At 61.4% G+C, this 115,343-nt stretch carries 104 protein-coding genes, 3 tRNA genes and 2 pseudogenes (1 of these 109 running past the window's edge); 56 read left to right on the forward strand and 53 right to left on the reverse strand.

Annotation, left to right across the window (positions count from 1 at the left end; genetic code table 11):
• Positions 1–290 carry the beginning of a malonic semialdehyde reductase gene (locus EU811_RS04050; RefSeq protein WP_024818930.1) on the reverse strand. It extends 316 nt beyond the left edge of the window, so 290 of the gene's 606 nt are visible here — the first part of the coding sequence; it begins with the start codon at positions 288–290; the stop codon falls past the left edge of the window.
• 203 nt (positions 291–493) lie between these two features.
• Here EU811_RS04050 and opgC point away from each other — a divergent pair, with 203 nt between their 5' ends.
• Both opgC and EU811_RS04060 read left to right on the forward strand, forming a co-directional pair.
• Complete coding sequence (gene opgC / locus EU811_RS04055; RefSeq protein ID WP_142937226.1) at positions 494–3,004, forward strand: OpgC domain-containing protein; 2,511 nt, start codon at positions 494–496, stop codon at positions 3,002–3,004.
• An 85-nt stretch (positions 3,005–3,089) separates the two neighbouring features.
• Positions 3,090–4,445 (forward strand): uracil-xanthine permease family protein, encoded by a 1,356-nt coding sequence (locus EU811_RS04060; RefSeq protein ID WP_142937227.1) that lies wholly within the window; start codon positions 3,090–3,092, stop codon positions 4,443–4,445.
• Positions 4,446–4,492: 47 nt separating this feature from the next.
• Here EU811_RS04060 and EU811_RS04065 read toward each other — a convergent pair whose 3' ends face one another.
• Positions 4,493–5,959 (reverse strand): lysozyme, encoded by a 1,467-nt coding sequence (locus tag EU811_RS04065; RefSeq protein ID WP_142937228.1) that lies wholly within the window; start codon positions 5,957–5,959, stop codon positions 4,493–4,495.
• Between the two features lie 137 nt (positions 5,960–6,096).
• Entirely contained in the window at positions 6,097–6,708 is a 612-nt protein-coding gene (locus tag EU811_RS04070) for a nucleotidyltransferase domain-containing protein (protein ID WP_142937229.1), read from the reverse strand.
• 293 nt (positions 6,709–7,001) lie between these two features.
• Here EU811_RS04070 and EU811_RS04075 point away from each other — a divergent pair, with 293 nt between their 5' ends.
• The 6 genes and pseudogenes from EU811_RS04075 to EU811_RS24695 all read left to right on the forward strand — a co-directional run.
• A complete protein-coding gene (locus EU811_RS04075) occupies positions 7,002–8,318 on the forward strand; it encodes an ABC transporter substrate-binding protein (RefSeq protein WP_142937230.1) in 1,317 nt (438 codons plus the stop codon).
• A gap of 63 nt (positions 8,319–8,381) precedes the next feature.
• Positions 8,382–9,482 (forward strand): carbohydrate ABC transporter permease, encoded by a 1,101-nt coding sequence (locus EU811_RS04080; RefSeq protein WP_142937231.1) that lies wholly within the window; start codon positions 8,382–8,384, stop codon positions 9,480–9,482.
• Complete coding sequence (locus EU811_RS04085; protein WP_142937232.1) at positions 9,479–10,381, forward strand: carbohydrate ABC transporter permease; 903 nt, start codon at positions 9,479–9,481, stop codon at positions 10,379–10,381. Before EU811_RS04080 ends, EU811_RS04085 begins: the two co-directional genes overlap by 4 nt.
• Positions 10,381–11,838, forward strand: a complete 1,458-nt coding sequence (locus EU811_RS04090) for a GH1 family beta-glucosidase (RefSeq protein WP_142937233.1) — start codon at positions 10,381–10,383, stop codon at positions 11,836–11,838. Before EU811_RS04085 ends, EU811_RS04090 begins: the two co-directional genes overlap by 1 nt.
• 45 nt (positions 11,839–11,883) lie before the next feature.
• A complete protein-coding gene (locus EU811_RS04095) occupies positions 11,884–12,903 on the forward strand; it encodes a LacI family DNA-binding transcriptional regulator (protein ID WP_142937322.1) in 1,020 nt (339 codons plus the stop codon).
• A gap of 24 nt (positions 12,904–12,927) precedes the next feature.
• Positions 12,928–13,719 (forward strand): annotated as a pseudogene (locus tag EU811_RS24695) (Gfo/Idh/MocA family protein); the annotation flags it as partial.
• Between the two features lie 166 nt (positions 13,720–13,885).
• On the opposite strand, the gene EU811_RS04105 reads toward EU811_RS24695, so the two are convergent.
• Both EU811_RS04105 and EU811_RS04110 read right to left on the reverse strand, forming a co-directional pair.
• Complete coding sequence (locus tag EU811_RS04105; RefSeq protein WP_308196359.1) at positions 13,886–14,173, reverse strand: helix-turn-helix domain-containing protein; 288 nt, start codon at positions 14,171–14,173, stop codon at positions 13,886–13,888.
• On the reverse strand, positions 14,173–14,664 hold the full coding sequence (locus EU811_RS04110) for a DUF2975 domain-containing protein (RefSeq protein WP_142937235.1): 492 nt from the start codon (positions 14,662–14,664) through the stop codon (positions 14,173–14,175). The genes EU811_RS04105 and EU811_RS04110 overlap by 1 nt, the downstream gene beginning before the upstream one ends.
• Positions 14,665–14,853: 189 nt before the next feature.
• Between EU811_RS04110 and EU811_RS04115 the strand changes: the two genes are divergently transcribed.
• The 5 genes from EU811_RS04115 (at position 14,854) to EU811_RS04130 (ending at position 19,843) form a co-directional block, all read left to right on the forward strand.
• Entirely contained in the window at positions 14,854–15,420 is a 567-nt protein-coding gene (locus tag EU811_RS04115; RefSeq protein ID WP_142937236.1) for a type 1 glutamine amidotransferase domain-containing protein, read from the forward strand.
• A gap of 113 nt (positions 15,421–15,533) precedes the next feature.
• Positions 15,534–15,671, forward strand: coding sequence for a hypothetical protein (locus EU811_RS23480; RefSeq protein WP_160147619.1), 138 nt, complete (start codon positions 15,534–15,536; stop codon positions 15,669–15,671).
• A 249-nt stretch (positions 15,672–15,920) separates the two neighbouring features.
• Positions 15,921–17,117 (forward strand): hypothetical protein, encoded by a 1,197-nt coding sequence (locus EU811_RS04120; RefSeq protein WP_142937237.1) that lies wholly within the window; start codon positions 15,921–15,923, stop codon positions 17,115–17,117.
• A 1,813-nt stretch (positions 17,118–18,930) separates the two neighbouring features.
• Positions 18,931–19,257: a hypothetical protein gene (locus EU811_RS04125; RefSeq protein WP_142937238.1), complete on the forward strand. Its 327-nt coding sequence runs from the start codon at positions 18,931–18,933 to the stop codon at positions 19,255–19,257.
• Positions 19,258–19,291: 34 nt separating this feature from the next.
• The gene (locus tag EU811_RS04130; protein WP_142937239.1) at positions 19,292–19,843 is read left to right on the forward strand and encodes a dihydrofolate reductase family protein; all 552 of its coding nucleotides are present in this window, start codon (positions 19,292–19,294) and stop codon (positions 19,841–19,843) included.
• 47 nt (positions 19,844–19,890) lie between these two features.
• Here the strand turns inward: EU811_RS04130 and EU811_RS04135 are convergent, their stop codons facing one another.
• Positions 19,891–20,844, reverse strand: coding sequence for an ArsR/SmtB family transcription factor (locus tag EU811_RS04135; protein ID WP_142937240.1), 954 nt, complete (start codon positions 20,842–20,844; stop codon positions 19,891–19,893).
• Positions 20,845–20,900: 56 nt separating this feature from the next.
• On the opposite strand from EU811_RS04135, the gene EU811_RS04140 reads away from it, so the two are divergent.
• On the forward strand, positions 20,901–22,160 hold the full coding sequence (locus EU811_RS04140; protein ID WP_142937241.1) for an MFS transporter: 1,260 nt from the start codon (positions 20,901–20,903) through the stop codon (positions 22,158–22,160).
• A 73-nt stretch (positions 22,161–22,233) separates the two neighbouring features.
• Here the strand turns inward: EU811_RS04140 and EU811_RS04145 are convergent, their stop codons facing one another.
• Together EU811_RS04145 and EU811_RS04150 are read right to left on the reverse strand one after the other, a co-directional pair.
• Entirely contained in the window at positions 22,234–22,533 is a 300-nt protein-coding gene (locus tag EU811_RS04145) for a hypothetical protein (RefSeq protein ID WP_142937242.1), read from the reverse strand.
• A gap of 738 nt (positions 22,534–23,271) precedes the next feature.
• Positions 23,272–23,715, reverse strand: a complete 444-nt coding sequence (locus tag EU811_RS04150) for a YdeI/OmpD-associated family protein (RefSeq protein ID WP_142937243.1) — start codon at positions 23,713–23,715, stop codon at positions 23,272–23,274.
• 90 nt (positions 23,716–23,805) lie between these two features.
• Between EU811_RS04150 and EU811_RS04155 the strand changes: the two genes are divergently transcribed.
• Positions 23,806–24,048, forward strand: a complete 243-nt coding sequence (locus tag EU811_RS04155) for a DUF2630 family protein (RefSeq protein ID WP_105691148.1) — start codon at positions 23,806–23,808, stop codon at positions 24,046–24,048.
• Here the strand turns inward: EU811_RS04155 and EU811_RS04160 are convergent, their stop codons facing one another.
• The 4 genes from EU811_RS04160 to EU811_RS04175 all read right to left on the reverse strand — a co-directional run bounded on the left by EU811_RS04160 (position 24,049) and on the right by EU811_RS04175 (position 27,475).
• Positions 24,049–25,191, reverse strand: coding sequence for a glycerate kinase (locus tag EU811_RS04160; RefSeq protein ID WP_142937244.1), 1,143 nt, complete (start codon positions 25,189–25,191; stop codon positions 24,049–24,051). It lies immediately after the preceding gene.
• Positions 25,192–25,379: 188 nt separating this feature from the next.
• Positions 25,380–26,342, reverse strand: a complete 963-nt coding sequence (locus tag EU811_RS04165; RefSeq protein ID WP_165450147.1) for a D-2-hydroxyacid dehydrogenase family protein — start codon at positions 26,340–26,342, stop codon at positions 25,380–25,382.
• A 52-nt stretch (positions 26,343–26,394) separates the two neighbouring features.
• Complete coding sequence (locus tag EU811_RS04170; RefSeq protein ID WP_142937245.1) at positions 26,395–27,192, reverse strand: glycerophosphodiester phosphodiesterase; 798 nt, start codon at positions 27,190–27,192, stop codon at positions 26,395–26,397.
• A gap of 13 nt (positions 27,193–27,205) precedes the next feature.
• On the reverse strand, positions 27,206–27,475 hold the full coding sequence (locus EU811_RS04175; RefSeq protein WP_142937246.1) for a hypothetical protein: 270 nt from the start codon (positions 27,473–27,475) through the stop codon (positions 27,206–27,208).
• 144 nt (positions 27,476–27,619) lie between these two features.
• On the opposite strand from EU811_RS04175, the gene EU811_RS04180 reads away from it, so the two are divergent.
• Positions 27,620–28,486 (forward strand): SDR family oxidoreductase, encoded by an 867-nt coding sequence (locus EU811_RS04180; protein ID WP_142937247.1) that lies wholly within the window; start codon positions 27,620–27,622, stop codon positions 28,484–28,486.
• A 9-nt stretch (positions 28,487–28,495) separates the two neighbouring features.
• Here the strand turns inward: EU811_RS04180 and EU811_RS04185 are convergent, their stop codons facing one another.
• Positions 28,496–28,705, reverse strand: a complete 210-nt coding sequence (locus EU811_RS04185; protein ID WP_142937248.1) for a histone-like nucleoid-structuring protein Lsr2 — start codon at positions 28,703–28,705, stop codon at positions 28,496–28,498.
• A 93-nt stretch (positions 28,706–28,798) separates the two neighbouring features.
• Positions 28,799–29,611, reverse strand: a complete 813-nt coding sequence (locus tag EU811_RS04190; RefSeq protein WP_187697076.1) for an HAD family hydrolase — start codon at positions 29,609–29,611, stop codon at positions 28,799–28,801.
• A gap of 71 nt (positions 29,612–29,682) precedes the next feature.
• Between EU811_RS04190 and EU811_RS04195 the strand changes: the two genes are divergently transcribed.
• On the forward strand, positions 29,683–30,744 hold the full coding sequence (locus tag EU811_RS04195) for a glutathione S-transferase family protein (RefSeq protein ID WP_142937250.1): 1,062 nt from the start codon (positions 29,683–29,685) through the stop codon (positions 30,742–30,744).
• A 15-nt stretch (positions 30,745–30,759) separates the two neighbouring features.
• Here EU811_RS04195 and EU811_RS04200 read toward each other — a convergent pair whose 3' ends face one another.
• Positions 30,760–31,695: a carbohydrate kinase family protein gene (locus tag EU811_RS04200; RefSeq protein WP_142937251.1), complete on the reverse strand. Its 936-nt coding sequence runs from the start codon at positions 31,693–31,695 to the stop codon at positions 30,760–30,762.
• Positions 31,696–31,736: 41 nt separating this feature from the next.
• Complete coding sequence (locus EU811_RS04205) at positions 31,737–32,558, reverse strand: alpha/beta hydrolase (protein WP_142937252.1); 822 nt, start codon at positions 32,556–32,558, stop codon at positions 31,737–31,739.
• A gap of 110 nt (positions 32,559–32,668) precedes the next feature.
• Between EU811_RS04205 and EU811_RS04210 the strand changes: the two genes are divergently transcribed.
• From EU811_RS04210 to EU811_RS04220, 3 genes are all read left to right on the forward strand, one after another.
• Entirely contained in the window at positions 32,669–33,775 is a 1,107-nt protein-coding gene (locus tag EU811_RS04210) for a GTP pyrophosphokinase (protein ID WP_142937253.1), read from the forward strand.
• Between the two features lie 20 nt (positions 33,776–33,795).
• A complete protein-coding gene (locus tag EU811_RS04215) occupies positions 33,796–35,292 on the forward strand; it encodes a SulP family inorganic anion transporter (RefSeq protein WP_142937254.1) in 1,497 nt (498 codons plus the stop codon).
• 64 nt (positions 35,293–35,356) lie between these two features.
• Positions 35,357–36,352: a bile acid:sodium symporter family protein gene (locus EU811_RS04220; protein ID WP_142937255.1), complete on the forward strand. Its 996-nt coding sequence runs from the start codon at positions 35,357–35,359 to the stop codon at positions 36,350–36,352.
• On the opposite strand, the gene EU811_RS04225 is transcribed toward EU811_RS04220, so the two are convergent.
• Positions 36,353–37,357, reverse strand: a complete 1,005-nt coding sequence (locus EU811_RS04225) for a LacI family DNA-binding transcriptional regulator (protein ID WP_142937256.1) — start codon at positions 37,355–37,357, stop codon at positions 36,353–36,355.
• A gap of 127 nt (positions 37,358–37,484) precedes the next feature.
• On the opposite strand from EU811_RS04225, the gene EU811_RS04230 reads away from it, so the two are divergent.
• The gene (locus EU811_RS04230; RefSeq protein WP_142937257.1) at positions 37,485–38,732 is read left to right on the forward strand and encodes a D-arabinono-1,4-lactone oxidase; all 1,248 of its coding nucleotides are present in this window, start codon (positions 37,485–37,487) and stop codon (positions 38,730–38,732) included.
• A gap of 63 nt (positions 38,733–38,795) precedes the next feature.
• Here the strand turns inward: EU811_RS04230 and EU811_RS04235 are convergent, their stop codons facing one another.
• Genes EU811_RS04235 through EU811_RS04250 form a run of 4 tightly spaced genes read right to left on the reverse strand, consistent with a single transcriptional unit; the run spans position 38,796 to position 44,388 of the window.
• The gene (locus EU811_RS04235; RefSeq protein ID WP_142937258.1) at positions 38,796–40,556 is read right to left on the reverse strand and encodes an acetyl/propionyl/methylcrotonyl-CoA carboxylase subunit alpha; all 1,761 of its coding nucleotides are present in this window, start codon (positions 40,554–40,556) and stop codon (positions 38,796–38,798) included.
• Positions 40,557–40,563: 7 nt separating this feature from the next.
• Positions 40,564–42,228 (reverse strand): 5-oxoprolinase subunit B/C family protein, encoded by a 1,665-nt coding sequence (locus tag EU811_RS04240; RefSeq protein ID WP_142937259.1) that lies wholly within the window; start codon positions 42,226–42,228, stop codon positions 40,564–40,566.
• A 5-nt stretch (positions 42,229–42,233) separates the two neighbouring features.
• A complete protein-coding gene (locus EU811_RS04245; RefSeq protein ID WP_142937260.1) occupies positions 42,234–43,583 on the reverse strand; it encodes an MFS transporter in 1,350 nt (449 codons plus the stop codon).
• A 46-nt stretch (positions 43,584–43,629) separates the two neighbouring features.
• Complete coding sequence (locus EU811_RS04250; protein ID WP_142937261.1) at positions 43,630–44,388, reverse strand: LamB/YcsF family protein; 759 nt, start codon at positions 44,386–44,388, stop codon at positions 43,630–43,632.
• 109 nt (positions 44,389–44,497) lie between these two features.
• On the opposite strand from EU811_RS04250, the gene EU811_RS04255 reads away from it, so the two are divergent.
• Positions 44,498–45,196, forward strand: a complete 699-nt coding sequence (locus EU811_RS04255; RefSeq protein ID WP_142937262.1) for a GntR family transcriptional regulator — start codon at positions 44,498–44,500, stop codon at positions 45,194–45,196.
• Between the two features lie 114 nt (positions 45,197–45,310).
• Here EU811_RS04255 and EU811_RS04260 read toward each other — a convergent pair whose 3' ends face one another.
• A complete protein-coding gene (locus tag EU811_RS04260) occupies positions 45,311–46,036 on the reverse strand; it encodes a LysR family substrate-binding domain-containing protein (RefSeq protein ID WP_142937263.1) in 726 nt (241 codons plus the stop codon).
• A 33-nt stretch (positions 46,037–46,069) separates the two neighbouring features.
• Here EU811_RS04260 and EU811_RS04265 point away from each other — a divergent pair, with 33 nt between their 5' ends.
• Entirely contained in the window at positions 46,070–46,519 is a 450-nt protein-coding gene (locus EU811_RS04265) for a DUF5997 family protein (protein WP_142937264.1), read from the forward strand.
• 54 nt (positions 46,520–46,573) lie between these two features.
• Here EU811_RS04265 and EU811_RS04270 read toward each other — a convergent pair whose 3' ends face one another.
• Positions 46,574–46,957 (reverse strand): VOC family protein, encoded by a 384-nt coding sequence (locus EU811_RS04270; RefSeq protein ID WP_142937265.1) that lies wholly within the window; start codon positions 46,955–46,957, stop codon positions 46,574–46,576.
• A 169-nt stretch (positions 46,958–47,126) separates the two neighbouring features.
• On the opposite strand from EU811_RS04270, the gene EU811_RS04275 reads away from it, so the two are divergent.
• A complete protein-coding gene (locus EU811_RS04275; protein WP_142937266.1) occupies positions 47,127–47,705 on the forward strand; it encodes a hypothetical protein in 579 nt (192 codons plus the stop codon).
• Here EU811_RS04275 and EU811_RS04280 read toward each other — a convergent pair.
• From EU811_RS04280 to EU811_RS04290, 3 genes are all read right to left on the reverse strand, one after another.
• Positions 47,677–49,188, reverse strand: coding sequence for an APC family permease (locus tag EU811_RS04280; RefSeq protein WP_142937267.1), 1,512 nt, complete (start codon positions 49,186–49,188; stop codon positions 47,677–47,679). The two genes, EU811_RS04275 and EU811_RS04280, sit on opposite strands and share 29 nt — an antisense overlap.
• A 23-nt stretch (positions 49,189–49,211) precedes the next feature.
• A complete protein-coding gene (locus EU811_RS04285) occupies positions 49,212–50,126 on the reverse strand; it encodes a universal stress protein (protein ID WP_142937268.1) in 915 nt (304 codons plus the stop codon).
• Positions 50,127–50,217: 91 nt separating this feature from the next.
• A complete protein-coding gene (locus tag EU811_RS04290; RefSeq protein ID WP_142937269.1) occupies positions 50,218–51,642 on the reverse strand; it encodes a flavin monoamine oxidase family protein in 1,425 nt (474 codons plus the stop codon).
• 55 nt (positions 51,643–51,697) lie between these two features.
• On the opposite strand from EU811_RS04290, the gene EU811_RS04295 reads away from it, so the two are divergent.
• Positions 51,698–52,405: a TetR/AcrR family transcriptional regulator gene (locus tag EU811_RS04295; RefSeq protein WP_142937270.1), complete on the forward strand. Its 708-nt coding sequence runs from the start codon at positions 51,698–51,700 to the stop codon at positions 52,403–52,405.
• Between the two features lie 24 nt (positions 52,406–52,429).
• On the opposite strand, the gene EU811_RS04300 is transcribed toward EU811_RS04295, so the two are convergent.
• Positions 52,430–53,254, reverse strand: coding sequence for a hypothetical protein (locus EU811_RS04300; protein WP_142937271.1), 825 nt, complete (start codon positions 53,252–53,254; stop codon positions 52,430–52,432).
• Positions 53,251–53,859 carry an RNA polymerase sigma factor gene (locus EU811_RS04305; protein WP_223941346.1) on the reverse strand — a complete coding sequence of 203 codons (609 nt, stop codon included), beginning with the start codon at positions 53,857–53,859 and terminating at the stop codon, positions 53,251–53,253. The genes EU811_RS04300 and EU811_RS04305 overlap by 4 nt, the downstream gene beginning before the upstream one ends.
• Before the next feature lie 166 nt (positions 53,860–54,025).
• On the opposite strand from EU811_RS04305, the gene EU811_RS04310 reads away from it, so the two are divergent.
• Both EU811_RS04310 and EU811_RS04315 read left to right on the forward strand, forming a co-directional pair.
• Positions 54,026–55,153, forward strand: coding sequence for an L-talarate/galactarate dehydratase (locus EU811_RS04310; protein ID WP_142937272.1), 1,128 nt, complete (start codon positions 54,026–54,028; stop codon positions 55,151–55,153).
• A 10-nt stretch (positions 55,154–55,163) separates the two neighbouring features.
• Positions 55,164–55,862: a FadR/GntR family transcriptional regulator gene (locus EU811_RS04315; RefSeq protein WP_142937273.1), complete on the forward strand. Its 699-nt coding sequence runs from the start codon at positions 55,164–55,166 to the stop codon at positions 55,860–55,862.
• Positions 55,863–55,991: 129 nt separating this feature from the next.
• Here EU811_RS04315 and EU811_RS04320 read toward each other — a convergent pair.
• Positions 55,992–56,074, reverse strand: a tRNA-Leu gene (locus EU811_RS04320).
• Positions 56,075–56,449: 375 nt separating this feature from the next.
• Between EU811_RS04320 and EU811_RS04325 the strand changes: the two genes are divergently transcribed.
• Genes EU811_RS04325 through pknB form a run of 7 tightly spaced genes read left to right on the forward strand, consistent with a single transcriptional unit; the run spans position 56,450 to position 66,037 of the window.
• Complete coding sequence (locus tag EU811_RS04325) at positions 56,450–57,199, forward strand: FhaA domain-containing protein (protein ID WP_142937274.1); 750 nt, start codon at positions 56,450–56,452, stop codon at positions 57,197–57,199.
• 5 nt (positions 57,200–57,204) lie between these two features.
• Positions 57,205–57,684 carry an FHA domain-containing protein FhaB/FipA gene (locus EU811_RS04330; RefSeq protein WP_024818875.1) on the forward strand — a complete coding sequence of 160 codons (480 nt, stop codon included), beginning with the start codon at positions 57,205–57,207 and terminating at the stop codon, positions 57,682–57,684.
• A 3-nt stretch (positions 57,685–57,687) separates the two neighbouring features.
• Positions 57,688–59,403: a PP2C family protein-serine/threonine phosphatase gene (locus EU811_RS04335; RefSeq protein ID WP_142937275.1), complete on the forward strand. Its 1,716-nt coding sequence runs from the start codon at positions 57,688–57,690 to the stop codon at positions 59,401–59,403.
• Positions 59,400–60,827, forward strand: a complete 1,428-nt coding sequence (locus tag EU811_RS04340; RefSeq protein ID WP_142937276.1) for an FtsW/RodA/SpoVE family cell cycle protein — start codon at positions 59,400–59,402, stop codon at positions 60,825–60,827. The genes EU811_RS04335 and EU811_RS04340 overlap by 4 nt, the downstream gene beginning before the upstream one ends.
• The gene (locus tag EU811_RS04345; protein ID WP_142937277.1) at positions 60,824–62,281 is read left to right on the forward strand and encodes a penicillin-binding transpeptidase domain-containing protein; all 1,458 of its coding nucleotides are present in this window, start codon (positions 60,824–60,826) and stop codon (positions 62,279–62,281) included. The genes EU811_RS04340 and EU811_RS04345 overlap by 4 nt, the downstream gene beginning before the upstream one ends.
• On the forward strand, positions 62,278–64,119 hold the full coding sequence (locus tag EU811_RS04350) for a protein kinase domain-containing protein (protein WP_142937278.1): 1,842 nt from the start codon (positions 62,278–62,280) through the stop codon (positions 64,117–64,119). The genes EU811_RS04345 and EU811_RS04350 overlap by 4 nt, the downstream gene beginning before the upstream one ends.
• 10 nt (positions 64,120–64,129) lie before the next feature.
• Positions 64,130–66,037, forward strand: coding sequence for a Stk1 family PASTA domain-containing Ser/Thr kinase (gene pknB, locus EU811_RS04355; RefSeq protein WP_142937279.1), 1,908 nt, complete (start codon positions 64,130–64,132; stop codon positions 66,035–66,037).
• A gap of 10 nt (positions 66,038–66,047) precedes the next feature.
• Here the strand turns inward: pknB and EU811_RS04360 are convergent, their stop codons facing one another.
• From EU811_RS04360 to EU811_RS04365, 3 genes are read right to left on the reverse strand one after another with little or no spacing between them, the layout of a single operon-like run.
• Entirely contained in the window at positions 66,048–66,689 is a 642-nt protein-coding gene (locus EU811_RS04360) for an aminodeoxychorismate/anthranilate synthase component II (protein WP_105691191.1), read from the reverse strand.
• Complete coding sequence (locus tag EU811_RS23750; protein WP_011772805.1) at positions 66,686–66,856, reverse strand: hypothetical protein; 171 nt, start codon at positions 66,854–66,856, stop codon at positions 66,686–66,688. The genes EU811_RS04360 and EU811_RS23750 overlap by 4 nt, the downstream gene beginning before the upstream one ends.
• Positions 66,857–66,859: 3 nt before the next feature.
• Complete coding sequence (locus tag EU811_RS04365) at positions 66,860–67,687, reverse strand: class E sortase (protein ID WP_142937280.1); 828 nt, start codon at positions 67,685–67,687, stop codon at positions 66,860–66,862.
• A gap of 158 nt (positions 67,688–67,845) precedes the next feature.
• Here EU811_RS04365 and EU811_RS04370 point away from each other — a divergent pair, with 158 nt between their 5' ends.
• The 7 genes from EU811_RS04370 (at position 67,846) to EU811_RS04400 (ending at position 72,594) form a co-directional block, all read left to right on the forward strand.
• Positions 67,846–68,100, forward strand: coding sequence for a cell division protein CrgA (locus tag EU811_RS04370; protein WP_142937281.1), 255 nt, complete (start codon positions 67,846–67,848; stop codon positions 68,098–68,100).
• Positions 68,101–68,145: 45 nt separating this feature from the next.
• Entirely contained in the window at positions 68,146–68,655 is a 510-nt protein-coding gene (locus tag EU811_RS04375; protein WP_142937282.1) for a methylated-DNA--[protein]-cysteine S-methyltransferase, read from the forward strand.
• A complete protein-coding gene (locus EU811_RS04380; RefSeq protein WP_142937283.1) occupies positions 68,655–69,182 on the forward strand; it encodes an RNA polymerase sigma factor in 528 nt (175 codons plus the stop codon). Before EU811_RS04375 ends, EU811_RS04380 begins: the two co-directional genes overlap by 1 nt.
• A complete protein-coding gene (locus EU811_RS04385) occupies positions 69,182–69,811 on the forward strand; it encodes a methylated-DNA--[protein]-cysteine S-methyltransferase (protein WP_142937284.1) in 630 nt (209 codons plus the stop codon). Before EU811_RS04380 ends, EU811_RS04385 begins: the two co-directional genes overlap by 1 nt.
• Positions 69,808–70,533, forward strand: coding sequence for an alpha-ketoglutarate-dependent dioxygenase AlkB family protein (locus EU811_RS04390; RefSeq protein ID WP_142937285.1), 726 nt, complete (start codon positions 69,808–69,810; stop codon positions 70,531–70,533). The genes EU811_RS04385 and EU811_RS04390 overlap by 4 nt, the downstream gene beginning before the upstream one ends.
• Before the next feature lie 104 nt (positions 70,534–70,637).
• Positions 70,638–71,237 carry a DNA-3-methyladenine glycosylase I gene (locus tag EU811_RS04395; RefSeq protein ID WP_142937286.1) on the forward strand — a complete coding sequence of 200 codons (600 nt, stop codon included), beginning with the start codon at positions 70,638–70,640 and terminating at the stop codon, positions 71,235–71,237.
• A 730-nt stretch (positions 71,238–71,967) separates the two neighbouring features.
• Positions 71,968–72,594: a GyrI-like domain-containing protein gene (locus EU811_RS04400; protein WP_142937287.1), complete on the forward strand. Its 627-nt coding sequence runs from the start codon at positions 71,968–71,970 to the stop codon at positions 72,592–72,594.
• Here EU811_RS04400 and EU811_RS04405 read toward each other — a convergent pair.
• Together EU811_RS04405 and EU811_RS04410 are read right to left on the reverse strand one after the other, a co-directional pair.
• Complete coding sequence (locus EU811_RS04405) at positions 72,591–73,445, reverse strand: rhomboid family intramembrane serine protease (RefSeq protein ID WP_142937288.1); 855 nt, start codon at positions 73,443–73,445, stop codon at positions 72,591–72,593. The genes EU811_RS04400 and EU811_RS04405 overlap by 4 nt on opposite strands.
• 21 nt (positions 73,446–73,466) lie before the next feature.
• Positions 73,467–74,009 carry a peptidylprolyl isomerase gene (locus EU811_RS04410; protein WP_011772794.1) on the reverse strand — a complete coding sequence of 181 codons (543 nt, stop codon included), beginning with the start codon at positions 74,007–74,009 and terminating at the stop codon, positions 73,467–73,469.
• A 154-nt stretch (positions 74,010–74,163) separates the two neighbouring features.
• Between EU811_RS04410 and EU811_RS04415 the strand changes: the two genes are divergently transcribed.
• Both EU811_RS04415 and EU811_RS04420 read left to right on the forward strand, forming a co-directional pair.
• Positions 74,164–75,099 carry a hypothetical protein gene (locus EU811_RS04415; RefSeq protein WP_142937289.1) on the forward strand — a complete coding sequence of 312 codons (936 nt, stop codon included), beginning with the start codon at positions 74,164–74,166 and terminating at the stop codon, positions 75,097–75,099.
• Between the two features lie 143 nt (positions 75,100–75,242).
• A complete protein-coding gene (locus EU811_RS04420; protein ID WP_142937290.1) occupies positions 75,243–76,118 on the forward strand; it encodes a glycosyltransferase in 876 nt (291 codons plus the stop codon).
• A gap of 18 nt (positions 76,119–76,136) precedes the next feature.
• Here EU811_RS04420 and EU811_RS04425 read toward each other — a convergent pair whose 3' ends face one another.
• From EU811_RS04425 to dnaA, 12 genes and pseudogenes are all read right to left on the reverse strand, one after another.
• Positions 76,137–77,045, reverse strand: a complete 909-nt coding sequence (locus EU811_RS04425) for a DMT family transporter (RefSeq protein ID WP_142937291.1) — start codon at positions 77,043–77,045, stop codon at positions 76,137–76,139.
• A gap of 146 nt (positions 77,046–77,191) precedes the next feature.
• A tRNA-Ala gene (locus EU811_RS04430) sits at positions 77,192–77,267 on the reverse strand.
• Positions 77,268–77,337: 70 nt separating this feature from the next.
• Positions 77,338–77,457: a DLW-39 family protein gene (locus tag EU811_RS24070; protein ID WP_209320078.1), complete on the reverse strand. Its 120-nt coding sequence runs from the start codon at positions 77,455–77,457 to the stop codon at positions 77,338–77,340.
• 48 nt (positions 77,458–77,505) lie between these two features.
• A tRNA-Ile gene (locus tag EU811_RS04435) sits at positions 77,506–77,579 on the reverse strand.
• Positions 77,580–77,692: 113 nt separating this feature from the next.
• Entirely contained in the window at positions 77,693–78,394 is a 702-nt protein-coding gene (locus EU811_RS04440) for a DUF3566 domain-containing protein (protein WP_142937292.1), read from the reverse strand.
• A complete protein-coding gene (gene gyrA, locus EU811_RS04445) occupies positions 78,391–81,060 on the reverse strand; it encodes a DNA gyrase subunit A (RefSeq protein ID WP_142937293.1) in 2,670 nt (889 codons plus the stop codon). Before gyrA ends, EU811_RS04440 begins: the two co-directional genes overlap by 4 nt.
• A gap of 63 nt (positions 81,061–81,123) precedes the next feature.
• Positions 81,124–83,202, reverse strand: a complete 2,079-nt coding sequence (gene gyrB / locus EU811_RS04450; RefSeq protein WP_142937294.1) for a DNA topoisomerase (ATP-hydrolyzing) subunit B — start codon at positions 83,200–83,202, stop codon at positions 81,124–81,126.
• A gap of 337 nt (positions 83,203–83,539) precedes the next feature.
• On the reverse strand, positions 83,540–84,094 hold the full coding sequence (locus EU811_RS04455; RefSeq protein ID WP_142937295.1) for a DUF721 domain-containing protein: 555 nt from the start codon (positions 84,092–84,094) through the stop codon (positions 83,540–83,542).
• Positions 84,081–85,274: a DNA replication/repair protein RecF gene (recF, locus tag EU811_RS04460; RefSeq protein WP_142937296.1), complete on the reverse strand. Its 1,194-nt coding sequence runs from the start codon at positions 85,272–85,274 to the stop codon at positions 84,081–84,083. Before recF ends, EU811_RS04455 begins: the two co-directional genes overlap by 14 nt.
• 23 nt (positions 85,275–85,297) lie before the next feature.
• A pseudogene (gene gnd, locus EU811_RS04465) lies at positions 85,298–86,209 on the reverse strand (phosphogluconate dehydrogenase (NAD(+)-dependent, decarboxylating)); the annotation flags it as partial.
• A gap of 14 nt (positions 86,210–86,223) precedes the next feature.
• Positions 86,224–87,348 carry a DNA polymerase III subunit beta gene (dnaN, locus tag EU811_RS04470; RefSeq protein WP_105691206.1) on the reverse strand — a complete coding sequence of 375 codons (1,125 nt, stop codon included), beginning with the start codon at positions 87,346–87,348 and terminating at the stop codon, positions 86,224–86,226.
• 575 nt (positions 87,349–87,923) lie between these two features.
• On the reverse strand, positions 87,924–89,342 hold the full coding sequence (gene dnaA, locus EU811_RS04475; RefSeq protein WP_024818846.1) for a chromosomal replication initiator protein DnaA: 1,419 nt from the start codon (positions 89,340–89,342) through the stop codon (positions 87,924–87,926).
• Positions 89,343–89,807: 465 nt separating this feature from the next.
• On the opposite strand from dnaA, the gene rpmH reads away from it, so the two are divergent.
• From rpmH to EU811_RS04515, 8 genes are all read left to right on the forward strand, one after another.
• Positions 89,808–89,945, forward strand: a complete 138-nt coding sequence (gene rpmH / locus EU811_RS04480) for a 50S ribosomal protein L34 (RefSeq protein WP_011776797.1) — start codon at positions 89,808–89,810, stop codon at positions 89,943–89,945.
• A 41-nt stretch (positions 89,946–89,986) separates the two neighbouring features.
• Positions 89,987–90,397 (forward strand): ribonuclease P protein component, encoded by a 411-nt coding sequence (gene rnpA / locus EU811_RS04485; RefSeq protein ID WP_142937298.1) that lies wholly within the window; start codon positions 89,987–89,989, stop codon positions 90,395–90,397.
• Entirely contained in the window at positions 90,327–90,812 is a 486-nt protein-coding gene (gene yidD / locus EU811_RS04490) for a membrane protein insertion efficiency factor YidD (RefSeq protein ID WP_142937299.1), read from the forward strand. Before rnpA ends, yidD begins: the two co-directional genes overlap by 71 nt.
• A gap of 16 nt (positions 90,813–90,828) precedes the next feature.
• Entirely contained in the window at positions 90,829–91,812 is a 984-nt protein-coding gene (yidC, locus tag EU811_RS04495) for a membrane protein insertase YidC (protein WP_142937300.1), read from the forward strand.
• Entirely contained in the window at positions 91,812–92,363 is a 552-nt protein-coding gene (locus EU811_RS04500) for a Jag family protein (protein ID WP_142937301.1), read from the forward strand. Before yidC ends, EU811_RS04500 begins: the two co-directional genes overlap by 1 nt.
• A gap of 6 nt (positions 92,364–92,369) precedes the next feature.
• Positions 92,370–93,020, forward strand: a complete 651-nt coding sequence (gene rsmG, locus EU811_RS04505) for a 16S rRNA (guanine(527)-N(7))-methyltransferase RsmG (protein ID WP_142937302.1) — start codon at positions 92,370–92,372, stop codon at positions 93,018–93,020.
• 88 nt (positions 93,021–93,108) lie between these two features.
• Positions 93,109–94,164: a ParA family protein gene (locus EU811_RS04510; protein ID WP_223941332.1), complete on the forward strand. Its 1,056-nt coding sequence runs from the start codon at positions 93,109–93,111 to the stop codon at positions 94,162–94,164.
• 67 nt (positions 94,165–94,231) lie between these two features.
• Positions 94,232–95,479: a ParB/RepB/Spo0J family partition protein gene (locus tag EU811_RS04515; protein WP_142937303.1), complete on the forward strand. Its 1,248-nt coding sequence runs from the start codon at positions 94,232–94,234 to the stop codon at positions 95,477–95,479.
• A gap of 5,866 nt (positions 95,480–101,345) precedes the next feature.
• On the opposite strand, the gene trxA is transcribed toward EU811_RS04515, so the two are convergent.
• The 5 genes from trxA to EU811_RS04540 all read right to left on the reverse strand — a co-directional run bounded on the left by trxA (position 101,346) and on the right by EU811_RS04540 (position 107,231).
• The gene (gene trxA / locus EU811_RS04520; protein WP_024818839.1) at positions 101,346–101,672 is read right to left on the reverse strand and encodes a thioredoxin; all 327 of its coding nucleotides are present in this window, start codon (positions 101,670–101,672) and stop codon (positions 101,346–101,348) included.
• A gap of 35 nt (positions 101,673–101,707) precedes the next feature.
• Positions 101,708–102,664 carry a thioredoxin-disulfide reductase gene (gene trxB / locus EU811_RS04525; protein ID WP_142937304.1) on the reverse strand — a complete coding sequence of 319 codons (957 nt, stop codon included), beginning with the start codon at positions 102,662–102,664 and terminating at the stop codon, positions 101,708–101,710.
• 184 nt (positions 102,665–102,848) lie between these two features.
• The gene (locus EU811_RS04530; RefSeq protein ID WP_142937305.1) at positions 102,849–104,549 is read right to left on the reverse strand and encodes an ABC transporter substrate-binding protein; all 1,701 of its coding nucleotides are present in this window, start codon (positions 104,547–104,549) and stop codon (positions 102,849–102,851) included.
• 139 nt (positions 104,550–104,688) lie between these two features.
• On the reverse strand, positions 104,689–106,701 hold the full coding sequence (gene murJ / locus EU811_RS04535) for a murein biosynthesis integral membrane protein MurJ (protein WP_142937306.1): 2,013 nt from the start codon (positions 106,699–106,701) through the stop codon (positions 104,689–104,691).
• A gap of 26 nt (positions 106,702–106,727) precedes the next feature.
• Complete coding sequence (locus EU811_RS04540; protein ID WP_026005276.1) at positions 106,728–107,231, reverse strand: NUDIX hydrolase; 504 nt, start codon at positions 107,229–107,231, stop codon at positions 106,728–106,730.
• A gap of 196 nt (positions 107,232–107,427) precedes the next feature.
• On the opposite strand from EU811_RS04540, the gene EU811_RS04545 reads away from it, so the two are divergent.
• From EU811_RS04545 to EU811_RS04560, 5 genes are all read left to right on the forward strand, one after another.
• A complete protein-coding gene (locus tag EU811_RS04545) occupies positions 107,428–108,897 on the forward strand; it encodes a CCA tRNA nucleotidyltransferase (protein WP_142937307.1) in 1,470 nt (489 codons plus the stop codon).
• On the forward strand, positions 108,894–109,475 hold the full coding sequence (locus tag EU811_RS04550; RefSeq protein ID WP_142937308.1) for a histidine phosphatase family protein: 582 nt from the start codon (positions 108,894–108,896) through the stop codon (positions 109,473–109,475). The genes EU811_RS04545 and EU811_RS04550 overlap by 4 nt, the downstream gene beginning before the upstream one ends.
• A gap of 598 nt (positions 109,476–110,073) precedes the next feature.
• On the forward strand, positions 110,074–110,214 hold the full coding sequence (locus EU811_RS23755) for a hypothetical protein (protein WP_165450148.1): 141 nt from the start codon (positions 110,074–110,076) through the stop codon (positions 110,212–110,214).
• A 155-nt stretch (positions 110,215–110,369) separates the two neighbouring features.
• A complete protein-coding gene (locus EU811_RS04555; RefSeq protein ID WP_187697077.1) occupies positions 110,370–111,887 on the forward strand; it encodes a glycosyltransferase family 87 protein in 1,518 nt (505 codons plus the stop codon).
• Complete coding sequence (locus EU811_RS04560; RefSeq protein WP_142937309.1) at positions 111,880–113,325, forward strand: phytoene desaturase family protein; 1,446 nt, start codon at positions 111,880–111,882, stop codon at positions 113,323–113,325. Before EU811_RS04555 ends, EU811_RS04560 begins: the two co-directional genes overlap by 8 nt.
• 80 nt (positions 113,326–113,405) lie before the next feature.
• Here the strand turns inward: EU811_RS04560 and EU811_RS04565 are convergent, their stop codons facing one another.
• Positions 113,406–114,107, reverse strand: a complete 702-nt coding sequence (locus tag EU811_RS04565; protein ID WP_142937310.1) for an ABC transporter ATP-binding protein — start codon at positions 114,105–114,107, stop codon at positions 113,406–113,408.
• A gap of 24 nt (positions 114,108–114,131) precedes the next feature.
• Positions 114,132–115,211, reverse strand: a complete 1,080-nt coding sequence (locus EU811_RS04570; RefSeq protein WP_187697078.1) for an ABC transporter permease — start codon at positions 115,209–115,211, stop codon at positions 114,132–114,134.
• Between the last annotated feature and the right edge of the window lie 132 nt (positions 115,212–115,343).

Consider the following 115,343-nt stretch of genomic DNA (forward strand, 5'->3'; position numbering starts at 1 on the left):
CAGTCGGTGTCGTAGGACAGGATGGCAACCAGCGGGGCGGACGCGGTCTTGGCCTGGTTGCCACGCGAAAGGGTGTCCACCAACTTGGCGCGGGCCTCGTCCGAGCGGACGTAGGTCACGCGGAGCGGCTGGGAGTTGAATGCGGTGGGGCCGAACTTGGTGAGCTCGTAGATGGCGCGGGCCTGCTCGTCGGTGACCTCGCCGGCGAAGCTGTTGGCGGTGCGGGCTTCGGCAAAGATGGCGTCGACTGCTGCGGCGTCGATGACTGCTTCTTCGTGTGCAATCGTCATGGGTAAACCTTTCGCTGGGCCTGACCCTGAACCGGCCGGGCACTTCTGCTTTCCATGGTTGCAACTTCAACTTCCGTTGTCCTCTTCCCATGACGGCCCGTGACGTTGGGCACAGCGCAAATGTCGGTAGCATCGTGCATACGAGCTGCCACCCGTTGTGGGGGACGTTCAGCCGTGGGAATGACGACACCAGAAGGGGCCTGATGCCTACCTTTCCCTTAGCGGCCCGCCAGCGGGCACTGGCTGTTCTTGTGGTGCTTTTGGTGATGTTCCTGATGCCAACCGGGCAGGCGTTGGCGTCCACGCAGACACTCGGTTCCGAACAGCAGCAGCCTGGCGTCGAGGATCCTGGAACACGCTTTTTCGGGGCTTTGCTGGACTGGGACAAGGACTCAGCTGCGGATTACGCCCAGCGACTCGGTACGCCCGCGGCTTTGTACGGCCAGAACGTGTCCATGCCCGTGGATGACGGCGGCCGCGAATATTTGAAGGGTTACTTCTCCCAGATCGCGGACCAAGGCTCGCACGCGCTGCTCACGGTCCGCCCCGGGATCGCCCTGAAGGACATCAACGACGACGTTGCGTCCGCTTTTGCGCGTCAAATCACGACGGCGGCAGCTGGCTTTCGAGGGAAGGTCTTCATCCGCTTCGCACCGGAAATGAACGCCCCGTGGGTCAGCTGGGGACAGGAGCCGGAAGCTTATCGAGCTGCTTTCGACAACGTAGCCGCAGCACTCCGGTCCACCCTGCCGGATCCGGAGATGGTGTGGTCTCCCACAGCTGAGAAGGATTACCCGTTCCAGAGTGCAACGTCTACGCCTCCCAAGGGTGTGCCCTTGGGATCGGTGGACACGAGCGGTAATGGCGTGTGGGATCAGGATGACTCCGCTTTTGAGCCGTACTATCCGGGCGACGACGTGGTGGATTGGGTTGGGCTGTCCGTCTATCACGACACGACGGGCGCCGGTAAGGCCAGCAATACGCTGCCCACGGCGGGTGAGTTCAATGAAGCCCTGCACGTATCCAGCGGGGGAATTTCCAGCGGCGGGGCTGGGACGGACAATTTCTACAACACCTATGCACAGGCCCGCGGCAAGCCTCTCTTGGTTGAGACGGGGGCTTTCTACTCGCCCGGAGCCGGTGGCGCTTCTGAGCTGGACGTCAAGCAAACGTGGTGGCACCAGGTCTTTGCCTCGGTGGCGGAGCCCGGTAATGGGGCGGTCCGGGCTGTGGTGTGGAATGAGACCACCGATGTGCGCGAACCAGGGCGGGTGCCCATTGACTGGAGGAGCACTGCTGAGCCCCAGCTGGCCACCCCGTTCCGAACCTCGTTGGACACCTCAGGCCTCACCCTTGGACCCGTCACTGAGAAGGGCCTGGACAACGTGCCCGGCATTGAAGCCCCTCAAGCGAAGAGTGGGACGGTCATACAAGGCTGGGCGGCGTGGGCTTCGGCCGGGTCTGTGCTGATTGCTGTGGCGGCATTGTGGCTGTTGTCCTCGCGGGCTTTCGCCAGTAAATGGTCCTACACAGGCACGGGTAAGCGTGATGCGCGGATCGACATGCTCCGGGGCCTGGCCATCGTGTTCGTGGTGGTGAACCATGTGGGCATCAACTCCGTTTTCCAGCTGCTCAGCCAGGAGACCTTGGGGGTGGTTTCCGGTGCGGAGCTCTTCGTCATGCTCTCCGGTGTGGTCCTCGGCATGGTTTACGGTCCCCGGATAGCCACCGACCTGGGTGACGTTGTGGACGGGACCACCAAGCGCGCTTGGAAGTTGTACTTCACAGCCCTTGCCGTGGTGTTGATCGTGTACGGGCTGAGCCTGCTTCCTTTCATTAACGCCGCAGCAGTCACCACCTTCACGGATCAAGGAACCGGCGGGGCAGGCCGCGCAGCGGCAGGCACTACGTACGATCTCTACGCCGGGATGGAGGGACTGCTGCAGTTCCCCGTCCCGCAGGGTCTCATCCCGGCTCTGCTGTTGCTGCAGGTTGGGCCGTGGCAGTTCAACATCATGGGGCTCTACGTGATCCTGTTGCTGATTAGCCCCCTGATCCTCGTTGCGCTTTCCCGCGGATTCACGTGGCTGGTCCTCACGCTCAGCGTAGGCCTCTACACAGCGGGATCAATTTTCCGTTTCCGCCTGCTGCCGTCGCAGTTCGAGGATTCTTTCCCGCTTCTCGTGTGGCAGCTCTTGTTTGTTGTGGGGATGACTGCCGGGTTCTATCGGCGTCAGATCATCGAGTGGTTCGGTGACCCGCAGCGGCGCCTGCTTCTGGGAGTTTGCATCTTCCTGGCCGCTGCCTGTGCCGTGTTCTCTTGGAGCGGCCCTTACCTGACCAATCAACTGGACGTTAGGCTCGCGCTGATCCCGGAAAGCACGTTCAGGTTCGTCTACGACACCTTCTTCAGTAGGACCTACCTTGGCCCGGGGCGGGTGCTCAACGTCTTCCTCATCACCATTGCCCTGTACGCATTGTTGAGTGCTTTTTGGAAGCCGTTGTCTCGTGCCGTGGGCTGGTTCTTCATACCTCTGGGCCAGGCCACGCTGTACGTGTTCATCATGCACGTGTTCTTTATTGTGGCCATTGCCAACATCCCTGCCCTGCGGGACGGAAACCTGTGGCTGAACACTGCCGTGTACATCGCGTTGCTTGCCACACTGTGGGTAATGGTCAAAACAAAGTTCCTGTTCGGGCTGGTTCCCCGCTAGAGGCCAGCATTCGCCGCCGCCCCAAGGTCCGCATTGGCGGTAATGTTGCACCGAATCCCAATACTCTTCTGAGGAAGGCCCCGCCATGAGCATGCTCGGCATCAAATGGAAGCTCCACGGCAACGGCAAGTCCATCCGCCCCGGCCACGTGGTGGCCCCCGACGAGCGGCTCGCCTGGCCCCTGACCATCGGCATCGGCATGCAGCACGTGGTTGCCATGTTCGGCGCGACGTTCCTTGTCCCCATCATCACGGGCATGCCCCCGGCCACCACACTGCTCTTCTCGGGTATCGGCACGCTGCTGTTCCTGGTGATCACCAAAGGCCGGGTGCCCAGCTACCTCGGTTCGAGCTTCGCATTCATCGCCCCCATCATGGCGTCCCAGCAGCAGTACGGCGTGAGCGGCGCCTTGGGCGGTGTGGTGCTTGCCGGCGTCGTACTGGCGCTTATTGGTGCGGTGGTCCAGAAGTTTGGCGCCGAATGGATCAACCGGCTAATGCCGCCCATTGTCACCGGCGCGATTGTGGCGCTGATCGGCCTGAACCTCGCGCCGGCCGCGAAAGCGAACTTCGACGCCGCTCCCGTCACCGCGCTGATCACGCTGGTCACCATCATCCTGGTTTCCGTGCTGTTCCGCGGGATTCTTGGCCGCCTGAGCATCCTGGTGGGTGTTGTGGTGGGGTATCTCGTGGCGATGATGCGCGGCGAGGTCAACTACGAAAAGATGGACGCCGCCGCGTGGGTAGGCCTGCCGCTTTTCCAGACACCCGAATTCCACATCGGCGTAGTGGGGCTGTTCGTTCCCGTGGTGCTGGTCCTCGTGGCCGAGAACGTGGGGCACGTGAAGTCGGTGGCCGCGATGACCGGCCAAAACCTCGACGGCGTCTCCGGCCGCGCGCTGATGGCCGACGGCGCCGCGACGGTACTTGCCGGGTTCGGCGGCGGTTCCGGTACCACAACGTATGCGGAGAACATCGGCGTCATGGCCGCCACCAAGGTCTACTCGACGGCGGCCTACTGGGTGGCCGGTATCTTCGCCATCCTGCTGAGCTTCTCCCCGAAATTCGGCGAATTGATCGCCACCGTTCCGGCGGGCGTCCTGGGCGGCGCCGCGACCATGCTGTATGGCATGATCGGCGTGCTCGGCGTGAAGATCTGGGTGCAGAACAAGGTGAACTTCTCCAACCCGATCAACCTGACCACAGCCGCCGTGGCTTTGATCATCGGCATTGCTGATTACACGTGGACCATTGGCGAGCTGAAGTTCACGGGTATTGCCCTCGGTTCAGCCGCTGCCCTGGTGATTTACCACGGCATGAAGGGGCTGGCCCACTGGCGCGGGACTGTGGCCGAGCCGGAAACCGAGACGGCGGGGCTGCCGCCAGCGGTGAAGTCGGCGATGAACGCTGCGGCCAAGAGGGGCGGGAAGAAGGGGAAGTAGGGCTTCCTGCCGGGACCTGCGGATGAGGTGTGGATCCGGGAGCAGCCTTACTGGTCCCCAAACTTGGTGTCGAAACGGCTCATGAACGCGGCCATGGCATCGCGGGCCACCGGCTCAAAAGGCCTGTAGGTCTTGGTCCCATTGGTTTCGTTCCACCCGGAACTGATGCCACTGCTCGCCAGCCAGGTGATCTGCTTGTAGAACGGGTTGGTGGTGTCAACGTCCGCAAACGGCGACTCCGCTGGGGCATTGAACTCCGGCGAACCGGCCAGCCTGTACATGAAGGCGGCCATGGCATCGCGGGCTACCGGTTCAAGCGGGCGGTACGTCTTGGTCCCGTTCGCCTCAACCCATCCGGTACTAATGCCCTTGCTGGCGAGCCAGGTGATCTGCTTGTAGAACGGGTTGGTGGTGGCTACGTCGGCAAAGGGCGACTTGGCGGGGGCCGTGAACTCCGGGCTACCTTCCAGGCGATACAGGAAAGCAGCCATTGCATCACGGGCAACAGGGGCCAGGGGCCGGTAGGTCCTGGCTCCGTTGGCCTCGGTCCATCCGGTTGAAATTCCACGGGACCCGAGCCAATTGACTTCGGTGGTGAATTGTCCGCCGGTTATGTCGGAAAAGATGGGGCCTGGGTTGCTGGCGAAGGCTGCCAACTGCTGGACAGTACCGTTGAAAACATTCTGATCACCCGGAAACACGCCTGAATCAGCGTGCTGCCACAGGGTGTAGGCCTGCCAACCCGCGGGCAGCTCTCCGGGCGTCGCTGACCACCTCGCGATGTGCAGCGGGTGGTTGCCGAATCCATTGGCCCTACCCGTGCAGGTGTTCCACCAGTCCGTAGTGGTGTAGATGGCGGGAAGGCGCCCGGTTCGCGACAGGATGGTGGTGGAGAAGTCGGAGATCCACGAAACCATTTGACCCGGGGTCATTCCGTAGCAAGAGCTGCCGTAGGGGTTGTACTCGAGGTCCAACAGCGCAGGCAGTGTTTCACCATCAGGAGTCCAGGCTGCACCGCTCTGCAGGAAATAGCTGGCTTGAGCGGCACCGGAAGACGCGTTGGGAAGTGCGAAATGATACGCGCCACGCAGCATCCCAACCGAAGCTGCCCCGGCGTACTGGTCGGCGAAGTACGGGTTGCTGTATTCGGTTCCCTCGCTGGCTTTGACGTACGCGAACCTGGCCCCGTTTTCTGCAGCCTTGGTCCAGTTCACCACCCCTTGGTGGCTACTGACATCCATTCCGGGCACCCCCGGCAATGATGAGGCGGACTCCGTGGCCTGAAGGGAGAACAAGTGGCCTGCGCTTTCATGACCAGGAATTGTAGATCCCATGGCGTGGTCGTTCTGGACTGTGGGCGATTCATCGGAAGCGGTGGCCGGCGTCGCACCGGACGCGATGAGAAGCATGGTGGCGAGCAAGGCAGCGGCCGTTTTGGTGCCGGCAATCCCTTGCGGCCGCCGTTTGGGTGACGTTTCCGGGGTGCTTGGGCAGCTGGGCGTGGAGAGTTTCATTCGACGATTCCTTCGGCATGCGGGAGGAACCGGCGCCCCCACGTGGTTCAGCCCAGCCTACTATCCAAACTAAAGGTCGACGTCGAGGAAAGCCCGCGAATCCTCTAGCCGCGCACCCGCATCTGACCTCGCCGTCACTAGGCAGCCGCCGCATCAAGCAGGCGGCGCGACAACCAGTGACGGTCACCGTGAACGTGGACGCCTTCCCTCATAATCGAGTCGAATATCGGTGCCGCCCGCACTTCGGCCGCTTCGTAAATCATCGGACGAACGTCGTTGCCGGTAAGGCGGTACACGTCCACGGCCAGGTTTCCAATCTGCTCATATAGGTCGTCGTCAGCACCGTCATGAATGATGAACAGCAAGTCGATATCAGAGTCATTGCGCATGTCTCCGCGTGCCGCTGAACCAAAAAGGGTTACCTGCAGCGGGCGTTCAGGCCATCTCAATATTGCGCGGGAAACAAAACGCATGAATCGATCCCTGCCCCGGGATGCTTCTGCGATGACGCCAGCGAGCATGTGGGATGAATTCAGGGCGTACTCGGTTCGGTTTCCGACTTGGATTCCCATCACAATGCCGCCCTCTTGAAGGCGCTCCAAGCATCGCCGAGTGCCCGACACAGAGGCTTGGATGCCGCGGTCCCGAACCAGATGCCCGGGTGTACTTGGACGACCGTCAGCCAATGCCATGAGGACATCAGCCTCAAGCGTCGGACAAATCGCCCTCAACGGGTTCTGCAGCTGCATGTGGCCTCCTAATCGCTTCTTATTGTACGCGATTTTTCAAACTTCCAGCCGCCCCGGAAGTGATCATCGAGGGACGGATTCTCGGCGACATGAGCCACCCAAAGCCCCGAGAGCTAACCCTTCGAGGGACGGGCACCGAGGACCCGGCTAAGTGGTCGCCCGAAGACATAGAGCACTTCTCAGAGAGCGCTCTCTTGACGTACGTGACTTGCAGCACATACATTGGTCCCACATCCCAGAGAGCGCTCTCTCGCCATTGGCGTACGGTCGCTCGAACACACAAAGGAGTGATCGTGGAGTTTTCACGACTAAGGAAATTCACTGCCCTGGCGGGCGTAGCCTCACTGGCCCTCGTAGCAGCGGGCTGCAGCGGCGGAGGCGATAAGGCAGCGAGCGCCGACAACCCCGTCACACTGACCGTGACCACCTTCGGCACCTTCGGATACGACGACCTGTATGCCGAATATGAGAAGCAGAACCCCGGCGTCACCATCGAGGCCACCAACATCGACCGTGGTTCCAACGCCCGGACCGATGCGTTCACCAAGCTCGCCGCAGGCTCCGGGCTCAGCGACGTCACGGCTATCGAGGAAGGCTGGCTCGGCTCCATCATGGAGGTCTCGGACCAGTTCGTGGACCTCAAGGAGCACGGCGCAGAGGACATCAAGGGCAACTGGGTGGACTGGAAGTTCAAGCAGGGCACGGACCCCAATGGCCGTGTGATCGGTTACGGCACGGACATAGGACCGCAGGCACTCTGCTTCAACGGCAAGCTCTTCGAGGCGGCGGGCCTGCCGAGTGACCGCGAGAAAGTCGCGGAACTTTTCGGCGGCAAGGACGGAAGCTGGGAAACGTACTTCAAGTTGGGCCGCCAGTACAAAGAGGCCACCGGCAAGGCCTGGTATGACCAGTCCGGCTTCGTCTGGAATTCCATGGTCAACCAGATGGACGAGGGTTACTACACCAAGGACGGCAAGCTGAACGTCGAAGGCAACAAGGAAATGCGGGCTAAGTTCGACATGCTCGCCGCCGGAACCGCTGATGGTCTTTCCGCCAACCAGACCCAGTTCGACTGGGGTAACGGCAAGGCCTTCGTGGACGGATCCTTCGCTACCCACGTTTGCCCGGCGTGGATGCTGGGCACCATCAAGGGCCAGCTCGAGTCCGCCGGCGGCGGACCGGCAAGCGGCTGGGATGTAGCGGATGTCTTCCCGGGCGGTGCCTCCAACTGGGGCGGTGCTTTCCTCTCGGTTCCCAAGACCTCCAAGCACCCCGCTGAAGCAGCCAAGCTGGCAGCATGGCTGACCGCACCTGAGCAGCAGATCAAGCAGTCCGCTGCGGCGAACAACTTCCCCAGCACCCTGGAAGCACAGGCAAAGATCGTGGAAGCGGCAAAGCCGAACGAACTGTTCAACAACGCTCCCTATGGCGCCATCTTTGAGTCCCGCGCTGAAGGTGTGATCGCACAGTTCAAGGGTCCGGATGACTCCGTGATCCAGGAGAACGTCTTCGGTCCGGCCCTCAAGATGCTCGACTCGGGCAAGGGCACCGCAGATGAGGCTTGGAATGAAGCCGTCAAGCTTCTCAACGACCTCGTGGTCAACAACTAGCAGCACCCGGCCGTGGGGCCTCCGGGAAACCGGAGGCCCCCTCACAGAGTCTGAGACCCGACCATGACCACCACCCTGAATCGCCCGGCAGCCGGCAGAGCGGCCGCCACCAAACCGAAACCGACGTTCCGCCAACGCCTGAATGTCTTCGACATGAAGGCATCCCCGTACTTCTATATCGCACCGTTTTTCATCCTGTTCGCCCTGGTGGGGCTCTTTCCCCTGGGCTACACGTTCTTCGTTTCCCTCTTCGACTGGCACCTGCTCAAAGGCCAGGGAGAGTTTGTGGGATTCCAGAACTTCGCAGAGGTTCTTCAGGACAGGTTCTTTTGGAACTCCCTGTTCAACACCGTCAGCATCTTCCTGATTTCCACCATTCCCCAGCTGATCATGGCAACCATTATTGCCGCGGTGCTGGACCAGAATCTCCGCGCCAAGACGTTCTGGCGCATGAGCATCCTGCTCCCCTACGTCGTGACTCCCGTGGCTGTTGCCATGATCTTCACCAACATGTTTGGCGAGCAGTACGGGCTGATCAACAACATTCTGGCCAGCTTCGGCATTGACCCCGTTATGTGGAAGAACGACACCCTTCCCAGCCACATCGCCATTGCCACCATGGTGAACTGGCGCTGGACCGGCTATAACGCCCTGATTCTCCTGGCTGCCATGCAGTCGGTGCCGCGGGATATCTATGAGTCCGCAGCGATCGATGGCGCCGGTTCGGTCCGGCGCTTTTTCAGCATCACGCTGCCGAGTATCCGGCCCACCATGGTGTTCGTCATTGTCACTGCGACCATTGGCGGGTTGCAGATCTTCACGGAGCCCCGGCTGTTCGATCCGGTGGCGGCGGGGGGAACGGCACGACAGTTCCAGACCACCGTGCTGTACCTGTGGGAGATGGCCTTCCAGCGGCAGAACTTCGGCAAAGCCTCCACCATCGCCTGGCTCCTGTTCCTGATCATCCTGCTCTTCGGCATCGTGAACTGGCTAATCTCACGCCGCATCGCCACCAACGGCGACGATCGCGGAGCAGCCAGCCGCCGCCGTCGTAAGCGCTCTTCCGCGGCGAAAGCAAAAGCGCACGACGCCGGCCTGGCCGCCCAGGCGGTAGCGGCAGAACCGGTAGCGGCACCAGAATCAACCCCGAGGAGCGGGCAATGACCCTCACGCAAAACCGACCACAAGCGCCGGCTCCGCAGCGAACCTCCCGGTCCCTGACCGCCAGGAAAGCACTCTTTGGCAACGGCCGCCGGCCCGGGTTCCTCACCTATGGGTTGTTGCTCGCCTTTTTCCTGGCATCGGCCTACCCGCTCTGGTGGTCCGTGATCATCGGCAGCCGCTCCAACGAGGCCCTCGGGGAGACGTGGCCGCCGTTGTTCCCGGGCGGCAATTTCTGGACCAACGTCGGGGAGGTCTTCGACACCGTCCCGTTCTGGCTTGCGCTGGGCAACAGCGTGCTGATCTCGGGCATCATCACCATTTCCGTGGTGGGATTCTCCACCTTGGCCGGATATGCGTTTGCCAAGCTGCGCTTCCGCGGCCGCAACTGGCTGATGGTAGCGGTGATCGCCACTATGGCCATCCCCACGCAGCTCGGCATCATCCCCTTGTTCATGCTGATGCGCACGCTGGGCTGGACCGGTGAGATCGGCGCCGTCGTGATCCCTACGCTGGTCACGGCGTTCGGTGTCTTCTTCATGCGGCAGTATCTGGTGGACGTGATCCCGGACGAGCTGATCGAGTCGGCGCGCATGGATGGAGCGTCCATGATCTCAACGTTCTGGCATGTGGCACTCCCGGCCGCGCGCCCGGCCATGGCCATCCTGGGCCTGTTCACGTTCATGACGGCGTGGACTGATTTCCTGTGGCCTTTGCTGGTGCTCGACGCCGGCAATCCCACCTTGCAGACGGCGCTCAGCCAACTGCAGTCGGCCCGGTATGTGGATTACTCCATAGTCCTGGCCGGCGCCGTCATGGCAACACTTCCGCTGCTGGCCCTCTTCGTCGTGGCGGGACGACAGCTCATATCCGGAATTATGCAAGGAGCAGTGAAGGGCTAATGCCATTCGAAGCAACAACCCACCCAGCGATCACTCCCTTTAACAGGGTGTGGCCCAAGGGCTTCCTTTGGGGCTCGGCCACCGCCGCAGCCCAGGTGGAAGGTGCCAGCCACGAGGGCGGCAAGGAAGATTCCGTGTGGGACGCTTTCGCCCGCGTTCCGGGCGCCATTGCCAACGGTGAAACGTTGAAGGACGCGGTGCGGCACTACCACCGCATGCCGCAGGACGTCAGGATCATGAAGGAGCTGGGCCTGGATTCCTACCGGTTCTCCACCAGCTGGTCACGCGTCCGTCCCGGTGGCCGGGCCGCGAACGCCGAAGGCCTGGACTTCTACTCACGTTTGGTGGATGAATTGCTCGACGCCGGCATCCTCCCTTGGTTGACCCTTTACCACTGGGACCTGCCGCAGGCGCTGGAGGAGAAGGGCGGCTGGGCCAACCGCGACACCGCCTACCGCTTCGTGGACTACGCCAACGACGTCTATTCGGCACTGGGAGACAGGGTTCAGCACTGGACCACCTTGAACGAACCATTCTGCTCCTCACTCCTTGGCTATGCGGCCGGCGTGCATGCTCCGGGCCGTCAGGAGCCGGATGCTGCAGTGGCGGCAATCCATCACCAGCACCTCGCCCACGGCCTGGTGGTCAATGAGCTCCGGAGCCGCGGCGCCCAACAGCTGGGGATCACGCTCAACCTGAGCAACTCCATCCCACGGGATCCTTCCGATCCTGTGGACCTTGACGCCGCCCGCCGGTTTGATTCGCTGCAGAACCGGATCTTCCTCGATCCGATTCTCCGTGGTGTTTACCCGGAGGACACGCTCAACGACCTTGAGCAGTTCGGCATCCGGGACGTCATCAAACCTGGCGACCTGGAGATCATCGGTGCTCCCATCGACTTCCTGGGCGTCAACCACTACCACGATGACCTCATCAGTGGTCACCCCACTGATGAACACGGCGACGGCCACTCGGGCGGCGCAACCCGCCCGACGTCGTCGTGCTGGATTGGTTCGGAGGACATCGCATTCCCCAGCCGCGGCCTGCCGCGCACGGCCATGAACTGGGAGGTCAATCCGGACGGGCTGCGGAAGCTCCTGGTGCGCCTTGGCGAGGAATACCCCACGCTGCCACCGCTGTACATCACCGAAAACGGTGCCGCTTACCACGATGTGGTCAGTCCTGACGGAGCAGTCCATGACGCCGAGCGGACCCAGTTCGTGCTGGATCACATCACGGCCGTGGGCGAGGCGCTGGACCAGGGCGCCGATGTGCGCGGCTACTTTGTGTGGTCCCTCCTGGACAACTTTGAGTGGTCCTGGGGCTATGGCAAGCGCTTCGGGGTGGTTCGCGTGGACTACGACACCTTTGAGCGCACGGTCAAGGACAGCGGACTGGCATATTCGAGGGTCATCGCCTCGGCCAAGGCATCGGCCGACGCCACTGTGAACGCCTAAAGTAGCCTTCAAAGGCATACTTTTTCTTACGTTCCGGAGATGACCATGACGCAGGACACCAGCGGCCCCCGGCCGGTACCCACCCTTGAAATGGTGGCTGCCTTGGCCGGGGTCTCGCGGGCCACCGTGTCCCGGGTGGTCAACGACAGCCCCAGTGTGGACCCGGAGTTGGCGCAGTCGGTAAGGAAAGCCATCCTCGCATTGGACTACACGCCAAACCGTGCTGCTCGTTCGCTCGCCAAGCGCCGGGCTAATGCGGTCACACTGATCGTTCCGGAGTCGACGTCCAAGGTCTTCGCAGACCCATTCTTCGCCTCGGTAGTGCAGGGCATCGCCTTGTATCTCACCGATACCGAGTACACGCTGAACATGGTGATCTCCTCCGAGTCGAAACCGGAGAAGACCCGCAGCTTCCTGCTTGGGGGCAACGTGGACGGGGTCCTGGTGGTGTCGCACCACAGTGGCGATAACTCCTGGACGCACCTCTCGGGGTCCTTGCCCATGGTGTTTGCGGGGCGGCCCTTGGTAGGTGGCAAGGAGAGCTACTACGTTGACGTGGCCAACGAGCAAGCGGCTTATGAGGTCACGCGTCTACTGACCGAGAGCGGCCGAAAAAACGTTGCAACCATTGCCGGTCCCCAAGACATGCCTCCCGGGCTGGACCGCCTTGCTGGGTGGAGGACGGCCGTACGGGAGGCAGGCCTGGGGGAAGGCTTGGTGGAGGAGGGCGACTTCACTTTGGCCTCGGGCGCCAAAGCCATGCATCGATTGTTGGACCGCGGCGTGCCTGTTGACGCCGTTTTTGCAGCGAACGACCAGATGGCTGCCGGCGCCTACACCGCCATTCAAGGGCGCGGTTTGCGCATCCCGGAGGACATCGCCGTAGTGGGTTTTGACGACGATTCCTTCGCTACCTCCGTAACCCCCGCTCTGACCACCGTGCATCACCCGATTGTTGAACTCGGCAAGAAAATGGCCGAAACCCTGGTGAACCTGATCGAGGGCAAACCGGCAGAACGCGTCAACAGAATGCCTACCTCGATCGTGATCCGCGATTCCGTATAGCTCTATGCCTTGAAAGGCTTTTCCATGCTTCCTGCTCCCGTCAGCACCGTAGCGCCCTCCAGGGCGACAGGCCATCCCATCCGATGGGGAGTAGTGGCCACAGGCTCTATTGCACAACGGGTGGTGGAAGACCTCGCGCTCCTGGAGGACTCTGTCCTTCAGGCTGTCAGTTCGCGCACGGAGGCGTCGGCGCGGAGCTTTGCTGAGAAGTTTGGCTTCGTCTCTGCGTATTCCGACGTCGGGGAGACGCCCGGTTACGAGCGGCTGCTGGCGGATCCCGCTGTCGACGTCGTGTATGTCGCCACGCCGCACGCGCAGCATCACGTCGTCGCATTGGCCGCGCTCAATGCGGGCAAGCACGTACTGTGCGAAAAGCCCCTGGCCATGGATGCCGTGCAGGCACGTGAGCTGGCTGACCTCGCCCGGGACAAGGGGCTTTTCCTCATGGAGGCAGTGTGGACCCGGTTCCTGCCGAGCTTCTGCCGCGCCATGGAAATCCTGCGTTCGGAAGAAATTGGAGAGCCGCGCTGGCTTCAGGCCGATCTTGGCTTTGTACCTGCCTACGATCCCGCTTCACGGATCTGGGATCCGGCTGCCGGGGGCGGAGCGTTGCTGGACCTTGCCGTCTATCCGTTGACGTGGGCCCTGGGAGTTTTCGGCGAGCCTCGCAGTTTGCTGGCCAACGGAGTTTTGACTCCTGAGGGAGTGGACCTGCAGAGCTCCGTCACATTGGATTACCAGGGCGGGGCACACGCTCAGTTCATCACCTCGATCGGCGCTGAGTGCCCCGGCGTGGTGACGGTGGGAGGAACGGAAGGTTGGCTGCGATCCTCGGCTCCCCTTTTCAAGCCGGCCGAGCTCGTTATCCAGCCTCGTAGTGGCACACTGCGGACGGAGGAATTTGAGGTGCTGGGGCACGGGTTCAGTTACGAGCTGCGCGAGGTGACGCGTTGCCTGCAGGCCGGGCTGACCAAGAGCCCGTTCATGACTCCTGAGGAGTCTGTTGGGACCATGGAACTGTTGGATGAGGCTCGTCGACAGATGGGTCTCCGGTATCCCAGCGATCTTCAGACTCCCACCGCAGCAGGTCCCCTGGCTGGCACTCCAGCACCTCACACAGCGCTTCGAGCGTAGTAAAACGCACCGCCTTCGCACGGCCGTTCTTTAGCACGGCCAAGTTGGCCGGGGTGATGCCTACCTTCTCGGCGAGCACTCCTACGGGCATTTTGCGCTTGGCGAGCATGACGTCAATGTCCACGATGATCGGCATCAGATCACCTCGTCCAGCTCGGACCGGAGATGCTCCGCTTCTGCGTCCCGGGCTACGGCTTGGGCGAGGAGGGTTCGCATCACCAGCACAACCAGGGCCACTCCCCCGATCAACAACGCCGCCCCACAGATCAGCAGCACGACGCCAGGGGCAATCTCACCTGGCGCCAGGATCACTGCGATGCCAAACATCAGTACCGACGCGATTGCGATGGCTCCAAAAATGACGTCCACAAATCGGAAGGCCCTGTGGGAGAACACCGTCCCGCGGCGCACCATGGTCAGCAAACGCCACACGCAGACCGCCACCACCTGGACGCACAGAATACCCAGGACCACGATGGCGAGCAGCGCAATGCGGGGACCATCCGGTGCGCCGGCCTCAACAAGGTCCGTTGAGAGCAGCGGGACCATCCGTACTTGCACGAACAATGAACCCGCCAGCACTAACGCGATGACTACCCGCAACGCGAGGATTGTCAGCTTTCCCATGAGTCTCCTTTATCGACCAGCAACCTGATTCTATCGATATTCGATACTTAAGCAACTCTTCGAGAGTATTGTGGATAGTCAGCTTGCTTACTAAAGTTTCATTACTTAGGCTGGAACAGGTCAGACAAACAACTCTCACAGCGGCGGTCCACGCCCAAAAAGCACCCCGCTGCGCAACGAGGAGGAACAATGTCAGAACACAACATCGCAGGCAAGAAGGTCGCATTCCTGTTGACGGACGGCGTGGAGCAGGTGGAACTCACCAGCCCATGGCAGGCCGTCAAGGACGCGGGCGGCGAGCCAACGCTCGTGGCCCCATCCAAGGGAAAGCTCCAAGGCTTCAATGGCGTGGAGAAGGGTGACACCTTCGACGTCGATCTTGCCGTGGCCGACGCAAACGCCTCCGATTTCGACGCGCTGGTTCTCCCGGGCGGCGTCGTCAACGCGGATAACCTCCGAGTGGACAAGGACGCCCAAAACTTCACGCGCGCGTTCTTCGAACAGCACAAGCCGGTTGCATCGATCTGCCACGGCCCGTGGATTTTCATCGACGCCGGCGTCATCAAGGGCCGCAACGTCACCTCGTTCCACACGCTCCAGTCGGACCTGAAGAATGCAGGCGCCAACTGGACTGATGAGGAAGTGGTGTGCGACCAAGGCCTAGTCACCAGCCGCAACCCGGACGACCTGCCGGCCTTCAACAACAAGCTCGTGGAGGAAATCTCCGAGGGCCAGCACGCAGGCCAGACCGCTTAGCGGTCACTGACCCACCTACGGCAAGTGCCGCCGTCGTACTTTTACAAGAAGTACGACGGCGGCACTTGGCGTTTCGTGACTTGAAGGCTTGGTAGCGAGACTAGCCACGCACGGTGACGGAGAACTTCCACACGACTTTCCCGGTGTCGGTCATGGTGAAGCACTGGCTTGCGCGGGTCCAGGAGGAGTTCATGGTGAAGCGCTTCGTGTTGCACGAGGACTGTGAGCTGAAGTCTGTCGGGTACAGGTAGGATGACGAGCCAAATTAAGGACTTCATCGAATACGCCAAGTACACAGACGCGGACAAGCCGACAGGCAAGCTAATCATCTACAAACGGGGAGACGCGATCATACCGCTCGATCCAAAAAACCCGGTTACTCTAAAGATCTCAACGACGCCATCGTCGCTGGAGATGTCGAATTCAGGGACCTTCCCTACTCCCTAGACGGGACGACTGGACCTGGTATAGAGCGATCCTGCCCAAGGGAGAAAGAATAGATGTCTTACGACTTGACTGTTTACTGTCCCGGCTCGCCTACCCTTGACCAAGTGTTGCTGCTGGTAGGCAATACCCGGGGGCTACATGCCGATCCGAGCGTTTCGAAGGACGACGGCGTGGTCATCCTGCGCGGTATGAAGCGGGGGTACAGCTTCACCGTGGACGGAAAGTTCTCCGTCGAGGCCGAAGACCTCCCGGAGGAGATCACCGCGGTCCTACCTGAGGCCACGACAATGTTCCGGGTCCTGGTCGAAGGAACCCAGGAGGCTGAGATCCCGCACGGTGTCCGTTTCGCCCGAAAACTGGCCAAAGCCTGCCATGGCGTGGTCCTCGACGAGCAAACCGCGGAAATCTGGCCCCAACCCCGGACAGTAAAAGCACCAGCAAGAACGGAGCCGAAGCCGGAGCGACGAGACGTTTGGATCAAATGGCTGATCCTCGAAGAGGATCTCCCGACAGACTTCCTGCAGGGCTATCTCCGGATCGCCAGGGAGGTACTTCCCGAAGGTGTCCCGGTGCGTTTTGGCAAGTACGAACCCCTTCAGTTCCGGTTCGATTCCAGCGGTGAAGAAGGTTTCATCGATGAGTTTTACAACGACGATTCCAATGGCTGGGACATCTACTACAAGAACCCGCCACCGGTCAGGTACGGAAACATTGAGGCCCCGCAGCTCTCCGCAGGTAACCCGTTCACCCGAATTACCCTGGTCGTGGACGGTCATGCTCTCGCCGATAGTGCGCTCAGGAGCGCACTTCGCCGGTTCTTCCTTGCCGTGGCGACCGAGCTCGGCGCGGTTTATGCTTCGGCCGAAGTTGAACGCTACCAAGACATGGGCCGCGTGCCCATCTTCAACATGCGCCCTCCACAGTGGGTGGGTTTCCAGCCCTACCCGCTCTGGTGGGTTTGGGCCGGACCCCGGCTCGCACTCGACATTGGTCGTTTTCTCGGTCCAAGCGCCGAAGAACACAACGGGGGGCTGTTCCGCGCCTTCAGCGACGAACCACTGGACCGCGACGCCCTCACGGACGTTGTCGGTCCCGAAAACCTACCGTGGATCCCTGCCGAATACTCCGCAACCTACACAGACGGCCAAATGGCACCCCTCGCCGTCGCGTCCGTGATCCCCGAAATACTCCGCAACCGCGAACCCCTCGACCTTCCCCCAGGCATCTACAACCCACCGAGGAAACCCTAAATACGGCTGCCGGCCACCACCATCCGCCCAGCGCTGCTTGCGAGCGGCGGTTCGTGCAACTGTGCGTGGGTATCCCACTTCCTTGGAACTGGGACACCATTTCATTCAGGTTCCAAGTCGGCATGGTTGCCGGGGGCACCGTTCCCTGCTAGGTTTCCCTAATCGTTGGGCGAAACAATGGGTAATCGGCGTCGTCGCGTTCTAGGCACTTTAATTCTCTGTGTCGGAATGCTATATATTCCTGCTTGCGCGCAACCAGTTGAACCAGCTTGTGAAGCGCCTACGCCGACCCCTTCCGCTTACTCTCAGTCAGCTGTCGACGTGCCCGCTCTATCGACTGCTTCGCCGAGCCCTTCACCTCCTGACACGTGCAGGGACCACACAATAGTAATTAGATAGAAACCACTTCCAGCCGGACACGAGCCGGGTCAGTTCGATAACTGCCCCAGCTCTGCCTGGCAGAGGTTCGCAACGGTGCCGAGATCACTAACGGAGGACTAAACATTGTTCCCAGATAGCTCTACTCCCTTAGATCCCATCCTCTCGGCCGAAGATTGTTTTCTCGTGATGTCCGACTTTGTATGGGCGTACGCACGTCGTGGGGCTGGCGACGACCTGATATCTCTGCTGGGAGACACTGGCTTGAGGAGCGACGGACGCCCGTTCGACTCCGCCGCTTGGGAGGACTGGGTGGAAAGTATCGAATGGATCAAATCCGGACGCTTCCCTCGAACCCGCGAATCATCGTCACCAGCAGAGTCCCCTCAAAGAGCGGGAGCGCTGACGTTGACATCGCGGGAGGGCTTCCTGGCCACGACAGACTTCTTGTGGGAATACGCAAATCGTGCAGGTGATCACTTGCTTGCGCTGCTCGATGACATCGCCCTAGCGGATGACGGACAGCCAGCAGATCGTAAAATTCGACGGGACTGGCTTGCCAGCGTCGAGTGGATCAGGGCAGGCAACCCAACAAGAAACCGGTTCTAGACAGAGCACAAACTGTGCCTATCTAACTCAGAGATAGCTTGGACGTGGGCAGATGCCAAGATAACAGTGTCACCTAGGACGTGGCCATGCAGATTTTGACGGAGTACGCCTCAGCTCCAGTTGGTCCGTACGGGTCGAGGGTGGAGCTGTTTGCGTGGATCCGTCGGGGTGCCCGGTCCATAGTTGAAACGCAAAATAACATTCAGTGGAGGACCAGGAGACAAACTTTTAGGTCGGCAGTCCCTCGGACCGGAAACCGCATCAGAATGTTGCTTGGGCGGTGGAGCCGTTCTATATAGCGGCTGACGAGATGCGTATTTCTGACTCGGACGGCTGTCCCACTTCCTTGGAACTGGGACAGTGCTGGCGGGACACTCCCCCTTTGTTGATGTTTGTCGCTTGGCGGCATTCCTGCTGTCGCATGATGTGGCGCAGGCACCCATAGGGGACACTCTCTTGCGGGCGAGTCGTGTCGACGGCGTTGGGCACCCGAGCAGACGCCTTCGAAACTGACGAAATCCCCATTCAGGTGTCCACGTAACATTTTCGTCCCGTATGTTGTCCCAAAACACCAGCCGCAAGCAGCCGTAACAAAGACGACTTTCGGGACAGTTGCCTTTGGGCTCAGAAGCCCGCTTCCAGGTGTCGGTAGACGGTGGCTTGGCTGCCGCGAGGATCTTTCAATTTTCGGCGACTTGAGCCCGTGGCCCTTCAATTCATGCGCCTTCCTAAGTAGCACCGGCGCTGGCGGCAGTCCCGCCGTCGTAATGTTGCGCAGGTCACACTCGGCGCATACGCTGGGGGACGCTGCAGCGTGGCAGCAAAGATGAAAGGCAGTACATTGGCCAGCGACAAGCTCTCCGTAGTTGTTCGCGTCGACGTTGACGGCGAACAGATCCAGATCGCAGCGACCGGTCGAGTGACCACCTCCAGCCTCCAAGGGCTCTACCCGGTGGTTCAGCGCACCAAGGGTTTGGGTGGAGGACTCGGCGTTGAGATGGACCTTTCCCAAGCGACCATTGACCCGGACGCACTGGATCAGCTGCAGGGCTACGCAGCACTCCATGCCGTTCCGCTTCGCTTCGCGGCAGACTTCAGCAACGTGACTGCACTTCCCTCCTGGGGCCTCCAGACCGCCAGCCGCGCCGCCTAAAACAAAGCACCCTTCGTCCCAACAGGAGATCCACATGCGCAAAGTCACCGCTGGCCTTTTCCACTCAGTGGACGGCGTAGTTCAGGACCCCTTCAAGTTCCAGTTCGACAGCTTCGACGACGAACTCGGTACGGGACTCACCAAGATGATCAACACCGTGGACACCGTGGTGTTGGGCCGTGTCAGCTACCAGGAATGGGCCGGATATTGGCCGAACGCGCAGCAAGACGACGACTTTGCAGCCTTCATCAACCCGATCGAGAAGTTCGTTGCATCCCGAACCCTCACCGAGCCCCTTGAATGGGAGAACTCGCACCTGATCGAGGGTGATGTTGTGCAGTTCGTCACCGAGCTGAAGTCGCGGGACGGCGGCGAAATCGCGGTCTGCGGCAGCATTTCCCTGGTCCGCCAGCTGCTATTTGCAGGCATCCTGGACGAACTCACCCTGATGACGCACCCGGTGGTGGCCGGCAGCGGGCGACGACTTTTTGAAGACGGCGATCCCCTGCACCGGCTCGTGCTGGAGAACCAGTACGCCACCAGCAAGGGCAACGTGGTCAGCACGTACAGTCTGCGCAAAGACTGAAAGCACGACGGCGCCACCCGCCTGCCGCCGTCGGGCCGCCTCAGCGGTCACCCCAGCAGCAACGACGCGCCAAGTTCGCTCCTGAAGTAGAGCACGCTGCGGCCGTAACGGGTTGAGGTCACCAGTCCGGCGTCCCGGAGCACCCTAAGATGCTGATTTACGGCAGACGTTGTGACGCCAAAGCGTAGGCCCAGCTCGGTGGACGAGGCCGGGGCAGCAAGGGCCGTGATCAGACTGGTCCGAACCTCACCCAACACGGCCACTATGGCGGCCGGATTCGTGACCCGCTCCGCCTCCCACATGGCACCTTGGCCCCGAGCCGGGTACATCAGCAGCGGTGGATCGCCATGGTTCACGGGAGCAGAAGCCCTGCGGGTGAACATGGTGGGAACCAAGGTCAACCCCAGGCCGTCCGTTTTCTCGGTCCTCGACGCCGGGTTCTTCAACCGCACGGAAATCACGCGGCCATCGAATTCCACAGCGTAGGACAAGTCGTTCAGCATAGTAAACAACCCACCCTGCGCAATCTGCCGGCCGCGGTAGACGATGTCCGCTTCCAGGATGGTGCGCATGCGCAGCCAGTGCGGCGCGAAGCAGTCGTCCCAAAACTCCCGGAGGATTCGGACCATTCGCCGGATAGCTGGAGCAACAGGGCCGGAAAAGATGGACGGAACTGCGCCGTGCACCCGGATCAGGTCCCCATGAAATTGGGTGGCCGAAATCTGCTCCAATGCCGCAAATTCGTCGTCGATCCGCGTAAGTGGGGACTCGGGCCGCGGGTTCAGGAAGTCCGGTGTCCACAATCGGTCATCCACCAAGGCCAGCAATCCATCCAAGTCCAAGCGTGAGCGGGCCTCTTCTGTCCTGCGCAGCCAAGGCAGCTGAAGTGGATAATGGCTCGGGTCGCGGATAGCCCTCAGGGAAAGTCCCAGCTCACATAGAGGCGAGATGCCAAAGCGCACGCCGCCCAGATCTGCGTCTGACAACTCGTACTTCAACATGAAGCACTACGCTACATCAATTCCAGCCACTACCAGGGGGTGGCAGAACTACAGGTGTGACTAATTCCCCCGCAGACACCGCATCGGCTCAACAGCACGGCCTCCGCGTCGCACTCTCAGATCCCACCCTCAAGATCCTTGCTTCTGCCATCCTCGTAGCCACAGTGGGCCGCGGTATCTTCCTCACGTTGACAGTGCTGTACTTCAGCCGCTTCGTGGGATTGAGCGCCGTAGAAATCGCGATGATTCTCACTGCGTCCAGCGGGGTCGGCGTTGCCACGTCGTATATCGGCGGTCGACTCGCAGACCATTTTTCAGCCCGTCGACTCCTGGTGGGCATGGTCGCCATCGAAGGTCTCGCGATCGCAAGCTATACATTCGCCGGGAACTTCAGCACCGCCGTCGTGATTGCCTGCATCGCAGTGGGAGTAAACCGGGGCGCGAATGCCACGCGTTCCGCGATCATCGCCCGGGCGTTCGACGGCCCAAACCGCGTGAATGCGCGCGCAGTCCTCCGCACCATCACCAACCTCGGCATTGCTGTTGGAGGCATGATTGCCGGACTCGCACTGTTGGCCGGAACCGCCGACGCATTTCGGGGAATGATGGTGTGCGCCGGCGTGGTCTACATCCTGAGCGCGCTGTACTTGCGCCGCCTCCCCAAGCGTGTAGACGCTCCGCGCCGCGATCCCGCCACCCCTGCACCGAAGCGCGGAATCTCCCCCTTCAGGGACCGTCGCTACGTACTGCTGACCGTGCTGTCCGGTATTTTCGGCATGCAATTCGGGCTCGCCGAGATGGGCGTTCCTTTGTGGATTTCACAGGAGACCAGCGCCCCAGAGGTCCTGATATCGGTCATCCTTGTCATCAACACCTTGTGTGTCGTCCTGCTGCAAGTGCCGCTCTCCCGGGGCACCGACCACCCTCGCCGTGCAGGAAAGATCGTGCTGACTGGTGGGGTCCTCATGGCTCTGGCCTGCGTGCTCTACGCCTCGGCGGGCGGGGCACCGGTCATCGCCGCCATCGCCCTGCTGTGCGGCGCTGCCCTCCTGCATGCGTTCGCGGAAATCCTCTCGCAAGCGGGAGCCTGGGGACTCAGCTTCGAGCTCGCCAATCCACTCCAAGCCGGCGCTTACCAAGGGATGTTCGGTATGGGATCGGCGCTGGGCGCCATGCTCGCACCGCTGGTGGTGACCGCCACCGTCGTCGAACATGGTGCGCTGGGCTGGGCCATCCTGGGTGCCGTCTTCCTTGCGGCGGCGGCAGGAACATGGCTGATAGCCCGGAAGGCATCAACGACGGCGGAAGTCGCCTAAGCAGCCAGGCGCAGATGGCTGTCTCCCGCAGGGAATGATCCCTGAAGAAACAGCCATTTGCCTGGGCCAACCGTCAGTGGCTACCCGTCACCTCCTGCCAGGGAAGCCTGTGGCCGTTGCAGAGGAGACTGGGAGATTCTCCACGGGCGGCCAGCTCAGCTTTAAGCCCCTGCCTGACCGCTTGACCGTAGGACTGCACCCTTCCACCCTCAGGGTAGGCAGCATCGGGATCATCGTTCAGGCCGGAATATGAGCAGATTGAATTGGAGTTCTCAGGGCCCTTTTCCACTTGGCCGGCGGCGAATGCCGGAGTGGCGGACAACGCGGTCAGGGCACCGACACAGAGTGCGGCGGAAAGAATTTTGATGCGCATTGCTATACCTCGCTTCGTTTGACGTGGCGTGCGCTCCCCAGCCAGCCCGACGCAGGTTGGATTAAGATAGCGCAGCTCCGAACCGAAGTTAAGACCCGCACTGTAGTTATCTCAGGCAGGAAGATCCGGAGCTATTCAAGGAGAAACCGCTGCAGAAAGCTCCGCAGCCGCGACGCTCTAGGCTGCCTACTCCATGGGTCCGGAACGGAGGCTCCGTCCACGGCCGAGCAATCCGGGCAAGGCCCATCAGGGAACTCACCCATTTGTTTCCAGATCCGCCCTTCCAGGCAGTGGTGGTTCCGGCATTCCTCGTGCTCCATGGATCATCCCCCAACGCAACAACTCTGGCGTTTAGTCTGTGGCGACCTGGGATGATTTATGGCGCGGAAGTGGGGCAGGAAGCACAGCGCATATCAGCGGGAGCTCTTGTAACGCATCTGATGGATCGCCGGACGGGGGCCGCTCGCGTAGGGGCGTGTGGCCGGCCCGGGGGGTCTAAGTCAGAACCGGCCACACTGTCCGCTTGAGCGAGCGGACGTACACACGGCCGGCCAGCCAACAGATGGGGCCCTGCTCGTGCGCCGTGACCGGCCGACAAAAGGGTCTCGTCTTCTCGTCAGCCGTGGCTGCGGTTCCGCATTCCAGATGCGCCCTGCAGCCTGTCACTACTTAGTAGTGAAGCCACTAGGCGGAACATGACATGGTTCAGCGCGCTTTTTGTTTGCCGAGCCAAAAGGGCTATTTCTTCCCGGCCTTAAGATCCGCGATCATCTTGGCAATCCGTCGTGCGCGGGTCTCCGCGGTCTTGGCATCCCCAATCGGTTCCACGTAACGCCGCTGCGCGCTGTAGTTGAGCGTTCCGTAGAAGGCCTTCGCCTCCGGCTCGGCGTCCAGAGCAGCTGTAAGATCATCCGGCACCTCCACAACGCGCGGCTGGGTGTCCACCTCCAGGCCCACCTCGACGGTGTCCCCTGCCGCGGCGCCGATCAGCTCCCGGTTGGCCGAGCTAACGCCCACCATGTACTTCCCGCCCATCACCGCGATGCTGCTGCGGTAGCTCTGACCGTTGATGGTCACCACCACCGGCGGCCGTTTGCCTGCGCCGAGCCCCTCAACGATCTGTTCGGGAACTTCAATGCCCGCCTTGTTGCCTTCGCCCACAATGGTGGTTGTGAATTTCATGTCCCAAGTATGCCGCCGGTCAGTGGTGGACGCACCCCATCAGCAGGACTAGGTTCAACGTACGCCCCACGTTAACCAAGGAGAGAGAACATGGACGAGCAGGACCTTTTGGAACGAATTCAGTCTCTTGTGGAGGAAGAGCACCGCCTCCGCGACGCTGCCGGGTCAGACGACGACGGCGGCGACAGCACGGCGCGCCTGGCTCACCTGGAAGCCCAGCTCGATCAGTGCTGGGATTTGCTCCGCCAGCGCAGGGCGAAGCGGGATGCCGGGGAGAACCCGGACAGCGCTGAACCGCGCCCCATCAGCGAAGTTGAGGGCTACCGGCAGTAACTACGCTCCTTCAAGCACCTGACTGGTGGCCCACGCGAGGTATTTGGCGGCGTTAGCAACGGCGTCGGCGACGTCCGGGACGCCATCCTTGCGCTGCGCAACGTCCAGCAACTGGGCCGCGGCAACAATGCCGTGTTTTGCCAGGTCTTCCGGCGTGACTGTGATGCGTCCAGCCACCGCGATCACCGGGATGCCATGCACGCTCGCGGCGTCAGCCAGCGCGATGGGTGCCTTGCCGGTGAGCGACTGCTCGTCCATGGAACCTTCACCGGTGATCACCAGATCGGCCTCGCCCAAGTGCTTCGCCAGGCCGGTCAGCCCGGCCACCAGCGCAAACCCGCCTTCCAGCGCGGAGTCACTGAAAGCCAGGAACGACGCCGGGAACCCGCCCGCTGCCCCAGCTCCCGGAACGTTGACATCGCGGCCCGTGGCCTCCCGAAGGAGCGACGCCCAATTGCGGAGACCGGCGTCGAGTTTTTCCACGGCGTCCTCATCCGCACCCTTCTGGGGGCCGAAAACGTGCGCGGCACCTTCCGGCCCGTACAGCGGGTTTTGAACGTCGACGGCGATCCTGAACTTCACGGCGGACAGCCGGGGATCCAGCTCGGAGACATCCAAGGCAACGACGTCGGCAAGGGAACCTCCGCCGAGGGGCACTACATTGCCGGCCGCATCAAGGGGTTTGAGTCCCAAGGCACGCAAGGCGCCGCTACCGGCGTCGGACATCGCTGAGCCGCCCAAGCCGAGCACGATCTCGGTAGCGCCGGCGTCGAGGGCCGCCGCTACGAGTTGGCCGCAGCCGTAGCTATGGGCGCGCAGCGAATTCTCAGGTGTCGGCTCCATGTGGGCCAGACCGGACGCCATGGCTGTCTCAATGACTGCGCTTGCCCCACCGAAAGCATCCTTGCGGATGGCCCACGAGGCTCCGACAGGCTTGAGGATAGGGCCCACAACCGCGTTGTTCCGTTCCTCGTAGCCCGCAGCGATCGCGGCGTCGAGGGTACCTTCGCCGCCGTCGGCAACGGGAAACTGAGTGGTCACGGCATCCGGGTAAACGCGCAGGGCACCTTCGGCCATGGCTGACGCGGCTTCGGCGGCGGTCAGTGATCCCTTGAACTTGTCCGGGGCGATGAGGATACGCATGGGTCCTATCTTGCCAGCTTGCCCCGGAAAGCGCTTGCCCGCAGCGTAACGTTGGCTCTCAAAGGCTGAACGTAGGGGTGGATCCGGCCGGGGCTTCGGGCGTCGCACCCGTTGCCGCCAAATGCCCCCGTAACCTCTGGTGCGATCCGCGCGAAAGGGTGCGGAGCCTACGCCGCAGCCCCACAGAACTATCCGTTGATCACCCGCACGGGAGCCCCATCAAGCCACCCCTTAACATCTTCGAAAGCCCCGCCATAGAACTGCCGGTAGCTCTCGTGCGTCACGTAGCCGACATGCGGCGAAAGCGCTGTCCTCGAGGAATGCAGCAGCGCGTGCCCGGAGGGAAGAGGTTCCTCGTCGAACACATCCAGCGCAGCGCCGCGGATCCACCCCTCTTCAAGGGCCTGGATGAGCGCCGCTTCGTCCACCAGGGGGCCACGTGCGGTGTTGACCAGCACGCCCTCGGGGCCCAGTAGACGCAACTCTTTCGAACCCACAATCCCCTCCGTCCGCTCAGACAACCGGAGGTGCAGCGTCACGACGTCGGACTCACGGAACAACTCCTCCTTGCTGACCTTCCGGGCGCCCGCATCAGCGGCGACCTCGGCTGTAAGGTTTTGGCTCCAGGCGAGGACGTCCATACCGAATGCTTTCGCGTAGCCGGCCATGCGTTTGCCGATCTTGCCCAGGCCAACAATTCCCAGCGTCTTGCCTTCGAGTTCGAACCCCACGCCGGTCTGCCAGGTACCGGCCCGCAGCGAGTTCTCCTCCACCGTCAGATTCCGGGCAAACGCCATCAACAAGGCCCATGTCAGTTCCGGCGCCGCAGCCGGAGAGCCCGCCGTTCCGCACACCACGATCCCGCGTTCGGCCGCGGCCTCAAGATCGATCGCTGCATTCGCCATGCCGGTGGTCACCAGCAGCTTCAGGTTCGGCAGCGCCTCAAGGACGTCCGGTGGGAAACGGGTGCGTTCGCGCATCGCCACAATGATGTCGAATGGTGCCAAAGCGGCCACTGCTTGCTCTTGCGATACGAAAGGCGCGCTGAAGACGCTCACTTTCACGCCGTCGTCGAGCAGTGAATCCCACGGGGCGTAATCGCCGGAGACCTGCTGGTAATCATCCAGGATGGCTAAACGGAATCGGGTCACGCTCCTTATCCTTGCGCGGCGGCCGATGGTACTCAACCCCCTGCGCCGAGTTTTAGACCCATTGGCCCCGGCGCACCAGGACTTCCTTCAGGAGATCCAGCCGGTCGGACACAATACCGTCCACACCCAGGTCCAGCAGACGCTCCATCTCCGCCGGATCGTTGACGGTCCACACATGAACTTGCCTACCGAGTCGGTGTGCGCGACGGATAAACCCCGGCGTCACCACGGGCAAGCGTCCGTAGCGGACAGGAACCTGGAAGACGTCGACGCCGGAGAGCAGCTTGCGTGCCAAAGGAACCGGAAGCACGGGCCCAAGAAGTACGAAGATCGCGGTGAGGGAGCTGCCCGCAGAAGAGGCAACTCGCCGTGAAAGCCTGGCAAGAACTGCGCGGCGCCGCCTGTCCGAGAAGCTGGTGACCAAAACCCGGTCATGGACGCCATGCTTCTCGATCGCAGCGGCCAAAGGACCCACGGAGTTCCAGTCCTTGACGTCCAGGTTCAGCCGGGCATGGGGCAATGACGTGACCAGCTCATCAAAAGTTGGCACCGGCTCCACCCCGCCAATACGCGCCGCAGCCACCGCAGCAGCGGTCAACTCCGAAACCTTGCCCCCGGAATCGGTCACGCGGTCCAAAGAGGAGTCATGGAACACCAGCAGTACGCCGTCGGATGTCGTGTGGACATCCGTTTCCAGATGAACAGTTCCGAGTTTCATTGCAGCGTGGAAAGCGGCCATGGAATTCTCCAGGCCATCCAAGGAGAAACCCCGGTGGGCGAAGGCCAAAGGGCCCACCGAACCGTCCTTGCGGAGGAAATAGGGCAGCGTCACTCCCGTAGCGTAGCCCATCGCTAAGGGGCGCTTAGCTCTCCTGCGGGAGGGTCTCCGTCGTTTGCGGAACGATCGCCACGCCGTCGCTGACGTGCACCAGCGTCCGGCCGCGACCGTCGTCGAGCTCCACCCACACCGCGGTGGCATCGCCGGTGACGGCGTCCACAACGCCTGCGGACTCGAAACCAGGAGTCAGCGTGACATTGACGCGGTCGCCCTGACGAAGCGAACGCCAATGATGATCCGGTTCGATGCGCCGCAAAGGCGCGGTGTTGACATTGTTGATCCGACGCTTAGCCATGGTTCCCCCTTCAAATACCCTGAAAATAGGACTGGTAGACACGATGCGAACGGGTCTTGGCTGGAAGCCTACGGAGGCAAGTTGAACGCAGGTTGTATGGAAGCTGGGAACAAGGTGACACTGCAGGACTGACAAACTAGGGGCATGACTGTGTTGATTGCCGGCTGCGGCGACCTGGGAACTGAAGTTGGCCTGCGTATGGCGGCTGCAGGCCATGAAGTAGTGGGCTTGCGCCGTTCCCCCCAAAAGCTGCCCGGAGAGATCCGCGGTGTCTTTGCGGACCTCTCGGTTGCCGTGCCGGAACTGCCCGAAGACGTGGACATTGTGGTGGTGGCCATCGCCGCCGACACTTCCACCGAAGAGGCCTACCGGGCGGCGTACCTGAACGGCGTGAAGAACGTGCTGGACGCGCTGGAACGGCAGTCCATCCAGCCACAGCGGATCCTGTTCGTCTCCTCCACGGCTGTGTACAAGGATTCCGGCGGCGCTGTGGTGGACGAGTCCACTCCCACGGAGCCCACGCGGTTCAGCGGGAAAATTCTGGTGGAGGCTGAGGACCTGTTGTTTTCCCGGACGCGCGGCACGGCCACGCTGCCCATCTCCCTGCGATTGGGCGGAATCTACGGGCCGGGACGCACTCGGCTGATCGACCAGGTCCGCAGCGGCAAGGCTGTCATCCCGGCCCTGCCCCGCCACACCAATCGCGTCCACCGGGACGACGCCGCGGCCATGATCGTCCACCTCACAACCATGGAAGCCTCTCCGGACTCCGTCTACGTAGGCGTTGATGATCACGCGGCGGAAATGGGCGACGTCATGCGCTTCCTCGCCTCAGAGATGGGGTGCCCGGAACCCACGACGGCGGCACCTGACAGCGCGTCCGACGCCGGCCCCGGCGACAAGCGCTGTTCAAATGCCCGCCTGCGGGCGACGGGCTTCGACTTCACCTTCCCCACCTACAAAGAGGGCTACCGCGCTTTGCTCGCCGGTGAGGGTGTGCGGCACCCGTAATTTGTGAGGTTAGCTGGTCAAGCGACGCCGCGCCCGTCTGGTCGGCTTTATTGTCCGGGCAGCGGCAACAAAAGGCCGCAGAACCTCCCTGAGTTCCTTGGCGTGGGGACCGTTGAGGTCAATTTCATAGGCAGTGCCGTCAACGGAAAAGGACACTGTCTCCTCCGCGTACGTGCCGTCCAGGTCATCATGCAGAGTAACGATTCTTCGCGTAGCCACGCTGGAACCCTACGTCTTAGTGGCGTGCGGCATGCCGTCGCTGGTTCGCATGTCCCATGCCTCGCTCAGCCCTAAGGCTCACCGGTGCAGCAGCTAACTGACCCGCTGCTCCGTGAGCTTTGCCTCGAGAACCTGGGCCACGCCGTCGTCGTCGAAGTGCGGCGCCTGCTGCCCGGCGGCGAGGATGGCTTCCGGGTGTCCGCTGGCCATCGCATAACCGTGACCGGCCCAGCGAAGCATCTCAATGTCGTTGGGCATGTCCCCGAACGCCACCACATCAGCGGCTTCGATCCCCAGCGACTCGGCGTACTGGGCGAGTGTGACGGCCTTGTTGATGCCGGGAACAGACATCTCCAGCATCGCGGTCCGAGGCGCTGAGTGCGTCGTGCTCACCAAGTGCGCGACGGCCGGCTGCACTTCGGCGAGGAACTCATCCGGCGTCCCCTTGCGGGTGATCGCCAGGAACTTCACGACGGCGTCCTCCGCCGTGAGCGTCTCGGCCAGCGGTTTGGGGGTGAACTCCGCAAGCAACTCGCTGGTTTCGTTCTCAATGAAGCCCGGCTCCAGCTGGAAACCCGTGAGGGTCTCAACAGCGAACAGCGCGTCAGGCCGGATGTCCTTGATGATGCGGCGGGCTTCAAGAACGGCGTTGGCATCAAGGGCGCATGAAGAGAGAGCCTGCTCGGATTCGAGATCCCACACCACCGCACCGTTGGAACAAATCACGATCCCACTGTGACCCAGCTGCTCCTGAAGCGGGTACAACCAGCGCGGCGGGCGACCCGTGACAAAGACGAGCTCCACCCCTGCGTCGCGGCACGCCTGAAATGCCTTGATGGTCCGGTCACTGATTTTGCCGTCGTGACCGAGGATTGTGCCGTCAATATCGCTTGCTACGAGCCGCATCATGCCAGTCTACGTGGGCGCACCGGCCCACAAGGTCGCGCGGTTCAGGGAGCGCAGCATAGTGTGAAGTCATGAGTGAGAAGACCAGCGAAGTCGAAGAACACAGCACCCGCGGAGCTTACGTCACTGGCGGCGAGTTCACCCGGGACACCAACTACATCGAGGACAGGATCACCCGTGACGGCGCGGCCGGACCCAACGGTGAGCCTGGCTGGCCCGTGGAGCCTGGCCGCTACCGCCTGATCGCAGCGCGGGCTTGTCCGTGGGCCAACCGCGCCGTGATCGTGCGCCGGCTTCTTGGTTTGGAGGATGTGATCAGCCTCGGCCAGCCTGGCCCCACGCACGACGCACGATCCTGGACCTTCGACCTGGACCCCGACGGCAAGGACCCGGTGCTGGGAATCGAGCGACTCCAGGAAGCGTTCTTCCGCCGCTTCCCGGACTACCCCCGCGGCATCACCGTCCCTGCCATGGTGGATATCCCCAGTGGAGCAGTGGTCACCAATAACTTCCCCCAAATCACGCTGGACTTCTCCTCCGAGTGGACAGAATTCCACCGTCCGGGAGCACCACAGCTATACCCGGAGCACCTGCGCGAGGAAATCGACCAGGTCAACAAGCGCGTCTTCACCGAGGTCAACAACGGCGTTTACCGGTGCGGATTCGCCGGATCCCAGGAAGCATATGAGGCCGCCTACACCCGGCTCTGGACTGCCTTGGACTGGCTGGAGGAGCGGCTGAGCGGTCAACGGTATCTCGTGGGTGATTCGATCACCGAGGCTGACGTCCGTCTCTTCACCACCTTGGCCCGTTTCGACGCCGTCTACCACGGCCACTTCAAGTGCAACCGCAACAAGCTCAGCGAAATGCCGGCGCTGTGGGCGTATGCAAGGGATCTGTTCCAGACACCGGGCTTCGGGGACACCATTGATTTCGTGCAGATCAAGCAGCACTACTACATGGTGCACGAGGATATTAACCCCACCAAGATCGTCCCTGCCGGTCCTGACCTATCTGGCTGGCTCACCGATCACGGACGGGAATCCCTCGGCGGCCGCCCATTCGGCGACGGCACTCCTCCGGGACCCGTGAAGGCTGGCGAAGAAGTGGCTGAAGGGCACGGGGCCGGCTGAGCGCTTGCTCTCAGCTTAGGCCACTCCGTGGTTGAGCTCGGCCCGTGTGGGCGGGTTCGCGCCCGCACGCGACACCGTGACAGCGGCCGCACGAGTGGCGTGATCCATGATGGCGGTCAGTGTTTCCACCGGCATCGCCCGGAGATCGGACCGGTTCTGCGCGCCGTCCAAACCGTGGTCCACAATGGCGGACAACAGCCCCGCCATGAACGAATCGCCTGCGCCCACGGTGTCCACCACATTCACGGAGGGCGCGGAAATCTGGGTTTCCCCTGCCCGGGTGATGCCCCACGGACCACGTGAACCCCGCGTCACCACCACCAAAGCCGGTCCTTCTTCACCGCCCAAGGACAGCCAGCGGCGCGCGGATTCCACAGGATCAACGCCGGGATACAGCCATTCGAGGTCCTCGTCCGAGGCCTTCACGACGTCGGACAGCACCACAAAGCGCTCGGCTTGGGTTCGTGCATACTCAACATCCGTGATGATGCTGGGCCGGCAGTTGGGATCGAAGCTGATGGTGCTGCTCGGGTGGGCGTGCTCGACGGCGGCAATCACCTCCGCGGCGCCGGGCTCCAGGAAAGTGGCAATGGAGCCGGTGTGCAGCAGGGTGGAGCCTTGCAGCATGAGCGGCAACCGTCCGGCGAGCCCTGGAAGCTCCCAGGCGAGGTCGAAGGCGTAGGTGGCGGCGCCGTCGTCGTCGATCTGCGCGGTGGCAACGCTGGTTGGCTTCTCATCCGGCGGAAGCGGCACCATCACCGAGCTGGAACGGAGGTGCGCCGCAATGGAATCGCCGTACGCGTCGCGGCCGTAGCGCCCAATGAATTGCACCGGGTGATCCAGCCGCGCCAGACCAACCGCAACGTTCAGCGGGCTCCCACCCACATGGGCCTCGATTCCCGAGGAGCGTTGAACGACGTCCACCAAAGCTTCACCAATGACTGTCAGCATGGAGACCACTCTGCCAGAGGCGGCCCCCTACGGCCCACTAATTACGAGAGCAACCGCTGCACCAGTTCGCGGCATTTCTTATAGGCCACGGCCTTGGGGTCGATGAGGTCAAAATGGTCGCCAGGGACGCGCAGCAGCTGGGCCGCACTTCCGGCCGCCGTTGCCGCAGCCACATACGCTTCGGATTGGCTCGCGGGAACGTCCTCGTCATCCGTGGCATGCACGGCATAAACGGGGACGTTGATGGGCAGGGAACTCATGGGATCCGCGTATTTATGCCGTTTAGGGAATCTATGGGAATCGCCGCCCATGAGGTTGCAGACAGCGCCGTTGCTGAGGTTCAGCTTCTCCGCCGCCGCCAGGTTCAGGAGGCCCGACTGACTGACGACGCCGGTCAAGTGCACAGCGTTGTCCTCCGGTCCGCGCTGAAGTTGGCGGTCGGCGTCGGGCGTTCCAATGGAGGACAGCTTCTGCCGCCCGGCAGCCCAGACGGCCAAGTGGCCGCCAGCTGAGTGGCCTAGCGCCACTACTTTGCCGAGTTTCAGGTCATGGTCGCCGGCTATATGGGATAGATGGTCGATTCCGGCGAGGATGTCCTCGAAGGTATGAGGCCAACCACCGCCATTCCCGGCCCGCCGGTACTCAAGGTTCCAGGCGGTGATGCCATGCGCTGCGAGGTCGCGAGCAAGGGGTTCACCAAGCTCAGCGCCGTACTGTGAGCGCCAGTAGCCGCCATGGATCACAACGGCGATTCCACCGGCCACGCTGGAAGCGCCGCGATGGTTTCCGTTGGACGGTTCAGGTATGAAGAGTTCGCCCCATTGGCTGGGGTGTTCGCCGTAGCTGTACTTGTGCCGCAACATTGCGCCCTCCTTTGTACTGAGCCTATCCTGACGATTCGGTTGTTTGGCTAGAGGCACCCCGACGGCGGGTGGCTCGGTTCAGTGTCGGACCCGCCCCGTAAGCTGGGGGCATGGCAAGCAATTGGGACAGCCTGGATCAGGCCCAGCGCGACGCAGTGGATGCGAATGTGGCGCTCTATGAGCGTGTCCGCCCTGCACTGAAGCGGGTCACACGGGATGTGCTGCTCACTTTGAGGGACATGCTGAACGACGCCGAGGTCACCCCTTTGTTCGTCACGGGGCGGACCAAAACCGTTGAGTCGTTCCGCGAAAAGATTTCCCGAACGGATGAACCTTTGGAGCCCGGCGGGCCGCGCTTGCTGAAGTTCCCTGACCCGTTCCGCACGTTGAACGACATGGTGGGCATCCGCGTCATCACCAAACTACCGGCGGAGAACGCCGCCGTAGCCAATATCATCAAGCGGCAGCGCCAACTCTTTGATTGCCGCGGCGACCGTGAGAAGGACATCGGCTCCATCGAGTCCGGAACGTACGGCTACTCCAGCCGGCACCTCATCCTGCGGACCATCCAGAACGAGGCCGTGAAGGAGTACCAGCACGTCTTCAACCCGGACATGCCCGCCAACGGCAGCTACTTCTTCGAATGCCAGATCCGCACGGTGTTCGCACACGCTTGGAGCGAGATCGAGCACGACATTCGTTTCAAAGCCGAAGATCCGCGCGCTTGGACACCACATTTCGACCGCCAGTTCACGGCCACCGCGGCCATGTTGGAAACCGTGGAGAGCGCCTTCGCCGATCTTCACGAGCGCTATGAGGAAGTCCGCGGCTACTGGGATCTTGAGGGTGAGGGGGGCGCGCCACTGACACCCAACCGGGTTCGTGACGTCTGGCGTACACTCTTGCCGCACGTTGACCGTAAAGTTGATGACGACTGGGGATGGGCTGCCGAGCTGCTCGCCGCCCACGGACTCACCAAGACCGTGGAGCTTGCCGGACTGCTCAGCGCCAACCGGATCACCGAGGTCCGGAAGGCCCTGGACCACCGCTACTCCCCCGGCCCGGACCGCCTCCTGGATGATCTCCTGCTGTGGCAGTACGGAACCGAACACATTGATCTCACCGCTGAGGCGCCCGACGTCGTCCCGCACCCGCGGCGCGACAGCCTCTTGCGGCGTCTTAAGCAGATTGAGCGTTACCGCCAGACTGCTTTGTAAAGCCCGCACTGTAAGGACCCATGACTCCCGAGCAACTCATGTCACTGCGGGCGACTTTCCGTTCGCCCCGTCGCCTGCTGACGGAGTCCCTGGCGGGACTCGTGGTGGCCCTGGCGCTGATCCCCGAGGCCATCGCGTTCTCGGTGATTGCCGGCGTTGATCCCCGGATCGGGCTGTTCGCTTCCTTCACCATGGGCGTGGTCACTGCAATCGTGGGTGGGCGCCCCGCCATGATCTCCGCGGCCACCGGTGCCGTGGCCTTGGTGATCGCTCCGGTGATGAAAGAACATGGGCTCGACTACCTGATTGCCACCATCATCCTGGCCGGCGTCTTCCAGATCATCCTGGCCGTTCTGGGCGTCACTAAGCTGATGCGTTTCATCCCGCGGTCCGTGATGATCGGCTTCGTGAACGCGCTGGCGATCCTGGTGTTCATGTCCCAGATGCCCGAGCTCTTCAACGTGCCGTGGATGGTCTACCCCATTGTGGTTGTGGGCTTGGTGATTGTGTTCGGGCTGCCTCGCTTGACCTCGGCCATTCCCGCGCCACTGGTGGCCATTGTTCTCATTACGTTGGTGACAGTGGTGGGTGGCATCGATGTTCCCACCGTCAGCGATAAGGGCGAACTCCCGGACAGCCTGCCCGGGTTCTTCCTGCCCAACGTTCCGTTGAACCTGGAGACGTTCCAGATCATTGCACCCTTCGCCCTGTCCATGGCGTTGGTGGGCCTTCTGGAATCGTTGATGACTGCCAAGCTGGTGGACGACATCACGGACACCCGTTCCAACAAGACGAGGGTCTCGTGGGGTCAGGGTGCGGCCAACATCGTCACCGGATTCCTTGGCGGCCTGGGTGGCTGCGCGGTGATCGGTCAGACCATGATCAACGTCAAGGGCTCAGGGGCTCGAAGCCGGCTCTCGACGTTCCTGGCCGGCGTTTTCCTGTTGGTATTGGTGGTGGTCCTGGGCGATGTTGTGGGCATGATCCCCATGGCGGCGTTGGTGGCCGTGATGATCTTCGTTTCATTGATCACCTTCGACTGGCACTCAATCCGCGTCTCCACCCTCAAACGTTTGCCGAAGTCCGAAACCGCCGTCATGCTCATTACCGTTGCCGCCGTGGTGGCGACGCACAACCTCGCGGTGGGTGTCGGCGTCGGCGTCTTGACCGCCATGGTGCTCTTTGCGCGGCGGGTGGCCCACTTCGCAACTGTTGAGCGGACGGAACTGGAACTTAACGGCGAAAAGGTTGCAACGTACACGGTGGACGGCGAACTGTTCTTCGCTTCCTCCAATGATCTGTACACGCAGTTCGACTATGCGAAAGATTCCTCAGAGGGCATAGATCGTGTGATCATCGATCTGCACGGCTCGCACATCTGGGATGCCTCCACGGTTGCCGTGCTGGACTCGGTCACCGAAAAGTACCGGAATCATGGGCGTGAGGTGGAGTTCATTGGCCTCAACGAAGCCAGCGTTCGAATGCGCGAACGCTTGGCCGGCAAGCTCAACCCCTGACATATACCCCTGGGTGGATGTAACGAACTCGCTCGGTTTGGGCGCCGAGTGTGAGCATGGATGAATGCTTGAGGCAACCAAATCCCCATCAAAAACAGAAGAAACCGCTGCGCCCGTCAACGCCGCGCTAGCCGCTGAAGCCAATATTGCGCGCATTGCCGTCACAGTTTTCCCCCTTCTGGTGGTGGTTGCCGGCGTTCTCGGCTTCCTGATTCCCGATCTGTTCAAGCCCATGGGCGTCGCAGTTCCCTACCTGCTGGGCGTCATCATGTTCTGCATGGGCCTCACGCTGACCCCACCAGACTTCGCCTCGGTGGCCCGGCGTCCGTGGGCTGTGGCGTTGGGAATCGTGGCGCACTACGTCATCATGCCCGGAGCCGGGTGGCTCATTGCGGTTCTCCTGCAGCTTCCACCGGAACTGGCCGTTGGCCTGATCCTCGTTGGCTGCGCTCCTTCCGGCACCGCTTCCAATGTCATGGCTTTCCTGGCCAAGGGAGACGTGGCCCTTTCTGTGGCCGTCGCTTCCGTTTCCACACTGATTGCACCTTTAGTGACCCCCGCACTGACACTCTTCCTGGCGGGATCCTTCCTACACATCGATGCCGGTGCCATGGTGATGGACATTGTGAAGACCGTCCTGCTGCCGGTCATCGCGGGCCTTCTGGCCCGGCTTTTCCTGTCGAAGCTCGTCGCAAAGGTGCTTCCGGCACTTCCGTGGGCATCCGCCGTCGTGATTTCGTTGATCGTGGCCATTGTTGTGGCGGGAAGCGCCAGCAAGATTGTTGCCGCCGGAGGAATCGTGTTCCTGGCCGTAGTCCTCCACAACGGTTTCGGCCTGGGCCTCGGCTACCTTGCCGGTAAGCTCGGCCGCCTGGATGATAAGGCCCGCCGTGCCCTCGCATTCGAAGTTGGCATGCAGAACTCCGGCTTGGCTGCGACGCTGGCCACGGCACATTTCGGTGCCTTGGCTGCACTCCCGTCGGCCGTGTTCTCGCTGTGGCACAACATCTCGGGTGCGATCGTGGCTGCTTGGCTGGCTCGCCGCCCACTGAAGGACTAGCTAGCCCTCCGTGGTACCTCGCCGATGCAACTTCCACGGCGAGGCCACCCGAATGCCCTCCGCCGGTGTAACTCCCGCCAGGCGATCGAGCAGCATGCGGACAACCTGCTCAAAGATCGGGTCCGGGCCCACTGTTGTCAGGGCTGGATCATACTCCTGGCCCTCGGTAGAGTTCCCGACGCCGACAACCTGAACGTCCTCGGGCACACGAAGGCCGAGGCGGTAGGCGGCCCGAATGGCCTGCAGAGCCTCCATGTCGTCCGTGCAAAAGATGGCGGTTGGCCGGTCCGGTAGCTGCAGCAGCTCAAGCGCGGACTGATATGCGATGGCCGGGCGGTGCTGCGACGTTCTGACCAAGGACTCATCAAGCGGGATGCCCGCGTTGTTCAGCCCTGCGGCGTAGGCGGCGAAGCGGCTCTTGGGCCGGCCGGCCGGGTCCGCCCTCCGAATGCATCCGATCCTGCGGTGCGACGCAGTGAGGAATTCCATGCATTCTGCAAGCCCGGCATCGGGTTCGGGAGCAAGGACATCGAAACCGGCCTGCTTCATGGTTCCTGAAATGACCACCTGGGCAACGCCACGGCGGGCCAACTCAGTGACTGTTTCGTCCTCCGACTTTGCTTCCGGGAAATAGCCGATGATGACGCCGTCCGCACCGCCGGACATCATGAACTTCCGCCAGTCATCACCCAGCAGGATCACTGGTTGGTAGCCATGCTGGGGCAGGATCGTTGCTGCGGCGGTGGCGAGTGCCCGGTCCCACGGCCATTCGAGGTTTCCGATGGCCACTGCAACTACGTCAGTCTTGCCCCGGCGCATCCCTCGCGCGGCCTGGTTGGGCACATACCCGAGCTCTTGCACCGCAGCCAGGACGCGGTCCTGCGTGGGCTGGCTGATCCGGGTAGTGCCACCGTGACGACCGGAAAGCACATAGGAAACTGTGGTCAGCGAGACGTCCGCCGCCCTGGCCACATCCCGAATGGTGGGCTTGGATCCCTTGCTCACGTTTTGACTCCTGATAGACAGCGGATTTCTTGAACTCTATCCGGTGCCGACTTGGACTCCTCTTGACGCAATTAGTTGTGAACGTTAACAATTACAGAGTCTAAAAATACAAGCGAGAGATCATTCGATGAAGAACTGGGCAGGAAATCTTGAGTACTCGTCAGCGGACGTCCAGCGGCCAACCACCGTGGATCAGCTGCGCGAGCTCGTAGCTCACGCGACCCGCATCAAGGCCCTTGGTTCCCGGCACTCCTTCAACACCGTTGCAGACACCGACGGAACCCACATCCTGCTCGACGCCCTCCCCCAGGAGGTATTGGTGGACACCGCGAAAAGCACAGTCAAGGTCAGCGGTGGCATCAGCTACGGGGCCTTGGGCCGCGCCCTTGAGGAACAGGGCTACGCGATCCACAACCTCGCCTCCCTCCCGCACATCTCGGTTGCCGGCGCTATCCAAACCGGCACGCACGGCAGCGGAGTCAACAATCCGTCGCTGGCTGCCGCCGTCGTCAGCGTTGACCTGGTGCGCGCCTCCGGCGAGCTGGTGACCCTTACAGCGGACGACGACGAATTCCTCGCCAGCGTGGTGGGAATGGGAGCACTTGGCATTGTCACAGGGCTGGAACTCGCGATCCGACCAAGCTACGAGGTCCGGCAGCGCGTGCTCACCAACCTGTCCTGGGAGGGTGCGTTGGCGAACTTCCAAACCATCGCATCCAGTGCCTACAGCGTCAGCTTCTTCACTGACTACACCGGCGATACCATCCCCCAAGTCTGGCTCAAGGCTCTGGACACCGAAGCTCCCCTGCCGGACCTGTTCGGTGCAACCCCGGCGACGGCGGCCATGCACCCGTTGCCGGATATGTCCGCTGAGAACTGCACAGAGCAGCTGGACGTGGCAGGAAAATGGCTGGACCGGTTGCCGCACTTCCGTCACGAATTCACGCCAAGCAACGGCGAGGAACTGCAAAGCGAGTTCCTCCTGCCTCTTGATCAAGCACCAGCCGCGCTGCAGGCTGTCCGGGAACTCGCCCACAAGCTCGCGCCGCTCCTGTTCGTTTCTGAAATCCGCACCGTGGCAGCTGACGAGTTCTGGCTCAGCCCGTTCTACCAGCAGCAGAGTGTCGCGCTGCACTTCACGTGGAAGCCGCTCCAGACCGAGGTGGAAGCAGTGCTGCCCGAGCTTGAGGAAGCCCTGCGTCCGTTCGGAGCCCGCCCGCACTGGGGCAAGCTCTTCACGCCCGGCCAGTACGACTTCGCCGCGCTCTACCCGCGGTTCGAGGACTTCCGGTCTTTGGTTCAGGCCAACGATCCTTCGGGCAAATTCCGTAACAGCTTGTTGGACAGCGTGCTGGGTGTTGCCGTTACGTCCTAGCCCTCAATCACGTTGCCAACCCGCTTTTCCNNGGAAAAGCGGGTTGGCAACGGAAAAGCGGGTTTACGAGATGTGCGCCAGCACTGCACCAGCCGTGACCACGCCACCGGGAGCTGACAGGACTTCGGAGAGCGTACCTGCACGGTGCGCAGGGACCTGGGTTTCCATTTTCATAGCCTCCAGGACCACCAAGGGATCCCCGGCGGCTACTTCAGCACCGGGTTCAACGAGCCACTTGACCACTGTTCCGGCCATGCTGGAGACGAGGGCTGATTCCGCGGGAGAGTCTCCACGTGTGACCGAACCCGGCGAATCGGTGGGCGCGGTAAAGGCAGGAATGCCCTGCCCGGAACGCGCCCAGCCATCCAGCAGATCCGCGGGAAGGCCAACCGCGAGGCGCTTTCCATCTACGTCCACGGTGATGGTTCGCCGCTCCCCTCCGGGAGGAACCACGCTGTATTCGGGATCCACCGGGATCGTGTCTGCGAAGTCGGTCTCAATCCATCGGGTGTGAACCCTCATTCCGGCAACGGACGTGAAGTCTTCGGACTCCAGGACCGCGCGGTGGAACGGCAGGACGGTGGCCAGGCCCGTGATGTTGATTTCGGCCAAGGCACGCCGGGCACGGCGCAGTGCCTGCTGCCGGTCAGCTCCGGTGACGATCAGCTTGGCCAACAGGGAGTCGAATTGCGGCGCCACGAAGGAGCCAGACCGCACCCCGGTGTCCAAGCGGATGCCAGGACCGGTGGGCGCTTCGAAGGAAGCCACGGTGCCGGGGGACGGCAAGAATCCACGGCCCACGTCCTCGGCATTAATACGGAACTCGAAGGAGTGTCCCTGCGCCACAGGATCCTCCGTGATGCTCAACGGCAATCCGGCGGCAATCCGGAATTGCTCCTGCACAAGGTCAATCCCGGCAGTTTCCTCCGTGATGGGGTGCTCCACCTGCAGGCGCGTGTTGACCTCGAGGAAGGCCACGGCGCCGTCGGCTGAGACCAGGAATTCCACAGTCCCGGCGCCGTAGTACCCGGCCTCCCGCACTATGGCTTTGGAGCCGTCGTAGATTCGTTGACGCTGTTCATCGCTCAAGAACGGAGCGGGAGCCTCCTCCACAAGCTTCTGGTGGCGTCGTTGGAGCGAGCAATCGCGGGTGCCCACCACCACTACATTGCCGAGTTTATCCGCGATGATCTGTGCTTCCACGTGCCGCGGCCGGTCAAGGTACTGCTCCACGAAGCACTCACCACGCCCGAACGCCGCTACAGCTTCACGGACCGCGGAATCGAACGCTTCCTCAACTTCGGCGAGCTCCCGGACCACTTTCAGACCGCGGCCACCACCACCGAAAGCCGCCTTGATCGCGAGCGGGAGTCCGTGTTCCTCCGCAAAAGCCCGCGCTTCCGCTGCAGAGGAGACGGGACCGTCGCTTCCGGCAACCAAGGGAGCACCCGCGCGGACTGCGATTTCGCGGGCAGTGATCTTGTTGCCCAACTGACGAATGGAGTCCGGTGAGGGTCCGATCCATTCAAGCCCGGCGTCGAGCACTGCTTGTGCAAACTCCGCGTTCTCGGAAAGGAAACCGTACCCGGGGTGGATGGCGTCAGCACCGGACTCCTCCGCGACCGCCAGCAGCTTCCCGATGTTCAGGTACGTGTCAGCCGGCGAGTTTCCGCCCAGGCTGTAGGCTTCGTCGGCGGCGCCTACGTGCATGGCATCGGCATCGATGTCCGCGTAGACGGCTACCGACAGGATGCCGGCGTCGTCACAGGCTCGGGCGACGCGGACGGCGATCTCGCCACGGTTCGCGATCAGGACCTTGCGCATCAAATACTCACTTCTCTGGGGTCTTCGTAAAAGTCGTGGTGAAGCTTGGGGAATCCGGAACCAGCCGGAAGCGGATCTTTCCGCCGATGGGCACTTGCGCGGCGAGATCAAGATGTTCATCGCGCACCACACCAATCACGGGATATCCGCCGGTGATGGGGTGGTCCGCCAGGAACAGGACGGGCAATCCGGCCGGCGGAATCTGAAGGGCTCCGGCCATGGTGCCCTCGCTGGGAAGCTCACCTTCACGGGTGCGCTTGAGCGGAGTCCCGTCCAGGCGCATGCCCACACGGTTGGACTGCGGTGTGACAAGCCATTCCTGGTCGCAGAGCGAATCCAGGGCTTCCGGCTCGAACCAGTCCGCCCGCGGCCCGGGGACCACATCCAGTACCGTAACGCCGGCGCCCGGAAACTCGGGCTGCAATTCGGGCTCACCCACCGCTGTGGAAACTGTGTCCTCGCCGACGGGAAGCTCCTGACCAGCCATGAGAGGGCCCGGTCCGATCCCTGACATCGTGTCCGCTGAGCGACTACCCAGCACCTCCGGCACATCCACTCCGCCGCGGATTCCCACATAGTTTCGGAACCCTGACTCGGGAGCACCCAAGGTTAGCACTTCGCCGTCGAGCAGCGCGAAAGGTGTGGCCATCGGAACGGTCCGCCGCGCGCCCGGCCGATCGCCGTCGTCGGACTCTTCGGACTCAACCCACGACGGCGACTGGATGGTCAGCGTACTCGGCGCACCTGCCACGGCAATCACTTGGTCACCGACGGCCTCGACGGTGAGCCCGCCATTGACCGATTCGATGGCCGCAGCTGAAGGAGCGTTCCCCACCAGCCGGTTAGCCCGCCGCAGGGATGCCCTGTCCAGGGCCCCGGCGGCGGAGACACCCAGCGGACCGAAACCCCGGCGGCCGAGGTCCTGGATCAGGCTCTGTGCACCTGGATTGAGAATCCGAAGACCGGACTCAGTGTGGTGCTCCTTTTCGGGCTCGCGGGCCTCCGAAGCTCCAGCAGTCACAACCTCGCGGACTGCGCGGTACTGAACCCGGTCGCCGGGCCTGACAAGCGCCGGCTGCGACCGGTCCAGATCCCACATCCGTGCGCCGGTCCGGCCGATCAGCTGCCAGCCACCCGGGGAACGGCGCGGGTAGACGGCAGAATACTGACCACCGAGGGCAACGGATCCAGCTGGAACCGCCGTACGTGGGGAGGAGCGTCGGGGTACCGTGAGGACCTCATTTTCGCCCACCATGTAGCCAAAACCGGGAGCGAATCCAGCGAAGGCTACGGTCCAGATCTGGCCTGTGTGCGCAGCTACGACGCCGTCCACGCTCAGCCCGGTGAGCTCCGCGACGTCGGCGAGGTCGTCGCCGTCGTAAACGGTATCGATGACCACCAACCCGGAGTCGGTTACCTCCGGAGCGGTGAGTTCGAGCTCCATGAGCCGCAACCCGATTGCTCGGGTGGCCGCTGCGGACTCTCCTACCACCATGACCGTTTCCGCGGCGGCGAGAACGTCCACCTGTCCGGGAAGCGGGGACTTGTAGAGCATGTCCTGCAGTGCAAGGACATCCTGCAGCCCGTCCAGCTCGGCCAGAACCGCCCGGGTGCCGACGGGCCTGACGGAGCGGACCCTCTTAGCAGTGGTGGTTTGCATTACGGTTTCCATTTTCGCTACGCCGCCGGCTGAGCTTGGGTCCCCTGCATCAGTCGGACATCTTCTTCCGGCTTGGGGTCGCGGCCCAGGAGCATGCCGACGATGGTGACTACTGCAGCGACGAGGATGTAGACGGCGATCAAGTACCATCCGCCACCTGCTGCGCCGTAGAGGGCGGTGAAGATGATGGGAGCAACGGCTCCACCAATCACGCCGGCCAGGGTGTAGGCCAGCGAGCTGCCGGCGTACCGGAGCCTGGCCGGGAACTGCTCGGTGATGAAGGCCGCTTGGGGGCCGTACATGAACGCGTGGAGTGCCAGGCCGATCACGGTGCCGACTGTCAGCATGGCTACGGACTTGCCCTGGATCATCAGGAAGAACAGCGGGATGTAGGCTGCGGTGGCCGCCGCTGCGATGCCGTAGACCCAGCGGCGGTTGAAGCGGTCCGTCAGGGCGCCGGCCAGCGGAATCAGGAAGAGCTGGAACGCGGAGCCAATGAGGATGGCGGACAGGACGTTGCCGGTGGTCATGCCCAGTTCCTTGGTGGCATAAACCGCCACAAACACGGTGAACAGCGCGTAAAGGATGTCAGGGCAAACACGGGAAAGCGCTGCTGCCATCAAAGCCTTGGGTTGTGTGGTGAAGACTTCCTTGATGGGAGCCTTGGGGCGATCCCCGTGGGCCTGGATAGCCTTGAAGACGGGGGTTTCTTCAAGCTTGAGCCGGATGATCAGGCCGAAGACCACCAAGAGTGCGGAAGCCAGGAAGGCTACGCGCCAGCCCCAAGAGAGGAAGGCCTCTTCACTCAGGGAAGCGGCGAGAATGGCCAGAACACCGTTGGCCATGAGGTTGCCGGCGGGCGGGCCGATCTGGGCCGCGGAGGACCAGAAGCCGCGCTTGTTGGGGTCGCCGAATTCGCTGGACAGCAGCACTGCACCGCCCCACTCGCCGCCAACGCCAATGCCCTGCGCCAAACGCAGCAACACAAGAATGGTGGGGGCCGCGACACCGATCACCGAATAGTCCGGCAGGGCACCGATGAGGACCGTGGCTACACCGATCAGGACCAGCGTAAAGACCAGCACGTATTTGCGGCCGATCTTGTCCCCGAGTCGGCCGAAGATGACGCCACCAATCGGGCGGGCCAGGTAGCCAACCGCAAAGGCCGAGAAGGAGAGCAGCAACGCCACGAATTCGTCGTTGCCGGGGAAGAAGATCTTGGGGAATACGAGGGCCGAGGCCACCGAGTAGATAGCGAAGTCATAGTACTCAAGCGACGTTCCGGTAAGACTGGCGACGTATGCCTTGATAGCGCCAGGCGGTGGCTTCCTTGTCACTGCCTTGGCTGCGTTGTTTGTGCTGGTCATGATGTCCTCCGGGGGGATGAGGGATGTTGCGGGAGCCCGGGGCGGGCTAGAGGAACGAGCCGACCGTGACGCCGGCGTCGGCCAGAGCGGACTTCACAGCGGTAGCCATTGCAACGGCTCCCGGTGAGTCACCATGCACACAGATGCTTTCTGCGCGGATTTTCAGGATGGAGCCGTCAACTGTCCTGACGGATTGTTCAGTAGCCATCCGAAGGACGTGTTCGGCCACTTCGGCGGGATCATGCAAAACCGCGCCCGGCTGGGATCGCGAAACCAATGTTCCGTCCGGGTTGTAAGCGCGATCCGCGAACACTTCGGAAACAGCCCGGAGGCCGGCTTCCTCTGCGAGGCGCAGGACCTCGGAACCAGGAAGGCCAAGGATCGGAAGGTTGGGGTCAACCGATCTCACAGCCTGGACGACGGCCCGTGCCTGGGCGGTGTGCTTCACGATTGCGTTGTAGAGACCACCGTGGGGCTTCACGTACTGGACACTGGCCCCGGTGGTGGCAGCCAACGCTTGCAGCGCACCAATCTGATAAACCACGTCATCGGCCAGTTCCATGGGATCGATATCCATGAAGCGGCGGCCGAATCCCGCGAGGTCGCGGTAGCCGACATGGGCGCCAATAACGACGCCGGCCTTGGCCGCCTTCTCGCAGGTGCTGCGGATGACGCTCGGGTCGCCAGCATGGAATCCGCAGGCAACGTTGGCGCTGGAGACCGACTCGAACATGGCCGCATCATCACCGAGTGTCCAGCGCCCGAAAGACTCTCCGACGTCGCTGTTCAGATCGATGATTGCCATGATGTGATCCCTGCCTCGTGATGTGCGTTACATCTAGGATGCACCAATCTGCTGGATTGTTCAACAATCCAGCGATCCCAGTTTCCGGCAATCGTGTAATTTTGGTGTCATGGCCGGTGTAGATCAGGAAAAAAACGAACACGTTGGCCTTGATAGTGCGCGGGCACGCGTCCGGATGAGAGTTCCGTCTGTTGCTGAGAGAGTCGCCGAAGAACTCCGGTATCAGCTCGCCGAGGGATTCCTGGTGCCGGGCGCCAAACTCACCGAAGCCACTATTGCCGAGGACCTGGGAGTATCCCGGAACACCGTCCGCGAAGCGTTCGCCGAGCTGGCCGGTGAGCGGCTGCTCCTCCGCCAGCCCAATAAGGGCGTGTTTGTGGCCACCCTTGAAGCAGGCGACATCCACGACGTCTACACGGTCCGCCGCGCCATAGAGGTCAGTTCAATCCGCGCGGGTGGTTCGCCGGAGCGGATCGCCGCCGTCAGGGCCGCCGTCGAGGAAGGGAAACGGGCGGCAGCTGCCAACGACAACGAAGGCCTGGGCAGCGCAAACCAGCATTTCCACGGTGCAATCGTGGCCCTGGCCGAGAGCAACCGGCTGAACACGATCATGGCGCAGATCCTTGCCGAGATGCGGCTCTACTTCCACAAAGCCACCATGAACGCCCACTTCTACAGCGACTGGCTGAAGGAAAATGAGCAGATCTGTTCAGCGTTGGAGTCCGGGGATCTGGAAGAGGCCGGGGATCTTCTCCTTGCCTACCTCAACCGATCAGAGCAGCAGCAAAGCGCTATCCACGGCGGGTAAGCCCGGACTTGGCCGCGTTCCTCCCCGGTTACCTCATTCGAAAGAGCAAGATACCAGCGATCTGGCCGCAAAGTCCGGCACTTCTACCCACTAACTGGGCAGGAGCGTCACCGCTTACCGCTTGCCCTTCTTGCGGGACCCCTTGCCACGGCCCTTGTCCGGATTCGGAGCATAGCGTTGTGCGACTGCGGGCTTCTTGGGGCCACCGCCGCGTCGATCCGGCTTAGGCACCTTCTTGGGCTTCTCCTGCTGCGCCGAGGGCTGGCGTGAGCTCTGCGCCGTCCGGCCGCGCACGATCCCTATGAACTCCTCGATCACGGGACTGTCCGTTCCAACCAGCCAGGCCAAGCCGATCTGCGAGGTGGGAGCCCCGGTCAGGCGGCGCATCACCGTGTCCTTAACATTGAGATGCCGCGCCACGGACATCGGCAGGATCGCCAGTCCAGCACCGGATGCCACCACTTGGAGGGCCATGTCCGGCCCGCCCATCTCGTCAACATCCAGGAAGTTCTCCTCGACGAGGTCTTCCAGCGCGACTTCCTCAAACACTGCGATCTCGTGCCCCTTGGGAGCGACCACCACGGGCTGCTCCTCATAAAGGGGGATGACGTTCAAACCTTCACGGTCCACGGGCAACCGAACAAAGCTGAGGTCAGCCAAACCGTCACGCAGCACCGAAACTTGAGCGGCGTCGTCGGACATGAACGAGTGCAACGGGAAGTTGGGCATCCGTTCTTCCCACCGCCGGATCCATTTCCCAGGAGTCACACCCGCAACATAGGCGAAGCGGAGACCGGCTAGGGGTTCGGTTGTTTCGGCGGATTCTTCAGCGTCTGGCACACACTCACAGTACCGGCCAGATACCCTTGAAGCATGACGTCCTCGAACTCCCAGTCCATGAAGCCGGCAACAGTTGCCAAGAAACTCGGTATCTACCTGCCCGCAACACCCCAGGAGTTCCAGGATTCGTCCATCACACGCGACGAATTCGCCGAACTCCAGGCCAACCCGCCGGAGTGGCTCGCCGAGCTGCGCCGCAACGGCCCGCACCCGCGCCCGGTAGTCGCACACAAGCTCAACATCTCCATCAGCGGCCTGGCCCGCGGCGGAGTAGAAGAAGCACTCACGACGGCGGAAATCGCCGAGCTGCTGCAGTCTCCCCCGCAGTGGCTGGTCACCGAACGCGCCACACACGCAGCTGTTCGCTCCGAGGCGCAGCGCGTGAAGGACGAAGCCGCCAAGAAGGCCGCCACCAAGGAAGCCAGGGACAACGCCGCTGCAAAGCGTGATGCTCCGAAGACCTCCAAGCGCGATCACGCGTAGCTTTCACTGACTGTGGCCGGGACCAGCGGGTCCCGGCCACAGTCATTTAGGGCACTAGTCCTGGTGGAGCTGAATGAAGTTGCCGCACCCGTCATCGAAGACTGCGCTGACGCCTGAGGGATCCTCAGACGGTTCGCCCTGGAACTTCACACCGGCGGCGAGCAGACGCTCATACTCAGCCTGGACGTCGGGCACACCAAAGGTGATAGCAGCCAGGCCGGACTCATGGAGTGCGTTCATGTAGTTCGCGGCGATGGGGTTATCGCTCGGCTCCAGAAGCAGCCCCGGCGAAGTGCTGTTGTCCGCTCCCGGATCCTTGATGATGAACAAGTTGTATTCAGGCATCGCCATCAGGGTCTCGAAGCCCAGTGTCTCCGTGTAGAAAGCGTGAGCTGCTGCGGGGTCCTTGACGTGGATGCTGCACATTTTCAATCTCATGCTGCCTAGGCTACGCCCCGGGTGCGACACAGTCCCGGGCAGGAATCACCCTGATCCGGACAATTCACCTGCGTGTGCGGTGGTGAATTGTCCCGTAGAGGGTGTCGCGCGGATCCAGCCGCTGGCGCATACTGAATGCAAAGCAGCGAATTCGCCTGGAGGTGGTCCGATGCCCGCCATGATGCTCCTGTGGGGTGCAGCTCTGGTTCTCGCAACCGCAGCAACCACGTACGTCCTGCACAGGAAACTCACCTATGGGCGTGGGCAGGAACCGGACGGCGTCTTTTGGGACGTGTTCGGCGGCCTCGTGGTCGTTACGCCCGCCATCCTTGTCCCGGCTGTGCATTGGCCACCGGCCGGGCTGATCATGATGTTCGTCGGCATCGCCACCGCGGCAGCCACCCTGGCGAGCATCCGCAAAGTCGAACGCCTCCACGCAGCCGAGCCCCGGCGTCGTACCGGTTTTGCCGATGACGCCGCCCGCCACGAGAACCTCCTTGAACAGTGGAGCCGCTACGAGCTTGATCCCGCCAGGACCATCGATTTCCCCGCCATGACCGATGTGCGGTCGGCGGAGACGGCGGCGCTGACGCGGGCCATGCGGGAGGCCGAGTTCTGCAAGGTGACGGCTGGGACGGATTACCGGGCCGCCGTCGAGCGCCTTGCGGGGGCCCTTGAAGCAGCCGAGCGAGCTGCGGGCGTGCCAGCCTCATCACTGGCTACGCCCGGGTCAACACCTTGCCCTTGAAGAACTCAGGCCGCACCTTGTACATCACCAACATGATCACCACGCCGAGCAGGATGACGCCCATTCCCAGGACGAACACCAGTCCGACACCGCCCACCGAGGAGCCCGAGCCGTACTCCGGATCCATGGAATCCATGGCTGTTTTGACGAACATGACCAGCAGGATCACGCCGCCCAGCAAGGGTGCCAGGAACTTGAAGAAGAACGCCCGGACGCTGCTGAACGCCGATGCCCGGAAGAACCAGACACAGGCCAGCGCGGTAATGCCGTAGTAGAAGCAGATCATCATGCCCAGTGCGGTGATGGTGTCCCACAGCGCGTTCTCGGACACCGTCCTTGTGATGACGTAGAAGCCTGCGGCAGCGATGGCAGCTGCAATGGTGGCGAAGCTGGGCGACTTGAAAGTGGGACTAATGCTGCCAAAGCGAGGTGAGATAGCACGGTAGTGGCCCATGGCCAGCATGGTTCGTGCGGGCGACACGAACGTCGACTGCAAGGACGCGGCGGAGCTGCTCAGGATCGCCAAAGACATGAGGATCGCGAACGGACCCATCACCGGGCCGGCAAGGACGGCGAAGATACTGGACTGGTTCTCCGGGTTGCCGGCCCCCAAACCGGTCTCGCCAACGCCAGCAAAGGACAGGGTAGCCAGTGCAACGGTCATGTAGATGACCACGATCACCAGCACTGTGATGGTGGCTGCGCGGCCGGGTGTCTTCTCCGGGTTCTTGGTTTCCTCGTTCATGGTGAGGGTGACGTCCCAGCCCCAGTAAATGAAGATCGAGAGGGACACACCCGCCGCGAATTGCGAGAACGAGTCCACAGCGAACGGGTTGAACCAGTCCGGCGAAATGGCGGTGGCGTCAAAGGCCGTGCCGTTGGCCACATGCGCGAATGCGGAGACCGCGAACCAGCCCAACACCAGCAACTGGAACGCCACCAGCACGTACTGCACGCCCTTGGTGGTCTCCATGCCGCGGTAGGAAATCCAGCACGCCAACGCGATGAACACCAGCGTGGTGGCGATGTTCAGGGGCAGGATCTTGCTGAGCTCCCCTAAGGCCGGGTTACTGAAGATCTGCCCGAGCATGAGGTAGAAGAAGTCCACCGCCACCGCAGCCAGGTTGGACAACACGATGATCGTGGCCGCGATCAGCCCCCAGCCACCCATCCAACCGATCCACGGACCAAAGGCGCGCGTCGCCCACGTGAAGGAGGTACCGGCGTCGGGCATTGCGTTGTTCAGTTCGCGGTAGCCGAGCGCCACCAGCAGCATGGGGATGAAGCCCACCAGGAAGATGGCGGGCAGGTGCACGCCAACCTCAGACACTGTGGGGCCCAGGGCCGCGGTGAGCGTGTAGGCGGGCGCGATGCAGGAAACACCGATCACGACGGCGCCGATCAAGCCCACCGATCCGGCCTTCAGTCCCTTTTCACTCAGGGATGATTCCTTCGACTGGACCGTCTTTGGTGCAGTTGACATGGGTTCTGCCTCTCAGGCGATTGCTAGGCGCTGTGGCGCGTGTAGTCGCGGGGGACCACAATCATGGGAACGGGGAGGGCACGCAGGATCCGGTTTGCGGTGCTGCCCAGGAAAGTGGCCCGATGCTGGGCCAGGCGACTGGAACCGATCAGCAGGATTTCGCCGTCTTCCCAGTCGAGTCGGTCAACGGCTTCTTCGATGGTGCGGCCCTGCGCCACCACGATCTCCGGCTCACCTTGAAGGGAACCGGCGGCCGTCACGTCTGAAGAACCGGCGGCGTCCGCAGAACCGCCCGCGTCCGCAGAACCCCCGACGGCGGTAAGCCGGTCGGCGGCATGCACCCAGGCGGCGTCGGCCAACCCAGGCGAGTTACCGCCGTCGAGCGCCAACAAGGAGACGAGCCGCAGCGGAAGGCCGCGATCGCGCGCAGATTCAACGGCGACGTCGAGAAGTTCATCAGCGCCCGGGCGCGTCCCGAAACCGCAGCTCAAGCGCGTTATCGGATCCGTACGCTGATACCCTTGCGGCGCCAAAGCCACCGGAACCGGCGATGAGTGGAGCAGTGAACTCGCCACGGAACCGATCGTGAACCGCTTGAGCAGCCCGCCGTTGCTGGCGCCTATGACCAAGGCCGCGGCGTCGAATTCCACTGCGGCCTCGATCAGCGTGCGGGCCTCGGAATCGCCGCGGCGGATGTGCGCGCGTGCGGTGACATCCGCCGGGATCAACGCCAGGCCCTCGTCCAGCCAGCGCTGCGCTTGGTCGGTGAGGATGTCGTTGTAGCCGGCCTCGGGCGGATAGACGGCATTGAAAGGGGAATCCTCGGGGATCACCAGGACCAGATCCAGGCTCACATCGTGGTTCCTGGCCAGCGCGACGGCGAGGTGAACGGCGTCGCGCCCCCTCGCATTGGCGGTGTAACCCACTACGTAGCGCATGGTGGTCCCTTCCGGTGGTCTTGTTTAAACAGTGGTGCCGGCAGGCCGGGAATGACGCTCCCCCGGCCTGCCGGTTAGTTCTTTTCTGCCGCTAGACGGCTACCGTTGCCAGCTTGTTGGCTTCAACAATGCGTGCGGCAGTTGCTTGGCCCATGCGGACCGCACCATCCACGTGCTGGTAGCCCTCGGCTGCCAGATCCGAGGAGGACCAGTAGATCGGCCCGACGTTCGCGTGCTGGTCCTTGCCGTAGCGGTGCAGGCCGCCGAGGTCGTAGCTGGACGCGTAGGCACCGCGGGTCCACTCTTCGGAGCCCCAGTCGGACTCGTAGTAGACCTCGGGCGTGAGGGCCTTATCGCCCAGGAAGCCGGCGATCGATTCCAGGATGGCCTTCTTGCGGTCTTCGGCGCTGAGCTCGAACACGGCGTCGGCCTTTTCGTCGGATACGAAGCCCACCAGGGTGCCGCGGGAATCACCGTGGTTGGTGTTGTCGTAGACCTCCTGGACCAGTGCACCGGCGCTGAAGCCCGTGCCGGAGAGTCCTTCTTCGCGCCAGAACGGCGTCTCGTAAACGGCGTGAACCTTGATGACCAGACCGAGCGACTGGTGCTGGTGCATCTGGTGCTGGCGGCGTGGGAGCGGGGGCTCGAACGAGACGCGGGAGTACAGGTTGGGCGGTACGGCCATGATCACGTAACGGGCGTTGACGGTTGCCTCATCCGAAACAACGGTCACGGCGTTCTCTGACCAGTTGATGGTGCGGACCGGGCTGTTCAGGACGACGTCGGAACCCAGCTCGGCTGCCTGCAGCAGCGAAACCTGCTGCATACCGCCGATGACGCGCTTGTCCAGAATGAAGTCTTCGTCGGTCAGATGGCTGAAGGAACCGGCCGAGGCCGCCATCAGGACTGCCTGGAGTGCGGAGAAGGCGTGTGCGGGCTTGGTGAGCATGCCACCGGCGATGAAGAGGCCAATGTTGTTGCAGGCTTCCTCGTCGCTGGAGTTCTGGCGGAGCCAGTGGTGGAAGGAGATGGTGTCCAGCTCGCGTGCCTTGGGGTGGGCCCAGGGTTCGGTGGGGCCGATCTCCGCAGCGAGCTCATCCAGGATGGCTACGAGCTTGTCCATCTCGGCCTTGGTGGTTTCGTTTACCGGGAAAGTGTCACCGGTGTACTGGGTGCGCTTGCCGTCTGCACCGATATAGACGGACTCGCCTTCGCGGTAGCGCGAGTACATTTTGAGTCCGAGCTCGTCCAGCAGCTCCATGAGGGCTGTCTGGTCCGGGGAAACCCACTGGCCGCCGATCTCCAGCATGGCGCCGTCGATGGTATCCGTCCAAGTGCGGCCACCCACGCGGTCGCGTGCTTCGAGCACCGCAACGCTGAGTCCTGCCTTCTTCAATTCGCGTGCTGCCGTCAACCCTGACGGTCCGGCGCCGACGATCACAACGTCGCGTTCAAGATTCTGCATGATGTCCTCTCCGTGGCCGTCCGTGGTGGCTGACCAATAAATGAATGTCATTCATTTATATCCATAATAGCGCCGGAGTCAGCCGCTGTGAAGACCCAGTGGAATAATGCTGGGGACACAGGCAGCAGAAAGGCTCCCGATGCCCGAACCCACCCCCGCTTCTTCCGCCCGACCTGCTCGCCGGCGCGCCGGCAGGCCGACCGCGGCTGTCTTGGACCAGGACGGGATCACGACGGCGGCACTGGTGTTAATCAGCAGCAAGGGTTACGACGGACTCACCATGGCCGCCCTGGCACGCTCCCTGGGCGTCGCGCCTTCCGCCCTTTACAACCATGTGGCCTCCAAAGATGACGTGCTCATTCTGCTCATGGACCATTTGGCCGCAATGGTGGACGTTTCCGCATTCGGCACCGAACCGTGGGATGAAGCCGTACGCCGCTGGGCCTGGTCCTATAGGGACGTTTTCTCCGCGCACACCCCCCTGATTCCGATCATTGCCGTACTGCCCGTGGCCAATGCCCCCAAAACGCTCGCCATGTACGAGTCAGTGACCGCCGGTTTCCGCGATGCCGGGTTCCCGGAGGACCGCATTATTTCCGCAATCGTGGCCCTGGAAGCCTTCGTGTTTGGCGCCGCTTACGACGTCACGGCCCCGGATGACATCTTCGACGCCGGCAGCCTCGCCCAGCAGGTCCCCAACTTCACGGCCGCTGTGGACAGGTTGTCCCTGGCAGGCCAGGAGCGGCCAACCGACGCAGCTTTCGTCCTGGGACTTGAAGCCCTGATTGCGGGTTTCGGGGCGCTACGGGCTTAAGTTCCCTCGTTCCTAAGGTGCGCTTCAGAGGCTGAGGTAGCGGATTTCCCTGGTGTTGTCGCTGTAAGTCACCTCGACAGGTACTTTTTCCTCTGACGAGTTTGTCAGCTCCCCTCCCGGAAGCCAGAAGGCGAACTGGCCCTTCGATACTGTGGCCGTAATCTTCTCGCCTGCCGTGCTGATGTAGGTCATGGAGGCCACGTCCGGGCCAACTTGCCCTGAAGCCATCGAGAGCGGATTGTCACTGATGACGCCGGTACCGAGTTGGCTGGTTCTGATATCCCTGCCGGTGGGCTTCTTGCCATCTCCCGGCTTTCCTACTGAGCCAAAGGAACCCCTTTTGAACCATGGGGCCGAGGAATCGGTGGTGCAGTTAGCTTCGAAGCCGTCAGTGCTGCTGAGGACAACCGTGGTCCAGGCTCCCCGCTTTTCTGCAATTGCCACGTCAGCTACTGCCACGTCATTGACGTACATGCCATCACCAATCCTTTTGCTGGACCGGGCGCAGTCGGAAACCGCGCTATCGCGCTCGGCACCTATCAGCGCACCCGGCGCGGCGGTCCACGTTGCAAAGGCCGGGTCGCCTCCCGAGAGAGCCGGCCCCATCAGGAATCCAACTGTGGTTGCGAAAGCAACTGCACCCAAAGCAAGGGCGCGACGACGACGACGGCTTGGAATCGACGTCGACGTTTGGTGTTCTGCAGGTTCGGCGCCCCTGGCGGCTGGAGTTGGGTGGGACCGAAGAATCAGTTCCAGATCTTTCTGCGAACGTCGCGGGTCAGTAGGTTTGTTCTGCTCGGCGGCGTCCATGGACCGCAGAAGAGTATCGATGTTCCGGCTGTTTTTCATGGTGTGGTGGCCTTTTCGGAAGATGTGGCTGGCGCCGGCGACTCTTGGCGCGGGATGTGATCAAGGAGTAGCCGCAGGGCTCGCCTTGCGCGGGTGAGGCGGAGCCGGAACGCAACGGGAGAAATGCCCAATACCCGTGCTGCCTGGGGTGCGGCCAGGTTCTCGAAGATCGCCAGCCCGAGGGCCTCTTGATGGATCGCGGAGAGCAGCTCCCAGGCTCTGCCTAGATCAACGCGGCTGCTGACCAGATCAGCGTGGGAATCGGCGTTGGATACAGAGGTCGCGTCGGCGAGGCGGACGCCCAGCGCGTGTCGACGCTGCTCTCCACGGCGGGCGTTGAGCATGAGGTTTCGAGTGATGCCAAAGATCCATGCCCGCGCATCGTCCTCGTGCTGAGGCGTTTCAGAAAAGCGCCGCCAGACGATGAGAAATGCCTCAGCCACTACGTCCTCGGCATGTGCCGCGTCTGTGCGGCGCTGAACGAACTTGAGCAGGTCAGCATAGGCGGATTGATACAGCGCCCGAAAGGCTTCTTCCTGGTCGGGGGCTCTCGAGAGGTAGCTCATACCCAGCACCTGTCCGCCACGTACCTCAGTGTGTTGCATTCGCGCGATAAATTCTTGGAACTCAGGGGAGGGTGTCCCCCCAAGCCGGGTGCCGCCGTCGTGCGTTCCCGTGTGACGTCGGTTGGGTAAACCTAACCCTTGTAGTACAAGTACAAAACTTGTATCCTAAGTGACAGGCAAGGACGCCGCATTTACTAGGAGAACCATGAGCACCGTAGATCTGATTCGCCACATCAAGCTGTCCACGGCACGTTTACCCCTCACCGTACCCATCAGCGATGCCAAGGTCTTCACCGGCAGGCAAAAGCCCATGACCGAAGTGGTCTTCCTGTTTGCCGAGATCACCACGGAACAAGGCCACCGTGGCCTGGGATTCAGCTACTCCAAACGTGCCGGCGGCCCTGCGCAGTATGCGCACGCCAAGGAAGTGGCAGAAGGGATCATCGGCGAGGACCCCAACGACATCGGCAAGATCTACACCAAGCTCCTGTGGGCGGGCGCATCCGTGGGCCGCTCGGGGGTAGCAACCCAGGCGCTGGCGGCTATCGACATCGCGCTCTACGACCTCAAAGCCAAGCGCGCCGGACTCCCCCTCGCCAAGCTCCTAGGCTCCTACCGCGACTCCGTGCAGACCTACAACACCTCCGGCGGGTTCCTCAACGCCACGCTGGACGAGGTCAAGGAACGCGCCACGCAATCCATCAACGATGGCATCGGCGGCATCAAGATTAAGGTTGGCCTGCCCGACTCCAAGGAGGACCTCCGCCGTGTGGCCGGAGTCCGCGAGCACATCGGCTGGGACGTGCCGCTTATGGTGGATGCCAACCAGCAATGGGACCGGGCCACCGCCCTGCGCATGGGCCGGCAGCTGGAGGAGTTCAACCTTATCTGGATCGAAGAACCGCTGGATGCCTACGACTTCGAAGGCCACGCGCACCTGGCCCGGGTTCTGGACACCCCCATCGCCACGGGTGAAATGCTCGCGTCCGTCGCAGAACACAAGGGCCTCATCAACGCGAACAGCTGCGACATCATTCAACCCGACGCACCACGCGTCGGCGGCATCACCCAATTCCTGAGGCTCGCAGCGTTGGCGGATGAACGCGGGCTGGGCCTGGCACCCCACTTCGCCATGGAAATCCACCTTCACCTGGCCGCCGCGTACCCCCGCGAGCCGTGGGTGGAGCACTTCGACTGGTTGGACCCGCTGTTCGAGGAGCGCCTCGAAACCAAGAACGGCCGCATGATCGTTCCGGACCGGCCGGGGCTTGGTGTCACCCTCAGTGAGCAGGCCCGCGCCTGGACCACCGAATCCGTGGAGTTCGGCGCGTAATCTTGAACCCATGAGCCGAAACCTGACCGCGGATCTCGCCGCCGATCTTCGCAACCGCATTGTGGACGGCGTCATCCAGCCAGGTGAGAAGCTCCCCAGCGAAAACACGCTTATTAGTGAGTTCGGGGTAAGCCGGACAGTGGTCCGCTCGGCCCTGACCCGGCTGCAGGCCGAGGGGTTGGTGGAAACCGAACGCGGGCGGGGCAGCTTCGCGCTGACCCCGCCGGCAGACGGCCCGTCTCCGGCGCCCGGTTCCCGGGCTGTTTCCAGCATGGAAGATCGGCTGCAGATGCTGGATTTCCGCGTTGGCGTGGAAACAGAAGCTGCCGCTTTGGCCGCGCGGAACCACACGGAGCGCCAGCTCAAGGCGATGCACGGAGCTTTGGAACAGTTCATCGCCAGCTCCGGCCACCCGGCACACTCCATGAAAGCCGATTTCGAGTTCCACCGGGCCATTGCCGCCGCCACGGGCAACCCCTTTTACACGGACTGCATCTCCGCCCTGGGCCAAACCATGATCACTATGCCACGCCCGCGCCTCGTCGCCAGCGACCACCAGGACTCACCCGAGCGCTTTGCCCAGGTCGTCCACGAGCACTCCTCTATATATGCGGCCATCGCGGAGGGCGACCAAGTGGCTGCCGCAGCCGCCATGCGCTTGCACCTGAGCAACTCACGACGCCGGTTCGCGGCTTCCGCGCGCGCCTAACCTCCCGCACACCCAACTAAGTAGCACTTAAGCGCGTTTAGCGGGCTCAAACCGCGCACTGCTGCGACTCAGTTGGGTGCGGGAAAACAAAAGAGCCCCGGTCCTAAGACCGGGGCTCTTTCACTTGCGTGCGCGAGGGGGGATTTGAACCCCCACACCCTTTCGGATACTGGCACCTGAAGCCAGCGCGTCTGCCGTTCCGCCACTCGCGCGCAACTTCTTTTTCCGGACTTCCGCTGGTCTCCCAGCTTCGTTTCCTTCAAAAGCAGCGAGATCAAGCATAACGGACAGTCGCCGCAAAACACCAATCGAAAGGTAGGAGGCGTCCCCGAAGAGGCCAGGAGTCCCCCAACAATGGCTTAACCAGGTGAGAATTTCAGCCCTCCCCTCCCGCGCTACCATGGGCCGGAAACGAACTTTTCCGGGTCGCAAGGCGTTGTGGATTAAGGCCATTCCCAGTCAGTCCCAGTAGTATCGGGAAGTGGAAGGGCCGTCAGGCGCGTACTTCGCTGTGTGTGCGGACGGATCAATGGACGGACTATCGGACCAGGCACAACGGGTGCCGCGGCAAGGAAAGGAGAAGGACCATGGGTTTGCTGGATAAAGTCGAGCGCGGCATTGAAAAGGCTGTCCGCAACGTCTTCTCCACGGGGTCGCGGGCACGTGTTGAGCCAGTGGAGATTGCAAGCAAGCTGAGGCGCGAGTTGGACAATAAGTCCATCACCATCGCTGCCGGGCGGACGCTGGCTCCAAATGTCTTTGATGTCCTGTTGAGTGACGAGGACTTTGCCCGGGCCCAGGAATGGGGAACACCATTGGCCGAGGAATTGTGCGACGTCGTCATCCAGCACGTCCGTAGCCAGGGCTACACGCTCCAAGGCGCCGTGCGCATTTCGTTCCGACGCAACGACGAGGAACGTGCCGGTCACTTCGAGATCGCTTCGCGAACAGAGAAGCAGTCAAACGACGGATCAGCACCGGCGCCGTCCCCCAGGGCCAACGTCCCCGCCGCTCCGGTGCGGCAGCCCACGCGCATGCAGCCTGTACTGGACATCGGCGGTCAGCGGTATTCGCTCAACGCCCTGTCCGTGGTGCTTGGCCGCTCCTCCGAAGCCGACATTCTGGTGGATGACACAGGTGTTTCACGGAAGCACCTTGAGGTCCGCACGGAGAATGGCACCACGTGGGCCGTTGATCTCGGCTCCACCAACGGCAGCTACGTTAATGGACATAAAGTGAACGGCAGCGTGGAGCTTACAGACGGCTCAACCATCACGATGGGACGTACCAAGATCATTTTCCGCCTCCTCCCCCAAACCCCGGGTGGTCACGCGTGAACGACATCAGCGAACTGACCATCACAGCGCTTCGCTTCGGATTCCTCCTCCTACTCTGGGTCCTGATTTTCAGCATCGTCACCACCATGCGCCGCGACTTCCAGATAGGCCGCAAGGCTGTCACCGGCGTTCCCACGGCACGGGAAGTCCGCAAGCATCCTGAACTAGCGGCTTCGCCGCCGCCGGCAATCCAGCATGCGCGAACACTTGTAGTTACTGAGGGTCCCCTCAAAGGCACCACGGTCCCCCTGGCGGCCAGCCCCATTCTGCTGGGCCGCGCGCAGGAAGCCACGCTTGTCCTGGAGGACGACTACGCTTCCGGCCGGCATGCACGCCTGTTCCCGCAGGGTAGCCGCTGGTTCATCGAGGACCTGGGCTCCACCAACGGCACCTACCTGGCCGATCAGCAGCTCACCCGCGCATTGCCTGTTGAGCTTGGCGTCCCCGTGAGAATCGGCAAGACGGTCATTGAATTGAGGCCGTAGTCCATGGCCTCCCCCGAGACCCCCAAAGGCCAGGAAAAGCCTGCGGAGCGCCCGCTCATCATGCGCTACGCCGCTCGTTCCGACGTCGGACGGATCCGCTCCAAGAATGACGACTCCGCATATGTGGGTCGCCATCTTGCCGTGGTGGCCGACGGCATGGGCGGTCACGCCGGCGGCGATGTCGCTTCCGCTTCAACGGTTCTGGACATGATCCACCTTGATCATGACGACTATCCGGAGGGTGCGGACACCGTCCTGGCCGACGAGATCCAGACCGCCAATTCCCTTCTTTCCGAGCTCGTGCACCAAAATCCCAAGCTTTCGGGGATGGGCACCACCGTGACAGCCCTGCTTTTGGAGGGCCGCAAGCTCCACTTCGCCCACATTGGCGATTCCCGCGCCTACAGGCTGCGCAACAAGAAGTTTGAACAGGTCAGCATTGACCACACGTTCGTACAGCGGCTCATTGACGAGGGCCGGCTGCGCCCGGAGGAAGCCGAAACGCATCCGCACAAGAACGTCTTGATGCGAGTCCTCGGCGACGTCGATGCCAGCCCCGAGCTGGACCTGGATGTCCTGGATGTGGAACCTGGCGAACGCTGGCTGCTCTGCTCCGACGGACTCAATTACGTTGCCGGCCACGTGGTGGAGCGCATGGTCCGTGAGACCAAGGACCTACGCGAATGTGCTGAGATCCTTGTTGACCTGACCCTTGAAGCCGGCGCCCCGGACAACGTCACCGTGGTGATGTTGGAGATTGCGGAGGAGACCGACGACGACGTCAACACGGCCGCCGTCGACGTCGTTCCGGCAGCGGCGCTTGCCGCGGTTGACGAGCCTGACGCGGTGACGGCCACCAAGTCCGCCGATGATGTGGCTGCGGACAAAGCTGTAGAAGACAGCAAAACCGAGTCGAAGCCCAAAGCCGAGCAGCAGGCAGGCGCTGGATCGTCGTTTAGTGCGGGCAATCCTGACAACAAACAAGACGCGGCTGACGACACTTCAACCGGCGAGTCCACTGAACCTCCTGCCACCACCGACCCGCACCTCGGCGAGCATTTGTCGGCGGAAGTGCTGCGCGAGGAATTGGCCAGTCGGCCTCATGAGCTTGTTGGTGCAGCTGCAACCGCCGCCGAAACGGGCTCCATTCCCACGGTGGCCGGCCGCACTGTGGCACGGAGGGCAGCTACTGTCCTGACACACAAGGCTGAACAGGACCGCCTTGAGGTGGAAGAGCCGCCGCGACGCCGCGTGCGCTGGTTGATGCCTGCGGTTGCAGCGGTGGTTGTCCTGGGTGTGGTGGTGGGCCTCTGGCTTGGCTATGCCTGGACCCAAACGCGCTACTACGTGGGCGAATACGATCAGCGGGTCGCCATCTTCAACGGAATCTCTCAGCGGCTCGGCCCCATTCAACTTTCCCGGCTTGAAGCCGTAACCGATATCAGGGTGGATTCATTGCCGGAATACGGCCAACAGAGCGTACGCCAGACAGTACCGGCGGGCGACCTCGACGGTGCGCAGGACATCGTGGAGAACCTGCGGAACACCGGCAGCGCCTCTGCGAACTGCCCCAGCCCCGCGCCCACGGCCGCGGGCACCGCGTCGGGATCGGCAACCCCTACGCCAGCACCTACGGCCACTGTGCCCATTCCCAGCACGGCCGCCGTCGCCAGCCCCACTCCTTCGCCCGTCCCGACTCCCTGTGAGGCGGCCAAATGATGCAGACTGAGATAGCCCCCAAACCCCGCCGGAACGTTGAGCTGGTGCTCATCGTCCTGGCCCTTGCCGTGGGCATCGGCGCCAGTGCCTTGGTGAGTATCAACTCGGAAGTCGGACTCGATAGCGACTTCTGGTTCCAGTCCAGCCTTTTGGCCGTGGCTGCTTTCGCATTCCACGTCGTCCTCAGGCTGCGCGCGAAGTATGCAGACCCGGTAATACTTCCCATCGTGGTTGCGCTCAATGGCCTCGGCCTGGCGTTGATCCACCGGATGGACGGTCCCGGGGACGATACGGGCAACAACCAGCTCCGGTGGACCCTTATTGCCATGGCGGTCTCCATAGCCGTGATCTGGTTCCTCAAAGACCACCGGATCCTGCGCCGGTTCACGTACATCTCCCTGGCGGTCAGTGCGTTCCTCCTGGTCCTTCCTTTGATCCCCGGCATCTCCGCGGGTGAAATCCTTGGCGCTCGGGTCTGGATCCGCGTTGGGCCCATGACGTTCCAGCCCGGTGAAATCGCCAAGATCACCCTGGCCATATTCTTCGCAGGGTATCTGTCCTCCAACCGGGACCTCATTCTGCTGGCGGGCCGGAAGATCGGCCCCATGCAGTTCCCCCGGTTCAAGGACCTTGGCCCCATGATCACCGCCTGGCTGGTGAGCATCGGCGTCCTCGTCTTCCAGCGCGACCTCGGATCTTCCATCCTCTTCTTCGGCCTGTTCATTGTGATGATTTACGTGGCCACCAGCCGTATCTCCTGGGTGGTCATCGGCCTGCTGCTGATTCTGGGCGGAGGCTTCATTGCTTCCCAGATCTTCTCCCACGTCGCTTTCCGCATCGATAGCTGGATCAATGCCTTCACACCGGAGGTCTTCGGCAGGTCACCCGGCGGTAGCGGCCAGATCGTGGAGGGCTTGTTCGGCATGGCCGACGGCGGCCTGGTGGGCACTGGTCTTGGCCAGGGCCGGCCGGATCTGGTCCCGTTCGCCAACAGCGACATGATTGTGGCCCTCATTGGTGAAGAGCTCGGCTTGATAGGCCTCTTCGCCGTGGTGATGCTGTACATGTTGCTCTTCACCCGCGGTTTCCGCGCAGCTTTGGGCACCCGGGACGCTTTTGGAAAGCTCCTCGCCTGCGGCTTGTCCTTTGCCATTGCCCTGCAATGCTTCGTAGTGATTGGCGGCGTCACCCGGCTCATCCCCTTGACCGGCCTCACCACTCCGTTCCTCGCAGCCGGCGGCTCTTCGCTTCTGGCCAACTGGATCATCGTTGGCCTGCTGCTCATGATCTCCAACACGGCCCGCGGCCCGGTGGACACCACCCCCATGGTTAACAAACCGCCCGCAAGCAGCACGCCGGACAGCCGCAAGCCGGCTACAGGACAGACACCCAGCGCACCAACAGAGGCGGTGAAGCAACAATGAACCAGGCTATTCGCAGCAGCTGGATGGCTGCCGTCGCCATGTTCGCGTTGATCTTCGGCGCCATTAGCTACGTTCAGGTGATTGGTGCTGACGACCTCAACGCCAACCCCTGGAACCAGCGCGCTGTTTTGGCATCCTTCTGCAACGAGCGCGGCTCCATCATTGTGGGTGGAAAACCGGTGGTTGAGTCGGTTCCCGGAACGGAGTCCTGCGCCTTCCAGCGCCAGTACAACCAGCCACAGCTGTATGCCGGCATCACCGGATACTTCTCCAAATTCTTTGGTTCCACCGGCTTGGAACAGTCCATGGGGGAAACCTTGGCGGGCAACTCTGATCAGCTGTTCCTGGATCGCATGAGCCAGATGTTCCTCGGTAAAGAGCCCAAGGGAGCATCTGTGGAGTTGACCTTGGATCCTGCCCTTCAGCAGTTGGCCATGGATCTGATTCCTGAAGGCCAGCGGGGCTCCATTGTGGTCACCAACCCCAAGACCGGCGCCATTTTGGCCATGGCTTCCAAGCCGACCTATGATCCCAACCTGATTGCCACCCATGACCGGACCACAGCGGAAGCAAATTATGCACAGCTGAACCAGATTCCGGGTATCAACCTGAACCAGAACGTCAGCGGTCCTACAGGTAACCTGCTTTCGCCCGGCTCGGTCTTCAAGCTCATTGATACTGCTGCGGCACTGAATTCCGGTAAGTACAACAAGGACAGCGAACTCCCGAATCCCAGCAGCCTTCCCTTGCCCGGCAGCAGTGCCAGCCTGCCCAACTATGCCGGCGGCAACTGCAACGTCCGCGAGACAGCGTCCTTCGCGTTTGCCCTGGAGCAGTCGTGCAACACCCCGTTTGCGAGCATTGCACTTGACCTTGGCCAGGACGCCATCAGGGAACAGGCGCAGAAGTTCGGCTTCGGCCAGGATTTCGGTGACCAGCTCAAGCTGCAGCAAGCCATCAGCGTCTTCCCGGAGGACCTGGACCAGGCCCAGTTGGCACAGTCGTCTGTGGGTCAGCGCGATGTGAAGGCCACGCCGCTGCAGATCAACATGATGACGGCGGCCATTGCCAACGGTGGGGTGCAGATGAAGCCCAACCTGGTTGAGGCCATCCGTGCGCCTGATCTTCGGGTCATCAACGAACCCAAACCTGAAAAACTGCGGACCAGCACTACGCAGCCAATCGCCAGCCAGATCACTGAGTGGATGACCAGTGCCGTAGACAATGGCATTGCCAAGGGTGCAGCCGTTCCGGGCGTCAAGGTGGCCGGCAAGACAGGTACCGCCGAGCTCGGCGATTCAGGTTTGAATAACTCATGGTTTACCGGGTTCGCCCCGGCAAACGACCCGCAAGTAGCCGTCACCATTGTCATGGAGAGTGTGGACGTGCTAACCGGGGCCCAGCTAACCAGTCCGAACGCAAAGAAGATTTTTGAGGCGGTGTTGAATAAGTGAGGCCTACTTCAGGAATCACACTCGGCGGCAGGTTCCAGCTGACCAGTCGTATTGCGATTGGCGGCATGGGCGAGGTCTGGAAGGCCAAGGACCAGATCCTGGGCCGGATCGTTGCCATCAAGGTGCTTAAGGAGGAATACACGGGTGACCCCGGCTTCCTCCAGCGCTTCCGTGCCGAGGCACGACACACCGCGCTGCTCAACCACGTGGGCATCGCCAATGTCTTTGACTACGGCGAGGAAGCCGGTTCGGCCTACCTGGTCATGGAGCTTGTGCCCGGACACCCGCTGAGTGGCATCCTTGAGCGCGAACAGGTCCTGTCTCCGGACATGACGCTCTCCATCATTTCCCAGACAGCACGCGCCCTGGCAGTTGCGCACGCGCAGGGTCTGGTCCACCGTGACATCAAGCCGGGCAACCTGCTCATCACGCCGGACAACCGGGTCAAGGTCACCGACTTCGGCATTGCCCGATTGGCAGATCAGGTGCCGCTCACGCAGACCGGCCAGGTCATGGGCACCGCCCAGTATCTGGCTCCGGAACAGGCAACCGGACAGACGGCAACGGGATCCTCGGACATCTATTCGCTCGGTGTCATCGGCTATGAGTGCCTTACAGGCCACCGACCGTTCTCCGGTGAATCGCAGATTGCCATTGCCCTCGCCCAGGTAAACGACGCACCGCCGCCCCTTCCGGAGACGCTGCCCACGCCCGTGCGCGCCCTCCTGATGTCCATGCTGGCCAAGGATCCCAAGAACCGCCCGGCCAACGCCATCAAGCTGGCCGAAGCCGCTGAAGCCATCCGCAACGGTGACATCGCCACGGCGCACGCCGCCGTACCCGGCATGCTGTTGTTCGAATCCACTACCGGGCCCATCACGGCACCGGTGGACACCGCAACGGCACCCACCGGCGTCGTCACCTCGCCTTACGGCAAGGAGCAGTCGACGACGGCGACCTCCGCACTTCCGGTGCTGGGCGCCGGCGCTGCAGGAGCTGCTTTGGGAGCCGCAGCCGCATCTGACAACCCCCTGACGCGGGCGAACGCCTTGGAGGCAGAGCGTCAGCTCACCGACGACGAAGAAGTGGTCTACACCGACGACGAGAACTTCGATGACGCTGAGCCGGAGCGCAAGAAGCGCAGCCCGTGGACGTGGCCTCTGGTGGCCCTGATCCTTCTGGTCCTGTTTGCTTTGGTTGGTTTCCTGATCTCCCAGTCGGGATTCTTCTCGCCGAGCCCCGCGCCCAGCGAGTCCACCACCACCAGCACCAGCCGGAGCGCCAGCCCTACCTCTACGTCGGCCACCCCGACGCCGAGGCCCTCGGAGACCACTGAGGCACCCCAGCCCACGCAGTCGGTTCCCCAGAAGATCAACGTCATTCCTGAGCAGTACCAGGGCCAACCTTTCGAGACGGTGAGCGGTCAGCTTCGCGCTTTGGGTCTTGGAGTGAACGGTCAGGAAGTCTTCGACGACACCGCTCCCGTTGGAATCGTTATTAGCCTCAACCCCACCGGTCCTGTTGACCCGGGACAAACCATCACCGTGACCTACTCCAAGGGCCCGGAATTGGTGGCCGTACCTGCCATCGCGCCGGGAGTTGACGAAGCCCGGGTCCGGCAAGCCATTGAAGGAGCCGGACTGCAGTGGGTGGCAGGAGAACCCGTCAACGGTGCCATCGGCCAGCAGCCGGGAACGTTCGTGCGTTCCTCACCTGCGGCCGGCACCCAGGTGGCAGCGGGCTCAACGGTCACTTACTACCTGTCCAAGGCTCTGGTGCCCACCGAGCCTGAAACTCCCACTTCCACTCCCAGCGGCTCCGCCAGCCCCAGGAACTAAGTAAGCCGCCATGTCAACGCCACGTCCAGGTCCTGCGCACCGAGAGGAGAACACGCCCGTGTCTTCCCAGCGCATCCTCAATTCCCGCTATGAACTTGGCGAGTTGATCGGTCGTGGCGGCATGGCCGACGTTTACCGGGGAACAGACACACTGCTGGGACGCACCATCGCCGTCAAGGTGCTACGCGCCGACCTTGCCCGGGACCCCCAGTTCCAGGCCCGTTTCAAACGCGAGGCCCAGGCTGTCGCCGCGTTGAACCACCCGTCCATTGTGGCCATCTTCGATACCGGGGAATACTCGGTTCCTGGAGGCCCGGGGGAAGACGTGCGTGTCCCGTACATCGTCATGGAGTACGTGGCCGGACGCACGCTGCGCGACATGATCAAGGCCAACGAGCTTGGCGTTGAGGATTCCGTCGGTTTTACCCTGGGTGTCCTCGGCGCTCTCGAATACAGCCACCGCGCAGGCATCGTCCATCGCGACATCAAGCCTGCCAATGTGATGGTCTGTGCCGACACCGGCGATGTAAAAGTCATGGACTTTGGCATCGCGCGCGCCATGGCCGATTCTGCCGCCACAATGACCCAAACGCAGGCCGTGGTGGGCACCGCCCAGTACCTTTCGCCGGAGCAGGCCCGTGGTGAAACGGTGGATGCACGCAGTGACCTCTACTCTGCCGGTTGCCTGCTCTTCGAACTGCTGACCAGCAGGCCTCCGTTCATCGGCGATAGCCCAGTATCGGTGGCCTACCAGCACGTCCGTGAAATCCCGGACCTGCCCAGCGCCCATAATCCCGAAGTTTCCGAGGCACTGGATTCCGTCCTGGTAAAGGCGCTGCAGAAGAGCCGCACGGATCGGTTCCAGGACGCGGCAGCCTTCCGCCGCGCCCTGCGTGCGGCAAGCAATGGCATCCCCGTGCCCGCTGTGGCAGCCAGCGAGGCTCCCACGGACCCCAACGACCTCGTTGATCCTGAAGACCCGGCAACAGAGCTTTTGAGTGCCACGGCCGTGGGCTTCCTCGATGCCAACCAGTTCAAAGATGAGCCTCTTGATCCGCCCCAGGAAGAACCACTTCCCTTGGGCCTCCCTCCGGAACGTGAGCTGCCGGCGGCCCAGAAGTCCCGGCGTCGTGCCTGGGTTGCCACGTTGGTGATCTTCACAATCCTGGTACTGGCTGGCGGCGGTTTCTGGCTCTACAGCCTCATGAACATGCAGCCGCCGCCCCCCGCGAAAATAGCCGTGCCGGTGGTAACAAACATGTCTGAATCACAGGCCATCCAGGAACTGTACTCAGCCAAACTGAAGCCCAAATCAGTTCGCGAGCCAAGCGACACCGTGGCCAAGGACATGACCATTGGGACATCACCGATAGCCGGTGCCTTGTTGGAACAGGATGCTGAAGTCATCCTGAAGATATCCAATGGCCCCAGCTCAGTGATCATCCCGGCGGACATCGTGGGGCGCACTGAACCGGACGCACGCGAAGCTTTGCGGCGGCTCGGCATCACAGGCGAAGTAGTGACCGCCTTGACCCACAGCCCAACTGTCCCCGCGGGCGTAGTGCTCGGCACGGCTCCCGCACCGGGCGGCGCGATCGCCGTGGAAAGCAAAGTGGAGCTGCAGGTATCCACCGGCAAGGTCCTCATGCCGCAGCTGATCGCCTTGCCGTTGGCCGAAGCGGAAGCCGCGCTGAAGGCCAACGGGCTCAACATCGCAGTTGTGGAACAGGAAAACTCGCAGGTTGCAGCTGGGACAGTCACGGCTCAAAGCGATGCCTTCAACACCGAGGTGCCTCAGGGCAAGGTTGTCACTGTCACGGTGGCGAAGGCCCCGGCTCCACCACCCACACCTACTCCCACGCCGACTCCCACGGAGACTGAGAAGCCGACCCCGACGCCTAAGCCCACCAAAAAGTAAGGAACCTCACCTACTGCTTGATGAGTGGACTCAGTTTCGAGGCTCGTTCGGCCGCACCGGTCATGCCCAGGGACTCCAACCAGTTGCCCAGCATCTGATACCCGCCTTCGGTGAGCACCGATTCCGGGTGGAACTGGACGCCGCAGAGGGGAGCGGTCTTGTGCTGCAGACCCATCACCACTCCGTTGGTTGTCTCGGCGGTGATTTCCAAAACGTCCGGGATGGAGTCCCGAACCGCCGCCAGGGAGTGGTAGCGGGTTGCCGTCACGGGCGACGGGAGACCAGCAAAGACACTCTTGCCTTCGTGCTGGACGGGTGAGGTCTTGCCGTGCATGAGTTCCGGTGCGTGTGTCACCACTCCGCCGTAGGCCTCGGCCAGGGCTTGATGTCCCAGGCAGACACCGAACATGGGCTTGGCGGCCTCGCCACACCACTTGATGAGCTCTATGCAGACTCCTGCTTCGGCTGGCGTACCCGGGCCGGGGGAGACCAGGACGCCGTCGCGGCTTGCTGCCAGCTCTATGGCCTCTGCCAGCGTCACGTCGTCGTTGCGGACCACCGTTGTTTCGGCACCGAGTTCCTGGAGGTACCCCACCAAGGTGTAAACGAAGCTGTCGTAGTTATCCACTACAAGGATTTTTGTTGTGCTCATGGCTGCTGCACTGAACCAATCGTTGAGTCGGTCAAAGTGGTGAATTGGGAGAACCACGGGAAGAGGAACTCCACCATCAGTACCAGGGCTACGCCCACCAGTACCAAGGATGTCAGGATCCGCACCCACAAGGGTCCCGGCAGATTGCGGAAGATCCACGCGTACATTGGTTACCCCTTTCCGTGTGCCCGGGCTACTTGGGCGGCGATTTCCGACGGCGGCCCGGCTGAGGCAGGTTGCCAACTATCCAGCATCGAGTAAGCGATGATGCGTTCCTGTGCACCAAACCTCGGGTTGCAACTGGTCATGGTGAGGATACTTTCCGTGGGCTGGACTCCCGCTTCGGTGGGAACGGGCATCAGGACGTCCGTACGGTCCGGGAGGACGATCTGGTTGTTGCGGAAAACGTAGGTGTAGTAGCCGTCTGCCGTCTGGATGTAGATCTTGTCTCCGGGAACCAATGTGTGGATGTTGTCCAGGACTGCACCGTGGGTTTGACGGTGGCCAGCTACCGCAAAGTTGCCCGGCGCGCCAGGCATGCTGGTGCTTCCGTAGTGGCCCAATCCCAAGGTGTCCAGAACGTCCGAGCCCGTGCCTTCGATGATGGGGCGTGTGTAATCCGGGCCGAAACGGGGGATGTACATGATCCCGATCATTCCCGCGTAGGCGGGCGCCGGTGTAACCACCGGAGGTCCATAATCCACGGGGGAGGCAGGCGCCGCAGGGGTTATGGGGCCGGAGAATTCCTGAGCAAAGCTCTTGACCGCTTCTGTCTGCTTGGCGTCAGCTTCCACGTTGGTCCACCATAGTTCCCAGCCCACAAAAAGGAGGAGCACTATGCCTGCCGTAATCAGCAGTTCACCCAGAATCTGACTGATCTTACGGACAACGTCAGAGGCCCGGAGTCGCTTGCGTGGGCGCAGTTCGTGCCCATGGCTGGCGGACGGCATGGCGGAGGCCGCCGTCTGCTGCTGATGCGCCACAAGGTCTCCTTGCATAGGGCGCGGGCGGCACAGGCGGACCCCCGGTTGCGGCTAGACTTGACAGCTAGAACCAACCCGGAACGCCGTGTGGCCGTTAACCGCTGGAATTTTCCTTCCTGCAGGATATCAAGGCTGGCGGAAACGGGTATTAAACCGAACAGCCAGGAGGATCCGTGCCCGAGTCCAAGCCCCGCAAGCGGCCTGCCCGTCAGGCCCAGCAGACTTCCGCAGCACAGCAGTACAAGCCCAACCCGGTTTGGTACAAGGCTGTCATGTTCGGCCTGATGATCCTCGGCTTGGTCTGGATCATTACTTTCTACATTACCGAGGGCCAGTTCCCCGTCCGCGAGTGGGCCTCGTGGAATATCGTGGCCGGCTTCGGCATAGCGATCGTCGGATTCCTGATGACCACACGCTGGCGCTCCTAGGAATTCCGCACCTCACATTTCCGTGCCCGTGAACGTCTACAAGATATGAGAAGCCGGCACGCAACCTTGGATTCCCCGCTGGGGCAGTTGACTTTGACTGCCCGCGGGGAATTTTTGACGGGGATCTTCTATGAGGGTCACTGGCATATGCCTTCGGAGGACTACTTTGGGGATCAGACCGGGATGGACGATCCGGTGTTCGCACGGACTCGGACCGAGCTCACCGAGTACCTGAATGGTCATCGGACTATGTTCGATGTTCCTTTCGAGGCAGTCGGAAACCCGTTTCAAGAGAAGGTCTGGGAACGACTGCAACATATTCCGTTCGGTGAAACCGTCAGCTACGGGCAGCTGGCCGCAGAACTGGGGGATCCCCATCTGGCTCAGGCGGTGGGCTCTGCTGTGGGACGCAATCCCATCAGCATCGTCATTCCTTGCCACCGCGTGGTGGGGCGTCATGGTCAACTCACCGGGTACGCAGGTGGGCTTCGGAATAAACGGTTCCTCCTGGAATTGGAAGAGCCGGTAGAGGTGCGGGAGGGCAAGCTGTTCTGATGAAGCCCAGGCAGATGGTCGACAAGAAGCCGTTCGAATCCGTGGTCCATGAACATGGCACCACAGTGCTTCGGGTGTGCCGTGCCATTCTTGGCGTGCACGACGCCGATGATGCATGGTCAGATACGTTCCTGGCTGCCCTTCAGGCATACCCGGCACTGCCTCCCGAAGCGAATGTTGAAGCCTGGCTGGTCACCATCGCCCACCGGAAGTGCATCGACCATGTACGGGCCGGTACCCGCCGTGCCCTGCCGGTTGACCTTCCACCTGAGCAAGCGTCCAGTCTCGGGATTCCTGGTGACGGCCACGATGAACTGCTTGAGGCCCTTGCGGGTCTTCCCACGAAGCAGCGCCAGGCGGTGGCCTACCACTATTTAGGGGGCCTTCCCTATAAGGATGTTGCTGCTTTGTGGGGCGGCACCGCCGAGGCTGCCCGTCGCGCCGGAGCTGACGGCGTGAAGTCTCTCCGCTCTGCCCTCGCCTCCCACCAGTCGCTGGCCCGCACATCCTCGAAAGGTGACATCTGATGACCCTTGAACTCAGTCCCGATCACGCCGAGGTTCTTTCGCTCCTCCATCCCTTGGACATCGGGCTCGAACCGGCCATTGCCAGCCTTCATGCCCGCTTGGCGCGCGACGCTCAGCTCACCCACACTTTGGACGTTGCTTACAGGATTGTGGACTCCCCGCTGGGTAAGCTCCTTTTGGCTGCTACGGACCGGGGAATTGTCCGTGTCGCTTTCGAGCTGGAAGACCACGACTCCGTCCTTCAGTTTCTGGCAAGCACTGTCAGTCCGCGCATTCTTCAGGCTCCGGCACGTTTGGATGACGCCGCCCGTGAACTCGACGAGTACTTCAAGGGCACCAGGACGGAGTTCGATCTCACGCTGGATTTCCGGCTATCCCGCGGTTTCCGTCTCAATGTCCTGCGTCACCTGCCTCGGATCCCTTATGGCAGCACAGCCAGCTATGCCCAAGTGGCCCAGGCAGCCGGCAGTCCCAATGCTGTCCGGGCTGTCGGAACCGCTTGTGCTACCAACCCCTTGCCCCTCATTGTGCCCTGCCACCGGGTAGTAAAGTCTGACGGCAATTTCGGTGGCTACCTTGGTGGAAGCGAGGCCAAACGCGCACTGCTCCGCCTTGAGGCGGCGGCATGAGCGACGACGCTTTGTTTCCGCGGGAGCTCGTTCAGCCGGAAAGGCACGACGCCGGTCCCCGCCTGATTGCGCCCGGGGCCGTCCATGTTCCTGCTTGGCTTACCCTTGAGCAGCAACGATGGATAGTAGCCCGCTTTGGCGAATGGACCCAAGGGCCGGTTCCCCTCCGTGCCGCTACTCTTCCGGGCGGACATCAAATGTCGGTGAGAACTGTGTGCTTGGGTTGGCATTGGCAGCCTTACCGTTACACACGGGAAGCCACTGACGTCAATGGCCGTCCCGTGCTCGATTTCCCGGACTGGATGGTGCGCCTGGGGCGGAAAGCAGTGCAAGCGGCCTACTCCTCAGGCTATGAGGGCGTTGAAAGTGACGAAGCGCTGAGCGCACTGGCGAACAAGTACACGCCCGACGCCGCGCTGGTGAACTTTTACGACGACGGTGCCGCCATGGGAATGCATCAGGACAAGGACGAGCGTTCCAACGCCCCTGTGGTCTCCCTGAGCATTGGTGATACGTGCCTGTTTAGGTTTGGCAATACCCAAACCCGGACCAAGCCATACACAGACGTTGAGCTTCGGTCGGGAGACCTCTTCGTCTTTGGAGGACCGTCCAGGTTTGCTTATCACGGGATCCCCAAAGTTTTCCCAAAAACGGCGCCGGATGGCTGCGGCCTCTCGCAGGGACGGATCAATATCACTATGCGAGTCACGGGCTTGTCATGATGCCGGGGTCCCACCTCAAAAATGTCCGAGGCTCCGGGGAGAATATTCCCGAAAGCTGAATTACCGCCTTGGCCCTCGAGTTGGCCGGCATCGAAGGAGCGTGCATGACCGCGGATAGTGGCATAGTCGTGGGTGAGGATGGTTTGGCGCGTCCGCTGTGGGCGTCCTCGGATCCCCTCATGCAGGCCTACTACGATCACGAGTGGGGAATGCCCGTCCGCGATGAGCAGGGCATGTACGAGCGCATCAGCCTCGAAGCGTTCCAAGCGGGTTTATCCTGGGCAACCATTCTTCGGAAACGGGATGCCTTCAGGGCAGCGTTCCTGGACTTCCATCCGGAGAGTGTCGCGGCCTTCACCGAGGCCGATGAGGAACGGCTCATGCTCGACGCCGGAATTGTGCGCAACCGATTGAAAATCAAAGCGGCCATCACCAACGCCAAGGCCACCATCGCGTTGCGCGAAGAGGGCGGTCTTGTGGACTTCGTCTGGTCGTTCCAGCCGCACACCACTCCCAAACCCACCACCATGGCGGACATCCCTACCACCTCGCCGGAGTCGATCGCCTTGTCAAAGGCATTGAGGAAGAAGGGTTTCGCTTTTGTGGGACCCACCACGATGCATGCCCTCATGGAAGCCGTGGGAATCATTGACACCCACTTGATGGACAGTCATCGGCGGGGGACCTCCGGGGTATGGGTCTAACCCGAACCCCGGCGGGCCTGCGGCCCCGATAGTCCACAGAGCTGTCCACAGAAGTGTGTAACTTTATCCACAGGCGTGGATAACTTCTGTGGACATCCACGTACCAGGGTCCATTATTGGTGCCAGTCCGGCGATCCGAGGGCACAGGGCATCCAACTCCACTTATGCCCACTGTGTATTGCGCTGTGGATAGTCCACCAAGCTTCACTAGGAATTCAGCACTTTAGGATTGTCGGCTTCGCCAAATGCGCTCTTTGGAGTGCTTCTTGACTTACATCCACCACCTGCGCGCTATGCCGCCGTCTTGATGAGCGGCGGGAAAGTTACCCACTTAACAACAGCCCCCTGCACACAAGTTATCCACAGCTGGGGAAAAACTTGTGGGTTTCGACTCCGGGATCCCTGGTTTGCAGGCGAACAGGAGACCCTTGTTCCCTCTGAACTACAGCTATGTAAGTTATTAACACTGTTGATAAGCCTGTTGATACTCGGCTCTCCACGGCGTCATTAACAGGCTTGTCCACAGATGCTGGTGAAGTCGCCCTTTTGTCCACATTTCCGTTGCCGCGGGGGACAAAGTTATCCACACGTGTGGAGAAACCCATGCCTTTCGGGGGATATCTTGCAATTTGACGAGTCCTCGGACGGCCAAGGTGGATAACTACATGCGTGTAAGTTACACACACTGTGGATAACACCTGTGGATAAGGTCTCGGAGTACGGTGGTGGCATGAAGAGCGATCATAAGAAGCTGATACCCAGTTACAGGGCCAGCCACGGGCACTTTTCGGTCATCACGGTTCCCGTTATGCAGTACCTGATGATCGACGGTCACGGGGACCCCAACACAGCCCAGTCCTATAAGGATGCGCTAACAACGCTGTATCCAGTCGCCTACGCTTTGAAGTTCCTCAGCAAGCGCGAGCTCGGCCAGGATTACACAGTGATGCCGCTGGAGGCGCTGTGGTGGTCCGATGACATGGATTCATTCACCCTTACCAGGGACAAGTCACGCTGGGACTGGTCGCTGATGAATATGGTCCCCGAGTGGATAACCAGGGAACACCTGAACATAGCGCGGGAGACGGTCGCCACGAAGGGGGAAGGACCCGTTGTGGAGGCTCTCCGTCTGGAACCGTTCAACGAGGGTTTGAGCGTGCAGACACTACACGTAGGTCCGTATGACGATGAAGGACCAGTGCTGGAGGAGATGCACAACAAATTCATTCCGGAACAGCAGTTGGTGATGACCGGCAAGCACCACGAAATTTATCTCAGCGATCCTCGGCGCACCGCACCGGAGAGGCTCAAGACCATCCTGCGCCAGCCCGTCATGAAGGCCGGAGAGGCCAGCTAACCTGCAGTGACGCGGAACCAGGTGACCACGGCCAGCAGGCCCGCTACCAAAACGAGTCCTCCAGCCTGGAGAAGTGCTTGGTTTTTGCCCTTGGGAGCATAGGCGATCGCTGCAGCAGCAAGGCCACCGGTGATCAACCCACCCAGGTGGGCCTGCCACGCAATGCTGGGCACGAAGAAGCCAATGGCGCCATTGATGGCGATCAAAATCCACAGCTGCTTGGTTTCTCCACCCCTATGGCGCTGCACAACAAGCATGGCGCCGAAGAGGCCGAAAATGGCACCGGAAGCACCCACTACTCCCACCGGCGGGAATGTGGGAGTCAGGGCAAGGAAGCCCACGGAACCGCCAATTGCGGAAATAAGATACACAGCCAGGAATCGGATCCGCCCGAGCAAAGGCTCAAGGGCCTGTCCGAAGATCCACAGCGTATACATGTTCAGGACGATATGGAGCAGGAAACCCTGCGAGTGCAAAAACGCTGCCGTGACCATGCGCCATGGCTCACTGACAGCAAAAATGTTGGCGAACGCAAAATTCTCGAAGACCGCGTCACCGGGCACAATCCACTGAAGGACATAAACCAGTGCGCACAAGCCGATGATCACGTACGTCACCAAAGGCCGGCCTACTGCCAAGGCTCCGCCATACGGGGAGCGGTATGTCGGCGTCGTACGTTTTTGTTCGTTGACGCAGTCAACGCATTGGAACCCGACGGCGGCCGCCCGCTGGCACTCGGGGCATGCAGGGCGCCCGCAGCGCTGGCACCGCACATAGGAGGGCCTGTCCGGGTGCCTGGGGCACACCGGAATTTCAGCGGACGGCTCGGCCGACGGAATTCCGTAACTCATGGGCTCTGGTTCAGTGTGTGACTAGAGCTGTTCGATGTCGATGCTGTTGATGACGACGTCCTCAACCGGGCGGTCGCCCATGCCGGTGCGGACGGACTCGATCGCATCCACAACCTTGCGGGATTCCTCATCCGTGACCTCGCCGAAGATGCTGTGCTTGCCGAACAGCCAGTCGGTGTTCACGGTGGTGATGAAGAACTGTGACCCGTTGGTGCCCTTGCCCATCTGGATGCCGGCGTTGGCCATAGCCAGCTTGTACGGAGCGTTGAAGGTCAGTTCCGGGTGGATTTCGTCGTCAAACTGGTAGCCGGGGCCACCCACGCCGCGACCCAGGGGATCGCCGGCCTGGATCATGAAGTCTTTGATGATCCGGTGGAAAATAGTGCCGTTGTAAAGGGGGGTACCGGTCTTGTCTTCGCCGGTTTCCGGGTGGTTCCAGGACTTTTCGCCCGTGGCCAGGCCAACAAAGTTGGCGACCGTCTTGGGGGCGTGGTTGCCGAAGAGGTCAACCTTGATGTCGCCGAGGCTCGTGTGGATCGTTGCTTTTGCGGTTGCGATGGTCATGGCCCCATTCTTCCATGCAGGGTCAACGCCCGTCCGGCCGTAAAGCCGGTTCCGCGCTGGGTGAAATCCTGGACGTTCTCGGACAGATGAATAGCCGGTGTTCCACAAGCGACGTAGGCTAGCAACAAACGAGCATGTGTATCGGGAGGTAGTTGTGAAGAAATCAGACCGTATTGCCCGCGAACTCGAACAATCAGTCACGGCCGGTGTGGATAACGCCCGCGACTGGGCTGCACCGCGTGTGGAAGCAGCCGTGAATTGGGCTGTTCCGCGTATCCAGCACGGCATTGATAGCGCTTCGCCCAAGATTCAAGAGGGTCTGAAGTCCGCTGCGCACAACCTCGCTGACGGCGTTGCAGTTGTCACACCGCGGATTCAGGATGGGCTGGCGCACCTCGCGCCGAAGATCCATGACGTGGTGGAAGACGCCACACCCAGGATCCAGGAGACGCTCAACAGGGCTACCCCGGCGCTCGGCCATGCACGGGACAAGGTGGTGGACGAATACCTCCCCAAGCTGTCCGAGCAGTTGGGACAGGCATCGGTAGCGGTCCACCACGTCCTAGAGAATGCCCCCGCGCAGGTTGATGCTGTGGCACAGAAGCTGGTTGATTCCGGCGTTGTCCACAGCGTTCAGGAGCAAGCCCAGGCCACCGGCAAGCAGATCAAGGCTGTGACGGACCAAGCCAGCAAGGCGGTCTCCTCTGCATTGGTGAAGGAACAGCCCAAGCCCAAGAAGCGCGGATGGCTGATCGTAACGGTCATTGCCGCCGCCGCTGCTGCCGGTGTTGCTGCCTGGAAGGCTTCCAAGCCGGTTGAAGATCCGTGGAAGACGCCTGCTCCGGTCACACCGACGCCTGCTCCTGTTCCTGCAGCGGCTCCGGCAGTTGCTGAGCCCAAGGCTGCGGACATCACACCGGAGGAAGCCGCAGCTGAGGCAGAGCAGGCAACCAAGGATGCCTTCAAGAACGTCGAGGACTCCACGGAGAAAGTGGCGACGGACGCAAAGACCGCCGTCAAGAACATCGCGGCCAGCCTGCACAAGGACACCGATGGCAAGGAGTCAGATGCCAAGGGTGCACAGAACTAAACACTGACTCACCGCCTCGAAGTGGGGCAAAGAACGTCAAACACTGAAGGGATCCCGGCGATTGCCGGGATCCCTTCAGTGTTTGCCGCCTTGTCATCAATGCCTCCATCACCTGCCCGGGCACGGGTGTTAGATTTATGGTGATGTCAGCCGATAGACCCCTAGCGGGTTCCCTTAAGGATGCTCCGGAACCTCCCGGCGTATCCATCGTTATCCCGGCGTATAACGAGGAAAGCGTCATTCGCCAGTGCCTCATCGCGGCCATCTACCAGTCGGTTCCCGCGCAAGAGATCATTGTGGTGGATAACCTGTCCACAGACCGCACGGCCAGAATAGTGCGCCAGATGCAACAGGAATACCCTGAAAGCCCCATCCTGCTCATGCGGCAGGAGGCCGCGCAAGGTCTCATCCCCACCCGTAACCACGGGCTGAACAACGCCTCAGGGGACGTCGTAGGCCGCATCGACGCTGACTCAGTCCTTGAACCGGACTGGGTGGAACAGGTCCAAAAGGCCTTCACGGATCCCTCGGTAGCCGCTGCCACAGGTCCAGTGGTCTACTACGACATGCCAATGCGCCGGTTCGGGCTCAAAGCGGATGACAAGATGCGCCAGCTCATGCTCCGCCTGGCCAAGCACCAGTACCATTTCCTCTTCGGCTCCAACATGGCCCTTCGACGCTCGGCATGGGAAACCATCCGTGATGAAGCGTGTTTGGACCCCAACGACGAGATGCACGAGGACATTGATCTTTCGCTGCACCTGTTCGAGCACGACCTCAAAGTGCAGTACCTACCCCAAATGGTGTCCGGGATGTCTGCCCGCCGACTTGAGGACTCACCCAGGGACTACCGCTACTACGTCCAGCGCTTCGATCGGACCTACAAGGCTCACAACGTCAAGAAGATGGCTTTGAAGGCACCTATGGTGGTGTTCTTCTCGGTGTACTTTCCGGCGAAGCTGCTGCGTGCCATCCACACGGCCAACTCGGGGCAAGGCACCCGCCGCGGCGGAGTCTAAACGCCCGACGGCGGCACCTTAGTCTGCGCCCAGTTCGGCTTCGCGTCGGTCTGCTTCCGGCCTGCCACGCCGCTGACCGGCTACAACCACGGCCAGCCCTACAAGGATCAGCGCCAACCCCGCATAAGTACCGGCAGGCAACGTTTCATTCAGGAAGATGGCCGCCAAAAGGGCAGCACCTGGAATCTCCAGCAGGATGATCATGGACACCAGTAGCGGGCTCATCGTAGCCAGTAGATGGTTAAAGGCCGTGTGCCCCACCAGCTGCGCACACACGGTGATGGCGATAATGCCAAGCCAACCGCCGGCGTCGAACCCTGAGAGTGGCTGGGCAGTGAACAAAGCCAGCATGGCCACAATCGCCGCACACATGCCGTAGCAAAGTGTGGTGTACGTTCCAGTCCCCATGGACTGCCTCGCCTTGCCACCGGCCAACGTGTACAGGCCGGCCAGGGCGCCGCCCGCAAGTGCCAGGAGGTCACCGAGGAGCGCTTCCGGGGACGAGCCCATATCGAATCCAGTAATCGCCACCACGCCGCCAAAAGCAATGCCCAGCCCCGCCAGGACAGGCCAACGGTGCCGGGTGCCCCGGAACACCTGGAACACGGCGATCCACCCCGATTGCAGGCATACCAGGGCAGTAGCCGCAGCCACCGATGTCAGCTGCAGTGCCGTGATGAAACAAGCGAAATGGAAGGCCAGCGCCACGGCAGCCACGGCAGACCAACCAAACTCACGCCGCGTGATCCTCCCGAACGCTTTCGGTTCCCGAATGATGACGGGGCCCGCCATCACCACGGCACCTATTGCGTTACGCCAGAATGCGATGGCCAGTGCGGTCACCGAAGTGGCACCAAGCGTGCCGGCAATGAGCGGGCCGGAGGAGGCAACACCCAGGACGCCGAGCGCAGCAATGAGAAGGGTCACGGATCCACCCTAGTGTGATTGAAGGTGGCCCTTCCTCCCACGCAGCTTTAGCCCGCCGCAAATTTCGAATACATAGAATTCCGACGACTTGGGAGGAAGGGCTTAAATGCAAAAGTCCCGGTCATTTCTGACCGGGACTTTCCTTATGGTGGAGGCACGGGGACTCGAACCCCGAACCCCCTGCTTGCAAAGCAGGTGCGCTACCAATTGCGCCATGCCCCCATAAGAAGCAACCCGTCAATCATACCCCATGTCAGGACTGGAATTTACCAATCCGCACCGGGCTCTTCGGCTAGTCCACCGTATCGGTTGACTTGCTCCAGACATCCTTCCGGGCTTCGGATTCCTGGGCCTTTTTATAGACCAGGACGCCTGCGACAGCAGCTGCTACAACTACCAGCAACTTCTTCACAAGCACCTCATTCCGGTTCAGTTTTACCTGAACCTCTTTGTGGTTCCGTGGGCGTACCAGGACTTGAACCTGGGACCTCTTCGTTATCAGCGAAGCGCTCTAACCGCCTGAGCTATACGCCCCGATGCCTCATCGGGCCGAGATATGACTGTACAGCACATCCCGGCCCGATCTCAAATCGAGGCATTTCCCCGGTGTAATTCCGCCTATTTCGGCTGATTTCCGGGAGTTTTTGCTAGTCGTCAGTCAGGGTGACGCCGACGCCACCAACCAACGTTGCGGAAATGTTATACAGCACGGCCGAAAGCATGGACAGCGCAGTCAACAGAACCACGTTCACTACAGCAATGATGGTGGCAAAAGATGCCACTTGGCCGAGTGAAGCAATCTTCTTGAGTTCGAACCCGCTGCCCTCGGAGCCTGCCAGGGTGCCAAGGAGGCTGTCCACCTGGTCAAAGATGCCCGTGAGATCCAACACAGTCCACAAGACGATTGCTGCAACCACGGTGACGATGCCCAAAGCAACAGACAACAGGAATGCCATCTTTAGGACCGACCACGGGTCAACCTTGCTGACAAGGAGCCGTGCGCGGCGAACCTTGGCCTTGGGAGCCGGCTTCACCAAGCCGGGCCCACCCTGCGAGGGACGCTGGGCAGGGGTGCCGGCCGGGCGCTGGCCGGGCTGTGCAGGCCGCTGTCCGGGGGCCCCAGCGGGACGCTGACCGGCCTGTGCCGGGCGTTGTCCGGGAGCGCCGGAAGGACGCGGAGCGGAATTAGCTCCGCTCGCGGGCCGCGCTCCGGCACCGGATCCCGCGGACCCGGTTCCAGGGCGCTGCTGGGGACGTGCAGGCGTTCCCGACTGCGTGTTGCCTGATGGCTGCCGGAGTCCGCCGGGGACACCTGTGCTCGGCTTGGGATATGAGTCGGAATTACTCACTCGTTACCTCCGGTGTTGTCTTCGTTCAGCTCCGCGCCCGTTTCGATTTCCGGGTCTGCGTCGTTTTCCGTATCGGCCGTCACGGTCGCCTCAGAGGCGCCGTCGTTTGCAGCCAACGTTACGTCATCGTCGAGTCCGTCCTCGGACTCTTCGCTTTCCAAGCCGCGTTCGCTGTTGCGCGCAACCTCGATGATGCGGTCATTCTTATCCGGCTTCGCAAAGATGACGCCCATGGTGTCGCGGCCCTTGGCAGGGACGCCGGTCACTGCCGAGCGGACCACTTTGCCACCCTCCATGACCACCAGAACCTCGTCTTCTTCCTGCACGATCAAGGCGCCAACAAGGTCACCACGGTCTTCGGCAAGTTTGGCTACCTTGATGCCCAGGCCACCACGGCCTTGGAGTCGGTACTCATCAACGGCAGTCCGCTTGGCGTATCCGCCCTCGGTGACGATGAACACGAACGAACCATCCTGGACCACGTCTGCGGCCAGGAGTTCGTCGTCTTCACGGAACTTCATACCCGTCACACCGGAGGTGGCACGACCCATGGGACGCAGAGCATCATCGGTGGCCGTAAAGCGGATGGACTGGCCCTTGCGGGACACCAGGAGCAGGTCATCGGTTTCACTGACCAACTGGGCGGATACCAGTTCGTCCTCGTCGCGCAGGTTAATGGCAATGACACCGGCTGTGCGGTTGGTGTCGTAATCCTCCAACCGGGTCTTCTTGACCAAACCATTCTTGGTGGCAAGCACCAGGTAAGGGGCCTGCTGGTAGTCCCGCAGGTCAAGGACCTGGGCAATGTGCTCATCCGGCTGGAAAGCCAGCAGGTTGGCTACGTGCTGGCCCTTGGCGTCGCGTCCGGCTTCAGCCAATTCGTAAGCCTTTGCCCGGTACACGCGTCCAAGGTTGGTGAAGAACAGCAACCAGTGGTGGGTGGTGGTCACAAAGAAGTGCTCCACCACGTCGTCGCCGCGCAACTGTGCACCCTTGATGCCCTTGCCGCCGCGCTGCTGCGAACGGTAGTTATCACTACGAGTGCGCTTGACGTATCCGCCGCGAGTGATGGTGACAACCATTTCCTCTTCAGGGATCAGGTCTTCCATGGACATATCGCCATCGAAGCCCATCAGGATATGCGTCCGGCGATCGTCTCCATGCTTGGCAACGATCTCGGCGAGTTCTTCGCTGATGATCTGACGCTGGCGCTCTTCCGAAGCCAGGATCGAGTTGTACTCCAGGATCATCGCTTCGAGTTCCGCGTGGCGGTCCTGGATCTTCTGGCGTTCCAAGGCAGCCAAACGGCGCAGCTGCATGTCCAAAATGGCGCGGGCCTGGAGTTCGTCGATCTCCAGCAACTCCATGAGCCCTTCGCGGGCAGCTTCGGTGGTGTTGGAGGCGCGAATAAGGGCAATAACCTCGTCCAGCATGTCCAAAGCCTTGAGGAGTGCACGCAGAATGTGCGCTTCTTCCTCGGCCTTGCGCAGGCGGTACCGGGTCCTGCGTGCAATGACGTCCATCTGGTGAGCCACCCAGTGCCGGATAAAAGCATCCAGGCTCAAGGTGCGCGGAACGCCGTCGACAATTGCCAGCATGTTCGCCGAGAAGTTGTCCTGCAGCTGCGTGTGCTTGTACAGGTTGTTCAAGACCACCTTGGCAACGGCATCGCGCTTGAGCACGATCACCAGGCGCTGACCGGTACGGCCGGAGGTTTCATCGCGGAGGTCCGCGATACCCGAAATCTTGCCGTCCTTGACCAGCTCGGCAATCTTGATGGCCAGGTTGTCCGGGTTGGCCTGGTAGGGCAGCTCGGTCACCACCAGGCAGGTACGGCCCTGAAGTTCCTCAACATTGACCACTGCGCGCATGGTGATGGAGCCACGGCCGGTGCGGTAGGCGTCTTCGATGCCCTTGTGGCCGAGGATGGTAGCGCCCGTGGGGAAGTCAGGTCCCTTGATTCGCAGCAGCAGAGCCTCGAGAAGTTCTTCCCGTGTGGCCGTCGGGTTCTCAAGCGCCCACTGCACACCGTCGGCAACTTCGCGCAGGTTGTGCGGTGGAATGTTGGTGGCCATACCGACGGCGATACCCGAGGAGCCGTTGACCAGCAGGTTGGGGAAACGCGCCGGCAGGATAGTGGGTTCCTGGTTCTTGCCGTCGTAGTTGTCCTGGAAGTCGACGGTTTCCTCGTCGATGTCGCGGACCATTTCCATGGCCAGCTGAGCCATCTTGGTTTCGGTGTAACGCGGTGCAGCAGCGCCGTCGTTACCGGGCGAACCGAAGTTACCCTGGCCCAGCGCCAGCGGGTAACGCATGGTCCAGTCCTGGATCAGGCGGACCAAGGCGTCGTAGATCGCCATGTCGCCGTGCGGGTGGTAGGTACCCATGACGTCGCCAACAACGCGTGCGCACTTGTTGAAGGAGCGGTCAGGGCGGTACCCGCCGTCGAACATTGCGTACAGAACACGGCGGTGGACCGGCTTGAGGCCGTCGCGGACGTCCGGGAGGGCACGGCCGACGATGACGGCCATGGCGTAGTCCAAGTAGGACCGCTGCATCTCGGTCTGCAGGTCAACCTGCTCCACGCGGTCAGTCAGCACATCACCCTCGAGAACAACATCCTCGACGTCGTTCGATTCCGGGACTTCGGGAGTTTCGTCACTCATAATCTAAGGTTTCCGTTTCAGGTATATGTCAGTTCTGGAATATTCAGTTGCCCCTGTGGGCCCCTAGATATCGAGGAACCTGACGTCCTTGGCGTTCTGCTGAATGAAGTTACGACGCGATTCGACGTCCTCGCCCATCAGGACGGAGAAGGTCTGATCTGCGGCCAGGGCGTCATCCATGGTGACCTGCAACAGGGTGCGACGATCCGGGTCCATGGTGGTGTCCCACAACTCGGTGTAGTCCATCTCGCCCAGGCCCTTGTAGCGCTGGATGCCGTTGTCCTTGGGCAGGCGCTTGTTCATGGACGCACCCTTACGGATGGTTTCGTCGCGTTCGCGGTCGCTGTACACGTAGTCGTGGGCGGCGTTTGACCACTTGATCCTGTAAAGCGGCGGTTGGGCCAAGTACACGTAGCCGTTCTCGATGAGCGGACGCATGTAACGGAACAACAGTGTCATCAACAAGGTGGTGATGTGCTGGCCATCGACATCAGCGTCGGCCATCAGAACGATCTTGTGATAGCGAAGCTTGCTGATGTCGAAGTCCTCGCCGATGCCAGTGCCGAAGGCGGTGATCATTGACTGGACTTCGGCATTACCCAAAGCCTTGTCCAAACGAGCGCGCTCCACGTTCAGGATCTTGCCACGCAGTGGAAGGATGGCCTGGGTCTCCGGGTTGCGGCCACGTTTGGCCGAGCCGCCGGCGGAGTCACCCTCCACGAGGTAGACCTCGCAGCGCGAAGGATCCTTGGACGAGCAGTCGGACAACTTACCGGGCATGCCAAACGACTCCAGCGGGCTCTTCCGCCGGGCATTGTCGCGGGCTTTACGAGCGGCCATACGTGCTTGGGCAGCCGAAATGGCTTTGCGGATCACGTCGCGGGCCGGGCCGGGGTTACGTTCCAGCCAGTCACCCAACTGATCCGTGACAACACGCTGGACGAAGCCCTTAACCTCGGAGTTGCCCAGTTTGGTCTTGGTCTGGCCTTCGAACTGCGGTTCGGAAAGCTTCACCGAAATGACGGCGGTCAGACCTTCACGGATGTCATCACCGGTAAGGTTGTCTTCCTTTTCCTTGATGATGCTCTTCTCGCGCGCATAGCGGTTGATGAGCGAGGTCATCGCGGCACGGAAGCCTTCTTCGTGCGTTCCGCCCTCGTGAGTGTTGATGGTGTTTGCATACGTGTGGACGCTTTCCGAGTAAGCGGTGGTCCACTGCATGGCGACCTCGACGGCGATGTGCCGCTCGGTGTCTTCAGTTTCGAAAGCGATGACGTCCTCGTGGACAATCTCCACCTTCTTGTTCGAGTTCAGGTGCTTGACGTAGTCCAGCAGACCGTCCGGGTACTGGTACACAACGGTGCGGTGCTCGGCGGCTACCTCGCCTTCGGTTGCCACGGCATCCAGATCGAGATCATCGTCGCCGCCGCGGTTAACCGGACGCTCATCCGTCAGCGTGATGCGCAGGCCCTTGTTCAGGAAGGCCATTTGCTGGAAGCGTGCACGCAGTGTCTCGAAATCGAACTCGGTGGATTCGAAGATGGTGCCGTCCGGGTAGAACGTCTGGGACGTCCCCGTGACATCGGTAGCCTCGCCCTTGACGAGTTCGCCCTGAGGCTTGCCGCCGTCGGCGAAGGTCATGCGCCAAACGTGACCCTGGCGGCGGACTTCCGTATCAACCCGGCGCGACAGGGCGTTGACTACGGAGATACCAACACCGTGAAGGCCACCGGACACTGCGTAGCCGCCGCCGCCGAACTTACCGCCGGCGTGCAGGATGGTCATGACTACTTCAACAGTCGGCTTGCCCTCTGTCGGGTGGATATCCACGGGAATACCGCGGCCATCGTCCACCACGCGCACTCCACCGTCAGCGCGGAGCGTGACTTCAATGTGGCTGCAGTAACCAGCCAACGCCTCATCAACAGAGTTGTCCACCACCTCATAAACCAAGTGGTGCAGGCCGCGGGGACCGGTTGAGCCGATGTACATGCCGGGGCGTTTACGCACGGCTTCGAGGCCCTCCAGCACGGTGATGTCGCTGGCACCGTACTCCCTGCGCTCCTCCACGGGCGTGTCAGGCTTGGGAACAGTCTCCTCTTCGGGCTCTACTGCCAAGGTCTCTGCATTGTCGTTAGCCACAGGCGCTTTCGACTCCTCTGTACTCGATGTCGGCCGTTCCCGGAGTTGCCCACGGCTAACCGCGGCCGCCAACGGGCACGTGACTGATTGCGCCGTCTAGTCCGACGACGGGGGTCCCCGATGCCACAGGAGTGGATTCAGGACCCGACGACGTTTCACCGGCGCTCAGTGATCTACGCCAATTCTATCGTGGAAAGGCGCAAATCCTTGCAAATACGGGGGCAGCCGACAGCTGAATATGGCCATGGGAGACCACTGGCCCTATCTTCAATGGCCCTGCGGTGGTCCCGACGGGGGCCTATACGACTCGGGGGCGTTGAAACGCCCTGCACGCCGTTTAGCCGTACGTGTCCCGCGGGCCTCGACCGTTAACGCTGCGTCCGCCTTTTCGCCAACTTGGAGCCGAAGGTCCCAACACCTGGATGCTGGTCACAACGCCTTCGCCCAGTTCGTTGCGGAACATCTCCAGAAGGCTGGTGCTCAGCAACCGCAGCTGCGTCGCCCACGCGGTGGAATCGCAACGAACATGGAGTGTGGTGTCAGTAAAGCTCTCCGGCGTGCAGTGGGCGGAGATATCCGGTCCCACCAGCGTCTCCCACTCCGCCATGACGGAACCAACGGCCACGGGCGATGTCCAACCACGTTCGGCCACCAAGCGTCCCACCACTTTTCCCAAACCCAAGGGATCACGGCCGCTGCCGTGGAATTGGGCAAAACCCCTGGTATCCCGGAGCCCCTTACGTTTGGGAGCTGACCCGGGCCTCGGCGCGCGCTGCCGCACTTCTCCGCGTGCAGCCGCAGCCTCGCGCATACGGTTCAGCGCCGCTTGGGCAGCATCAATCTCATCCGGTTCACGGCCAGGTTGAAGTCCCTCGTGGCTATCCTTCGCCATCGATGCCTCCCGGAACAACGGTTACGCGCCGTCCGGCCAGCTCCTCGGGGATATCGGCATCGACGGCGGCGGTCACCAGCACTTGCTCGGCGCCGGCGACTATTGCAGCCAGTTTACGCCGCCTCTGGACGTCCAATTCAGCGAAAACATCGTCCAGGATGAGGATCGGAGCAGTGCCACCGGTACGGGCGTCGTCCAACATCACATAGTAGGAAGCCAACCGCAGCGAGAGGCACATGGACCACGTTTCACCATGGGACGCATAACCCTTCGCGGGTGCCTGCCCCAGAACAAGTTCCAGTTCATCCCGGTGCGGCCCTACCAAGGAGATGCCCCGTTCGAGTTCCTTTTTCCTGGACGCCGCGAAGGCCTGGATGTAGCGCTCCGTGAGTTCATCAACGGACAGCAGCCGGAGGTCATCAACCGACGCCGAAGGTTCCGTTCCGTGGTCGTCCGGACCGCCGTCGTCGTCAAGTACGCCTTGAATGGTTGAGCGGTACACGGCCCCGGCATCCTTGGATCCGTCGGTGAGCTGCGCATATGCGTTATTCAGGTGGGGACGCAACCGCTCCACAAGCTCAAGGCGGGCATGCAGCAATTCTGCGCCGGCGCGGGCCATGTGCTGGTCCCAGACATCCAGGGTTGCCTCATGTCCGGCGGTGAACTTACCTGCCCGGGCGGATTTGAGCAATGCATTGCGTTGCTTCAGAACGCGGTCGTAGTCGCTGCGGGTGGCAGCATGCCGCGGAACGAGGCTCACCAGCAATTCGTCCAGAAAGCGTCGGCGGTTCGAAGGATCACCCTTGACCAGTGCCAGGTCTTCGGGCGCAAACAGCACAGTTTGGCAGATGCCGAGGATATCCCTGGCTCTCACCGGGTTACTTCGATTGATCCGGCCCCGGTTTGCCCGGCCGGAATTGATCTCAAGCTCGATGACCGTTGACTGTTCTCCGCGGACCAGCCTGGCCCGGATCAACGCGCGCTCCGTCCCGAAACGAAGCAGCGGCGCATCCGTGCTGACCCGATGGGAGCTCAGGGTAGCCAAGTACCCAATGGCCTCCATGAGATTGGTCTTGCCGATTCCGTTGGAACCCACCAAGACCGTAACACCAGGGCCGAGCTTCAGGTCGACCTGTGCATAGCTTCGGAAATCCGTCAGCGAAAGATGTTCGAGGTACACGCCGTCTGCAGGAGTCCTGCGGCCTAGTTGGCCGGACGGGTGGCGTGTCCGCCGAACTGGTGGCGCAGGGCGGACACCATTTTCATGGCCGGGGAATTGTCTTCGCGGGAGGCAAAGCGGGCAAAGAGGGCAGCCGTGATCGCAGGCGCGGGCACTGCGTTGGCGATTGCCTCTTCCACGGTCCAACGTCCTTCGCCGGAGTCCTCAACGTAGTCATCAATCGATGCCAAGCCTGGATCTTCGTCCAGCGCTTTGACCATGAGGTCCAAGAGCCAGGAACGCACAACCGTGCCCTTTTGCCATGCACGGAAAGTCCCCGGAAGGTCCTTCACGATGTCTTTTGCCGCCAGCAATTCGTAGCCCTCGGCATATGCCTGCATGAGGCCGTACTCGATGCCGTTGTGAACCATCTTGGCGTAGTGGCCAGCACCAACTCCGCCCACGTGGACGAAACTGTCGGCCCGTTCACCCTCGGGGCGGAGAGCGTCGAAAACGGGCATGGCGAGTTCGATGTCTTCGTCGGCACCGCCTGCCATCAGGCCGTAACCGTTCTGCAGGCCCCAGACACCGCCGGACACACCGCAGTCCGCGAAGCGGATGTTCTTCTCGGCCAGTGCAGCAGCGTGCTTTTGGTCTTCCGTGAAACGCGAGTTGCCGCCATCGATCACCATGTCACCCGGGCTGAGCTTCTCGCCAAGCTCCGTTACCACCGCATCAGTGATGGCACCGGAGGGAACCATCACCCAGACCAACCTCGGAGTGGGCAGTGCAGCGATGAGTTCATCCACCGACGCGACATCCGTGACCTCGGGATTGCGGTCAAAACCGGTGACCTCAATGCCACCGTTCCGCATGCGTTCCCGCATGTTGAAACCCATTTTGCCGAGGCCGATCAATCCGATGTGCACGGTGTGAACTCTTTTCTGCGAAGGTGGCTGCTACGTTCCAGCTAATTGGGGAGGCGGACCGGCATCACGAGGTAGCGGTAATCGTCCTGGTCTTCGCCGTCCGCTTCAGCCTGGGCCGTGATCATGGCCGGCTTGGGAGCAGTGGTGAAGGAGAAACGAACGTACTTGGTTTCGATTACGCTCAAGCCCTCAACGAGGTAATGCGGGTTGAAGGCAACGGTGATGTCCTCACCGGAAAGCTGGGCTTCCAGCTCCTCGGAAGCCTGCGCATCCTCGCCTGTGCCGGCGTCGAGATTCAGCAGGCCCTGGGTGAAGGCAAGGCGGACCGGGGTGTTTCGCTCGGCCACGAGCGAAACACGGCGGACGGCCTCGACGAGTTCCTGAGTCTGGACTGTTGCGTGGATCGGAGTGGAGTCCGGGAAGAGCGAACGGATCTTGGGGTAGTCGCCATCCACCAGGAGTGATGTGGTGGTTCGTCCGCCGCTTTCGAAGCCAATGAGCCGGCTGTCATCGTCAGCCAAGGCGAGGTTGATGTCGCCGCTGCCACCGAGCGTCTTGGCTACTTCGTTCAGGGTTTTGGACTTGACCAGTGCACTGGTGGAAATTCCCGGGGTTACGGGCTTCCAGGGGACTTCGCGCATAGCGAGGCGGTAGCGGTCCGTGGCAAGAAGCGTGATGAGGTCATCCTCGATCTCCATGCGGACGCCAGTCAGGATGGGCAAGGTGTCATCCTTGCTTGCCGCGATGATCACCTGGGACACGGCCTGGGAGAAGGCGTCGCCCGGCAAGGTTCCGCTGATGGCCGGGAGTGCCGGAAGTGCGGGGTATTCGGACTCGGGCATGGTGGCCAGATGGAAGCTGCTTCGACGGCAGGTGAGGGTGACCTTGCTGCCATCGGTTTCCACTTCGACAGGGGCCGAGGGCAAGCTGCGGCAAATGTCTGCCAACAGGCGTCCGGAGACCAGGATAGTGCCTTCCACAGCGATATCTGCCGGGATTTCCAAACGCGCTGAGGTCTCGTAGTCAAAGCTGGAGAGACTGACGGTACCTGCCTCGGCTTTGAGGAGGAGACCGGAGAGCACGGGGACGGGCGGCCGCGGAGACAACGACCGCGCGGTCCACGTAACGGCTTCTGCCAGGACGTCGCGGTCGACTCTGAACTTCACGGAAGGGTGCCGCCTTTCATTGCTGCTGCCATGTAGTAGCTGCGGATTCCTGCTTGGAAGCCGCTAAATCTTCGCGGTCCGGCACCGGAACCTGCATGGTCCGCGCTGAGCGAACTACAAACAGACCCAAGGATGGGAGCGCTGCTGACAGCTTAGCCGGAAGATCCGCGATTAACCCATCCCCGTCGGGCCAGCACCCTCGTATGTGGATAGCCACGGGCCGGCCTTGGCCGGTCTGGGTGCTCGTGATCTGCAGGAGGGGATGGGCGCCGGAACGAGATTGTTATTTGAGGGATTTCAATTTTTTGGGATTCGTAGTGTTAATAACTGCTGTGGAAACTGTGGATAACTCGATCTAGCCCCGCAGATCCGCGGTTAAGCCCTGTTCACGGATTGTGTGTTAACTGGGTTTTAAACAGGGTGTGGATGGGGACAACTCCCAGGCCCGTTTTTAACGATCCACAGGTGGCTTAAGGGTTTTAAGCCCATTAACCGAGCTTGTCCCCTTAAGTATCCACAGGCTTATCCACATGCACCTGTTAATAAGGCATGTAGTGGCGGGTGCGATGTGGATTTCAGGAGTCGCGCTGCTGTTGTTTGATCCGGTTGGTGAGCTCAGTGACCTGGTTGTAAATCACACGGCGCTCCGCCATCAGCTCACGAATCTTGCGGTCCGCGTGGATGACAGTGGTGTGATCACGGCCTCCGAGTTCCTGGCCGATCTTCGGCAGGGACATGTCCGTCAGCTCGCGGCACAAGTACATGGCGATCTGTCGAGCTGTCACCAAGGTGCGTGTACGGGACTTGCTGCAGAGCTCTTCCATGCTGAGCTTGAAGTAGTCGGCCGTCTGGTCCAGGATCTGCTTCGCCGTGATTTCCTGGGCGCCGTCGTCGGTGATCAGGTCTTTCAGAACCATTTCCGCCAAGGCCACGTCCACCGGTTGGCGGTTGAGGCTCGCGAATGCCGTCACACGGATCAGTGCGCCCTCAAGTTCGCGGATGTTGCTGGAAATCTTCGACGCGATGTACTCCAGAGCATCATCCGGTGCAGAGAGGCCTTCGCTGAGGCCTTTCTTGCGAAGGATCGCAATCCGGGTCTCAAGTTCCGGCGGCTGGATATCCGTCAACAGGCCCCATTCGAAGCGCGACGTCATGCGGTCCTCGAAGCCTGCCAGCATCTTGGGAGGCTGATCCGAGGTGATGACAACCTGCTTGTTGGCGTTGTGCAGGGCGTTGAACGTGTGGAAGAACTCTTCCTGGGTCCGGTCCTTGCCCGCCAGGAACTGGATGTCATCGATCAGGAGCACATCCACGTTGCGGTACGTGGTCTTGAAGCTGGTGCCTTCGTCATCGCGGATGGAGTTGATGAAGTCGTTGGTGAATTCTTCGGAGTTCACGTAGCGGACCCGGATGCCGCTGTAGAGCCTGCGGGCGTAGTGTCCGATCGCGTGGAGCAGGTGGGTCTTACCCAAACCCGAATCGCCATAGATGAACAACGGGTTGTAGGCCTTCGCGGGCGCTTCCGCCACAGCCACGGCGGCAGCGTGCGCAAAGCGGTTCGAGGAACCGATCACGAAGGTATCGAAGATGTACTTCGGGTTCAGGCGCCCGAACTCATGTGAGGTACTCGGGGGTGTGGGCTGCGGCTTCGGTTCGGCGAAGTCAGAAACAGCAGAAAGCTCGACGACGGGTTCCGGCTCCGCGTGGACGGGCACCAGATCGGTGTCCACGTCGATTGCGCAGCGAATGTCGTCGGAGAAGACGTTGCGGAGGGCATCGTCCAGGGCGTCCTTGACCTGCGTCTGGAGGACTTCGCGGGTGAGCTCGTTGGGAACGGCCACCAGCAAGGTTGAACCGATGAGGCCCTGGGCTTGGGCGAGGATGACGAAACCGCGCTGACGGGGTGAGACCCGGTCGTCCTGTTCCATAAGGCTCAGTACCCTGCGCCAGGAACTTCCGACAGTGTTGGCGTGGTTGGCTTCGTCTACTGTCATCAATCAGTTCCTAAATACTTGCTTGCCGGCGTTGCTGGCAGCCGAAGTCTCTCCGGCGGCGCTGTTCTGGGCGATAATCCACAGAGTTATACACAGCGGGTGGACATTGGGCTACTGAGCCACTCTAGGGGATGAAATCGCTAGAAGATAGCTGGGAAGTTGCCTGTGGATAATTACACCGTTGTTGTTCCGGAAAGCGGCCTGTGAGCCACTTCATCCACAGGCTGGGAACCACGGTTGGGCACAGCTGTGGATAGCCCCGCAGAAGGCTCCCGGTTTGACTGTGGGTGCCTTTTTGCCCTAACGTTGTGAAGTCCTTTGTGTCCGCTTTTGAGATCAGTTGTAACTCCGTACGTTCACCGTGCGGAAGGCAACGGCGGCAGGCACATACAAAACTTAGCGTCGGCCAGTTCTTCCCCTTTTTTGATCGGGTGGGCGCACCTTTGATCCACTGGAGTAACTAACGTGAGCAAGCGGACTTTTCAGCCGAATAACCGCCGTCGGGCCAAGAAGCACGGCTTCCGCCTTCGTATGCGCACCCGTGCCGGCCGCGCCATCCTGGCTGCCCGTCGCGGCAAGGGCCGCGTCGAACTGTCGGCGTAAATAACTGACTTGTCGGTCAGGGTCTTTTTGCGGGTTCGACGGTGCTAGCCACCCCTAACCGTCTGCGGACGTCTACCGACTTTTCAACAACTGTACGTTCCGGCGTCCGCAATGGACGCCGGAACTTAGTGTTATATACGGCCTCTATAGGGGCCGGGGAGCCGAGTCGAATCGGCTTCATTGTCTCCAAAGCCGTCGGGAACGCCGTGACCAGGAACCTCGTTAAGAGGAGACTGAGAGAAGCAGGCGCCCTGTCCTTGCACACGCATGGAACGGGTCTGGCGGTAGTAGTCCGGGCGCTGCCCGCAGCTGCAACAGCCAGCTGGGAGCAGCTGCTCTCGGACTACAACGCCGCACTGGCAGTGACGACGAAGCGATTGAGTGGCTCAGGTCCACGCAACGCTTCGACTGAACACAACGGCACCACTACGGAAGGGACACCGCGTGCATGACATAAGCACCGCCGTCGTTCCTTCCTCAAACGACCCCTCCGGCAAGGTTCCGCATCGGAGCCTTCCGGCGGCGGTAGGCATGTTCCTCTGGGAGCTGCCCCGTAACATCCTCATTCTCTTGCTGAAGACGTACCGCAAGGTCATCTCGCCCCTGTACGGCCAGGTTTGCCGTTTCTTTCCCTCCTGCTCCGCATATGCGCTGGAAGCAGTAACGGTGCATGGCGCCGTGAAGGGCAGCTGGCTCGCAGCCAAGAGGCTCGCCAAATGTCATCCTTGGAATGCCGGTGGAGTGGACCACGTCCCCGCCGGCCACCGTCATTGGCCTGAAGGCCGGACGCCCACAATTGTTGTACTGAACAATCCGGACCAGTTCCTGGCTGTTCAGGCTGATGAAGAAGGCCGCTCTGCGGCCTAACGAATAGGGATATCGTATGGACTTCTTTGAAACAATCATGTTTCCGTTCAAGTGGCTGGTGTCAATCATCATGGTTGGCTTCCACGAGGGACTGAGCTTCATTGGCCTGCCCGCCGCGAACGGCTGGACGTGGACTCTGTCCATCATCGGCCTCGTGTTGGTGATCCGTGCCGCCCTGATTCCTGTCTTCGTCAAGCAGATCAAAGCCCAGCGCGGTATGCAGCTGCTCCAGCCTGACCTGAAGAAACTTCAGACCAAATACAAGGGCAAGACCGATCAGCTCTCCCGCCAGGCCATGGCGCAGGAGCAGATGGCGCTGTACAAGAAGCACGGGACCAACCCATTCTCGGCATGTTTGCCGATGCTGATCCAGATGCCGTTCTTCTTCGCGCTGTTCCAGGTGCTGTCTGGCATCTCCACCAACGCCAAGCAGGGCCAGGGCGTCGGTGCCATGAGTCACGAACAGGTGGTCCAGTTCGATTCATCCAGCATTTTTGGCGCTCCGCTGTCCGCTTCGCTGCTTCACGGTGATCCCAGCGGCGGCAACAGTGCCGTGGCTGTCTGGGTTCTTAGCATCATCATGATCGTTGCCATGACGGCCTCGCAGTTCATCACGCAGAAGCAGATCATGGCCAAGAACATGTCCGAAGAGGCCATGGCCAGCCCGTTCATGCGCCAGCAGAAAATGATGCTTTACATCCTGCCGCTCGTGTTCGGTATCGGTGGCATCAACTTCCCCATCGGTGTCCTTATCTACTGGACCACCACCAACTTGTGGACCATGGGCCAGCAGTTCTTCGTCATCCGCCGTATGCCCACCCCGGGTTCCCCCGCCGCTAAGGCACTGGAGGAGCGCCGTGCCGCCAAGGGCCTCCCGCCCCTGCTGGGTGGCAAGAAGACCGCGGACGCCGCCGCAGAAGCCGAAGCTGCTGCTGCGGCAGCCGCCGAAATCAGGGCTCAGCGCGTCCAGCCACAACGTAAGAACAGGAAGAAGAAGTAATGTCTGCCGAGAGCACTGAAGAAGTTATTGTCCCTGTGACTGAGGAGCAGGAAGTCTCCACGGAAGAGACCCAGTCCAAGACGGCCAGCCGCTTGGAAGAGGAAGGCGACATTGCCGCCGATTACCTTGAGGAACTCTTGGATATCGCCGACATCGACGGCGACATCGACATCGAGGTCCGCAACGGGCGCACATACATCTCCATCGGTGCTGATGAAGAGTCTGCTGCCTTGGACAGCCTCGTAGGACGCGACGGAGAAGTCCTGGAAGCATTGCAGGAACTGGCCCGCCTTTCGGTTCTGTCTGCTACGGAGAGCCGTTCCCGCCTCGTCCTGGATATCAACGGCTACCGTAAGGAACGCGCTGGCGTGCTCCAGAAGATTGCCGAGGATGCCGTGGCCAAGGTCAAGGCTGATGGCGGAACTGTGGCCCTGGAGCCGATGAGTGCTTACGAGCGCAAGATCGTCCACGACGTCGTTGCTGACCTCGGATACGTCTCCGAGTCCGAAGGCGAAGGCGCTGGCCGCCACATCGTCGTTTCGGCCGACTAGCAGCTCATGGTAGAAATCACCGCAGCTGAACTGGAAGCGGCAGAGAAGATTTTTGGGGAGCGCTTGGATCTTGCCAAGCGTTACGTGGAACACTTGGCTACATCGGGTACCGAGCGTGGGCTCATAGGGCCGCGCGAGATTCCACGTCTGTGGAGCCGCCATGTCCTGAACTGTGCAGTTATTGAGTCCGCCATCGCCATGGACAGCCACGTTGCCGACGTCGGATCCGGTGCAGGCCTCCCAGGCCTTTGCCTTGCCATTGCCCGCCCGGACCTTGAACTGACATTGATCGAACCGCTGGAACGGCGTGTCATTTGGCTCCAGGAAGTGGTGGATGACCTCGGCTTGAACAACGTCACCATCATGAGGACGCGGGCTGAGCTGGCAGTTGGAATGGTGGACGCGGATGTTGTGACCGCCCGGGCCGTTTCTGCGCTTTCCAACTTGGCCGGTCTCACTATCCCCCTTCTGAATGGCCACGGCGAAGTTGTTGCCATCAAGGGACGCAGTGCCGGTGAAGAGATCGAGAAGGCCAGGAAAGTTATCCGCAAACTCGGTGGCGTGGACACGTCAGTTGTGGTTTGCGGACAGAAGCTTTTGGAGGAACCCACCACCGTGGTGAGGATCATCGTCAACAAGCCCGGAAAGACGGCGTAGGTCCCGCCCGGTTTCCCGCGTGTCGGCGGCTGAGCGGTTAGGCTAGAGAACGGCAGCAAAGCGCCGAATGAGAGTGAGAGTGTGACCAGTGGGCAGTAGTGAAACCTCCACGCAGCGAATCCCCCCGTTTATGTCTCTGGGGTCCGCGCGGGCCATGGCTACACCCTCCGCATCTCTTCAGTCTGCGATTGTGCGTACAGATTCGGTTGATAATGCTGCCGTTTCACGTGAAACGGTCTCAGATGGAGTGCGTAACGTCATGGATTCCATCGATGATTCCAGCCCCATCGCACGTCAGCTGGCTAACGAGACCCGTAGGCGCGAACGGCTGATCGGCAGGGAGCTGCCCAAGCCGAGTAGGACCCGAATCTTCACGGTCTCCAACCAAAAGGGCGGCGTCGGCAAGACCACCACTACGGTGAACATTGCCGCCGCATTGGCATCTGCCGGCCTCAACGTGTTGGTAATCGACATCGATCCCCAAGGCAACGCATCTACTGCTTTGGGCATCGAACACCACGCTGACGTGGACAGTATTTACGATGTTCTGATAAATGATCTTCCACTCAGGGATGTTGTGGCCCCATGCCCTGACATTCCAAACCTCATCTGCGCACCCGCAACTATTCACTTGGCTGGAGCTGAGATTGAGCTGGTTTCGCTTGTTGCCCGTGAACAGAGGCTCCGGCGCGCCATTGACGTCTACGCCAAGGAGCGGGAGAACGACGGCGAAGGTCGCCTGGACTACATCTTCATTGACTGCCCGCCCAGTCTTGGGCTGTTGACGGTCAACGCATTCTGCGCCGCCAGTGAAGTCCTTATTCCCATTCAATGCGAGTACTACGCACTCGAAGGCCTGAGCCAGCTCCTCAAGAATATTGAGATGATTCAGAAGCACCTTAATGCTGACCTGGTGGTTTCTACTATCCTCTTGACCATGTACGACGGTCGCACCAACCTGGCTGCGCAGGTAGCCTCCGAGGTTCGCCAGCACTTCCCGGACCAAGTCCTGGGTGCTGTCGTTCCGAGGTCGGTACGTATCTCTGAGGCTCCCAGCTACCAGCAGACCGTCATGACGTACGATCCTTCTTCGAGCGGCGCGCTTTCCTACATGGAAGCCGCAGCCGAAATAGCCGAACGCTAGAATTCTTGAAACACTGCAACAGCTTGGGCCGTTCCGTGCTCAGCTATTCCATCGGAGGGATGAATCAATGAGCGAAAAGCGAAGGGGCCTCGGCAGGGGTCTTGGGGCTCTCATTCCTAGCTCGGCCTCGGCCCAGGGAAATGGTGCCGCACCCTCCCGTCCGGTGGATCTGTTCTTCCCGGAGGCGAGAAAGACTGCGGCGACCACCGTAGAGACCTTACTCGAGGATTCGAGTGCTGTTGATTCCAAGCCGGCTGCTGAGAAGACGTCGGCCGCATCCGCAGCGGATGAGGGCGCAGCTGCAGCATCACGCACCAAAGCCGCGGCGACAAAGTCTTCCCGCGCCAAAACTACTTCACCTTCCAAAACTGCCGGCAAAGCTTCCGGTTCACGGTCAGCTGCCAGTAAGACGGCCGCCGACTCAGAAGGCTCGACGGCGTCAGCCGCACCTACCACGCCCCCGGCACAGTCAGCTCCCCAGGTAGAATTGGTGGAAGTTCCCGGGGCTCGATTTGCCGAGATCCCCGTGGGCGACATTCATCCGAACCGCAAACAGCCTCGTTCAGTCTTCGATGAAGATGACATGGCCGAGCTCGTGCACTCCGTGCGCGAAATCGGCGTCCTCCAGCCAATTGTTGTACGTACTTCAACCGAAAAGGGTGGAGAACCGTACGAGCTGGTCATGGGTGAGCGTCGGTGGCGTGCCGTCCAGGCTGCAGGACTCGACACGATCCCTGCAATTGTCCGTGACACCACGGATGATGACCTCCTTCGCGATGCTCTCCTTGAGAACCTCCACCGTAGCCAGCTGAACCCACTCGAAGAGGCTGCGGCTTACCAGCAACTTCTGGAGGACTTCGGAACCACGCACGAGCAGTTGGCCGACCGAATTGGCCGCTCCCGTCCTCAGGTGTCCAACACACTCCGTCTGCTCAAGCTCCCGCCGTTGGTTCAGCGCCGCGTGGCTGCCGGCGTGCTGTCTGCTGGGCATGCACGCGCTCTGCTATCGCTCCCTGATGCTGCAGCCATGGAAAGAATGGCACAGAAGATCGTGGCCGAGGGCATGTCAGTCCGCGCTACCGAAGAGTCGGTTGCACTTTACCAGGATCCCACCGCGCCGGCCAAGAGCAGCATCCCTAAGCCCAATGCCCGGCACGAGCGTCTGGACTACCTGGCATCATCACTCTCGGACCGTTTGGATACTAACGTGAAGATCACTTTGGGTGCACGAAAAGGGCGCGTCAGTATTGAGTTCGCCAGCGTGGAAGATCTTAACCGGATTATGGACGTTCTGGGGCCGGGAGCCGACGACTGATTCTTAGCACTGCAACTGAATGGGGCTCACCTACGGTGTGGGCCCCATTCTTGTTAAGTGGGCAACGTCGATAATTGCTCTGCTCGGGTACTTTCCGCCCGACTTATGGGTTGAGTGTTTCACGTGAAACTATGTGTCCCCTTTGGTTAAGGACCGCTGGTAAATACGCCTACGCGGACGGATTGCCGCCAGCATAGGCATTCTGTGCGAAATGTGGCTGGCGTATGGCGCATTTCGAGAATAGTTCAATCTGGTGCATGGGGTCCCGGGGGAACGAGGCAGGCAGGCGGGAGTCATTTGGCTGCACGCATTCTCCTGGACCAGCACTAGCGCCCAGTGGATGTCAGAAGGCCTCAAGGTGCCCCAAGCGGACACTGAGTGCCACAAGTCGGGTTAGCACCCGTATAGGCTGTATACGCGTTGAGGTGGGCCTGTGTACTGAACGAGCTATTAGGGGTCTGTCGGTTGTCCGGCATGGCACCGAACCTACAGGAGTTCGGTCCTGGTCGGCCATGTCATCTACGGAACAGTGCCCCGCGGTTCGCTAATTGCCTTCATTGGTACGAAGGATTGATGGATGGCCGAGGCCAAAATGGTCGCTTCCTGTCGGGTTTAGATGGGCTTTGGGTACAGTTCGGGTGTGGTGCAGGTTCTAAGGCACAGATGGACGCGAGCGAGGCCGCCAGTCAGCCCTCTCTTACCCTGTTTCACGTGAAACAACGCAACGGTTCCTAGGGAGAGGTGGTTCAATTCGACGAAATCAGTGAGCATTCTTCGAATGGCTCTCCGGACCTCATTGGGTTTCAGGGAATCGAATCTAGGTTTGGGAAGAAGTGACAATCCCTCGGAGGGCCGGTCTCTCTCTGTGTTGCTCCAGTACCAACACAGGAGGAGACTGGGATACTTCGCCGGGTCTAGTGCCGAGAACGATCGGCTCTGCACTTGTGGTGGCGTTCTGGGTACCAACGCTGATAACGAGTCCATCAATGGCGTGCCCCGTCTTAGTCTTCCGGTACTCCCAGGAGTAGGTGTAAGCGGCGGTCCGGGCTCCGATTTGGCCCCCTCCGTCCCGGGTGGTCAGGCAGTGGGCGTTTACATCTCGGAGGGAAGTTACAGGGGATGTTTCACGTGAAACGGGGCGTCGACGCATGACCCAGAGATGCGACCCTACTGGAGCTGAACGTTGAGGATATCCGACTCTGAGAGCTCGTAGTACGCCTTCGTTGATCCGGCGGATGCCACAGATCGCTGAATCCCCCGCAGGCGCCAACGTTCCGAGTCAAACCGAAGCCCGTCCGGTGCAGATCAGCACACCGTTCCACGTGAAACAATCTGGGCTCATCTGGTTTTACCTAAACTTTAGTGGATTGGTAGCAGTCAAGCGTTGAGGAGCGTGGTGACCAAACGCGGGCGCAGAGGTTCTGACACCCCCAATGAGAGGGTCCAAGCTCGTGATGTGGACATTCATTCGTGTAAGGAGGCCTTACCGGAGGAGGCCGCCATGGACTCCGTCTCGTGTTGCGGCCAACTACTGTGCCTATGACTGGCTAGGAACCAAAGGCATGACGCGTAGGGGGCCCGTTCGTGGAGAAAGAGCGGCAAAGGATACCTCGCCGGCCCTCCCACTCTCCCGGCAACCGCGATGGCTGCGATTGTGGGCTTCGACCAAGCAGCCTCCGATTTCACAGTGACGGAGAGCCGGTTCCCCCTGGTGCCTGTTGGATCAGTATGGCTTCTCTCGGATGCCGTGATGCCAGGTGCGCCACATTGTCAAACTGCCCTATGCCTGGTAGAAAACGCAAGCGCCGGCGTACGAAGCGTGGTGGACGGAATGCTCCCCCGGGCCTGGGCTTATGTGGACGTTCAAGCCCATACTTCGAGGCGTGGGTTGGCATAGCTATGAGAAGCGATGTGCGATGGGCTACACATGGGCCATGCGGCCATGCGGCCATGCGGCCATGCCCCCATGCGCCCATGCGGGTATGTCGGTCTGGAGGGCCGTCGAGGTATCCGTCGATCTCCTCAGGGCAACGTGGACGACGGCCCTAGATCATGGTCGGGTGACTACAAGAAGCATACCGAGTCTTTCTTAGAGCTCTCAGTTGACTATATCTGGGCCACACCAGTGTCACGGCTGACGACTTGGGGGGACGTAGCGTACTGAGAGCCGGCCAGGCCTCGGTCAAATGCTTGAGCGAGCACAAGGCAACGTAGTGATTGTTCCCACAATAGGTCCGACGTTGCCCAGTGGATTCACGTGACGTGGCGTCACGCCGTCGACTGCCTATGGAGGTGATGGAGGTGATGAGGCGGTGGTCATTCCCGTGCTTTGACAGAACCGGCATGGCATAGCGTCGCCATCGAGACTGCTGGCGCGGGCACGTCAACAGTGTTTCACGTGAAACACTTCGCGAGCGGCTCGGCAGGGTGGTCTTGGAGGCCTCGCAGACCCTCTGCCGACGGTGGATATCCCGGTGGATATCGTTGTGGATAACTATGGGGATAACTATGTGGAAGGATGCGCATTCTCGTCGGGCCCATCCCTCACGACGAACAAGGCCTTCATGTGAATCATCGAGTCACGGTCGACACTGAGGACCAACAACTGGCAACCGAATTGGCCATGGTGTTTTCGATCGCAATATTGCCGGAATAGCCCTCTTTCTATTGCATTTGCAGGCCCGAATGCGGCCTACCCGCAGCGCTTCCGGGCGCAATGCATTCACCCCACGGGGGACGGCACCATGCCGCACTTTCGAGGTGACCATGCTCCGAGGGGAGGCGAATGTGGGGTGTGTCATGCGCGGTGGATAAGCCTGTGGATAACGCTGTGTATAAGTTGCTCAAAGATGAGGTGGGATGCTGCTGCTGACGAGCACTACAGGATGCAAGTTCATGCTGGCTGGCGGGTATCCGTGACGCTACGCGTGCTGTACCGAGGCCCGTCCACCCGCCCCTCTGAGAATTCTGGTGCTCGCTTGAATTGCGGCTGGATATGAGGAGTCGAACGCAGAGTCGCCCAGGTCCATGCGTTCATCCAGTCTTATACTCCAGCCTCCGAATGCATAGTGAAATACATCCGATGTATCGATGGAATTTTGGCTAATGATGTTGGCGTAGGGGGGCATTGCACTACGTCATCGGAGCGTCGTGCCCTGCAGAGTCCAGGACTCATCGATGCCTTTCCGCAGCTGATACATAGCCTGGAGCCCCCCTTGGGCACCTGTCGGCGCGTGGGACGCATGCCGGCCAGCAAGGCATCGTGCTTCGGCCAAGCGTTACAGCCGCGCCCCATGGGGCCAGCGACGGCCTGCGCCACAGCCGCGTCTAGGAGTAATCCCGCGTATGACGTCGGCGTACCCTGCGATTCATCCCATCCCGTTTCACGTGAAACAGTAACCTACTTGGGCGCTTCGTTTCACGTGAAACATTCGACTCGTCGCTGACCACTTTCGGCGAACGGGCGGCGCTGGGGGCATGCTCTGAGTTCGCCAAAACGAGTAGCTAGGCTGGAAGCTTGAATGCTTTGGGGCACTGTCATCGCATCTACGATGGCCGTGCCTTCTGGAAGAAGGCTACTGGACTCTGCCTTTGGCCGCCTCCTCTCTGCTTCCAGACAGCCTTCCCTGTGGAGCAGTAGCGGCGGACCAGAAGGAACGACAGCCGTTCGAGGTCGGCCTACGAATGACTCTGCATGAGTGAGGCTGAAGCCGAAGGGCGGGGTCCCTGACGGAGGGTTAGGGAGAAGCTCTGACATCGGTGTTAGAAAGGGCATATAGAAGTCTGATGGAGAGATCCGTAGTGCTTCGCTGGTATCCGATTGCCTGCGGGGTTGAATCAAGATGTGGATACCACCGCCATCGCGATATCGGGCAGGGTGTGCTCTGCATCCTGTGAACTTAGCGTTCATCTCCTGGCAATTCGGTGCCATGGGTGGAGTGGGTCGGTTGATGCCCAGATTGGCGAGAAGGTCACACCAACTAACTGGTCGTCTAAGTCTGCTGATCGCTGAACTCCACTGACAGTTCGGCTTCGGGGCTAGCTTGGGGGTGCGGAGTTGGATTCATGTTGTGTTTCACGTGAAACACTGTCCCGCATCGGCACTTTCCAGGTATGCACTCGTCGCCCGTTCGGATGGGCAAGAGGACCGAATGTAGAAGGTTTCCCGATTCAAGTCAGTTCTCATGCTGGTTCTGTGAATGACGCGACAAGAGCTGCCTTCTGTCTAACAATACTGCGTGCGGTCCCATCACGCTCCACGGTACTGCCTGTCCCTTCGCTAGCGAGCGAACTGGTGTTGTTCTAGCGGAGCAGGGCTGGTGGGCTGGGGCGGGGTCTCTACGTTAAGCGCGACACGGGAGCGGTGCGGACCATGCGTCCCTAGCAACAGAGAGTCACTAAGGCCCTCTGGTATTCACTGCCTTGGGTAGGTGATAAGCCTGTCTCTCGCAACGATATGCCGGGGATATGCCGGGAATTGGGCGGGAAGAGGAAGGGATAGGCGGAGGCAATCCGCTAAACAGCTCTGTCATCCCTTGGGTGCCCCATCGTTACGCAGGGTCCCTAGGCGCTGTAGAGCCCCCTTGCAGCGCCGTGTAGTCCAGACCCCTCCGCATCCCGCATGGGAGCCTCAGGGTGCGTGTGCACGATCCTCCCTTGCTCTACAAGCCTTCCCTGGCAGTCAGGGTGCTTGAGCCTAAACCAGGCTGTAGAAGGCGGCGTGGACGGCGAAGAGGGTCATCGTCAAGGCGCGTTAGAGCACCCTAGCCTCCCGCATCCCCGTCTAGAGCTCTGGAGCGCTCCGGAATCGAAGCGCTGTGTAATTGTGGGTGGTTGAGGATGCCGAGGTACCCGTCACTGCTGTGGACAACTAGATTTCTCACCGTCGTTGTTCCCTGCATTTTGGGCTTTTATCGATGAGAAGTCATGCTCTGCGTTGCCAGATCTGCTGTAGCTCATGCTCTAGTGCGCCGAATTGATCTTCAAGCGGAGATTGGAAAAGGGGAAGAATGCACGTTGCTTTGACGACTGGAAGGCGCACCACTATCTGGATATCGTCGTACGGCTCCTGGCCCAAGGACCCTGTTGGCTAAGACTCGCTATGAGGTCCCTGACGTCGTAACCAGGTGACATTGTTTCACGTGAAACGGGCGCGATTTCATAGTCGACCGCAGGAGATATCGCCGGGTTTGTCGGAAGCTTGTTGATCGGACACCTCGCTGTTTCACGTGAAACATATGTTCCGCTTGAGTAGGCAGGTGCTCCGTGAATTGATCCGCGTCTTCAGGCTTCCTGGAACTACCCGTGCTCACGAGCAGGTCAATGGCGCGACCCCCCAACACAACTTTGCTTGTGCTCCTTAGAGATCAACGGCAGCGCTGGGCTTTCTGCGGGCTACTCAGCCCTCCCCTGGTCACACCTCTCCCGGCGAATCGACAGTAATAGAAAATTTGGGCTCAGCATCTATCAGAAGAGCCCCACCCAACAGTTTCTGCGGACCCCTATCAGATGAACAAGGGACCACATGGTTTCGTTCAAACTCGAGGATAGGGCTTGGGAGGATCGGGTTTGCGAGAGGGCCGGGGCAAGCCGCCTTTGACGAGAAAATGGACTTCCAAATGACCATGTACGTGAGGGATGTGGTCAGACGGGCTATCACTGCTGTGAAGGCACGGAAGTTCCCCCTACCCCAGGTCATGAGAAGTTGCTCGTGAAGTCTCCCAAGCAATGGAAGCCTCTCAACGAAACAATATTGCGAAAGTGACCCATTTTGGTTCATTTCTCTGTAAACAGCAAAAAACCGGCGGATCCCACTCCTTCTGGAGCAGGAACCGCCGGTTCTCGTCGGACTCAGCTAGTCCGATGGTTAGGACAGGACGTCCGCAAATTCCTTTTCAAAGAACTGCTTCGGCTTGGCGCCGATGACAGTGCTCTTAACTTCTCCCCCGCTGAACAGGTACACGGCAGGGATGGAGGTGATGCCATACTCTGCGGCGATGGCGGGGTTGTCGTCGACGTTGAGTTTCACGACGTCAACCTTGTCGCTGTACTCAACGGAGATCTCATCGAGGATCGGGCCGAGCTTGCGGCAGGGGCCACACCACTCTGCCCAGAAGTCCACGATGACCGGCTTCTCGGAAGCCAGGACATCCGTGCTGAAGCTTGCGTCAGTTACGTCTTTTGCGTTGCTCATAACTTTTCCCTTCGTATGGTTGCTTGGATGCAGCTTTAGGAGTGCAGGTCTGCGAGGTAGTGCTCAACATCGAGGGCCGCCACGCAACCGGAACCCGAAGCCGTGATGGCCTGGCGGTAGGTGGGATCGATGACATCGCCCGCGGCGAAGACACCCTTGATGTTGGTCCGGGAGCTACGGCCCTCCACAGCAATGGTTCCCTCAGGAGTCAGATCCACCGTGCCCTTGATTAGGTCCGTGCGGGGATCATTGCCGATGGCCACGAAGACGCCGGTGACTGCGAGCTCGGACTCGGTACCATCGAGCAGGTTCTTCAGCTTCAGGCCGGTGACCTTGTCCTCGCCGAGCACATCCTCAACGGCCGTGTTCCAGACGAAGTTGATCTTCTCGTGAGCCTGGGCACGGTCACCCATGATCTTCGATGCCTTGAGGGTATCGCGGCGGTGGACAACCGTAACGGACTTCGCGAACTTGGTAAGGAACAGTGCTTCCTCCATGGCAGAGTCTCCGCCACCGATCACGGCAATGTCCTGATCTTTGAAGAAGAAACCGTCGCAGGTTGCACACCAGCTAACGCCGTGGCCGGAAAGGCGCTTTTCATTGGCCAGACCGAGCTCACGGTATGCCGAACCCGTGGACAGGATGATGGCCTTCGCCTGGAAGGTCTCCCCCGTCCCGATGGTCACGGTCTTGATGTCGCCGTCGAGGTCCAGCTCGGTGACGTCCTCGAAGAGGATCTCGGTACCGAAGCGAGCGGCCTGCTTCTCGAAGTTCTCCATGAGGTCCGGACCCATGATGCCCTCGGGGAAACCCGGGTAGTTCTCAACGTCTGTGGTGTTCATCAGCTCGCCACCAGCAGTGACCGAACCGGCAATGAGCAGAGGCTTCATGTTGGCACGGGCGGTGTAAACAGCGGCTGTGTAGCCGGCAGGGCCTGAACCTACGATGATGACGTCACGCACCTGCGATGCGCTGTTTTCTGCAATGCTCACTTGGCGTGAACCTCTTCCTTAGTCGATGCTGCGGCTTTCGGGGCAGCCATCTGACTCAACCCCTGTTGCGTTCCAAATATTCCGTTGGAGTTGAGGACCGTGAAGGCCACCATCACTCAGGGTACCGTCTGCACGCGTAGCGAATCTAAGCGGTGACACTCAACTGCTAGTCAGTTGGGTGCTGCTACTGAACGGTGACCTCTGCCAGGCGCAGACCGAATCCGAAGCGCGTCTTCGGGGCGGCTAGCTTGGGAAGGGCGCTGATAACCACAATGACGTACTGGGTCTGCGTCGGTGCCGCAAGCGGCATGGTCAGTTCAGGTGAGGTGAAGCTGTTGGTTCCCACCAGCTTGGCACCATCCATGGCAGGACGATCGTTGGTGTAGACGCTGATGCTACCGCCGGAGCCACCCAACTGGTTGAGGACAACGGATTTCACCTCTGTGGGTTCCTTGAGCTTGACCACCAGCGGCATGTCTTCGAAGAGCCCGCCCCAGTTGGCCGACGCAAATTCCATATCTGACCAGTAGCTGGCGGCGTTGCCGTCAAAGGCCCTGGCAAGGTCCTTGTCATAGGTGGCAGCGAAGGGGAAGTCGCCCAGGCGGGTGATCCCTTCGATGGCCGGCGGCGCGGCAGGCGCCGGGGCCTCGGTTGGCTCAGGCTCCTCAGTCTCCGGGGCGGAGGTCTGAGGCGCGGGTGTGCTTTGCGTTGCAGCCGGTGCCCCGCTTGGCAGGAGGCTGCCAAGGTTGGTGACAGCAAGGACGAGTCCCACCACCAAAACGGCGGCAAGGAGGCCACCTACCAGCCAGCGAAGGGAACGCGGCTCCTTCTCAGGAGCATCATCCTCGTAAACTTCCTCGTCCTCGTAGTCATCGGTTACAGCGGAGGATGCCGGGAAGGTGTTCGCCGTCCGATCGTAGCCGGAGCCGTTGCCGCGGCTTCCGAAACCACCAGCAGCTGCACCGGCAGAGCCAGCTGCTGCTCCTCGGTCGCTAAACCCGTAGTCCTCTTCGGACCATAGCGAAACCTTGGGTTCCGTACGCGAATCGCGGCTGACAGGCTCACGTGTAGCAGGCTCAGGGCTGGCAGCTTGCGAGGAAACGGCTTGGGTGGGAGGCTGCGACGCGGTAGCAGGCGACGCTCCGTTCCCAGCGTTGGCAGAACCAGCGTTGGCAGAACCAGCGCCGGAAGCACCGGCAGAACCGTTCGCGGCAGCACCGGCGTCGTTGTTCTTGGAACCCGCGTGCTTCAGCGCCGCAGCGGCGGCAACGCCCGCTGCCCCGGCTCCGGCTGCAGCCGCAGCGAGCTTGCCCGCGATGCCGCTCTTGGGCGAGGACGGGCTGGACGAAGGCATGGGCGGCACGTGCGGCGCTGCTCGTGTTGGCGCGGCAGGCTCAGACTCCGGCTCGTCATACTCCGACGGGATGGGGTATCCGTTTTCGTCGTACTGGATGTATTCGGCTTCGTGCTCGTCATCCTCGTACAGGCCGTCGTACGTCTCAGGCTCATAGGTCCGCGGCTGCCCGAAGATTTCGCTACCGAGCGTCTCTGTGAAGAAGGGCTCGATGTAAGGCGGGTTGGTGGCAACCACCAGGTCCAGGAGGTCCGGTGCGGTGCTGTGGTTGGTGATCAGGTAGGTGGTGTTCTCACTGATGCCAAGGTCCAGAATCTGAACGTGGCCCGGACGCTCCCCTGTGGCTACTTCGCGGGCGCTCTGGGCCACTTGCTCAGCATTTCCAGGACCGGCAACAAGGATGCTCACGGGACGGTTGAGGACCTGGTCCACGCCGTCGAGCACCTGATCTTGGTCATGCGAGGTCAGTACATTGGCCGTGACCTTATAGCGGCCGCCAAGTACTGATCCGACGTCGATCGGGTGGGACACGTGTTCCTCCTAGGCTGTCCGGGAGCTGCGGTCCTGCGCATGGCGCACCCGGCTGACCGGTTGTGCCACTTCTGCAACTACCTATATTCGTTTCTAGCCTAGCGGATTGAGGTCCGCCGCCCACGTTGGCGGCACCGGCTTACTTCCTGTGGTTTCCACGCGCGGGGAAGTAAGGATTCTGTCCGGCGTCGCCCTGGTAGGTGCGTCGACCCGGCAGCGGGACCTGTGGTTTGAACCTGCCGCCACGGGCTGTGCTGGGCGTGTCCTCCTCAGGAAGATACGTCTTGGGCGCCTCGGGCGAGTCTTCGGTGGGTTCGGCGGCGCGCTGGGGTGCAAGCGCCGGCCCTGCCCTGAAGGAAGCGGCATCGAACTCACCGGAGATGCGCGGAATCAAACCGGTATCGTCCGAGACCGTGGCGCGTGCCGGCGTCGTGGGTTCCGCGGGGGCGCCAACGGGTGCGGGAACACCGCGACCCAGACGACCCATGAGCGGACGCAGGAGGTCGCGCAGTTCGGTGACGTGGAAGACGCGCAGGAGGACCAGGTATGCGAGCAGCATGACAGGCCCGACGACGACTACGGTCACCAGGGCGGCCGGGCGGCTGCTCCATGCGAAGCCGTCGGCACGGTAGCTTCCCAGGAGCCACAGAGCCCCTGCGCCGGCAAGCGCGGAACCCAAGCCTGCGTAGCCCATGCGGATGTACGAATTGGCGATCCGGGGACCGTCGAGGTGACCGAGCAGGCGGCGCAGGAACACCACGCTGATCACCACGGAGAGAATGTTGCCCAGTGTGTAGAGGATGGCGATCGCGTAGATGATCTGGCCCACGGGGAGGAACTGGATGAAGAACGCGCCCACCACGTAAATCACAGCCAGCCACAACTGGACGTACAGGGGCGTGCGGGCGTCCTCGTTGGCGTAGAACACCCGCGACATCATGAAGTTGGCGCTCAGGAACGGTGTGCTCAGCGCGAGGATGGTGAGCGTCTGCGCCAGCATGACGCCGTCCTGAGGCTCGCCACCGGAGAAGAACATTCCAAGGGGACCGGCCAGCGCGAACAGCGCCAAGGCACCGAAAACGGTGGCGACCGCCATGGTGCGGAGGCCATGGGACAGGGCGTCCCGCAGTTCGGCTTTGTTGCCGTCCTGCGACGCACGTGTCATGCGGTTGAAGAGGACGGTAGCCAAGGACAAAGCGATGATCGAGTGCGGCAACAGGTAGAGCTGGCTCGCGACTTCCAGGACGGCGTTGCCGGGCAGAACCGCCGCGGCCACGGTATTGCCCGCGTTGCTCAGACGGAGGCGCTCGGCACCGGGAATGGTGGCGATCCTCATGACGTACAGGAACGCCAACTGTCCGACGGCGGCGGTCGCCAGCGTCCAGACGCTCAGCTTTGCTGCCTGGCCGAGTCCAACGCCGCGCCAGCCGAACCGCGGACGCAGGCCGAGGCGCAGGCGGAAGACGGGGATGAGGAGAATGGCAGTCTGCGCGACCACACCGAAAGTGGAGAAGCCGGCAATCAGAAGCGTCTGCGTGGGCCCCCAATTGTCCAGGGTGTGGGGGTTGTAGACGTTCTCGCCCAGAAGCCAAATGAACATGCCCAGGCCTGCGATTGCCACAAGGTTGTTGAGAATGGGGGCCCACATGGCTGGGCCGAACGCTCCGTGGGCGTTCAGCACCTGCGTGAGAAGGGCGTAGAGCCCGTAGAAGAAGATCTGGGGTAGGCACCAGAAAGCGAAGGTCACTGCCAGGGCTTTTTGTTGTTCGGAGTAGCCCTGGGTGGTGAGGTCGATGACTAAGGGTGCCGCCAGTGTCACCAGCGCCGTCAACGCCAAAAGCACCAGTACTGCCAGTGTCAGCAGGCGGCTGATGTAGTCCGCGCCTCGGTCCGGAGCTTTGCTGGCCTTAATGATCTGTGGGACCAGGACGGCGTTGAACACGCCGCCGGCAACCAGCAGGAAGATCAGGTTCGGCAGGTTGTTCGCGTTAATGAACGTGTCATTGATGGTGGAACCCAGGCCGAGGGCGGCGCCGAGCATCCACGTTTTGGCGAAGCCAAGGAACCGGGAAACCAGCGTTCCTGCGGCCATGATGGCGCTGGAACGTGCTTCTCCGGACTGAACGGACTGGGTGGTTTTGGCTTCAGACATCGCCTTTATCGTCCCATGTACCCGGGTCAGAGATGTTCGGGCAGCACTTCCCGTGCCAAATCGGCGATGCGGCGTTCATTCGGGAAGGACAATTTTCGGGCCAGTTCCTGGATGGGAACCCACGCGGCATCAACGGCTTCCTGGTCCGGATCATTCTCGATAGTCAGCTCTCCACCCGTTGCCCGCAGAAGAAAATGGTGGACGGTCTTGTGGACGCGGTGGCCGCTCACGGTGAACCAGTAGTCGATGCTGCCCAGGGGCGCCAGGATGCTGCCTTCGATGCCGGTTTCCTCGGCGATCTCGCGTACAGCGGCTTCCTCGTTGTTCTCGCGACCTTCCGGGTGGCCCTTCGGGAGGCACCACTCAAGCCGGCCACCCCTGTTAAGGCGGGCGATGATCGCAACCCGAAGTTCGCCGTCGGACGTGTCTACTACTACACCGCCGGCTGACACTTCCTCCACAGTGGGAAGCGAGGCCTGCACCGGGTGCTGCTGGGCAGGCGCGACGTGTGCACCGATTGCCGACGGCAACGGTGCGTTTGTCCTCCTGCCAGGAGCGCTCGGGATCGGGTTGGCCATGAGGTCCACTCTAACGACTCTTGCCCCGGAGTGATGACCGGGACATGGCCACAAGATGGACTACGGGCGATGGTCTGTGGACACATGCCTGATTTCGCATGGAACAGTGGCCCACTGCCGAGTAAAAATCTGCCAAGCTTAAGGGACTATGGCGCACGTATTGGACAGCTCTTCAGTTAACTTCACCATCGACCCGGTGGTGCTCGACCTCGGGCAGCGCTTTGTCGATGCCGGCTTCGAGCTGTCGCTGGTGGGTGGACCTGTGCGCGACCTCTTCCTGGGAAGGACATCCCCGGACCTCGATTTCACCACCGATGCAACGCCGGATCAGACCATTGGCGTCATCAAGAAGTGGGCGGACAACTTCTGGGAAATCGGCCGTGCTTTCGGCACGATCGGGATGAAGAAGAGTGGTTTCCAGATCGAAATCACCACGTACCGCGCCGAAGCTTACGACCCCGATTCGCGGAAGCCCGTGGTGGCGTTCGGCAACTCCCTGAAGGACGACCTCCTGCGCCGCGACTTCACCATCAACGCCATGGCGCTGCGGTTGCCCAGCCTTGAACTCGTGGATCCGTTCGGCGGCGTCCGCGACCTCCACGCCTCGGAGCTCGCCACGCCGGGTGCCCCGGAGTCATCATTCTCCGACGATCCCTTGCGCATGATGCGCGCGGCCCGTTTCGCTTCCCAGCTCGGCGTGTCGGTCCACGACGACGTCCGGCTGGCCATGTCCCAAATGGCCGACCGCATCAAGATCATCTCCGCCGAGCGTGTCCGGGAAGAACTGGTCAAGCTCATCAACGGAGCGCACCCCCGTGTGGGCATTGATCTCCTGGTGGACACCGGGTTGGCTGAGTTCGTGCTCCCCGAAGTTTCCGCGCTGCGCCTCGAAGCCGATGAGCACCACCGGCACAAGGACGTGTACCAGCACTCGCTGCAGGTGTTGGAGCAGGCTGCTGCCTTGGAAACGGGTCCTGACGGCCCGGTTCCCGGCCCCGACTTTGTGTTGCGGTTCGCCGCGTTGATGCACGACGTCGGCAAGCCGGCTACGCGCCGCTTTGAACCGGGCGGCGCGGTCAGCTTCCGCCACCACGATGTTGTGGGGTCCAAGCTGACGGCGAAGAGAATGAAGGCACTGCGTTTCGACAATGAGTCGATCAAAGCTGTGTCCCGCCTGGTGGAACTCCACATGCGCTTCTATGGCTACGGCGATGCCGGCTGGAGCGACTCCGCGGTCCGCCGCTACGTGACCGACGCCGGTCCCTTGCTGGAACGCCTCCACCGCCTCACACGGTCCGACGTCACCACGCGTAACCAGCGCAAGGCCGACCGCTTGTCCTTCGCCTACGATGACCTTGAGCATCGCATTTCGAAGCTTCTGGAACAGGAATCATTGGCGGCCGTCCGCCCCGACCTTGACGGAGCGCAGATCATGGCACTCCTGGGACTCAAACCTGGTCCTGTGGTGGGACGGGCTTACAAGTTCCTTCTGGAAGAACGCATGGAACACGGACCACTCTCCCCCGAGGAAGCCGAGCAGAAACTCCTGGCGTGGTGGGAAGCGCAACCCGAGTCCGCCGTCGTCGAGCCATTGACCGAAACTGAGGAGCCCTCATGAACGCTGCGACTTCACCGCGTCCGCAACTCTGGATCCTTCGCCACGGCGAGACCGAGTGGTCCAAGAGCGGCCAGTACACCGGTCTGACTGACCTTCCCCTCACCGTTGAGGGCGAGCAGCAGGCTGTTGAGGCACGCAAGGTCCTGGAAGGCATCGACTTCGACCTCGTCCTGACCTCGCCGCTGCGCCGCGCCCGCCGCACGGCAGAACTCGCGGGCTACCCGGAGGCCGTCCATGAGCCGCTGGCAGTGGAATGGAACTACGGCGACTATGAAGGCATCAGCTCGGACCTGATCCGCAAGGACAACCCGGACTACCTCATCTGGACAGATGGCGTACCCAACGGGGAAACCCTGGATGAGGTTGCTGCCCGGGCCGACAAGATCATTGGACGAGTCCTGGAATCAGGAATGGACAACGTTCTGATAGTGGCCCACGGTCATTTCTCCCGGATACTTACCGCCCGCTGGCTCGAAATGGATGCAAGCGAAGGCCGACACTTCATTCTGGGAACGGCCAAAGTGTGCACCCTCGGCTGGGATAAGCGGACGCCTGCAATTGTGCGTTGGGGACTATAAAACTCGTCCTTAAAGAAAATTTAGGCGAATTAGCTAATTTCGCTGGTCAAACTCCATCTACATGGGGTAGCTTATATCTTGTTCCCAGAGCGACCCGCCGGGAACAAGGCGCGCATTCACCGGTACAGTCAACCGGGACAATGCCACAGCAGGCTGTAAAGGCCGGAAGGAGGTTGGGAAAAATGATTACTTTGACTAGCGGACGGAAGTTGACCGTCACTGCTACCCCGGCCTCTGCTGATGACATGCGCCATTTTTGCTCTCTGACCCACTCCTGAACTACCGGACCGGCCTGTTGCCGGCGGTATTCCTTAAGGCCCTCCTATCTTTGGATGGCTGAGTAGTCAGTTGTAGGCGCGGACCCACGCAGCATGCCGCGGGTGCGCAGTTTCCCCATAGTTCGGAACCAGCTTCTTGTTGGGTCGGCTGCCGGAAGCACGCGCTATTGCACGACGAATCCCTTTTGGGTTCAGTCCGCGAATCCCCTTTATTAGCCTCGGTTATTTATGCCCTTTTAGCCTGGATTTCTCGTGAATTCATATGGCTCTCATTGTTGCGCCTAAATTCCGACTGCATATCTCCCGAAAGGAGGTGAACCATGCGAAAACGCCCTGAAGAAATGCGGTTCGTCAAGAGCACCAATGCTCCCAAGCACCGCACCCTGTTCAATGGCCAACTGCTCGACCAGCGCCGTGAAGACGTCTACGTTGTCCTGCACCAGATGGGACTCATCCGCTGATGCCCAACGACTGAGCCGAAGGAGTTCAGATGCCACACATTCATGCTGAACCTCAAGGAGCCCACGCGGCTACGCGTGGGCTCCTCCCCTTTTAACGTGGGGAACCCCTGAACTCCTCATCTTGTGGAACCCCGGAGGACTGTAAGCTCGATCCCATGCAGGAGACGAAGCCTCACCGGCTGCAAAAACGTGCCCGCTTTGTGGTTCCAAGCCGCAGTGACTCCCTGCTTCGAAATTTCACTGAACTTGTGGGCGGTCCCCTGGGCAAGCACTCTTCCCCCGGGAAGGTGACGTCCGGTCCGTTCACTGTGGAACGCGTCCTGATCATCCTCACCGTATTCGCTGCACTGCTGGCTGTGCTCGCCAAGGACTACTGCCGAGTCCGTGGCTGGGAGACTCCCGGCCAGTTCTATGCGACGTGCTATTCGGATTTTCCGGAGCTTTTCCGGAACCGTGGCCTGGGTGACGGTGCCCTTCCGTTCTTCACCCAAGGAAGCCCGTTCGAATACCCGGTGCTGATGGGCGTCGTCGCCGGCATCACGGCCCTGCTCGTGCCCGGCCAAGGCGCAGGAAACGAGCGCGTGCTGGGCTACTTCGACATCAACGCAACACTGATCGTTGCCGTTTGGATCGTCACGGTGCTCCTGACCGCAAGGATCAACAGGCTCCGCCCCTGGGACGCCGCCATGGTGGCAGTGGCCCCGGGGATCATTCTGGCCGGATTCATCAACTGGGACATGTGGGCCGTGGGACTGCTGGCCCTGGCCATGTACTTCTTCTCGCGGGACAAGCTGATCCTGGCCGGTGTGTTCATCGGCTTGGGGGCGGCCACCAAGATGTATCCGGTCCTCCTACTTGGTGCGGTGCTGGTGCTGGCCTTGCGCACCGGCAAGCTGCGCGCATTCTTCATTACTGCTGGTACAGCCTTCGCATCCTGGCTGGCAGTGAATCTGCCCATAGCAGCACTGAACCCATCGGGATGGGGATACTTCTTCGAATTCAGCCAAAACCGCCCTGCCGGGTACAGCTCACCGTGGTTCGCTTACAACCTCGTGGCTGACCGGGTTCGCTGGGTTCAGATTGACGGCGCAACCGTCAACGCGCTGGCCCTGTCCCTGTTCGTCCTCGCGTGCGTCCTTATTGGTGCTTTGGCCCTCTGCTCCCCACGGCGACCCCGGTTGGCCCAACTGATGTTCCTTCTGGTTGCCGCCTTCATTCTGACCAACAAGGTGTACTCCCCGCAGTTCGTCATATGGCTCATACCGCTGCTTGCCCTGGCCCGGCCCCGCTGGCGCGACTTCCTCATCTGGCAGGCGGCTGAGGGGCTCCACTGGGCGGCCGTCTGGATGTATTTGGGCCAAACAACCAGTGGCGGCTCCGTCCAGCACAACATCGATATGTCCTACTACGTCTTGGCCGTGGGATTGCATATGGTGGCCACCGCGTATCTCATGGCACGGGTGGTCATGGATATTTGGGATCCCGCCCAAGACGCACTCCGCGCCCATGGCGAGGATGATCCGCATGGGGGACCATTCGACGGTGCCCGGGACTGGTTGCGGCTCGATGTGTTCCGCCCGTTACGGTCAGTCCTGCCGTGGCGTACCCGGGCTACGGTGGAGACTACCGATCCCAAAGCACCCCAGCGTACGGAGGTAAACAGCGATGGTTGATGTCGCCGTCGTCGGTGCCGGTCCTAACGGCCTGGCCGCCGCAGTGGTGATGGCCCGCGCGGGCCTGAGCGTCCATGTTTACGAGGCCGCTGATGCGATCGGCGGAGGATCGCGGACCAGCGAGTTGATGGAGCCCGGATATCTCTATGACGTCTGTTCGGCCGTGCATCCCATGGCTGTGGCATCCCCCTTCTTCCGCGCTTTTGAGTTGTCGAAGCGCGTGGAATTGCGGCTGCCGGAGGTCCAGCACGGCACACCGCTGGACAGTGGAGGGGCGGCCCTGGCCTACCAATCCCTGGATCGAACGGTACAGGAGCTGGGCGTCGACGGGCCGGCCTACCGTCGGCTGCTGCAGCCCCTGCTGGAGCGCGTGGACGGGGTGGTGGAGTTTACGTCCAACCAACTCCTGCGCATTCCAAAAGATCCTTTGGCGGCTGTCAGGTTCGGTTTGGCCACTCTGGATCAAGGAACGCCGCTCTGGATGCGACGATTCCGCGAGGATGCCGCACCGGCCCTGTTGACGGGTGTGATGTCCCACGCCCTTGGCTCGCAACCGTCCCTCAGTTCAACGGGTGCCGGACTGTTGCTCAGCGTGCTGGCCCACGCAGGTGGTTGGGTGATTCCTGTTGGCGGTTCCATGTCCATCGCCACAGCAATGGCTGACGACCTCAGGGCCCACGGTGGCACAATCCAGGTGGGCGGGCGCGTGGACTCCTTGGACCAGGTCCGGCCCGCTAAAGCGATACTGCTGGATGTTGCCCCGCCAACTCTGGCGCGCCTGGGTGGTGCGGAAGTTCCAGACCGCTACCGCCGGGCGTTGGAAACATTCCGATTTGGGAATGCAGCGTGCAAAGTGGACTTCATCCTGTCCGAACCCGTTCCGTGGCGCGACCCTGGATTGGCCAAGGCCGGGACGGTCCACGTTGGTGGTTCGAGGCTGGCGATGGCCGAGTCGGAGAATCTAGTGGACATGGGCAAACACCCAACGGAGCCGTACGTTCTGGTGTCCCAGCCATCGGTGGTTGATTCCACCCGGGCACCGGAGGGCCGCCACGTTCTGTGGTCCTATTGCCACGTACCTGCGAACTCCACCGTGGATATGGCCGAAGCCGTCATGGCTCGCATTGAGCGTTACGCGCCTGGCTTCCGCGACGTCGTGGTGGCATCGAAGACCACGACGGCGGCGGAACTGTCCGCATATAACGAGAACTATGTTGGGGGAGACTTCAGTGCAGGTCTGTTGGACCTGCGGGGCCTGGTGCAACGGCCGGTGGTCTCCAACGTGCCGTGGCGAACCCCCATTTCCGGCGTGTACCTGTGTTCCTCGTCTACTCCGCCGGGGCCCGGAGTGACGGGAATGTCCGGGTATCACGCGGCAAGATATGCCCTCAAGGACATATTTAGAATGCGCGTACCTGGGCTAGGCGTAGGACTGTAACTACCCCTGACTACGCCGCCTCACCCAACCAGGTCGCAGCAGTGCGCGTTTTGACGGCTCAAAACGCGCACTGCTGCTAGTTAGTTGGGTTGCGCCGACGGAACCAGGGCGCGGCTGATGCGTCCGTCCCTCATAGTCGCGACGGCGTCGGTGAGGGGAAGGAACTCGGTGTCGTGAGTGACCATGACGGTGGCGGTGCGGAACTCGTTAGTGACCCGCCGAAGTAGCCGGACGATCGACTCGCTGCGTTCGTGATCAAGCGCGGCCGTTGGCTCGTCGACCAGAAGAACAGTAGGGCTGCCCATGAGGGCTCTGGCAATATTCACCCGCTGGCGCTGGCCGCCGGATAACTGGTGTGGGCGCTTATGCGCAGCGTCGGACAGGCCAACGACCTCCAGCAGCTCAGCTGCTTTCTCCCGTTCTCCGCGCACACGCCTGCCCCGGAGGTGCTCACGTATCAGCAACTGCTCGACGGCGGTCAGTGCCGGCAGCAGGTTGGGTTGCTGGAAGATGATGCCCACCTTGTCCCGGCGAAGGGCCGTGCGTTCGGCGTCCGAAAAGGCGTTGACGTCCTCTTCGTCGATGATCACCAGCCCGGCTGTGGGCTTCACGAGGGTCGCCGCGACGGCGAGAAGTGAGGACTTGCCGGAACCGGAGGGTCCTACAAGGGAGAGGAACTCACTTTTATGCACGCTCAGGTTGACGGCGTCCAGCGCCTTGAGGGTTGAGGTGCCGTCCGGGTATTCGAGGGAAACGTTGACCAGGTTCAATGCTGTACTCACGATGCATGCCTTTCTGGGAATGTTTTAGTTGCCGCCGAGTGCCAACAGTGGATCCACTGTGGTGACGCTTCTTACCGCCAGGACTGCGCCCGCCAGGCCCAGGAGGATGATTCCTGCGATAGGCAGCAGTGTGGTCATGGGTGTGATCAGAAAAGGTGCGGCCTGGGCCGCGAACGTTCCGCCGGCCAAGCCCAGAAGACCGCCCACCGCCGCTCCTGCCAGCAGCACCATGGCCGCCTGGGTGAGGGCGTCCCGCAACACATAGCCGGACGAAGCCCCCAACGCCTTGAGGACGGCGATGTCGCGTGTGCGCTGCACTGTCCACACTGTGAGGAACGCGACGATCACCAAGGCCGAAATGCCGTAGAGGAATGCCTGCATCAGCATGAGTGAGCCGTTCTCGCTCTTGTACGAGGCAAGTGCCTGGAACGAACCCACGGGGTCCGTACTGACCGTGCCGGCCGCCGCGTTGGCGGCGTCGAGGTTCACGGAAGCTCCGGCGTCGAAGGTTGCGGTGATGACCGTTGCGGTGCCAGGTGCTGCGTGGGCGATGGTCCGCCAGGTCTCCAGCGTTGTCCACACCACGCCGGTGTGCGAGTACCACTGGTCCTCCACAACGGCTGAAACCGTCAGGTCTGTCCCGCCCGCACGAACCCGGCTGCCAACTTCCAGCGCCAGCTCTTTGGCCAGCGACTCACCCACCACCACCGTCCCGTCCTCCACAGCCGATGGAGCAACCGCGCCGCCAAAGACTGCAACGTTCGCGGTTCCGGTCGGGGTCCCCCCGCCACCCAACGACTGAAAACGGGTCTGGCTGATTCCCAGCGCCTGCGCGGACGTCACACCCGGCTGGTCCCGCCAGGCTGCGAGCTGAACAGGGGAAACTTCGGACTCGGTGTACGAGGCCTTTGGATCACCTCCGGCGGGTGCACCAAAAACAATCTGCTGCACCGGCAGGGCCCCCAGTGCGGACGTCGACTGGTTGCCCAAACCTGCAGTCAGCCCGGAGAGCATGACCAGCAGCAACGTGATGAGGGCGACCACACTGCCCATGAGCGCAAAACGACCCGTGGCGAAGCGGATATCGCGGATGGCAAGAAACATCGGATTCCTTCGATTCAATGCGGGCTTGATCCCGGCTATCTCAACTCTTCCGGCGATAGGCCGCCGAGGCATCGGGAGCCGGATGGATCGGCTGGCATCGTGGGGTTGAACCGGCGATCATCCGAATGGTTG

This window comes from Arthrobacter sp. TS-15 (genome assembly GCF_006964045.1).
Lineage (GTDB): Bacteria > Actinomycetota > Actinomycetes > Actinomycetales > Micrococcaceae > Arthrobacter.

Coding starts and splice junctions, on each gene's coding strand:
- opgC (WP_142937226.1), top strand. CDS start 494: ATGCCTACCTTTCCCTTAGCGGCCCGCCAGCGGGCACTGGCTGTTCTT.
- EU811_RS04060 (WP_142937227.1), top strand. CDS start 3,090: ATGAGCATGCTCGGCATCAAATGGAAGCTCCACGGCAACGGCAAGTCC.
- EU811_RS04065 (WP_142937228.1), bottom strand. CDS start 5,959: ATGAAACTCTCCACGCCCAGCTGCCCAAGCACCCCGGAAACGTCACCC.
- EU811_RS04070 (WP_142937229.1), bottom strand. CDS start 6,708: ATGCAGCTGCAGAACCCGTTGAGGGCGATTTGTCCGACGCTTGAGGCT.
- EU811_RS04080 (WP_142937231.1), top strand. CDS start 8,382: ATGACCACCACCCTGAATCGCCCGGCAGCCGGCAGAGCGGCCGCCACC.
- EU811_RS04085 (WP_142937232.1), top strand. CDS start 9,479: ATGACCCTCACGCAAAACCGACCACAAGCGCCGGCTCCGCAGCGAACC.
- EU811_RS04090 (WP_142937233.1), top strand. CDS start 10,381: ATGCCATTCGAAGCAACAACCCACCCAGCGATCACTCCCTTTAACAGG.
- EU811_RS04095 (WP_142937322.1), top strand. CDS start 11,884: ATGACGCAGGACACCAGCGGCCCCCGGCCGGTACCCACCCTTGAAATG.
- EU811_RS04105 (WP_308196359.1), bottom strand. CDS start 14,173: ATGCCGATCATCGTGGACATTGACGTCATGCTCGCCAAGCGCAAAATG.
- EU811_RS04110 (WP_142937235.1), bottom strand. CDS start 14,664: ATGGGAAAGCTGACAATCCTCGCGTTGCGGGTAGTCATCGCGTTAGTG.
- EU811_RS04115 (WP_142937236.1), top strand. CDS start 14,854: ATGTCAGAACACAACATCGCAGGCAAGAAGGTCGCATTCCTGTTGACG.
- EU811_RS04120 (WP_142937237.1), top strand. CDS start 15,921: ATGTCTTACGACTTGACTGTTTACTGTCCCGGCTCGCCTACCCTTGAC.
- EU811_RS04125 (WP_142937238.1), top strand. CDS start 18,931: ATGAAAGGCAGTACATTGGCCAGCGACAAGCTCTCCGTAGTTGTTCGC.
- EU811_RS04130 (WP_142937239.1), top strand. CDS start 19,292: ATGCGCAAAGTCACCGCTGGCCTTTTCCACTCAGTGGACGGCGTAGTT.
- EU811_RS04135 (WP_142937240.1), bottom strand. CDS start 20,844: ATGTTGAAGTACGAGTTGTCAGACGCAGATCTGGGCGGCGTGCGCTTT.
- EU811_RS04145 (WP_142937242.1), bottom strand. CDS start 22,533: ATGCGCATCAAAATTCTTTCCGCCGCACTCTGTGTCGGTGCCCTGACC.
- EU811_RS04150 (WP_142937243.1), bottom strand. CDS start 23,715: ATGAAATTCACAACCACCATTGTGGGCGAAGGCAACAAGGCGGGCATT.
- EU811_RS04155 (WP_105691148.1), top strand. CDS start 23,806: ATGGACGAGCAGGACCTTTTGGAACGAATTCAGTCTCTTGTGGAGGAA.
- EU811_RS04160 (WP_142937244.1), bottom strand. CDS start 25,191: ATGCGTATCCTCATCGCCCCGGACAAGTTCAAGGGATCACTGACCGCC.
- EU811_RS04170 (WP_142937245.1), bottom strand. CDS start 27,192: ATGGGCTACGCTACGGGAGTGACGCTGCCCTATTTCCTCCGCAAGGAC.
- EU811_RS04175 (WP_142937246.1), bottom strand. CDS start 27,475: ATGGCTAAGCGTCGGATCAACAATGTCAACACCGCGCCTTTGCGGCGC.
- EU811_RS04180 (WP_142937247.1), top strand. CDS start 27,620: ATGACTGTGTTGATTGCCGGCTGCGGCGACCTGGGAACTGAAGTTGGC.
- EU811_RS04190 (WP_187697076.1), bottom strand. CDS start 29,611: ATGCGGCTCGTAGCAAGCGATATTGACGGCACAATCCTCGGTCACGAC.
- EU811_RS04195 (WP_142937250.1), top strand. CDS start 29,683: ATGAGTGAGAAGACCAGCGAAGTCGAAGAACACAGCACCCGCGGAGCT.
- EU811_RS04200 (WP_142937251.1), bottom strand. CDS start 31,695: ATGCTGACAGTCATTGGTGAAGCTTTGGTGGACGTCGTTCAACGCTCC.
- EU811_RS04205 (WP_142937252.1), bottom strand. CDS start 32,558: ATGTTGCGGCACAAGTACAGCTACGGCGAACACCCCAGCCAATGGGGC.
- EU811_RS04210 (WP_142937253.1), top strand. CDS start 32,669: ATGGCAAGCAATTGGGACAGCCTGGATCAGGCCCAGCGCGACGCAGTG.
- EU811_RS04215 (WP_142937254.1), top strand. CDS start 33,796: ATGACTCCCGAGCAACTCATGTCACTGCGGGCGACTTTCCGTTCGCCC.
- EU811_RS04220 (WP_142937255.1), top strand. CDS start 35,357: ATGCTTGAGGCAACCAAATCCCCATCAAAAACAGAAGAAACCGCTGCG.
- EU811_RS04230 (WP_142937257.1), top strand. CDS start 37,485: ATGAAGAACTGGGCAGGAAATCTTGAGTACTCGTCAGCGGACGTCCAG.
- EU811_RS04235 (WP_142937258.1), bottom strand. CDS start 40,556: ATGCGCAAGGTCCTGATCGCGAACCGTGGCGAGATCGCCGTCCGCGTC.
- EU811_RS04240 (WP_142937259.1), bottom strand. CDS start 42,228: ATGGAAACCGTAATGCAAACCACCACTGCTAAGAGGGTCCGCTCCGTC.
- EU811_RS04245 (WP_142937260.1), bottom strand. CDS start 43,583: ATGACCAGCACAAACAACGCAGCCAAGGCAGTGACAAGGAAGCCACCG.
- EU811_RS04250 (WP_142937261.1), bottom strand. CDS start 44,388: ATGGCAATCATCGATCTGAACAGCGACGTCGGAGAGTCTTTCGGGCGC.
- EU811_RS04255 (WP_142937262.1), top strand. CDS start 44,498: ATGGCCGGTGTAGATCAGGAAAAAAACGAACACGTTGGCCTTGATAGT.
- EU811_RS04265 (WP_142937264.1), top strand. CDS start 46,070: ATGACGTCCTCGAACTCCCAGTCCATGAAGCCGGCAACAGTTGCCAAG.
- EU811_RS04270 (WP_142937265.1), bottom strand. CDS start 46,957: ATGAGATTGAAAATGTGCAGCATCCACGTCAAGGACCCCGCAGCAGCT.
- EU811_RS04275 (WP_142937266.1), top strand. CDS start 47,127: ATGCCCGCCATGATGCTCCTGTGGGGTGCAGCTCTGGTTCTCGCAACC.
- EU811_RS04280 (WP_142937267.1), bottom strand. CDS start 49,188: ATGTCAACTGCACCAAAGACGGTCCAGTCGAAGGAATCATCCCTGAGT.
- EU811_RS04285 (WP_142937268.1), bottom strand. CDS start 50,126: ATGCGCTACGTAGTGGGTTACACCGCCAATGCGAGGGGGCGCGACGCC.
- EU811_RS04290 (WP_142937269.1), bottom strand. CDS start 51,642: ATGACATTCATTTATTGGTCAGCCACCACGGACGGCCACGGAGAGGAC.
- EU811_RS04295 (WP_142937270.1), top strand. CDS start 51,698: ATGCTGGGGACACAGGCAGCAGAAAGGCTCCCGATGCCCGAACCCACC.
- EU811_RS04300 (WP_142937271.1), bottom strand. CDS start 53,254: ATGAAAAACAGCCGGAACATCGATACTCTTCTGCGGTCCATGGACGCC.
- EU811_RS04305 (WP_223941346.1), bottom strand. CDS start 53,859: ATGCAACACACTGAGGTACGTGGCGGACAGGTGCTGGGTATGAGCTAC.
- EU811_RS04310 (WP_142937272.1), top strand. CDS start 54,026: ATGAGCACCGTAGATCTGATTCGCCACATCAAGCTGTCCACGGCACGT.
- EU811_RS04315 (WP_142937273.1), top strand. CDS start 55,164: ATGAGCCGAAACCTGACCGCGGATCTCGCCGCCGATCTTCGCAACCGC.
- EU811_RS04325 (WP_142937274.1), top strand. CDS start 56,450: ATGGGTTTGCTGGATAAAGTCGAGCGCGGCATTGAAAAGGCTGTCCGC.
- EU811_RS04335 (WP_142937275.1), top strand. CDS start 57,688: ATGGCCTCCCCCGAGACCCCCAAAGGCCAGGAAAAGCCTGCGGAGCGC.
- EU811_RS04340 (WP_142937276.1), top strand. CDS start 59,400: ATGATGCAGACTGAGATAGCCCCCAAACCCCGCCGGAACGTTGAGCTG.
- EU811_RS04345 (WP_142937277.1), top strand. CDS start 60,824: ATGAACCAGGCTATTCGCAGCAGCTGGATGGCTGCCGTCGCCATGTTC.
- pknB (WP_142937279.1), top strand. CDS start 64,130: ATGTCAACGCCACGTCCAGGTCCTGCGCACCGAGAGGAGAACACGCCC.
- EU811_RS04360 (WP_105691191.1), bottom strand. CDS start 66,689: ATGAGCACAACAAAAATCCTTGTAGTGGATAACTACGACAGCTTCGTT.
- EU811_RS23750 (WP_011772805.1), bottom strand. CDS start 66,856: ATGTACGCGTGGATCTTCCGCAATCTGCCGGGACCCTTGTGGGTGCGG.
- EU811_RS04365 (WP_142937280.1), bottom strand. CDS start 67,687: ATGCAAGGAGACCTTGTGGCGCATCAGCAGCAGACGGCGGCCTCCGCC.
- EU811_RS04375 (WP_142937282.1), top strand. CDS start 68,146: ATGAGAAGCCGGCACGCAACCTTGGATTCCCCGCTGGGGCAGTTGACT.
- EU811_RS04380 (WP_142937283.1), top strand. CDS start 68,655: ATGAAGCCCAGGCAGATGGTCGACAAGAAGCCGTTCGAATCCGTGGTC.
- EU811_RS04385 (WP_142937284.1), top strand. CDS start 69,182: ATGACCCTTGAACTCAGTCCCGATCACGCCGAGGTTCTTTCGCTCCTC.
- EU811_RS04390 (WP_142937285.1), top strand. CDS start 69,808: ATGAGCGACGACGCTTTGTTTCCGCGGGAGCTCGTTCAGCCGGAAAGG.
- EU811_RS04395 (WP_142937286.1), top strand. CDS start 70,638: ATGACCGCGGATAGTGGCATAGTCGTGGGTGAGGATGGTTTGGCGCGT.
- EU811_RS04400 (WP_142937287.1), top strand. CDS start 71,968: ATGAAGAGCGATCATAAGAAGCTGATACCCAGTTACAGGGCCAGCCAC.
- EU811_RS04405 (WP_142937288.1), bottom strand. CDS start 73,445: ATGAGTTACGGAATTCCGTCGGCCGAGCCGTCCGCTGAAATTCCGGTG.
- EU811_RS04410 (WP_011772794.1), bottom strand. CDS start 74,009: ATGACCATCGCAACCGCAAAAGCAACGATCCACACGAGCCTCGGCGAC.
- EU811_RS04420 (WP_142937290.1), top strand. CDS start 75,243: ATGTCAGCCGATAGACCCCTAGCGGGTTCCCTTAAGGATGCTCCGGAA.
- gyrA (WP_142937293.1), bottom strand. CDS start 81,060: ATGAGTGACGAAACTCCCGAAGTCCCGGAATCGAACGACGTCGAGGAT.
- EU811_RS04455 (WP_142937295.1), bottom strand. CDS start 84,094: ATGGCGAAGGATAGCCACGAGGGACTTCAACCTGGCCGTGAACCGGAT.
- dnaA (WP_024818846.1), bottom strand. CDS start 89,342: ATGACAGTAGACGAAGCCAACCACGCCAACACTGTCGGAAGTTCCTGG.
- yidC (WP_142937300.1), top strand. CDS start 90,829: ATGGACTTCTTTGAAACAATCATGTTTCCGTTCAAGTGGCTGGTGTCA.
- EU811_RS04500 (WP_142937301.1), top strand. CDS start 91,812: ATGTCTGCCGAGAGCACTGAAGAAGTTATTGTCCCTGTGACTGAGGAG.
- rsmG (WP_142937302.1), top strand. CDS start 92,370: ATGGTAGAAATCACCGCAGCTGAACTGGAAGCGGCAGAGAAGATTTTT.
- EU811_RS04515 (WP_142937303.1), top strand. CDS start 94,232: ATGAGCGAAAAGCGAAGGGGCCTCGGCAGGGGTCTTGGGGCTCTCATT.
- trxA (WP_024818839.1), bottom strand. CDS start 101,672: ATGAGCAACGCAAAAGACGTAACTGACGCAAGCTTCAGCACGGATGTC.
- murJ (WP_142937306.1), bottom strand. CDS start 106,701: ATGTCTGAAGCCAAAACCACCCAGTCCGTTCAGTCCGGAGAAGCACGT.
- EU811_RS04545 (WP_142937307.1), top strand. CDS start 107,428: ATGGCGCACGTATTGGACAGCTCTTCAGTTAACTTCACCATCGACCCG.
- EU811_RS04550 (WP_142937308.1), top strand. CDS start 108,894: ATGAACGCTGCGACTTCACCGCGTCCGCAACTCTGGATCCTTCGCCAC.
- EU811_RS23755 (WP_165450148.1), top strand. CDS start 110,074: ATGCGAAAACGCCCTGAAGAAATGCGGTTCGTCAAGAGCACCAATGCT.
- EU811_RS04555 (WP_187697077.1), top strand. CDS start 110,370: ATGCAGGAGACGAAGCCTCACCGGCTGCAAAAACGTGCCCGCTTTGTG.
- EU811_RS04560 (WP_142937309.1), top strand. CDS start 111,880: ATGGTTGATGTCGCCGTCGTCGGTGCCGGTCCTAACGGCCTGGCCGCC.
- EU811_RS04570 (WP_187697078.1), bottom strand. CDS start 115,211: ATGTTTCTTGCCATCCGCGATATCCGCTTCGCCACGGGTCGTTTTGCG.